General features: G+C 71.0%; 111 protein-coding genes, 1 tRNA gene and 1 riboswitch (2 of these 113 cut by a window edge). Of the genes, 68 read left to right on the forward strand and 44 right to left on the reverse strand.

All coding sequences use genetic code 11. From position 1 onward, the window contains the following. Window positions 1-609 carry the start of a DNA recombination protein RmuC gene (locus DEJ34_RS03785; RefSeq protein WP_110912025.1) on the reverse strand. 654 nt of this gene lie to the left of the window's left edge, so the window shows 609 of its 1,263 coding nt (coding positions 1-609); it begins with the start codon at window positions 607-609; the stop codon falls past the left edge of the window. An 89-nt stretch (window positions 610-698) separates the two neighbouring features. Then, window positions 699-1,334 carry an exonuclease domain-containing protein gene (locus DEJ34_RS03790; RefSeq protein WP_349775010.1) on the reverse strand — a complete coding sequence of 212 codons (636 nt, stop codon included), beginning with the start codon at window positions 1,332-1,334 and terminating at the stop codon, window positions 699-701. A 90-nt stretch (window positions 1,335-1,424) separates the two neighbouring features. Here DEJ34_RS03790 and DEJ34_RS03795 point away from each other — a divergent pair, with 90 nt between their 5' ends. From DEJ34_RS03795 to DEJ34_RS03815, 6 genes are all read left to right on the forward strand, one after another. Beyond that, window positions 1,425-1,982 carry a hypothetical protein gene (locus DEJ34_RS03795; protein WP_110912023.1) on the forward strand — a complete coding sequence of 186 codons (558 nt, stop codon included), beginning with the start codon at window positions 1,425-1,427 and terminating at the stop codon, window positions 1,980-1,982. Between the two features lie 9 nt (window positions 1,983-1,991). Then, window positions 1,992-2,201 (forward strand): hypothetical protein, encoded by a 210-nt coding sequence (locus DEJ34_RS03800; protein ID WP_110823644.1) that lies wholly within the window; start codon window positions 1,992-1,994, stop codon window positions 2,199-2,201. A gap of 119 nt (window positions 2,202-2,320) precedes the next feature. Continuing rightward, complete coding sequence (gene ychF, locus DEJ34_RS03805) at window positions 2,321-3,409, forward strand: redox-regulated ATPase YchF (RefSeq protein WP_110912022.1); 1,089 nt, start codon at window positions 2,321-2,323, stop codon at window positions 3,407-3,409. A gap of 12 nt (window positions 3,410-3,421) precedes the next feature. Further along, window positions 3,422-3,931: a hypothetical protein gene (locus DEJ34_RS03810; RefSeq protein WP_146236963.1), complete on the forward strand. Its 510-nt coding sequence runs from the start codon at window positions 3,422-3,424 to the stop codon at window positions 3,929-3,931. 49 nt (window positions 3,932-3,980) lie between these two features. After that, window positions 3,981-4,490, forward strand: coding sequence for a DpnI domain-containing protein (locus DEJ34_RS15730; protein WP_110912021.1), 510 nt, complete (start codon window positions 3,981-3,983; stop codon window positions 4,488-4,490). 12 nt (window positions 4,491-4,502) lie between these two features. After that, window positions 4,503-6,323, forward strand: a complete 1,821-nt coding sequence (locus DEJ34_RS03815) for a DUF262 domain-containing protein (protein WP_110912020.1) — start codon at window positions 4,503-4,505, stop codon at window positions 6,321-6,323. Window positions 6,324-6,341: 18 nt separating this feature from the next. On the opposite strand, the gene DEJ34_RS03820 is transcribed toward DEJ34_RS03815, so the two are convergent. Further along, window positions 6,342-7,508, reverse strand: coding sequence for a tyrosine-type recombinase/integrase (locus tag DEJ34_RS03820; protein ID WP_110912019.1), 1,167 nt, complete (start codon window positions 7,506-7,508; stop codon window positions 6,342-6,344). Continuing rightward, the gene (locus DEJ34_RS03825; protein WP_110912018.1) at window positions 7,508-7,942 is read right to left on the reverse strand and encodes a helix-turn-helix domain-containing protein; all 435 of its coding nucleotides are present in this window, start codon (window positions 7,940-7,942) and stop codon (window positions 7,508-7,510) included. The genes DEJ34_RS03820 and DEJ34_RS03825 overlap by 1 nt, the downstream gene beginning before the upstream one ends. Window positions 7,943-8,056: 114 nt before the next feature. Here DEJ34_RS03825 and DEJ34_RS03830 point away from each other — a divergent pair, with 114 nt between their 5' ends. From DEJ34_RS03830 to DEJ34_RS03880, 11 genes are all read left to right on the forward strand, one after another. After that, window positions 8,057-8,236: a helix-turn-helix transcriptional regulator gene (locus tag DEJ34_RS03830; RefSeq protein WP_058741734.1), complete on the forward strand. Its 180-nt coding sequence runs from the start codon at window positions 8,057-8,059 to the stop codon at window positions 8,234-8,236. 5 nt (window positions 8,237-8,241) lie between these two features. Beyond that, window positions 8,242-8,952: a hypothetical protein gene (locus DEJ34_RS03835; RefSeq protein ID WP_146236961.1), complete on the forward strand. Its 711-nt coding sequence runs from the start codon at window positions 8,242-8,244 to the stop codon at window positions 8,950-8,952. 8 nt (window positions 8,953-8,960) lie between these two features. Beyond that, window positions 8,961-9,152 carry a hypothetical protein gene (locus DEJ34_RS03840; protein ID WP_146236960.1) on the forward strand — a complete coding sequence of 64 codons (192 nt, stop codon included), beginning with the start codon at window positions 8,961-8,963 and terminating at the stop codon, window positions 9,150-9,152. Further along, window positions 9,149-9,562 (forward strand): helix-turn-helix domain-containing protein, encoded by a 414-nt coding sequence (locus DEJ34_RS03845; protein WP_110912015.1) that lies wholly within the window; start codon window positions 9,149-9,151, stop codon window positions 9,560-9,562. Before DEJ34_RS03840 ends, DEJ34_RS03845 begins: the two co-directional genes overlap by 4 nt. 310 nt (window positions 9,563-9,872) lie before the next feature. Further along, window positions 9,873-10,070: a hypothetical protein gene (locus tag DEJ34_RS03850; RefSeq protein WP_284180701.1), complete on the forward strand. Its 198-nt coding sequence runs from the start codon at window positions 9,873-9,875 to the stop codon at window positions 10,068-10,070. A gap of 6 nt (window positions 10,071-10,076) precedes the next feature. Further along, window positions 10,077-10,505, forward strand: coding sequence for a helix-turn-helix domain-containing protein (locus DEJ34_RS03855; protein WP_110912013.1), 429 nt, complete (start codon window positions 10,077-10,079; stop codon window positions 10,503-10,505). Between the two features lie 15 nt (window positions 10,506-10,520). Further along, on the forward strand, window positions 10,521-11,261 hold the full coding sequence (locus DEJ34_RS03860; RefSeq protein ID WP_110912012.1) for a hypothetical protein: 741 nt from the start codon (window positions 10,521-10,523) through the stop codon (window positions 11,259-11,261). A 158-nt stretch (window positions 11,262-11,419) separates the two neighbouring features. Beyond that, window positions 11,420-11,737, forward strand: coding sequence for a hypothetical protein (locus DEJ34_RS03865; protein WP_110912011.1), 318 nt, complete (start codon window positions 11,420-11,422; stop codon window positions 11,735-11,737). Window positions 11,738-11,998: 261 nt separating this feature from the next. Next, window positions 11,999-12,142 carry a hypothetical protein gene (locus tag DEJ34_RS03870; protein ID WP_181422300.1) on the forward strand — a complete coding sequence of 48 codons (144 nt, stop codon included), beginning with the start codon at window positions 11,999-12,001 and terminating at the stop codon, window positions 12,140-12,142. 1 nt (window position 12,143) lies between these two features. Then, window positions 12,144-12,599: a hypothetical protein gene (locus DEJ34_RS03875; RefSeq protein ID WP_110912010.1), complete on the forward strand. Its 456-nt coding sequence runs from the start codon at window positions 12,144-12,146 to the stop codon at window positions 12,597-12,599. Between the two features lie 2 nt (window positions 12,600-12,601). Then, a complete protein-coding gene (locus DEJ34_RS03880) occupies window positions 12,602-14,095 on the forward strand; it encodes an SGNH/GDSL hydrolase family protein (protein WP_110912009.1) in 1,494 nt (497 codons plus the stop codon). A gap of 80 nt (window positions 14,096-14,175) precedes the next feature. Here the strand turns inward: DEJ34_RS03880 and DEJ34_RS03885 are convergent, their stop codons facing one another. Together DEJ34_RS03885 and DEJ34_RS03890 are read right to left on the reverse strand one after the other, a co-directional pair. Beyond that, window positions 14,176-14,643, reverse strand: coding sequence for a hypothetical protein (locus tag DEJ34_RS03885; RefSeq protein WP_110912008.1), 468 nt, complete (start codon window positions 14,641-14,643; stop codon window positions 14,176-14,178). Further along, window positions 14,640-14,879 carry a hypothetical protein gene (locus DEJ34_RS03890; protein WP_110912007.1) on the reverse strand — a complete coding sequence of 80 codons (240 nt, stop codon included), beginning with the start codon at window positions 14,877-14,879 and terminating at the stop codon, window positions 14,640-14,642. Before DEJ34_RS03890 ends, DEJ34_RS03885 begins: the two co-directional genes overlap by 4 nt. Window positions 14,880-15,274: 395 nt before the next feature. Here DEJ34_RS03890 and DEJ34_RS03895 point away from each other — a divergent pair, with 395 nt between their 5' ends. Then, on the forward strand, window positions 15,275-15,487 hold the full coding sequence (locus tag DEJ34_RS03895) for a hypothetical protein (protein ID WP_110912006.1): 213 nt from the start codon (window positions 15,275-15,277) through the stop codon (window positions 15,485-15,487). A gap of 119 nt (window positions 15,488-15,606) precedes the next feature. Here DEJ34_RS03895 and DEJ34_RS03900 read toward each other — a convergent pair whose 3' ends face one another. Then, window positions 15,607-15,819 carry a hypothetical protein gene (locus tag DEJ34_RS03900; protein WP_146236958.1) on the reverse strand — a complete coding sequence of 71 codons (213 nt, stop codon included), beginning with the start codon at window positions 15,817-15,819 and terminating at the stop codon, window positions 15,607-15,609. A gap of 74 nt (window positions 15,820-15,893) precedes the next feature. Then, a complete protein-coding gene (locus DEJ34_RS03905; protein ID WP_110912004.1) occupies window positions 15,894-16,184 on the reverse strand; it encodes a hypothetical protein in 291 nt (96 codons plus the stop codon). A 159-nt stretch (window positions 16,185-16,343) separates the two neighbouring features. Between DEJ34_RS03905 and DEJ34_RS03910 the strand changes: the two genes are divergently transcribed. Beyond that, entirely contained in the window at window positions 16,344-16,841 is a 498-nt protein-coding gene (locus DEJ34_RS03910) for an ImmA/IrrE family metallo-endopeptidase (RefSeq protein WP_110912003.1), read from the forward strand. After that, on the forward strand, window positions 16,841-17,416 hold the full coding sequence (locus tag DEJ34_RS03915; RefSeq protein WP_110912002.1) for a hypothetical protein: 576 nt from the start codon (window positions 16,841-16,843) through the stop codon (window positions 17,414-17,416). Before DEJ34_RS03910 ends, DEJ34_RS03915 begins: the two co-directional genes overlap by 1 nt. Before the next feature lie 48 nt (window positions 17,417-17,464). Here the strand turns inward: DEJ34_RS03915 and DEJ34_RS03920 are convergent, their stop codons facing one another. Continuing rightward, on the reverse strand, window positions 17,465-17,842 hold the full coding sequence (locus DEJ34_RS03920; RefSeq protein WP_110912001.1) for a hypothetical protein: 378 nt from the start codon (window positions 17,840-17,842) through the stop codon (window positions 17,465-17,467). Window positions 17,843-18,119: 277 nt separating this feature from the next. Next, complete coding sequence (locus DEJ34_RS03925) at window positions 18,120-18,824, reverse strand: DUF3800 domain-containing protein (RefSeq protein ID WP_181422299.1); 705 nt, start codon at window positions 18,822-18,824, stop codon at window positions 18,120-18,122. A gap of 88 nt (window positions 18,825-18,912) precedes the next feature. Here DEJ34_RS03925 and DEJ34_RS03930 point away from each other — a divergent pair, with 88 nt between their 5' ends. After that, window positions 18,913-19,275, forward strand: a complete 363-nt coding sequence (locus DEJ34_RS03930) for a hypothetical protein (protein ID WP_110911999.1) — start codon at window positions 18,913-18,915, stop codon at window positions 19,273-19,275. Beyond that, window positions 19,272-19,778, forward strand: a complete 507-nt coding sequence (locus tag DEJ34_RS03935; RefSeq protein WP_110911998.1) for a hypothetical protein — start codon at window positions 19,272-19,274, stop codon at window positions 19,776-19,778. Before DEJ34_RS03930 ends, DEJ34_RS03935 begins: the two co-directional genes overlap by 4 nt. Here the strand turns inward: DEJ34_RS03935 and DEJ34_RS03940 are convergent. Further along, window positions 19,775-19,975 carry a helix-turn-helix domain-containing protein gene (locus DEJ34_RS03940; protein WP_110911997.1) on the reverse strand — a complete coding sequence of 67 codons (201 nt, stop codon included), beginning with the start codon at window positions 19,973-19,975 and terminating at the stop codon, window positions 19,775-19,777. The two genes, DEJ34_RS03935 and DEJ34_RS03940, sit on opposite strands and share 4 nt — an antisense overlap. After that, on the reverse strand, window positions 19,972-20,250 hold the full coding sequence (locus DEJ34_RS03945; RefSeq protein WP_110912026.1) for a helix-turn-helix domain-containing protein: 279 nt from the start codon (window positions 20,248-20,250) through the stop codon (window positions 19,972-19,974). Before DEJ34_RS03945 ends, DEJ34_RS03940 begins: the two co-directional genes overlap by 4 nt. 279 nt (window positions 20,251-20,529) lie before the next feature. Between DEJ34_RS03945 and DEJ34_RS03950 the strand changes: the two genes are divergently transcribed. Then, window positions 20,530-26,019 (forward strand): DUF6531 domain-containing protein, encoded by a 5,490-nt coding sequence (locus tag DEJ34_RS03950; RefSeq protein WP_181422298.1) that lies wholly within the window; start codon window positions 20,530-20,532, stop codon window positions 26,017-26,019. Then, window positions 26,016-26,366 carry a hypothetical protein gene (locus DEJ34_RS03955; RefSeq protein ID WP_284180702.1) on the forward strand — a complete coding sequence of 117 codons (351 nt, stop codon included), beginning with the start codon at window positions 26,016-26,018 and terminating at the stop codon, window positions 26,364-26,366. Before DEJ34_RS03950 ends, DEJ34_RS03955 begins: the two co-directional genes overlap by 4 nt. Before the next feature lie 36 nt (window positions 26,367-26,402). On the opposite strand, the gene DEJ34_RS03960 is transcribed toward DEJ34_RS03955, so the two are convergent. From DEJ34_RS03960 to DEJ34_RS03970, 3 genes are all read right to left on the reverse strand, one after another. Then, on the reverse strand, window positions 26,403-26,819 hold the full coding sequence (locus DEJ34_RS03960) for a hypothetical protein (protein ID WP_146236964.1): 417 nt from the start codon (window positions 26,817-26,819) through the stop codon (window positions 26,403-26,405). Between the two features lie 42 nt (window positions 26,820-26,861). Then, the gene (locus tag DEJ34_RS03965; protein WP_181422302.1) at window positions 26,862-27,002 is read right to left on the reverse strand and encodes a hypothetical protein; all 141 of its coding nucleotides are present in this window, start codon (window positions 27,000-27,002) and stop codon (window positions 26,862-26,864) included. A 184-nt stretch (window positions 27,003-27,186) separates the two neighbouring features. Further along, complete coding sequence (locus DEJ34_RS03970; RefSeq protein ID WP_110912028.1) at window positions 27,187-27,474, reverse strand: hypothetical protein; 288 nt, start codon at window positions 27,472-27,474, stop codon at window positions 27,187-27,189. Window positions 27,475-27,942: 468 nt separating this feature from the next. On the opposite strand from DEJ34_RS03970, the gene DEJ34_RS03975 reads away from it, so the two are divergent. After that, window positions 27,943-28,764 (forward strand): LAVTG motif-containing sortase-dependent surface protein, encoded by an 822-nt coding sequence (locus DEJ34_RS03975; RefSeq protein WP_110901979.1) that lies wholly within the window; start codon window positions 27,943-27,945, stop codon window positions 28,762-28,764. Beyond that, window positions 28,761-30,665, forward strand: a complete 1,905-nt coding sequence (locus DEJ34_RS03980) for an amidase family protein (protein WP_110912029.1) — start codon at window positions 28,761-28,763, stop codon at window positions 30,663-30,665. Before DEJ34_RS03975 ends, DEJ34_RS03980 begins: the two co-directional genes overlap by 4 nt. A 99-nt stretch (window positions 30,666-30,764) precedes the next feature. On the opposite strand, the gene DEJ34_RS03985 is transcribed toward DEJ34_RS03980, so the two are convergent. Beyond that, window positions 30,765-31,541, reverse strand: a complete 777-nt coding sequence (locus tag DEJ34_RS03985) for an isocitrate lyase/PEP mutase family protein (RefSeq protein WP_110912030.1) — start codon at window positions 31,539-31,541, stop codon at window positions 30,765-30,767. 175 nt (window positions 31,542-31,716) lie between these two features. Here DEJ34_RS03985 and DEJ34_RS03990 point away from each other — a divergent pair, with 175 nt between their 5' ends. The 3 genes from DEJ34_RS03990 (at window position 31,717) to DEJ34_RS04000 (ending at window position 33,685) form a co-directional block, all read left to right on the forward strand. Then, entirely contained in the window at window positions 31,717-32,904 is a 1,188-nt protein-coding gene (locus DEJ34_RS03990) for a MalY/PatB family protein (protein WP_258368431.1), read from the forward strand. 200 nt (window positions 32,905-33,104) lie between these two features. Next, window positions 33,105-33,308, forward strand: a complete 204-nt coding sequence (locus tag DEJ34_RS03995) for a type II toxin-antitoxin system HicA family toxin (protein WP_110823653.1) — start codon at window positions 33,105-33,107, stop codon at window positions 33,306-33,308. Beyond that, complete coding sequence (locus DEJ34_RS04000) at window positions 33,305-33,685, forward strand: hypothetical protein (protein WP_110823654.1); 381 nt, start codon at window positions 33,305-33,307, stop codon at window positions 33,683-33,685. The genes DEJ34_RS03995 and DEJ34_RS04000 overlap by 4 nt, the downstream gene beginning before the upstream one ends. A gap of 7 nt (window positions 33,686-33,692) precedes the next feature. On the opposite strand, the gene DEJ34_RS04005 is transcribed toward DEJ34_RS04000, so the two are convergent. The 3 genes from DEJ34_RS04005 to DEJ34_RS04015 form a co-directional block, all read right to left on the reverse strand. Further along, a complete protein-coding gene (locus DEJ34_RS04005; RefSeq protein WP_110823655.1) occupies window positions 33,693-33,899 on the reverse strand; it encodes a hypothetical protein in 207 nt (68 codons plus the stop codon). Between the two features lie 161 nt (window positions 33,900-34,060). Further along, a complete protein-coding gene (locus DEJ34_RS04010) occupies window positions 34,061-34,960 on the reverse strand; it encodes an SDR family oxidoreductase (protein ID WP_110823656.1) in 900 nt (299 codons plus the stop codon). Between the two features lie 70 nt (window positions 34,961-35,030). Beyond that, window positions 35,031-35,513, reverse strand: coding sequence for a GNAT family N-acetyltransferase (locus DEJ34_RS04015; RefSeq protein WP_110912031.1), 483 nt, complete (start codon window positions 35,511-35,513; stop codon window positions 35,031-35,033). 68 nt (window positions 35,514-35,581) lie between these two features. Here DEJ34_RS04015 and DEJ34_RS04020 point away from each other — a divergent pair, with 68 nt between their 5' ends. Then, window positions 35,582-36,466: a LysR substrate-binding domain-containing protein gene (locus tag DEJ34_RS04020; protein ID WP_110912032.1), complete on the forward strand. Its 885-nt coding sequence runs from the start codon at window positions 35,582-35,584 to the stop codon at window positions 36,464-36,466. A gap of 12 nt (window positions 36,467-36,478) precedes the next feature. Here DEJ34_RS04020 and DEJ34_RS04025 read toward each other — a convergent pair whose 3' ends face one another. The 4 genes from DEJ34_RS04025 to DEJ34_RS04040 form a co-directional block, all read right to left on the reverse strand. After that, window positions 36,479-36,739: a hypothetical protein gene (locus DEJ34_RS04025; protein WP_110912033.1), complete on the reverse strand. Its 261-nt coding sequence runs from the start codon at window positions 36,737-36,739 to the stop codon at window positions 36,479-36,481. After that, window positions 36,736-37,218 (reverse strand): FBP domain-containing protein, encoded by a 483-nt coding sequence (locus DEJ34_RS04030; RefSeq protein WP_181419408.1) that lies wholly within the window; start codon window positions 37,216-37,218, stop codon window positions 36,736-36,738. Before DEJ34_RS04030 ends, DEJ34_RS04025 begins: the two co-directional genes overlap by 4 nt. Window positions 37,219-37,298: 80 nt before the next feature. Continuing rightward, on the reverse strand, window positions 37,299-38,036 hold the full coding sequence (locus DEJ34_RS04035; protein WP_110912034.1) for a M56 family metallopeptidase: 738 nt from the start codon (window positions 38,034-38,036) through the stop codon (window positions 37,299-37,301). Between the two features lie 12 nt (window positions 38,037-38,048). After that, window positions 38,049-38,435 (reverse strand): BlaI/MecI/CopY family transcriptional regulator, encoded by a 387-nt coding sequence (locus DEJ34_RS04040; protein WP_110823987.1) that lies wholly within the window; start codon window positions 38,433-38,435, stop codon window positions 38,049-38,051. A gap of 152 nt (window positions 38,436-38,587) precedes the next feature. Further along, window positions 38,588-38,705, forward strand: a riboswitch (glycine riboswitch). A gap of 177 nt (window positions 38,706-38,882) precedes the next feature. Between DEJ34_RS04040 and gcvT the strand changes: the two genes are divergently transcribed. The 7 genes from gcvT to DEJ34_RS04075 all read left to right on the forward strand — a co-directional run bounded on the left by gcvT (window position 38,883) and on the right by DEJ34_RS04075 (window position 49,163). After that, on the forward strand, window positions 38,883-39,998 hold the full coding sequence (gcvT, locus tag DEJ34_RS04045) for a glycine cleavage system aminomethyltransferase GcvT (RefSeq protein WP_284180703.1): 1,116 nt from the start codon (window positions 38,883-38,885) through the stop codon (window positions 39,996-39,998). A gap of 4 nt (window positions 39,999-40,002) precedes the next feature. Beyond that, window positions 40,003-40,380 carry a glycine cleavage system protein GcvH gene (gene gcvH / locus DEJ34_RS04050; protein ID WP_110823663.1) on the forward strand — a complete coding sequence of 126 codons (378 nt, stop codon included), beginning with the start codon at window positions 40,003-40,005 and terminating at the stop codon, window positions 40,378-40,380. Further along, on the forward strand, window positions 40,377-43,316 hold the full coding sequence (gene gcvP / locus DEJ34_RS04055; protein WP_110911561.1) for an aminomethyl-transferring glycine dehydrogenase: 2,940 nt from the start codon (window positions 40,377-40,379) through the stop codon (window positions 43,314-43,316). Before gcvH ends, gcvP begins: the two co-directional genes overlap by 4 nt. Window positions 43,317-43,691: 375 nt before the next feature. Next, window positions 43,692-45,320 carry a peptide ABC transporter substrate-binding protein gene (locus DEJ34_RS04060; RefSeq protein ID WP_181422258.1) on the forward strand — a complete coding sequence of 543 codons (1,629 nt, stop codon included), beginning with the start codon at window positions 43,692-43,694 and terminating at the stop codon, window positions 45,318-45,320. A gap of 231 nt (window positions 45,321-45,551) precedes the next feature. Further along, entirely contained in the window at window positions 45,552-46,481 is a 930-nt protein-coding gene (locus DEJ34_RS04065) for an ABC transporter permease (RefSeq protein WP_110823666.1), read from the forward strand. Beyond that, window positions 46,471-47,421, forward strand: a complete 951-nt coding sequence (locus tag DEJ34_RS04070; protein WP_110823667.1) for an ABC transporter permease — start codon at window positions 46,471-46,473, stop codon at window positions 47,419-47,421. Before DEJ34_RS04065 ends, DEJ34_RS04070 begins: the two co-directional genes overlap by 11 nt. Further along, window positions 47,418-49,163 carry a dipeptide ABC transporter ATP-binding protein gene (locus tag DEJ34_RS04075; protein ID WP_110890317.1) on the forward strand — a complete coding sequence of 582 codons (1,746 nt, stop codon included), beginning with the start codon at window positions 47,418-47,420 and terminating at the stop codon, window positions 49,161-49,163. Before DEJ34_RS04070 ends, DEJ34_RS04075 begins: the two co-directional genes overlap by 4 nt. 203 nt (window positions 49,164-49,366) lie before the next feature. Here DEJ34_RS04075 and DEJ34_RS04080 read toward each other — a convergent pair whose 3' ends face one another. From DEJ34_RS04080 to DEJ34_RS04090, 3 genes are all read right to left on the reverse strand, one after another. Next, window positions 49,367-49,915, reverse strand: a complete 549-nt coding sequence (locus tag DEJ34_RS04080; protein ID WP_110911559.1) for a PH domain-containing protein — start codon at window positions 49,913-49,915, stop codon at window positions 49,367-49,369. Window positions 49,916-50,090: 175 nt separating this feature from the next. Next, window positions 50,091-50,570 carry a peroxiredoxin gene (locus DEJ34_RS04085; protein ID WP_110890315.1) on the reverse strand — a complete coding sequence of 160 codons (480 nt, stop codon included), beginning with the start codon at window positions 50,568-50,570 and terminating at the stop codon, window positions 50,091-50,093. 142 nt (window positions 50,571-50,712) lie between these two features. Continuing rightward, on the reverse strand, window positions 50,713-52,395 hold the full coding sequence (locus DEJ34_RS04090; protein WP_110911558.1) for an ABC transporter family substrate-binding protein: 1,683 nt from the start codon (window positions 52,393-52,395) through the stop codon (window positions 50,713-50,715). A gap of 144 nt (window positions 52,396-52,539) precedes the next feature. Here DEJ34_RS04090 and DEJ34_RS04095 point away from each other — a divergent pair, with 144 nt between their 5' ends. From DEJ34_RS04095 to DEJ34_RS04105, 3 genes are read left to right on the forward strand one after another with little or no spacing between them, the layout of a single operon-like run. After that, window positions 52,540-53,523 (forward strand): ABC transporter permease, encoded by a 984-nt coding sequence (locus DEJ34_RS04095; protein ID WP_110823988.1) that lies wholly within the window; start codon window positions 52,540-52,542, stop codon window positions 53,521-53,523. A gap of 1 nt (window position 53,524) precedes the next feature. Then, entirely contained in the window at window positions 53,525-54,535 is a 1,011-nt protein-coding gene (locus DEJ34_RS04100; protein ID WP_110911557.1) for an ABC transporter permease, read from the forward strand. 26 nt (window positions 54,536-54,561) lie between these two features. Continuing rightward, window positions 54,562-56,742 (forward strand): ABC transporter ATP-binding protein, encoded by a 2,181-nt coding sequence (locus DEJ34_RS04105; protein WP_110911573.1) that lies wholly within the window; start codon window positions 54,562-54,564, stop codon window positions 56,740-56,742. Window positions 56,743-56,817: 75 nt separating this feature from the next. On the opposite strand, the gene DEJ34_RS04110 is transcribed toward DEJ34_RS04105, so the two are convergent. The 4 genes from DEJ34_RS04110 to DEJ34_RS04125 all read right to left on the reverse strand — a co-directional run bounded on the left by DEJ34_RS04110 (window position 56,818) and on the right by DEJ34_RS04125 (window position 60,906). Then, complete coding sequence (locus tag DEJ34_RS04110) at window positions 56,818-57,447, reverse strand: hypothetical protein (protein ID WP_146236933.1); 630 nt, start codon at window positions 57,445-57,447, stop codon at window positions 56,818-56,820. Between the two features lie 41 nt (window positions 57,448-57,488). After that, window positions 57,489-58,157 (reverse strand): hypothetical protein, encoded by a 669-nt coding sequence (locus tag DEJ34_RS04115; RefSeq protein WP_146236932.1) that lies wholly within the window; start codon window positions 58,155-58,157, stop codon window positions 57,489-57,491. A gap of 5 nt (window positions 58,158-58,162) precedes the next feature. Next, window positions 58,163-59,986: an alpha/beta fold hydrolase gene (locus DEJ34_RS04120; RefSeq protein WP_110911554.1), complete on the reverse strand. Its 1,824-nt coding sequence runs from the start codon at window positions 59,984-59,986 to the stop codon at window positions 58,163-58,165. 167 nt (window positions 59,987-60,153) lie between these two features. Beyond that, window positions 60,154-60,906: a CPBP family intramembrane glutamic endopeptidase gene (locus DEJ34_RS04125; protein ID WP_110911553.1), complete on the reverse strand. Its 753-nt coding sequence runs from the start codon at window positions 60,904-60,906 to the stop codon at window positions 60,154-60,156. 172 nt (window positions 60,907-61,078) lie between these two features. On the opposite strand from DEJ34_RS04125, the gene typA reads away from it, so the two are divergent. From typA to DEJ34_RS04160, 7 genes are all read left to right on the forward strand, one after another. Next, on the forward strand, window positions 61,079-63,001 hold the full coding sequence (typA, locus tag DEJ34_RS04130) for a translational GTPase TypA (protein ID WP_110890310.1): 1,923 nt from the start codon (window positions 61,079-61,081) through the stop codon (window positions 62,999-63,001). A gap of 133 nt (window positions 63,002-63,134) precedes the next feature. Further along, on the forward strand, window positions 63,135-64,328 hold the full coding sequence (locus DEJ34_RS04135; protein ID WP_110890309.1) for an amidohydrolase: 1,194 nt from the start codon (window positions 63,135-63,137) through the stop codon (window positions 64,326-64,328). A 68-nt stretch (window positions 64,329-64,396) separates the two neighbouring features. Next, window positions 64,397-64,942, forward strand: a complete 546-nt coding sequence (locus DEJ34_RS04140; RefSeq protein ID WP_110890308.1) for a hypothetical protein — start codon at window positions 64,397-64,399, stop codon at window positions 64,940-64,942. 60 nt (window positions 64,943-65,002) lie between these two features. Continuing rightward, window positions 65,003-66,229: a PIG-L family deacetylase gene (locus DEJ34_RS04145; protein ID WP_110901302.1), complete on the forward strand. Its 1,227-nt coding sequence runs from the start codon at window positions 65,003-65,005 to the stop codon at window positions 66,227-66,229. A 38-nt stretch (window positions 66,230-66,267) separates the two neighbouring features. Next, window positions 66,268-66,582, forward strand: coding sequence for a ferredoxin (gene fdxA, locus DEJ34_RS04150; RefSeq protein ID WP_110823681.1), 315 nt, complete (start codon window positions 66,268-66,270; stop codon window positions 66,580-66,582). A 5-nt stretch (window positions 66,583-66,587) separates the two neighbouring features. Continuing rightward, window positions 66,588-67,706, forward strand: coding sequence for a succinyldiaminopimelate transaminase (dapC, locus tag DEJ34_RS04155; RefSeq protein WP_110911552.1), 1,119 nt, complete (start codon window positions 66,588-66,590; stop codon window positions 67,704-67,706). 178 nt (window positions 67,707-67,884) lie between these two features. Next, a complete protein-coding gene (locus tag DEJ34_RS04160) occupies window positions 67,885-69,183 on the forward strand; it encodes a citrate synthase (protein WP_110823683.1) in 1,299 nt (432 codons plus the stop codon). Between the two features lie 109 nt (window positions 69,184-69,292). Here DEJ34_RS04160 and dapD read toward each other — a convergent pair whose 3' ends face one another. Next, on the reverse strand, window positions 69,293-70,267 hold the full coding sequence (gene dapD / locus DEJ34_RS04165; protein WP_110911551.1) for a 2,3,4,5-tetrahydropyridine-2,6-dicarboxylate N-succinyltransferase: 975 nt from the start codon (window positions 70,265-70,267) through the stop codon (window positions 69,293-69,295). A 132-nt stretch (window positions 70,268-70,399) separates the two neighbouring features. Between dapD and dapE the strand changes: the two genes are divergently transcribed. The 3 genes from dapE (at window position 70,400) to DEJ34_RS04180 (ending at window position 73,003) form a co-directional block, all read left to right on the forward strand. Then, a complete protein-coding gene (dapE, locus tag DEJ34_RS04170) occupies window positions 70,400-71,482 on the forward strand; it encodes a succinyl-diaminopimelate desuccinylase (protein ID WP_110911550.1) in 1,083 nt (360 codons plus the stop codon). Continuing rightward, the gene (locus tag DEJ34_RS04175) at window positions 71,479-72,726 is read left to right on the forward strand and encodes a putative hexosyltransferase (RefSeq protein ID WP_258368348.1); all 1,248 of its coding nucleotides are present in this window, start codon (window positions 71,479-71,481) and stop codon (window positions 72,724-72,726) included. The genes dapE and DEJ34_RS04175 overlap by 4 nt, the downstream gene beginning before the upstream one ends. A gap of 106 nt (window positions 72,727-72,832) precedes the next feature. Further along, on the forward strand, window positions 72,833-73,003 hold the full coding sequence (locus tag DEJ34_RS04180) for a DUF3117 domain-containing protein (RefSeq protein WP_017887054.1): 171 nt from the start codon (window positions 72,833-72,835) through the stop codon (window positions 73,001-73,003). Between the two features lie 246 nt (window positions 73,004-73,249). Here the strand turns inward: DEJ34_RS04180 and DEJ34_RS04185 are convergent, their stop codons facing one another. Beyond that, window positions 73,250-73,882 (reverse strand): O-methyltransferase, encoded by a 633-nt coding sequence (locus tag DEJ34_RS04185; RefSeq protein ID WP_110823687.1) that lies wholly within the window; start codon window positions 73,880-73,882, stop codon window positions 73,250-73,252. Between the two features lie 63 nt (window positions 73,883-73,945). Between DEJ34_RS04185 and DEJ34_RS04190 the strand changes: the two genes are divergently transcribed. Then, complete coding sequence (locus DEJ34_RS04190; RefSeq protein WP_110911549.1) at window positions 73,946-74,323, forward strand: twin-arginine translocase TatA/TatE family subunit; 378 nt, start codon at window positions 73,946-73,948, stop codon at window positions 74,321-74,323. 22 nt (window positions 74,324-74,345) lie between these two features. On the opposite strand, the gene DEJ34_RS04195 is transcribed toward DEJ34_RS04190, so the two are convergent. Genes DEJ34_RS04195 through DEJ34_RS04205 form a run of 3 tightly spaced genes read right to left on the reverse strand, consistent with a single transcriptional unit; the run spans window position 74,346 to window position 77,389 of the window. After that, window positions 74,346-75,506, reverse strand: a complete 1,161-nt coding sequence (locus DEJ34_RS04195; protein WP_110901307.1) for an Mrp/NBP35 family ATP-binding protein — start codon at window positions 75,504-75,506, stop codon at window positions 74,346-74,348. Further along, on the reverse strand, window positions 75,499-76,011 hold the full coding sequence (locus DEJ34_RS04200) for a DUF1003 domain-containing protein (protein WP_110823991.1): 513 nt from the start codon (window positions 76,009-76,011) through the stop codon (window positions 75,499-75,501). The genes DEJ34_RS04195 and DEJ34_RS04200 overlap by 8 nt, the downstream gene beginning before the upstream one ends. A 46-nt stretch (window positions 76,012-76,057) precedes the next feature. Then, window positions 76,058-77,389 carry a magnesium transporter MgtE N-terminal domain-containing protein gene (locus tag DEJ34_RS04205; protein ID WP_110823690.1) on the reverse strand — a complete coding sequence of 444 codons (1,332 nt, stop codon included), beginning with the start codon at window positions 77,387-77,389 and terminating at the stop codon, window positions 76,058-76,060. Window positions 77,390-77,481: 92 nt separating this feature from the next. On the opposite strand from DEJ34_RS04205, the gene DEJ34_RS04210 reads away from it, so the two are divergent. Beyond that, window positions 77,482-78,816 (forward strand): general stress protein, encoded by a 1,335-nt coding sequence (locus DEJ34_RS04210; protein ID WP_110911548.1) that lies wholly within the window; start codon window positions 77,482-77,484, stop codon window positions 78,814-78,816. Window positions 78,817-79,088: 272 nt separating this feature from the next. On the opposite strand, the gene DEJ34_RS04215 is transcribed toward DEJ34_RS04210, so the two are convergent. Then, window positions 79,089-79,562: a GNAT family N-acetyltransferase gene (locus DEJ34_RS04215; protein WP_220032820.1), complete on the reverse strand. Its 474-nt coding sequence runs from the start codon at window positions 79,560-79,562 to the stop codon at window positions 79,089-79,091. A gap of 10 nt (window positions 79,563-79,572) precedes the next feature. Beyond that, window positions 79,573-81,057 carry an aminopeptidase P family protein gene (locus DEJ34_RS04220; protein ID WP_110911547.1) on the reverse strand — a complete coding sequence of 495 codons (1,485 nt, stop codon included), beginning with the start codon at window positions 81,055-81,057 and terminating at the stop codon, window positions 79,573-79,575. 176 nt (window positions 81,058-81,233) lie between these two features. On the opposite strand from DEJ34_RS04220, the gene DEJ34_RS04225 reads away from it, so the two are divergent. Beyond that, a complete protein-coding gene (locus DEJ34_RS04225) occupies window positions 81,234-82,106 on the forward strand; it encodes a PHP domain-containing protein (RefSeq protein ID WP_110823693.1) in 873 nt (290 codons plus the stop codon). A 148-nt stretch (window positions 82,107-82,254) separates the two neighbouring features. Here the strand turns inward: DEJ34_RS04225 and DEJ34_RS04230 are convergent, their stop codons facing one another. Continuing rightward, window positions 82,255-83,778, reverse strand: a complete 1,524-nt coding sequence (locus DEJ34_RS04230; protein ID WP_110911571.1) for a DEAD/DEAH box helicase — start codon at window positions 83,776-83,778, stop codon at window positions 82,255-82,257. Between the two features lie 87 nt (window positions 83,779-83,865). On the opposite strand from DEJ34_RS04230, the gene DEJ34_RS04235 reads away from it, so the two are divergent. Beyond that, window positions 83,866-84,576, forward strand: coding sequence for a ferritin-like fold-containing protein (locus tag DEJ34_RS04235; protein ID WP_258365742.1), 711 nt, complete (start codon window positions 83,866-83,868; stop codon window positions 84,574-84,576). A 104-nt stretch (window positions 84,577-84,680) separates the two neighbouring features. Here the strand turns inward: DEJ34_RS04235 and DEJ34_RS04240 are convergent, their stop codons facing one another. Together DEJ34_RS04240 and DEJ34_RS04245 are read right to left on the reverse strand one after the other, a co-directional pair. Continuing rightward, window positions 84,681-84,977 (reverse strand): hypothetical protein, encoded by a 297-nt coding sequence (locus DEJ34_RS04240; protein ID WP_110823694.1) that lies wholly within the window; start codon window positions 84,975-84,977, stop codon window positions 84,681-84,683. A gap of 11 nt (window positions 84,978-84,988) precedes the next feature. Beyond that, a complete protein-coding gene (locus DEJ34_RS04245; protein ID WP_110823695.1) occupies window positions 84,989-85,213 on the reverse strand; it encodes a DUF3107 domain-containing protein in 225 nt (74 codons plus the stop codon). A gap of 144 nt (window positions 85,214-85,357) precedes the next feature. On the opposite strand from DEJ34_RS04245, the gene DEJ34_RS04250 reads away from it, so the two are divergent. Together DEJ34_RS04250 and DEJ34_RS04255 are read left to right on the forward strand one after the other, a co-directional pair. Further along, window positions 85,358-88,513, forward strand: a complete 3,156-nt coding sequence (locus tag DEJ34_RS04250; RefSeq protein WP_181422257.1) for a UrvD/REP family ATP-dependent DNA helicase — start codon at window positions 85,358-85,360, stop codon at window positions 88,511-88,513. After that, a complete protein-coding gene (locus DEJ34_RS04255; RefSeq protein ID WP_258368347.1) occupies window positions 88,510-91,848 on the forward strand; it encodes an ATP-dependent DNA helicase in 3,339 nt (1,112 codons plus the stop codon). The genes DEJ34_RS04250 and DEJ34_RS04255 overlap by 4 nt, the downstream gene beginning before the upstream one ends. Before the next feature lie 24 nt (window positions 91,849-91,872). On the opposite strand, the gene DEJ34_RS04260 is transcribed toward DEJ34_RS04255, so the two are convergent. Continuing rightward, window positions 91,873-92,871, reverse strand: a complete 999-nt coding sequence (locus DEJ34_RS04260; RefSeq protein WP_110890474.1) for a phosphotransferase — start codon at window positions 92,869-92,871, stop codon at window positions 91,873-91,875. 81 nt (window positions 92,872-92,952) lie between these two features. On the opposite strand from DEJ34_RS04260, the gene nudC reads away from it, so the two are divergent. Next, the gene (gene nudC / locus DEJ34_RS04265) at window positions 92,953-93,888 is read left to right on the forward strand and encodes an NAD(+) diphosphatase (RefSeq protein ID WP_110911545.1); all 936 of its coding nucleotides are present in this window, start codon (window positions 92,953-92,955) and stop codon (window positions 93,886-93,888) included. Further along, entirely contained in the window at window positions 93,885-95,630 is a 1,746-nt protein-coding gene (locus DEJ34_RS04270; RefSeq protein ID WP_181422256.1) for an ATP-dependent helicase, read from the forward strand. The genes nudC and DEJ34_RS04270 overlap by 4 nt, the downstream gene beginning before the upstream one ends. An 869-nt stretch (window positions 95,631-96,499) precedes the next feature. Here the strand turns inward: DEJ34_RS04270 and DEJ34_RS04275 are convergent. Continuing rightward, window positions 96,500-97,936, reverse strand: a complete 1,437-nt coding sequence (locus DEJ34_RS04275; RefSeq protein WP_110823700.1) for a zinc-dependent metalloprotease — start codon at window positions 97,934-97,936, stop codon at window positions 96,500-96,502. Between the two features lie 102 nt (window positions 97,937-98,038). On the opposite strand from DEJ34_RS04275, the gene DEJ34_RS04280 reads away from it, so the two are divergent. The 3 genes from DEJ34_RS04280 (at window position 98,039) to DEJ34_RS04290 (ending at window position 102,541) form a co-directional block, all read left to right on the forward strand. Beyond that, window positions 98,039-99,148, forward strand: a complete 1,110-nt coding sequence (locus tag DEJ34_RS04280) for a YlbL family protein (RefSeq protein ID WP_110911543.1) — start codon at window positions 98,039-98,041, stop codon at window positions 99,146-99,148. A 202-nt stretch (window positions 99,149-99,350) separates the two neighbouring features. Next, window positions 99,351-102,401, forward strand: a complete 3,051-nt coding sequence (locus DEJ34_RS04285; RefSeq protein ID WP_181420657.1) for a UPF0182 family membrane protein — start codon at window positions 99,351-99,353, stop codon at window positions 102,399-102,401. Window positions 102,402-102,464: 63 nt separating this feature from the next. Continuing rightward, a tRNA-Met gene (locus tag DEJ34_RS04290) sits at window positions 102,465-102,541 on the forward strand. 266 nt (window positions 102,542-102,807) lie between these two features. Here the strand turns inward: DEJ34_RS04290 and DEJ34_RS04295 are convergent. Further along, window positions 102,808-103,746 (reverse strand): aldo/keto reductase, encoded by a 939-nt coding sequence (locus DEJ34_RS04295; protein ID WP_110911542.1) that lies wholly within the window; start codon window positions 103,744-103,746, stop codon window positions 102,808-102,810. A gap of 102 nt (window positions 103,747-103,848) precedes the next feature. Between DEJ34_RS04295 and DEJ34_RS04300 the strand changes: the two genes are divergently transcribed. Together DEJ34_RS04300 and DEJ34_RS04305 are read left to right on the forward strand one after the other, a co-directional pair. Next, window positions 103,849-104,445, forward strand: coding sequence for an acyl-CoA-like ligand-binding transcription factor (locus DEJ34_RS04300; RefSeq protein WP_110823703.1), 597 nt, complete (start codon window positions 103,849-103,851; stop codon window positions 104,443-104,445). A gap of 28 nt (window positions 104,446-104,473) precedes the next feature. Further along, on the forward strand, window positions 104,474-105,289 hold the full coding sequence (locus tag DEJ34_RS04305; RefSeq protein WP_110911541.1) for a carbon-nitrogen hydrolase family protein: 816 nt from the start codon (window positions 104,474-104,476) through the stop codon (window positions 105,287-105,289). Here DEJ34_RS04305 and DEJ34_RS04310 read toward each other — a convergent pair. Continuing rightward, complete coding sequence (locus DEJ34_RS04310; RefSeq protein WP_110911540.1) at window positions 105,265-106,479, reverse strand: aminotransferase class I/II-fold pyridoxal phosphate-dependent enzyme; 1,215 nt, start codon at window positions 106,477-106,479, stop codon at window positions 105,265-105,267. The two genes, DEJ34_RS04305 and DEJ34_RS04310, sit on opposite strands and share 25 nt — an antisense overlap. Window positions 106,480-106,696: 217 nt before the next feature. Between DEJ34_RS04310 and DEJ34_RS04315 the strand changes: the two genes are divergently transcribed. From DEJ34_RS04315 to DEJ34_RS04335, 5 genes are all read left to right on the forward strand, one after another. Continuing rightward, window positions 106,697-108,604: a S1C family serine protease gene (locus DEJ34_RS04315; RefSeq protein ID WP_258368346.1), complete on the forward strand. Its 1,908-nt coding sequence runs from the start codon at window positions 106,697-106,699 to the stop codon at window positions 108,602-108,604. Between the two features lie 172 nt (window positions 108,605-108,776). Further along, complete coding sequence (locus DEJ34_RS04320; RefSeq protein ID WP_110823706.1) at window positions 108,777-109,820, forward strand: glycosyltransferase family 2 protein; 1,044 nt, start codon at window positions 108,777-108,779, stop codon at window positions 109,818-109,820. A 5-nt stretch (window positions 109,821-109,825) separates the two neighbouring features. Beyond that, the gene (locus tag DEJ34_RS04325; RefSeq protein ID WP_110823999.1) at window positions 109,826-110,674 is read left to right on the forward strand and encodes a CDP-alcohol phosphatidyltransferase family protein; all 849 of its coding nucleotides are present in this window, start codon (window positions 109,826-109,828) and stop codon (window positions 110,672-110,674) included. Beyond that, window positions 110,674-111,579, forward strand: a complete 906-nt coding sequence (locus tag DEJ34_RS04330) for a glycosyltransferase family 2 protein (RefSeq protein ID WP_110911539.1) — start codon at window positions 110,674-110,676, stop codon at window positions 111,577-111,579. The genes DEJ34_RS04325 and DEJ34_RS04330 overlap by 1 nt, the downstream gene beginning before the upstream one ends. Before the next feature lie 78 nt (window positions 111,580-111,657). Then, a protein-coding gene (locus tag DEJ34_RS04335; RefSeq protein WP_110911538.1) for a CDP-glycerol glycerophosphotransferase family protein crosses the window boundary here: on the forward strand, window positions 111,658-112,820 show its 5' portion. The gene runs 70 nt beyond the window's last position; only the first 1,163 of its 1,233 coding nucleotides appear in the window; its start codon is at window positions 111,658-111,660; its stop codon lies beyond the right edge, outside the window.

The following is a 112,820-nucleotide window of genomic DNA, read 5'->3' on the forward strand; positions in this document are numbered from 1 at the left end:
CATGTCCGGGCGGGCCGCCCCCGCCGTGGTGGTCACCGACGACTGCACGTCGAAGTCGACCCGCTCGAGCAGCCCGGCGGCCTCGACCACGTTCCGCAACTGCGTCTCGCCCCACACCCCGCGCGTGCTGTTCGACGACAGCGCGCTGGCGAGGGTCTCGGCCGTGGCACGGAGGCGTTCCTCGGACTCGGCGGCCGACCGGAGCTGCGCCGACAGGGCGCCGTACTGCTCGCTGCGGGAGCGCTCGAGCTCGGCGATCTTCTCCCGCATGACCTGCAACGTGTCGGCGACCGGGCTGAGCGCGGAGAGCACCTTCGACTCGTCGTGCGCCCGGTTCGACTCGGCGCCGTGCATGCGCTGCACGAGGTGCTCCAACTCGGCCGCCCGGCGCTCGAGGGAGTCGACCTGTCGGCGGTACTGCGCGTCCTGCGCGTCGAGCCGCTCCTCGGCGTCACGTCGGGCCACGTCGAGCTGGGAACGGAGGCCGTCCGCCGTCGCGTTCGCGGTCGCTGCGTCCACTCCGGCACGGGACCGGGCGAGTGACCACGCGACCACGGCCCCGACGGCGATGCCGATCACGAGACCGATGACCAGGGCGAGGATCTGCATGACGCGACCCTGGCAGGTCCCACCGACACCGGGCCTCCCGACCGGCGGCGAGCCGTGCGACGGGCCGGACGGGGCCCGTCGGAGCGCGGTCAGTCCGAGAAGACCATGGGGCGACGTGACAGCCGCGGCTGCGGCGTCGTCGCCTTCGGCTTCTCGACACGGGCGCGGACCGGGTTGATCGTGACCCGGGTCACGGCGCCGAGCGCCTCCACCGTCGGGACGCCGTGGAACCCGGCCGCGTGGACGACGATGGCGGCGCAGGCCTCGGCGTCGGCCGCCGCGTCGTGGTGCTGGAAGCCGGAGAAGCCGGCTGCCGTCGCGGCCGACGGCAGCCGGTACGAGTCGAGCGTGTACGTCTTCCGTGCGACCGCCAGCGAGCACATCGAGTGGTGTTCGGCGATCTCGATCCCCGTCGCCGCACAACCGCCGGCGATCACGCCCATGTCGAAGCGGGCGTTGTGCGCGACGAGCACGTCACCGTCGGCGAACGCGACGAGGTCCGGGTACTGCTGCTCCCACGTCTTGGCGTGGGTCACGTCCGATTCGACGATCCCGTGGATCCGCGTGTTCCACTCGAGGAACGCGTCATGCCCGGCGGGCGGGCGGATGAACCAGGAGGCCCGTTCCACGACGCGGCCGCCGCGCACCTTCACGAGTCCCACGGAACACGCGCTCGCGGGCGAGTTGTTCGCGGTCTCGAAGTCGATCGCGGTGAAGTTCAACACGCGATCGATCGTCGCACGGGGATACGACAACTCCGGAATCGAGCGCGGCGTGGTGCCGGCAGCGGGAGTCCCCGCTCGTACGCTGTGGCGATGGAGACCGGTCCCGCACGCACCCCGCTCGTCCTCGTCCTGGCGGGCGCCGGGTACGGACAGCAGGCTCCGCTCCTCCGGTGGTCGACCACCATCGCGCGGGAGTGCGGCTGTGCGGTCCTCGCACCCGACTGGACGGTCGACGACGCTGCCCGCGCCGACCCGGTCGGCTTCGTCACGCAACACGTCGCCACCGCGCTCGGCGACCGGCTGCCCGACCTGGTGGTCGCCAAGTCCTTCGGGTGCTCCGCCCTGCCCTGGGCGGTGGCGCACGAGGTCCCCGGCGTGTGGCTGACCCCGGTGCTCACCGACGACACGGTGCGCGACGCGCTCGCCACGGTCAGCGACGGAGACGTCGCGGTCGGCGGTTCCGCCGATCCCATGTGGCGGCCCGACCGTGTCACGCACACCCGGGCGCGGCTCGTGACCGTCGTCGGAGCCGACCACGCGCTCGAGGTCCCCGGTGACTGGCGACGCTCCCAGCGCCTCCAGGTCGAGGTGCTGAGCGTCGTCGAGGAGCAGGTGGCGGCCCTGGTCCGACCAGGCGGGCGGCGGTAGCCTCCCGTCATGGCCGACCCACGCGACCTCGACGACCTGCTGGCGCAGGCCGAGGTCGTCGACGCACCGCCGCGCACCGCACGACGGGCGATCAGCCTGGCCCTCGTGCTCGCCGGCACCTGCGTCGCGATCGCCGTCGGCGCCCTCGCCGGGTTCCGCGGGCTCGTCATCGCGGCGATCTGGTACGCCACGTTGGATCCCACGTCGAGCGGCGGCTGACGGACACACTGGAGGCTCCCCACCGGCACGGCCCTGTCCGTCGCCGGCGCGTCGGCTCGGAACCTGCGGCGGGACCCAGGGGCGGCCCCGTCACGCCGCCGCCGGTAGGCTCTCCTCCCGTGGCACTCACCATCGGAATCGTCGGTCTCCCGAACGTCGGCAAGTCGACCCTGTTCAACGCCCTGACCAAGAACCAGGTGCTCGCGGCCAACTACCCGTTCGCGACCATCGAGCCGAACGTCGGGGTGGTGAACCTGCCGGACCCGCGTCTCGACCAGCTCGCGGAGCTGTTCGGCTCGGAGAAGACCGTGCCCGCGCCGGTGTCGTTCGTCGACATCGCCGGCATCGTCAAGGGCGCGAGCGAGGGTGAGGGGCTCGGCAACAAGTTCCTCGCCAACATCCGCGAAGCCGACGCCATCGCGCAGGTCGTCCGCGGCTTCACCGACGACGACGTCGTGCACGTGGCGAACAAGGTCTCGCCGGCGGACGACCTCGAGGTCATCAACACCGAGCTGATCCTCGCCGACATGGAGACCATCGACAAGGCGCTCCCGCGGTACGAGAAGATGCTCAAGCTGAAGCAGGCCGAGCCGATCGTGCTCGAGACCGCCCGCGACGCCCGTGCCGAGCTCGAGAAGGGCGTGCTGCTCTCCGCGACCTCGATCGACCTCGAGCCGATCAAGGAGCTCGGGCTGCTCAGCGCCAAGCCCTTCATCTTCGTGTTCAACGTCGACGAGGCGATCCTGACCGACGAGGCCCGCAAGGCCGAGCTCGCCGCCCTCGTCGCCCCGGCGAACGCGGTGTTCCTCGACGCCCAGGTGGAGTCCGAGCTCATCGACCTCGACCCCGCGGACGCCGCGGAGCTCCTCGAGTCGACCGGTCAGACCGAGTCCGGTCTCGACCAGCTCGCGCGCATCGGGTTCGAGACGCTCGGGCTGCAGACGTACCTGACTGCCGGTCCGAAGGAGTCGCGTGCGTGGACGATCGGCAAGGGGTGGAAGGCTCCCCAGGCTGCCGGTGTGATCCACACGGACTTCGAGAAGGGCTTCATCAAGGCGGAGGTCATCTCGTTCGACGACCTCATCGCCACCGGCTCCATCGCCGAGGCCCGTGCGCAGGGGAAGGCCCGCATCGAGGGCAAGGACTACGTCATGCAGGACGGCGACGTGGTGGAGTTCCGCTTTCAAGCAACATCTGGACAGAAGTAGAGGAAGCCTCGAATGACCTTCACCTTCACAGATCTCGACGCGGTGACTCGTCAGGCGATGCTCGAGGAGTTCGAGAGCGACGTAGCTGCTGGACGCGTGTACATCAGTGCGCGTTCTGCGCCCGGGTCGGAAGCTGACTACTTCGACGCGCAGCGTACGGCGTTCACGAGCGGGGACGCCGACTCCCTCAGTCGAACGCTAGCGACATCGGGCATCAGCGCATCGGTTCAGAGTGATGGAAAAGCGGTGAACATACCTGACGCTGCTGCCGCCTTGGGTGACGGGCAGTTTGTCGCCTACTATTCTCGGGCCGTTTGTCGGCGTGCGATTGAAGAAGGCGTGCATGCTGAGGTGTATCGGGGGCAGGCGACGGCGGCGCATCGCCCAAGTTCAGACGCTCTCGTTGGGACTCGAATGGATCCCGCAACTCTCCTCAAGGACTTGCGGGACCATTCTCTTCAACCGTGGCTCTTCGCCTCTGTCGGCAAGGTCAATAGCGGGCTCACGGTGAGGCGCGCGTGAACGGCAATTTGGAGGAGTTCTGCATTGGACTGACGTCGGGGGGCAAGAAGTGAGTCCTACCGCACGCCAGTCACTGGGGGACCGGGGAGAATCTGCAGTAGCCAAACTTGTTCGGTGCCCGGGGTGTAAGAGATCAGATCGAACGTTTCGACTCCTCCCGACCAACTTCAAGTGCGCGGATGTTGTCTGCGACTTCTGCGGCTACCTCGCACAAGTCAAAACCAAGTCTGTCAAAGGTGAGGTTCCGATGGACTGCCCGCGCCAGTTTCTAGGGGCGGCGTGGGGTCCGCAGCAGGAGAGAATGCTTGCGGGTATTTACTTCTCGCTCTACCTCGTTGTGGAGAATGACACTGGCGCGATGGGAATCTGGTTTTTGCCGAGGGATCTGCAGACGCCAGAGATGTTTGCTGCGCGAAAGCCGCTCAGCCCTTCAGCGAAACGGGCAGGGTGGCAAGGCTTCATGATCGATACCTCGAAGGCGACCGCGCCCCCGGTGCGACATGCCGACGGCGACGTGGTGGAGTTCCGAATCGGATCAACATCTTCTGGATCGAAGTGAGGGCGCAGGAAGATGATCAAGTCAGCGAACCAGTATCCGGTGCATACGCTCTTCAGTCATGAGGGCAACGTGCTCTACAAGATCCCGCCGTACCAGCGTGAGTACTCGTGGCACAAAGCTCAGTGGGAGGACCTCTTCGAGGACTTGATCGACGCTGACGGGGCGCACTTCCTAGGCACCATCATCACGCTCGACCAGACCACTGACGCGCTCGAAGGCAGCATCCTTCAGGTGGTCGATGGTCAACAACGGCTCACGACGCTCACGCTCCTCCTGGCCGCTGTGTACTCAGTGCTCAAGGAGCACATCGATAGCCTCGACGATGACACCCGGACCGACGTCACCAATCTCGGGCGTCAGCTGGTGCGTAAGAGTGACGGACAGCCGAGGGTCACGCCCCAAAAGCAGGGCCTGAACCTTTTCGACTACCTCAAGGTTCTCGAGGAGGCCGGGCTGCCCGTCGAAGGCGAGTGGAAGCCGTACTACCCAAGTCGACGGATCGCGAAGTGCTATCAGTACTTCCGCTCTGCAATTCTCAAGCTCGCCGACACTGAGGACATAGCTGAGACCGAGGCCGCGCTTCGAGTCCACGAGGCAGCCTTGAAAGCGGTCATCGTGAAGATCGAGGTGGTGAGTCATTCAGACGCCTTCGTTCTCTTCGAGTCGCTGAATAACCGTGGCATGCCGCTTTCGCCGGTGGATTTAATCAAGAATCACCTGCTCGCCGAGTCGGAGAAAAAGAAGATCATGAACGTCGATCAGGCGTTCAGACACTGGAACGACATGCTGACGAGCCTGGGGGACAATTACTCCACTCAGGAGCGTTTTCTCCGGCACTACTACAACGCATTCAAGTCAGAGCTACCCGATGTGCCCAACGCCTCTGTCGCCACCAAGTCGAATCTCATTCGAATTTACGAGGACCTTCTCGAGCGGGACTTGAAAAAGGTGGCGGATGCTCTCGTCACCGCGAGCAAGATCTACGGCCGCATCAACTGTGTCGTCGAGCTTGACCGACCGACGTCGCTCGACAGGGCCTTCCAACGGCTCCTGCGAGTTCAGGGTGCCCCGTCCTACGTCCTCTTGATGTGGTTGATGGCGAAGCAGGACGAACTTGAGCTCAATGAAGCCGATATTGAAGCAATTGCCGATCTCCTCACGAGCTTTTTTGTGCGTCGCAACTTGACTGGCTATCCGCCAACATATGCGCTGACGAAGCTTTTCATGACGGCTATTGATGCAATTGACGCGGGCCGCGGTGAGGATATCTTTGGGATCGTCGCCGAGAAGCTGACCGCGGTGTCGGCGTCGGACGACGAGTTTCGGGCACGGCTCTTGGGTCGCATTTATGACGACAACACTGATGTTGCAAGGTTTGCCTTGACGATACTTGCCGAAGACGAGATGACCAAGGAGACGGCAGTCGATCTCTGGCGTCAGGAGAAGAATCACTTCGTTTGGACTATCGAGCACATCCTCCCACAAGGTGAAAACCTGCCGAGGGCGTGGGTTGATATGCTCGGGGGTAAGGAAGTGGCTGCCGAAGTGCAGGAGGAACACAAGCACCGGCTTGGGAACCTCACGATCACCGCTTATAACAGCAACCTCGGGAACAAGTCATTTGTGGAAAAGCGCGACCGACTCGACTCCAAAGGTCGACCGATCGGTTATCGCAACGGGCTGTCGCTGAATGCTGAGTTGGTGACGCTTGATTCTTGGACCAGTGACGACATTGAGCGCCGCACGCAGGAGCTGGCATCACGGGTGATGTCACGGTTCCCGCTTCCCGGGCCGGTTAACGGCGACGTCGTGGAGTTCCGCTTCAACAACTAGAGCGGCCTCCGATCCGTGTCAACGCACGGATCGGGCTGGCTCGTTCGTCACAGATTCGTCAGCAGCGCCCAGAACGGCGTCGACGAGGCCCTGCGCGGCGGTCCGGGTCTGGTCCTCGGCGGTCGGCCAAAGGTGCGTGTACGTGTTCAGCGTCACGGACGGCGACGCGTGTCCGAGGGCGTGCTGCACTGTCGCGACGGAACAGCCGGCCTCGATGAGCCCCGACGCGAAGTAGTGCCGGAGGTCGTGCAGGACGAGTCCCTCGAGGCCCGCCCGGGCGAGCGCCGTGTTCCAGGCGTAGCCGACGGTGTTCTGGTGCGCCGGCTGCCCGTTCTCGGCCGGGAACAACCACGCCTCCGGCTGCCCCTGGAGGCCTCGAAGCGCGATGTGCGCGGAGAGCTCCTGCAGCAAGCCGTCCGCGGCCGGCACGTCGCGCTCTGAGCCGTGCTTCGGCGCGCGGATCTCGACGGTGCCCCCGTTCACGCGCTGCACCTGCCGGCGGACCTCGATGCGGGGGTTCCGGAGGAAGTGGACGTCGCTGACACGCAGGGCCGCCGCCTCACCCAGGCGCAGGCCGGCGAACGCGCAGACGGCGAGGAGGGCACGCCAGTGGAGGTCCGCGCCGTCGAGCCAGCGGCGGACCTCGTCGTGCGTCGGGATGCGCATCGCGACCTCGCGGCGCCGACGGCGGGGGAGGCGAACGCCGACCGTCGGGTCGTGGACGAGCTTCCGGTCGACAACCGCAGCGCGGAACACCGTGCGGACGTTCTGTAGCCGAGTCGCGATCGTCCCGGGCGCGAGGCCAACGCGCTGCACTTCGCCCTCGACCGGTCGCCCGCGGGGCTTGGTCTGCATGGCCTTGATCCACTCCTCGATGTGCGCGCGGGTGATATCGCGCAGCGGCCGGTCGAGGAAGGTCGTCGAGTTCACCGCGATCGCCATCGACCGGGCGGTGGAGGCCTCCCACACCTGCCGGGGCGCCCACTCCGCGTAGAAGTCACGCAGCGTCTGCCTGCCGGCCCTCTGGGACGCGTACGTGCCCGTGACGACCGCGGCGGTCTGCTCGTCGAGCCACGCTTGCAGAGGCCCCTTCGTGCGCCCCGTCTTCGTGATCTGCTTCCCGCCGGGCACCGGCCGGAACTGGGCCTGCCAGCGGCCGTCGGGGAGCTTGCGGATGGACGCCATCAGAGGCTCGCGTCCCAGGGCGAGTCGACGAGGACCTGCAGCCACGGTGGCGTCGAGTGGTTGCGGAAGACCGATGCCTCCGAGATCGCGTCCTCGAGGTCGTCGCTGGTGACGAGGGGTGCCTGGCCGGTTGCCCATCTCCAGACGTCGATCGAGCGGTCGCTACCTGCGATCCCGGTGACGTCGACGGTGTCGGTCGGGCGGGGCGTCCACGGCATCAGTAGTCCGAGCGGCGAGACGTTCAACGCGACCGCGAGGACAGCCAGGTCGTCGACGTCGACGCGACGGTCCCGGGTCTCGATCTTGCCGATCGCCGCGGTCGGGATGCTGTAGCCGACCTCGCGAACAGCCTCGGCGAGCTGCGCCTGCGTCATGCCGGCGGCCACGCGGATGCGCTTGAGGTTCTCCGCGACGGCCCGTCCGGTCGGGCCCATATCGTTACCGCGCTGTCTCTGTCGATCTTCCATATAACGACAGTAGTTGACAACTAGCGACAACTGCACCTAGCTTCCTTGCAAGGAAACCACCCACGTTCGAGGGAGAGCACGATGAGCAAGCTGCTCACATTCGAGGAGACAGTAGAGCTCCTCAACACGTCCGAGTCCACGCTGCGCTTCTGGGTCTCCCGGGGCACCGCACCGGACTCGTTCAAGCTCGGCCGCCGCCGGATGTTCCGCCTCGAGGACGTCGAGGCGTGGATCCAGAAGCACGCGGAAGCAACGGCGTGACCGGCTTGGCGAACTTCTTCCGCCCGGGTATGAGTGCGGCGGAGGCCGCGGCGGCGCTGGTGGCCGCAGAGAAGAGCCCCGAGCCGGCGGCAACCGGTCGGGGCGAGATCCAGAACCAGGAAAGGGATCAGATCATGGATGAGACTAGCGGCCGCATCGTCGCGTGGACAGAGTTCGGCCCGCAGGGCGAGCGAGGGCCTCTGTGGGAGGTCACGATCGAGCGGTTGACCGCCGACGAGCCGTGGACGCTTTACGCGGCGTTCGAGGGCTTCGAGGACGGTGCCGCACAGTTCGAGGAGCTGTCCCGCTGCGCCAGTGCCGGCTACCGCGCGGAGCGGGAGCTGATGCGCCTTACCGACCCGGAGCGGTGGGCTCGCGGTGAGATGGCAGCGCGGCACCCAGAGCTCCTCCACCGCAGCGTGAAGCCGCTCGAGGCGTACGTCGCGAAGCACAGCTACCGGTGCGCACTGCGTGGATGCACGATGTACGGCCTGTTCCACGTGGACGACGACGAGACGCAGGTGCGCCACACGGCGCTACACGCCACGGGACGGGGCTGGGAGCTCGAAGTCGCGACGGCGCCCGGCAGCGACCGGTGGCAGGTACTGACCAGTGGCGGTCGCGTGGTCAGCGCCGACGATCCGCGGGACTTCGCAGCGGCGTTCTCGACCGCCCGGCGACGCGTGGACGAGCTCAACGGTTCGGGGCGGGGCTGATGGCGGCCGTGCGCGTTCTCACGGCGGCACACCCGATCCACGTCGAGAAGCGGTGGCGTCCGGACGGTGCGGGGACGGTCGTCGCCCTGATCCTGCCGGCGCCCAGCGTGCTGCTCGAGGTCGGGGAGGCGCGTCGGCTCGCCCACGAGCTCGTCGATGCTGTGGCGGCCGTGGAAGGCGGAGGGGCGGCCCGTGAGTGAGCACGAAAGCGTTCCGGTGGGCACGGGAGCAGACCGGCCTCCCCGGCCCCCAGAAGTTCGTCCTGGTGATGCTGGGCGACTACTACAACGACGAGTGGTCGCGAGCGTGGCCGTCGCTCGGTCGGCTCGCCGACGACACTGGCTACGGCAAGTCGACAGTCGAGCGGGCGCTGCGTGCGCTTCGAGAGGAGGGCTTGATCGAGGTAGAGGCGTGGGTGATGAACGAGGGCGCGCAGCAGATGCCCAACCGGTACCTGTTGCCGCTGTTCAGGCCGCGGGTGCGCGCGGCGGCAGAGCAGCCGGTGCTGGCGTTCTCCTACAGCTCGGAGTCCGGATCGATGCTCTACGGCGATCTGGTGCGGGTTCCGGGGTCGAACCTGTGCATCGAGGACGGGTCGCTCGAGGGGTAGCGCGGTATTCGGGGCCACCCCGCGCTGACGTGGGGGTATCCCCAGAGCGGGGTGGGGGTGTCCTCGCTCCGACGGGAGGGGTGCCCCCAGAGCGAGGACCAATAGGACATAGCAACGGTCATGGAACAGTCATAGAACGGACAGGGCACGCGGGGCGCGCCCTGATCGCGGAATCCGATGAGGTCCTGTCATGAGCGCCCTTCAAGAGCAAGCGGAGTTGCTGGTAGAAGCTGCTGGGCGTCGTGACGGTGCAGCCTTCCGAGCGGTTCTGAATTCCATGCCTCTGGGCGAGCCGAGCGAAGGGGTTGCGGTGTTGGTCGCATCCCTCGCGATTGAGGTCGCGGACCTGCGTGGTGCCGGCGCGCGGGTGCTGCAGGCGGACGAGGTCGTCGTGTCGCGGAAGCTCATGCGGGATCTCGGCAAGGAGTCCCGGCGGGTGCTGAGCGAGGCGGCGGCTCGTGATCGCGGCGCGACGGCTGGGAACAGCTCTGCGACGGGCCGGGGGTGAGGGGCGATGACGACGGCACCGCGACCAGCAAGTGCGCTCGTGCACGGCACGGCCGGTCCCGTCGTCATCGTCTCCGGCCGTGTAGCCGCGTTCCTCGGTCGGTACGCCGGCCTCGACGACTTCCGCGTGCAGAACCGTGGTCGTGACGCGGAGGTCGACGAGACGCTCGTCGCGCTGCGCCTGGTCGCGATGGCATGGCGGGAGACGCGCGGCGTCGGTTCCGTCGACACAACCGTCCGCCCAACTCCGCCACAACCGGTTGGAGAGTCATCTCAAGGCCTCACCACCGCACAGGCGGCGGCCCGGCTCGGAGTCGGAGCTGAAGCGGTCCGCAAGGCGATCCGCGAGGAACGGCTCCCGGCTCAGCAGATTGACGGGCGCTGGAGGATCACACCGGAGGCCGTCGAGCACTTCAAGGCCGCACGCGCGGCATGACAGGAAGGACACCCGATGGGCCTCATCGCTGGCTACACGACACCACCCGACCTCAGCTCTCCCACCCCCCTCGAAGCGGAGGCCACCGCGATCCAGCGGGAGTTCGAGCAGGCCTTGCAGGTCATCCGTTCGGACACCCGCACGACGGCTGAGGGCAAGCGCATCGCGATCGCCGAGATCTGGGCGCCCGCCGCGGAGCGCGTTGCTGCGCTGCAGCGGCGACAGCAGGAGTCCTATGACTCGGCCGTCGCCCGCCTCGAGCGCCAGCTCTACGGCACGATCGACAGCAGCGACAGCGCCGCGATCGTCGGCACGCGGGACGCCTTCGACCGAGTCGAGAAGCTCGCTGCCGAGCAGCCCCCGACCGGGCCCCTGAGCGCCGAGCGCCAGGCAACCCAGCTCCTGGACCGCGCGCTGAAGACCGGTGACCAGCCACTCGTGCGAGCCATCATCGCGACCGCCATGAACCGAGGCTGGCACGAGCTGTTGGCTGGCTTCGTCGCCGCGCACTCGGACCTCGGTGACCCTGTCTCGAACATGATCGAGCTCCGCAAGTGGGACCCAGCCGTGCGCATGGTCACGTACTACACGTTCCGCTTCCCAGCACCGCACGAGATCACCGGCGCGACCATCGAGCGCGCCTACGAGATCGCCGACGAGCGCTCGAACCCCACGAGCCCGCTCGGAACGCCGCAGCCGGCAGGACCCCGGCCGTACATCGGCGAGAAGCCCAGCTGGCTCAGCGCACACCGCTGACCCACGTGAACGCGCAGGGCGTCAACGTCACCCACCGCGGGCCGCACAGCTTCGCGAGTGGGATCGATGGCCGAAGGAGCGGGCGCATCCCTTTCCCCCGCGTCGAGATCGACCAGCGCCACCCCCACCATCCGCACCGCACGGAAGGACCAGCACCCGTGAGCAGCACGTTGAACACCGCGACCACCACCCTCGACGACGACGTCACCCGCCCGAGCACCACAGCCCCCGGTGACGGACCTGCAGACACCACCGACCCGAACCAGGTCGCAGCCTCCGCACGACCCGCACCAGGACCTCAGGCACTCGCGTCCGGGATTGTGAACGCCTTCACCCTCGTCATCCCGAAGCCGAGACCCACCACCCCCAACGTCAACCACCGCACGGAGACGTACACGACGACCGCGCCCAACGGGACAACCGTCACCGTCCGACGCGACCTCGAGACAGGCGACACCCAGATGGTCGACGCATGACGGCAGAGGGGTGGGGGGTGACCCCTTGTACCAGCACAACCCAGGACCGCCGGGGATCGCTCTCGAACATCTGAGGGGTTCAAAACTTCCGAGCCTTGTGCTTTGAATGCTGCTCGATCACTGAGTTGTCGCCGATCTGAAGCCCCTCGGGTGGGGAGTGGAGATCGAAACTCGGGAGTTCGCTGAGCACGACGGCACGGCTCGACCCTCGCCGCCGGCGAACGTCGGCTGGCGACCCGCTTCTAGCCCGAGGAGGGCATTGTGACCGATCAGCCGAATCAGACATGGGTAGGCCCGACTCCGCCGCTGAACCCGACGGCCGGAAAGCAGTGGCTGCAGACAAATCCGGACGACCCGGACGATCCCCGGAACACCGGAATCCTCTACGAGTGGGAGGACGACTGACGTGCCCGCCGTCACCGGCACGCTCCGCGACTTCAACATCCAGTCGCTCGCCGCGTTCAGCCCGCGCATCATCTTCACACCCTCCGGAGTAGCCGTGTCGGAAACCCGGCTTTACTCCACGAAGCCGGTGGTGGTCGTCCCGAACCTCGGCGGCGACTTCGAGGTCTTCCTGCAGGCCACGGAAGACGTGGACCCGGCGGTCTGGTACACGATCCGCATCGAGTGGCTCGACTCCGACAAGGGCTACGTCGGCGTCGACCTCGTGGAGTGGAAGCTCTTCGTTCCGTCGGATGGCGGTTCGATCGGTGACTTGCTGCGAGTGCCTGCGAGCGCGGTCCGCGTCTGGGTCGGACTCGAACCGCCGGCGTACCCGTCCCCTGGGACGTTGTGGCTGCTGATGAACCCGGACGACGTCGACGACCCGCGCAACACCGGATACCTCTACGAGTGGAGTTAGGCATGGACTGGAAGAAGAAGGTCGACATCCGGGGCCCGCGTGGCTTCACCGGGCACTCGATCGAGAACGCCCGCATCGGCCAGGACGACCACCTGCGGTTCGACCGCGATGACGGGTTCACGTACGACGTCGGCAACGTGCGGGGCCCGCAGGGTCTCCCCGGGGCTGAAGAGCTACCCGCAGATGATGCGGTCGCGGCCTACATCGGCACGACGGGTGAGAGCAAGACGAAGACGGCGCTGGTCGGCGCGATCGCGGACGCCGGCACTGATCTGTTCGTGTCGAAGACCGAGCGGCGCCACGACGGCGTCTACGTCCCCTCGTCGCTCGCAGCGCTGCGGTGGCGGCAGATCCGCACACGGGTGCTCGCAGGCGGCGGTCAGGGGCACATCGCCTGGCTGGGCGACTCGATCCCGTTCGGAGCGGCCACGACGGGAGCGTCCAACCCGAAGCCGGTCAACTCCTACCCGGGGCGCGTCCGGTCGATCCTCGCAACGCAGTACGGGCCGACCGGAGGCGGCTTCACGCTGGCGAACAACAGCGTCCCGACGAACAACGCCTGGGACCCCCGGTGGACGTTCAACGGCGCTGTGTCGAACGCCGCCTTCGGGCCGTTCCAGAAGTCGACGTACCGCGCTCATGCGGCTACGGCGGAGTACATCGAGTTCACGGACGTCGCGGACAGCTTCACCCTGTACTTCCTCCCCGGCGGCGGCGCTGGCGGCCTCATCACGGTCTCGATCGACGGGGTGAAGGTCGGAACCGTTTCGACGCTGTCCGGTTACCAGGGCGCGCCGACCCTTCCACGCCGCTCCGGCTACTTCGCGCAGAACAGCCAGGCGCACCACGTCGTCGACGTCCCCGCGGGTGCTGTCGGCCGTCACACGATCAGGGTCACCCCGCCCGCCAGCGGCGGCGACGCGTTCCTCGTCGCGATCGAGTCGCACGTGTCGACCGGACGCTGGCGAGTCGGGAGCATGTCGATCAGCGGGCAGAGCCTCGACTCGTTCGGTGCCGGCCCGACGAAGAACGACGACGCGTACGGCCTCTACGGCCGGCCCTGGCTCGACACGATGCGTGCTGACCTACTCGTCATCGCGCTCGGCATCAACGACTGGCAGGCGCAGCGCCCGATCGCCTTCGTCAAGGACGCCCTCCGAACGCTGATCGCTCGGCAACGCGCGAAGGGCACCAGCGTCGCGGGATCAGGAACAGCACCGGGTGGGGATGCGGTGCTCCTGTGGAACCCGAAGCCGAGCATCGAGCGTCTCGGCGATGGAACGTACGTCAACCCGAGCTGGGACGAGTACCGGGCGGCGTACTACGACATCGCCGACGAGCAGGACGTGTGCCTGATCGACTTCGGAGACCGGTGGGGAGGCAGCTACGCGACAGCGAACGGGCTGGGCCTCTACGCCGACCCCATCCATCCGGGCGACGCTGGCGCTGACGACATGGCCGCGGGCGTCGTGCACGCTCTGTTCGAGGTCATCTGACACACACGCCAAGACCCCCTCGGGTTCCTTCGGGAACTCAAGGGGGTCTTTCGTCATTCAGCGGCAACGGCCGCTGCAGGTCATGACAGGTTGCCCAGCAGGGCGGGGTAAAGCTCGAGTAGATCGCGAGTAGCTGCGAGACTCTGCCCGTCACCGCCGAGGATGACGCTCTCCCCGGTCCGGAATGTCAGGGTCAAGGCTGTCGCGGTGTGATCTGCAGAGCCCGGTACGAAGACGTTGGGGGCCGCTTGCAAGTCCGCTTTCGAAAGCGACGAGCGCGACCAGCTTTCCGTCCCGATCGTCGCATCGTCTTTCGCATAGGCCTTGTGCACGTGCTCGGAGGTCAGCACGACGACGTGGGTCGTCTCGTCAAGGAATCGTGCTTCGGCGTACAGGAACGATCCGTCACCGATCGCGAGCGCAAGACCGCTGAGGAGCCGCTGAGGGACGTGGGCCCGTCCGGACCAACGCTTCTCGTCGGGCCAGCCATAGGAGTGCGCCGTCAGTACGCGATTGAGCTCGTCCGCTACCCGCTCCGGCGCGCTCACAGGACGAACATCTCATCGTTGGAGGACGTGTAGGTCCAGGTTCGAACGTCGATTGGCACGCCGACTGTGACGAGGATCGTGCGGGACCCTGTCGTCGTTGGTAGCGAGACCCAGCCGCCCCCGTTCTCGAGAGCGGTGACAATTGCCCCCTCAACCGTGTCCGTGTCCGTGTCGTCGCGCAGCTCGATCGTCTGCGAGCCGTAGTTGACGGCGGACTTGAAGATCGCGTCGGCCATCAGGCGCTCGTCTCGTTCGAGCCGTTGGATCGCATGGACGATTGCTGAGTCATTGGTTCCCCCTAAGTTGGTGCCGAAGGGCCGAGCCTACGGACCGTGTGGACGTGTCGTGCACCCCACGAACGGGGGCGCGACCGCCACCTGAGACCAGGCTGTCATGGCATTGCGGTCGGACCCAGATAAGGCATCGGCGCTCCTAACGGCTAGTCCCTGGTCGAACCGCGGCCGCTGCGTGCTGCAGCCCATCCCGACCGCCTGCCGGTGCGGGAACTCGACGCTGACGAGCTTCGTGATCGCGTCCGCGGTGGCCGTCACGCTTGTACACGCCCATGCGGACGTGCGGCGCCGGGTCTGCCGCCCTAGCCACAGACTGCCCCGTTCGGTACCGTCATCGCATGCGAGTGATCCTCTACATCAGCCAGGGCGAGAGCCCCCTAAAGTTCGACTTCGACAACCGCGACGAGTGGCTTAACGTGCAGGGCCAGATCTACGAGATCGCTCGCCTCGGCGGGACGGGGATCCTGCGCATCAAGCAGGGCGTGAAGGACACCATCTCGGTGCTGCTGAACCAGGGCACGCAGATGTGGTGGCGCGAGAGCGGCGTCTGAGTCAATCACTGGTTGATCCCGTCGACGCCCTGGCGCTCGACGTCGGAGAGCTCGTGCCCCGCGACCTCCGCAGCTCGACGAACGGGTCCGACTAATCATGCCGGTCGCCCTTGAGAGCTCTAGAGCGGCATGCTGCTGTTGTTCGTGTCTGCCGGACCGCGAGGTCGCATCGCGTCTCGCCACACCCAGGCACAGTCCGCGGCTTGACCAAACCCCCACTCGACGAGGAAGGCCCGGTCGGTCCAGGCGATGACGTCGGCCTCGACCTCGAGCGCACGGTCGGGAAACTGCAGCCATACGAGGACCGGGTCCGGGGTCGGCAGGTCGAACACGGGGCCGCCGTACGCCGCTTCCGGGAGGGAGAGTGCGGGACCGAGGGCCCAGCGGTCGCGGCGCCGACGGGCCATCAGCGGGTGCGGGGGTCGAGCGCGCGCTTCAGGACGTAGTCGCGGTCGACGAGGACCTCTTGCAGCCGGCCCTGCCATGCGGTCTGCACGAGCACGGCGACCTCTGACGACGCGATCGCGAAGCACTTCAGGTGCAGGGTGTCGGGGATCTGCTCGAACGCGATGTCGGCCCATACCGGCTGCGGCGGGTCGATGGTGGTCAGTTCGCCGACGAGCTCGGGGTTGAAGCCGATGGGCTGGTGCAGGGTGACGTCGGGGTGCTCGGGTGGTGCCCACTGGTGCTCGGCCATGCGGCGATGGTGCCCGAAGCGGCCGACATCTCCACAGGCGTCGGCGATCACAACGCGCGCGCAGCGAACGTCGAACGCGCGTAAGCCGCTGGTATCGTCGGCCGCGGGCAGGGAACACGCACGAACGCGATCGTGTTTTCACACGCGAGAGGAGGGCACATGTCGATCAAGAGCGAAGCCGAACGAGCCGCCGCGAACATCCTCGAGGAGGCGTGGGACTCCGATCGGTTCCCGGTGGATCCGGTCGTCATTGCAGAGCGAATGGGAATCTTCGTCTTCGAGGCACAGCTGCCCGGCAACGTGAGCGGTCTGCTCAGGAAGGACCCGGGGCAGGAAGCGGAGATCTTCGTCGACGTCGACGACCCACCAGTGCGGCGTAGGTTCACCACTGCGCACGAACTCGGGCATTTCGCCCAACGGCGCGACCAGGACGAGTTTGTCGGATACATCGATCGCCGTGACGGACGAGCACAGGAAGGCACGAAGCCCGAGGAGATCTTCGCCAACACCTTCGGTGCCCATTTGCTCATGCCGCGGTCCGCCGTGAAGGTGCTTGTCGATGCCCGCAACTCCGACGTTCAGATGGCTCGGTTCTTCGGGGTGTCGCTGCAGTCGATGCAGTTCCACCTCGAGAACCTTGGGTATCGCCGCTCCTGATGACGTCGGAATCAGACGCGCCCGCGGCAAGCTCTCAGGCCGATGACGAAGACGCTCGGCAGAGAACGATCGACCGCGGGCGTGCTGAGATTGAGCGCATCCTCGCTGAAGCTCGCGAGGATCGGACTTCTTGGCGACGGTTGTACTCCTCGCCGGACCTCGGATCGGAGCGCCACCGCCAGCACTCAAGGCGGAAGTTCTGGCGATGGCCCTGGGCGCGCAGGAAAACGCCCACCAGCCTCGAGGAAGTCGTCCTTGCGGACCACCACCTCGACGTCCAACTCAAGGCGATGGTCGCCCGTGGTGCACTTGGGGCAATGTTCGGCCAACTGCTTGTCGCAGACGTCGTGTTTTTCCTCTACGCATGGCTCGGCCGCGACTGGAAAGTTCCCGGCGAGGTCATGCTCGGATGGCTTTCTGCGACCGTCGTCGAAGTGATCGGCGTCGTGGTCGTGGTGGCCGGTTACCTCTTCCCGAAGGACGGGCATCGGTGGAGTCGACCCTCCGCTCCGCAGTTCTCACCGTCCCGTGAGGTGCCCCAGGACCCTCCCACCCCAGGCCCGAGCGACGACTAGAGCGCGGATGTGGCGGCCTCGCGGCGATGGTGCCGCCGGCCGCCGACATCAGTTGATCGAGACGCTGCGGATCCCCGCGGTTACGTTGGTGTCGCCTTCGGGTCGCTGGCTGAAGCACGACCAGGAGACTTCCCGGGTGTCGGCGCCGCTCTCGTCGACCGACACTGAGGCGGTCCCGCTCACGTAGACCACCTTTGACTCCGAGCTGCTCTCCGAGCCTTCCTTCGCCGTCGTGCTCACGATCTTCGTGACCTCCCAGGGCGCTGCGTCGTGGGTCTTCTGCCACTCGCCAACGACGGCAGGGCCGGCCTTGTCCTTGCAGGCGTTCTCGAAGGCGACGAAGTCGGAGCTCTGCGAGCAGCCAGCGATGAGGGTGCTCGCTGCGCCGACGAGCATCGCGGGAGTGACGAGCCGGACCGGGGTCATGCGCTCATCATGGCTGGCGTCCGGCGCTCCGTACAGCCCTCAGATGGCTGTCGGTGGGCGGAGGACGATGTGCCCATGATCGACAGCGAGCGGGCCATCTTGGCGTTCGAGGGAGCAGTACCCGACGCGGACGTGCTCGAGGACTGCACCGCCGACAGCTGACACGAAGTCGGCGCCGGAACCCGATGACGCCGGTATGTGTTACCGTCAGCATCACGACAGGCCCTTGGGAATGTCGTCCGCCTGGGGCCCCGCTGACGCGGGGCCTTCAGTGCTTTCAGGGGTTCCAGACGCTCTCGTGCTCGATCGCCGGGAAGATCGCGTCACGCGACTGCTGAATCGCCTGGATCAGCCGGGCGTCGGTCGTCATGTGGAACCGCTTTCGGAGGTAGATGAAGCCTGCGAGGTCGGCTGCCTGCAATCCGCGCTCGAGGTGTGACCCGCGCCACTGAATCGGCAGATCGATCATGGGCAAGGTCGACGGTCTGAATCCGGGAGTGCCGACAGTTGCCCAGGTCGCCGCGCGTGCGTCGTGGTGGGCACTGTCCTGCACCTCATCTGCGGTGACACTGACGCGCTCGCCGAGGATGGCCGCGTAGTCGTTGATCCTCTCGAGTAGATGCTGCAACGCGATGGAGTGGGGCGGGTGCGGGGTGACGTATCGACGGATCAGCCGGTCCTCGCGAACTCCGCGGATGAACACGCGCGCGCCGCAACTGGTGATGTTCTTCAGCGCGTTCCGGAAGGTCGCGTGGGCGGCGGCCGGCATGTCTCGGAAGCAGGTCCATTCGCCGCTGCGCTGGAACAGCTGCTGTGCGTGGAGCTCGGTGCCCGGATCGATGCCGTGTGCTTTGTGCGTGCGCCACATGACGTGGTCAAGACGGCGGTTCAGCTCGGTGAGCTGGTGGTCGTCGACGACGACGGCGGTCGTGAGGTAGACAAAGCCCTTGATGTAGGACTCGTCGATGAAGGCGTGCAGCACAGGGTCATCTTGCCCCGTGTGGCCGACACGACCGAGCGATTCTTGTGAGTAACTCTGTGGAGGCGCCCTCAAGCCGGAGGATGTGTGCATGGGTCGCGCTCACCGCTGGAACACTCCGCAGACGGCCACCAAGCGTGCCCGGGAGCAGGACTACCGGGACCGCCGGCGCCGCGCTGAGCTCGAGCGGGCGATGTTCGCCGAGGCGGCCGCGATGATGCGTCCCGTCGACGACGCGGGCGCGGGGCTCGTCGTGGAGCTCGTGATGCGCGCCGCGGCCGACGGCGACGAGAACGCGTTGCGGATCCTCGCTGCTCGTGAGCACCTGAACGCGCTCGGCGTCGAGCACCCTGAGGAGCTCGACGACAGGACGTGGGAGGCGGTGCGGGTGACGCACACCGGCGGGACGCCGCGCGCCCTCACCACGGGCGGCAGTCGGACGACGACCGCATGACGCTGCCGCTGTGGACCCCGGTGCGCGGCCTCGCACTCCGCGGGCTCGAGGAAGCGACCCAGGCAGTCGAGGGCGGCCCCGGGAACGAGTACGTCGCCCTCGGTACCGCGGCGTTCTGGGCAGCAGCTCTGGACGAGCAGCTCATGCGCACCTACGGCGCCGACTACGACGCCGTGCGCGACGCTGACGAACAAGGGCGGGTGCTCCCCGGGATCCGCCTGGTCCGCAACGGGATCACCCACGGTGCTGTGATCGCTGTGCGGCAGGCGGGGTTCAGCTGGCCTCTCACCTTCCCGATCGACTGGGGGCCGTCCATATACGGCCCGCTCGAGGCTCTGCTCGGTGACTGGATCGGAGATCGGATGCAGACGAAGTCCGTGCCGCAGCAGGACATCGTCTACCGCGCACACCTCGAAGGACGCGAGCTCCCTGTTCCGTTGAACGCTGCGATCGGGTGGTTCACGCGACTCGAGCACGTCCAGTGGGATCTCGACGCGCTCTAAACGGCCCGCAGGTGCCCTCGGCGTACGGGCGGCTTGACGCCGAGCCACTCGTCGACGTCGTCCCGCAGCACCCGCCACGTCGCGTTCCTCGCGCGCTGGTAGCCGCGCAGATTCCCGGACCTGCAGGCGTCCGTGATGGTGCGCCAGTGGCAGCGTGCGTAGTCGGCGGCCTCGCGGGCGGTCATCCACTCGTTCATGCCCGAGACTCTGCCAGCCAGGCGTCGAGGTCCACGGCACGGTACTTCACGAGACGCCCGACAAGGGTGGCCGGTGGCCCCTTCCGGAGCCGACGCCACTCGTACAGCGTCTTCGTCTTCACGCCGAGGTAGTCCGCCGCCTCGGCGAGGGTGAGCAGATGTGGAGGCGCCGGTGCACCCGCGGCCGCCGAAGCCTCAGCGAGACCAAGCTCGGCGAGTTGGCGTGCGACCTCCTCACGGATGATGGCGCGGAGCGCGGTGGAGAGTTCGTCCATGCGGCCAGTGTCGTTCGTCAGACGTTCGTCAGGACAGTCGTCATCTACCGTTGGCAGTCGTTGCTCGACTCGTGCCCGATCCCCGTACTTCTGCGGCAGTCGTCGGTAGCCGTGGGCTACCGTTCCGAACGCGGAAGTTCCGCTTCAACAACTGAGGCCCGGTGTCCTGCCCGCACCCGTGGTGCTCGTCGCCACCGGTGGGTACGGTGGAGCCGTCGTGCGCGATGCGCGGCGGGTCGGCAACCCGGCCCGGGGAAGCAACACGGGGGAGTGCCGGTCATGACCGAATTCGTCGAGGTGCCACTGCTCCCGCAGTCGGATTCGTCCAACGGTGGGAAGTTCACGTACTCCACCGCGTCGGCACTGCAGTCGAAGCTCCTGGCAGAAGCGGCTCGGCTCGAAGGGCAGGCTGGATCCCGGGCCTCGTACGTCTCGACGGCGAAGCACGACTTCGAGGGCCACTTCTCGGAGTTGTTCGCCACGAACGCCACCACGGCGTCGCAGGACGCGTCGAACCTCGCCAGTGCCCTCCGCACGGTCGCCGGGTACGTCGGCAAGATGATCGCGGCCGGTCACGAGGAGGACGCCCGCCGCAAGGAGAACAACGAGTGGGTCCACCGGCACAACAACAAGGACTTCGGCGACCAGTTCCACGACTTCTGGTTCGGTGAGGACGAGCGCCCGAACGTCGATCCCGGACCGGCCCCGACCTTCCCTGCTGCCCAGGCCTCGACCGGCTCCCGCCAGACCCCGGCTCCCGGTGGCGGTGGAGGCGGAGGCGGAGGTGGTACTTCCTCTGCGCGGCCGGAGGACCTGCGGTCCTTCGCAACCGGATCCCGCGGGCTCGACGACGCCCTCGCGGCGGCCCCGGGCGGCATCGAGGCGGCGCTCGCCGACTTCGCGAGCGACTGTTCATGGGGCCACATCGATGCGGCCGGAGTGGTGGGCGCCTACCGCCGGTACCTCAGCGCGAACGCCGAGGACGCCTCCTGGGCCGACACGATCGCCGCCGCCTTCGAGGCCGCCGGCGGCGCCGGGGCGGTCTCGACCCTGAGCGACGCAGCGCTCGGCGCGGCACTGCAGGCGGCCGGCGTCTCGGCGAGCCGTTCGAGCCTCCAGATCGACCCGCCGACCGCGGCGGGTGCGATGCCGACCAGCGGGTACGCGAACGACCCGGTGAACACGTCGACCGGCAACTTCCTCGAGCCGGAGACGGACCTGGCCTTCGTCGGGGCATCCGGCCTGGCCTTGACGCGCATGTACAACTCGATGCCGTCCGCGCTCGGGACGCCGGGGGTGTTCGGACCGGGATGGGCATCGGTCCTCGACCAGGCGCTCCTGCTGTCCGACACCGGTGCCCGCTGGGTCCGGGACGACGGGCGAGCAGTCGACTACCCGCGCGACGGTGACGGCTTCGGTCGTGCTGTCGGCGAGAACTCCTGGCTGCACCGGGAGCCGGGCGAGGGTCCCGACGGGGCCCGTCTCGTCGTGCGCGACAACCAGGGCGGGTGGTGGGCGTTCGACCCGACCGGTCGCTGGCTCGCGTCCGGACGTGGGCACGGCGAGACCACCACGGTGAGCCGTGACGGTTCGGGTGCCGTCATCCGCCTCGAGCACGAGTTCGGCCGGAACCTCGAGGTGGAGTACGTCGACGGACGCGTGGCCGTGGTCCGTGCGTCGGACGGACGCCGGATGGAGTACGGGTACGAGAACGGGTACCTCGGCCGCGTGACCGGTGCACTCGGGACACGGACGTACCGGTGGAACGAGGACGGCCTCATCGCCGCTGTCGTCTCGGCCGCCGGCGTGGTCGAGGCCGAGAACACCTACGACGAGCAAGGACGTGTCGTCCTGCAGGTGTCCCAGTACGGGCGGCGCACGAGGTTCGCCTACCTCCCCGGTCGCGTGACCGCTGTGTCGGACGAGGACGGCACCCGGTCGAACTCGTGGATCGCGGACGCGAAGGGACGCCTGGTCGGGATGCTCGACTCCGCCGACCAGCGGCAGTCGATGACGTACGACGCTTCGGGCAACCTGGTCTCGTCCACGCGTCGAGACGGGTCCGTCACGGTCCACGCCCACGACGAGCGCGGTCGGCGGACGCGCACGGTCACCGCCGAGGGTGCGGACCTGACCTGGGGGTACGACGCGCAGGACCGGGTGACCACCTTCGTCACCGCGTCGGGATCGGTCATCAGCTACGAGTACCCCGATGACGTGTCGCGGAACCCGTCGGTCATCCACGACGCCCTCGGTGGGCGCACCGAACTGGAGTGGGATCGCGGTCGGCTGCTCAGGGTCGTCGACCCGACCGGCGTGCCGCTGCACTTCGCGTACGACCGGGCCGGTGACCTCGTCGCGATCCGGAACGCCTCGGGGGAGACGTCCCGGACCGAGCGCGACGCCGCGGGACGTCCGACCGCTGCCGTCAGTCCGTCGGGTGCGCGCACCGAGTACCGGTACGACGGAGCGGGGCTGCTCGTGCAGCGGACCGACGCGGACGGTGCGGAGTGGCGGTTCGAGCACGACCCTGCGGGACGGCCCACGGCGGTCGTGGACCCGACGGGCGCGCGGACCCGGTTCGAGTACGGAGCGAACGGCGAGCTCGTCCGCACCACCGATGCGCTCGGCAGGACCGTCGAGCGCGAGTTCGACGACCTGGGCAAAGTGGCCGCGGTCGTGCTCCCGGGTGGCGGGAGGTGGGCGTTCGCGCACGATGCGCTCTCGCGGCTCACGAGCGTCATGGACCCCGCTGGCGGCACCTGGTCGCGCGAGTACGACGTGGCCGGGAACCTGACGGCGAGCATCGACCCGACCGGGCTCCGGGCCTCGGCGACGACGGAGCGCGACACCGGCACCGTCACGATCGCCGACGCCTTCGCCCGCACCACGGTCCGCTTCGACGAGTACGGCCGACCGGTGCGGGTCGAGGCCGAGGACGGCTCGGCCGAACTCGTCACCTACGACGCGGCGGGCAACGCGGTCGAACTCGTCGACGGCGAGGGCGGCTTGACGACGCTCGAACGCGATCAGGCCGGCCGGGTCGTCGCCGTCGTGGCGGCCTCCGGCGCGACCACGGTGTACGAGTACGACGCGTGCGGTCGCCCGTGGCGGACCACCGACCCGGTCGGCGGGGTCACGGAACTCGTCTGGGACGCCGATCAGCGTCTCGTCGCCAGGACGTTCCCGACGGGCGAGTCCGAGCACTTCGAGTACGACGCGGTCGGACGCCTCACGGTGCAGCGGGTGCCCGGGGTCGGGACCACGCGGTTCGAGTACGACCGGGTCGGGCGGCTTGTCGCGACCCGGGGCCCCGCCTTCGGTACGCGTCGCTTCACCTACGACGCCGTCGGGCAGCTCGTCCGCACGGTGAACGGGGTCGGTGGCGTCACCTCGTACGACCACGACGACCTCGGGCGGGTCACCCGGGTCACGGGGCCCACCGGCGCCGTCACCGAGTACCAGTACGACGACCTCGGCCAGGTCTCCGGCATCACCGACCCCCTCACGCGCCGAACGGTCCTCCGGTACGACGCGGCAGGTCGACCGATCTCGCGGACGGATGCGGACGGCCGCACCACCACGTGGACGCACGACGCGTCCGGGCGGCCGGTCAGCACCTCGGTCGACGGTCGGCTGGTGTCGGTCGTCGAGCACGACGCCGCCCGGCGTCGGGTCGTCGTGCACGACCACACGCGCGACGACGGCAGGGTCGTCGACCACGAACTGCGCTTCGACGGTCGTGGTCTGCTCACCTCCCGGACCCGGGACGGCTGGGGCATGACCTGGGAGTACGGACCGGACGGCGAGCGCATCGCGTCGACCGACACGAACGGCGTGCGGACGACGTGGACGCGTGACGCAGCCGGACGGGCGGTCGCCGTCGAGCACCCGGGACTCGGCCGTGTCGAGTTCGACCGCGACGCGAGCGGTCGGTGCATCGCCGCGCGTGCCGGTGGGCACGTGCAGAGCTGGGCCTTCCACGACGGGTTCATGACCCGGCACACGGGCGGGAGCGGTGCGACCCTCGTCGAGCGTGACGACCACGGGAGGGTCTCCCGGGTCACCCGGCAGGGCCCGGACGACGGCCCGGCCCGTGTGACCACGGTCGAGTACGACGCCGCGGGGCAACTCGTCGCGGTGGAGACGGACGCGGGCCGGTCGACGTGGGAGTACGACCTCGGCGGACGCCTCGTCGCGGAGTCCGGCCCCGACGGCACGACGACACACGAGTACGACGCAGCGGGGCAGATCCGTTCGACGGAGCACCCCGACGGGTCGCGCAGCGAGTACCTGCACGACGCCCTCGGGCGGCGCGTGGCCGTCACCGACCCGGACGGGGCGAGGACCGAGTACGGCTGGGGCACGATCGGTCGTCTGGCCGAGCTCGTGCACCGTCCCGTCCCCGGCACGAGCGACCACCCCGCGACGGAACACCGCCTGTGGGTCGACGCACTCGGCGAACTCGCGGAGGTCGACGACGCGTCGGTCTGGTGGGACACGGCCGCCGCCGTACCGACCCTCGTGGCGGTGGGAGGCGAGCGGGTGCTCGGGCTGCCCGCAGGGCTCACCGCGGTCGGGACGACCTGGACCACCGACCAGTGGCGTGGAGCACGGGCGACGGACGTCGGCGATCCCTGGGCGGTCACCGGGACCGTCGGCTCGTCGACCGCCGCGTCCGGGTTCCCGGACGACATCGGGGTCACGGCGACGGGTGGGCTCGTCGTCGCGGGCCTCGAGTGGCTCGGTGCGCGCGTGTACGACCCGACCGCCCGGGGCTTCCTGTCCGCTGATCCGCTGCCCCCGGTCATCGGCGCCGGGTGGGACGGCAACCCCTACGCGTACGCGGGCAACGACCCGCTCGGGGCCGTCGACCCGACCGGACTCCGCCCGCTCACCGACGCAGAACTGAAGGCGTACGACAGCTCGGCATCGCGCGGCGCGTTCGCTGCCGCCGGTGACTTCTTCGCCGACAACTGGGAGTACTTCGCCGGGGGTGCCATGGTCGTCGCCGGCGGCGTGCTCATGGCGACCGGTGTGGGCGGCCCGGCGGGGATGATGCTGATCAGCGCCGGAGCCGACACGATCATCCAGAAGGCCACGACGGGCGAGGTCGACTGGGGCGAGGTCGCGCTCAGCGGCGCCCTCGGCGGGTTCGGCGGTGCGGGCATCGCAGCCCGGGCGGGACTGACCGGGATGAAGGCGTCGGTCGTCGCGGGTGCCAGCTCCGGCGGGATCGGTGGCGGCGTCCAGGGAGCGTACGGCTACTACACGGGGCCGGGCCCGCACTCGGTCACCGGAGCGCTCTCCGCCACGGGCCAGGGTGCGCTCGCGGGGACCGTCACCGGTGGCGCCGGTGGAGCCGTGGGCCAGAAGGTCAGCGAGGGCATCATGGGTGCGGTGACGCGGAACGCCTCCGCCGACACGGCGGTCATGGGGCGCAGCATGGAGTACCGCGTCCATCCCTACGGAGCTGCGCACGGGTACTCCTCGTACGAGGCGCTGCCGTCCCGGGTCTACGACTGGACAGAGGCGCACCTCCCCACGTCGGTCCACGAGCGGGTGCACCTCTGGGCGAACGAGAAATGGGTGGACTACCAGAAGATGCAGGGCAAGGACATGGTCGACATCGGCGCTCCGGACGAAGCGCTGCGCCCAGCAGGGGTCGATCCACTCGGACCGAGCGCGTACTACGACATGGAGCAGAGCCGGGTGGCCGGGTACTCCGGGTACTCCCAGGACCCCCAGCCGAGTTGGGACCTGCGATGACGTCGCCGACCTCGTCGCGCGCTCCCGAGCCGGGCCCACCGGAGACGCGGTACTTCCGCGTCGCAGGACGACCGCAACGCCGGTTCCTGTTCACCGCCGGCGTCACCACGTGGGAGGTGTCGAGCGGCGCAGGGACCTCGTTCGTGGTGGACACTGCAGGACTGCGCGACGCGCTCGGCATCGCCCCCGGCGGTTCCCGGAACGACGAGCAGCACTGCCGGTCCCGAGCCGTCGAGCTGTTCGAGTCGGGCGACCGGGAGCACTGGGTGCAGTACCCGTTCGGCGGCACGGCCACGGACGAGGAAGTCCTGGGCGGCGCTGCCGGCCCTGACCCCTCGACGGCGTGATGCCCAGCCGGACCGGTGCTCGTCCGTGGTGCGACGTCAAGCGTCGTCGGCGGCGCCAACGAACAGCGTCCGCCCGTCCGCGTTCACCGGGAGCATGTCGCCGCACCGCGCCGCTGCGTCCCGGAGCCGCCGGATGAACGCCGGGTCCTCCGGCTCCAGGAGGTCGTCCGGCGCCTCGCGCAGCAACAGTTCGCTGGACGGACCCACCAGCATCCTGGTCCGTTCGAGCGTCCCGTCGTCCCCGACGCAGGGCACCGCGATCGTGTCCGTCCTGGTGTTCGCGCCGAGGATGGCTGCGTAGTCGGCGACGGCATCCGCGATGAGGTCCCCGGTGAGGACGTCTGCGCCGTCGTAGTGGATGTACTTCACGATGTGCCCTCCCTGGTCCCCACGGTAGGCACCGGGGTTCCGGGAGCGGCACAGGATGAGTCGCCAGGCGCGGGGAGTGGACACCAGCGACCCATGGGACGTCGCCGACGGCGCCACGTCAGCGCTTCAGAGCAGCTCGGCCGCCGGGTAGCGGACCCACGGGCCGGTACCCGACTCGGGGCAATGCTCCTCCATCACCCGCTCGACCACTTCGTGGTCAGCAGGCGCACGCCGGTACAGGGCGACGAGGTCGACCCCGGACTCCACGTGTCCGTCCTCCCAGCGAACGTCGTAGCGGTACTCCCGTTGCGGCCGTCGGAGCCAGCGCGACGGCGAGTTGCCGCCTGCCGCCCACGGGCGCCGCGACCAGCAGGGCAGGAACGACGGAACGCCGCCCCCGGAGGGACGGCGTCTCGTGTCGAGTGGCGTCGGGCGGACCCTACCGTACGGCTCAGGCGGCCAGTGCCAGCTCAGGCGCACGCACGGCGCGCGCCTGCAGGATGGTGCGGCTGGCCTCGCCGCGCCAGGAGCGGCCCGGGACGACCCAGCCCGCTTCGCCGTCGACGGCGACGCGGACGCCGGGCGTCAGGAACAACCCGAGGTCGTCGGCGGGCATGCGCACGAGGTACTCACGCTGCGAGCGGTCCTCACGCACGGGGAACTCGGCGATGCGGTCGGGGGAGACGGTGGGCGCCGCGATGGCGGTCCCGGTGATGATGGTGTGTTCGTTCGTGGTCATGGTGCTGTCTTTCTTCAGTCGTTCGGCGTCGCGCGGGGCCGGACGGACTCCGTGGTCTCGTCGGCCGCAGGAGCGCGGACGCGCACGTCGACATTCGACGTGCATGCTCGCCGGTCGGGGAGCGGTGGTCTCGCTGGAATGCGATCCAGGGGGATCGGTTCGAGACGGTCGGTGTGCGCGAGTCAGATGGGTTCGCTGCAATGCACCAAATGAGGACACTACTCCGTAGACGTCCGTCTGTCCAGTCGCGCGGTCGGTTCCCGGGCCCCGCCGGCCAGGAGGCCCGCCCAGCGCTCGCCGTCGTGTCCGGTCTCCGTGCCGCATGACCGCATGCCAGTGGCAGCGACAGCCCGCTCCGAAGGCGTAACACGTGGGAAACCGACGGGGCCCGAGCGCGAAACACCCCGTCGTTACGGTTCGAGCACTGAGCAAGCGCTCAGCCCGAACCCCGACGAAGGACCCGCACGGATGCAGCACCGCACTCGGCTCCGCTCCCGCACGACCACCCGCCTGACCACCACACTCCGCACGGCCGTCATCACCGCGGGAGGTGTCGGCCTCGCCGTCCTCGCGGCGACACCGGCCGCCGCGGCCCCGGTCGCGACCACGGCCACGATCACCGCACCGGCCACGGTGACGGTCGGCGACACCGTCGACGTCGCCCTGACCCTGCCGGCCACGTCCGACGTCTTCGCGTACGAGATCGACATCGCGGCGGACGCCGACGCCGTCGAGGTCGTCGACGGCAGCGCGACCGGTCCGGACGGCGGGTTCGACTCGGTCGAGCAGGACGGCGACACCGTCACGCTCCTGCACACCCGCCTCGGCACCTCGCCCGCGCTGTCGGGTGACCTCGCGGCGTCGGTCGAGCTGACCGCGACGAGCCCCGCCACGGTCGACCTCGCCGTCACGAGCGTCACCCTGGTCGCCACCGACGGCAGCACCACCACCCTGACCGACCCGGCCTCGACGACCGTGACGATCGCAGCGGTCCCGACGGCGAGCCCGACGCCGACGCCCGGCCCTCCCAGCACACCGACGGCGGCTCCGACCACCGCACCGGGCGGCACCGGCGGCGCCGGCGGACCCGGCACCGGCACGGGGACCGGCGGGTCCGTGGACCCGGTGACCGACACCTCACCCGCACCCGCCGGCGGCGCTCTCGCCTGGACCGGTGCCGACCTCGCACCCTGGATCGCCGCCAGCGTCGCGCTGCTGCTCGCCGGCGCGGGCCTCGTCGTCGCCCGTCGCCGTGCCTCCCGTGCCGCCCGGACGGAGGACGCCCGATGACCGCCACCGACCGCTCCCGGACGACCGACGCCACCTCGACCCGAACCCCCGGAGGAACCCCCGTGACCCGCCGTCGTCGCACCACCGTCGCCGGAGCGGCGCTCCTGGCCCTCGTCGGCACCGCCGTCGTCGCGACCCCGTCACTCGTCGCGAGTGCTGCGCCGGCCGCCGTCGACGCGAGCCCCGCCGCCATGCTGGCGCCGTACTACACGGCGCTCGACCTCACCGGTGACGACCAGGTCACGCAGACCGACCTCACCGTCCTGTCCGACCACCTCGGCACGAGCGCCACCGACCCGGACTGGTCGACGGTCTCGGTCGCAGACGTGGACAGTGACGGCACGATCACGCTGACCGACGTCGCCGGCCTGTCCCAGCGGATCATCTACGACGACGGTCCCTTCCGACTCGTCGAGGCCTCGACACTCGACATGCAGGCCGCGATGAACGCCGGGGTCACGACCTCGGCCGAGATCACCCAGGACTACCTCGACCGCATCGCCGCGTACGACCGGACCACCACGGACACCGGGACGGGCGGGCGGCCGCTCAACTCGATCGTCACGACGAACGCCGCGGCACTCACGGCAGCGAAGGCCGCCGACGCCGAGCGGGCCGCGCACGGGATGACGAGCATGCTCCTCGGCGTCCCGATCGCGCTGAAGGACAACTACGACACGAAGGACATGCCGACCACCGGCGGCTGCGGCTGCTGGGACGACAACCAGACCACGACCGACGCGGCCATGGTCGCCGGCCTCCGCGACGCCGGGGCGGTCGTCCTCGCCAAGGCGAGCCTCGACGAGTTCGCCTTCGGGTTCGTGTCCGAGTTCTCCTCGAACCAGCCGGCGGGATCGTCGCTCCTCGTCGCCAGCCCCTACGTGACCAGCCAGACCGCCGGCGGGTCCAGCGGCGGCACGGGCGCGGCGATCGCGGCGAACCTGGCGGGCATCGGCTTCGGCACCGACACCGGCGGCTCGATCCGCGTCCCGTCCTCCTACAACCAGCTCGTCGGCATCCGCCCGACGGTCGGTCTCGCGAGCCGCGACGGCATCATCCCGCTCGCGCTGTCCCAGGACACCGGCGGCCCGCTCGCCCGTTCGGTCACCGACGCCGCCGTGGCGCTCGACGCCGTCACCGGCATCGACGCGGCCGACCCGGTCACGCAGGGCCAGGCGGGCAAGGTCCCGACCTCGTACACGCAGTTCCTCGACCCGACGGCGCTGCAGGGGAAGCGGATCGGCTACGTCACGTCGATGGTCGGCACGAACCGCACCACCGCGCGGCTCTTCGCCGAGGCCCGGGCCACCCTGGAGGCCCAGGGTGCGACCGTCGTGCCGATCACCGCGACGCCCGAGTTCAACCGGGTCCTCAGCGAGGGCAGCGGCAGCACGAACGAGTTCAAGCACGACCTGGACCAGTACGTCGCGAAGCACCTCGACCCGGACGTCACCGCGCGCTCCCTGCAGGGCATCCTGGACTCGGGGGAGTACGTACCGAGCCGGAAGGGCACGTACCAGCAGCGCAACGCGATCACCGAGGCGCAGTACCAGGCCTGGGCGGGACCGGAGGGCTCGCACACCACGCAGATCGCGACCGGCAAGCAGGTCGTCACCGGGATGATGGACGCGCAGGACCTCGACGCGCTCGTCTACCCGTCGGGCACCCCGTACGGCACGCAGGGCACGAACATGCGCCTCAGCCCGAACACCGGCATGCCGGCCGTGACCGTCCCGATGGGACAGGCCACCGCGGCGGACGCCACGATCACCGGGGCGGGCGTGAACCTCGAGTTCCTCGGCCGCTCCTACGACGAGGGCACCGTCATCGGCCTCGGCTACGGGTTCGAGCAGGCGACGCACGCCCGCACGACGCCGGCGCTGTACCCGGCGCTCGGGTGAGCACGCCGGTCGCCGACGCGACCGACTGACGGACGGGAGGTCCGACCAGCTGGGGTCGGGCCTCCCGTCCGTCTCGTCGCGGCTCCGCAGCCGCGTCCGTCAGTTGAGCGTCGGGGTGTCCTCCGGTACGACGCCGCCGAGGTAGAGGTCCGCGGCGAGGTCGCGGAGCGCCCGCAGGGCGACGCGCTGCGTGAGCGGGCCGTAGGAGATGCGGGCGACGCCGAGCGCTTCGTACTCGGACGCGGGCAGTGCGCCCGGCAGGCCGATGACGCTGAGCTTGCCGCGGCCCAGGCCCTCGACGAGCTGTTCGACGACCTCGCGCTGGTGCCCGCCCGGCACGAACACGAGCGGGGCGCCCGCGTCGAGGAACGCCTTGCCGCGCGCGATGGCGTCCGCGATGCTCTCCGCGATCGGGCGGTCACCGCCGCGGGCGATGGCGTCGGTGCGGGCGTTCAGCTGGAAGTCGACACCCTCCTGCTCGGCGGCCTTGATGATCGCGGCGACACGGGCGACGGACTCGTCGAACGGGCGGAGACGGTCCTCCACGTTCGCGCCGACGATGCCCAGGCCGATCGCGCGGCGGATCGTCTCGGCCGGGTCCTCGTACCCGTCGTCGAGGTCCGCGGTGACGGGCAGGTCCACCGCGTCCACGACGGTCTTCGCGCCGGCGAGGGCGAGGTCGAGCGGCATGCCGCCGTCCTGGTACCCGTACGACGCGGCGATCGAGTGCCCGGCGGTGGCGATCGCGCGCGTCTCGGGCAGGGCCGCGACCGTCTTCGCGCTGATCGCGTCCCAGACGTTCACGACGCGGAGGATCTGCGGGGCTTCGTGCAGGGACTTGAGGGTCGTCGCCTTCTCGGCGGAGCTCGTGGTCATGGAACTGACAGTAGGCGTGCGGCGGAGGCGCTGTTCACGCTGGGCGACACCGTTCGCGGGCGGCGGCCCGAAGGGTGTCGCCCAGTGCGAACGGTCGCCTGCGGCGCGGGCCGCAGACGACGCGAGATGACGTCCGGACTCGTGTCGGGCCTCCCGGCGGGGCATGCTGGACGGCATGGCGAGCGACGAACAGGACCCGGTCGGCACGCTCCGCGGGGTCCGCACGAGCATCAAGTGGACGCGGTACGCGCCCGACGTGCTGCCCCTGTTCGTCGCCGAGATGGACCACGAGGTCGCGCCGGAGATCCGGCAGGCGCTCGTCGAGCGGGTGCAGCAGTCGGACCTCGGGTACCTGGACGGGCCGGGACCGCTCGCGCCCGCGTTCGCCGCGTTCGCCCGCGACCGCTGGGGCTGGGACGTCGACCCGGCTCGCGTGTACCTGGCGACGGACGTCAGTGTCGGCATCGTCGAGACGCTCCGGCTCGCGCTGCCCGACGGCGGTCGCGTCGCCATCACGCCGCCGGTGTACCCGCCGTTCTTCGAGCTCGTCGAGGAGGCCCGATGTCAGGTCGAGGAGGTGCCGCTGCTCGAACGGTGGGGCGTGTACCGGCTCGACCTCGACGGCCTCGAGCGGGCGTTCGCCGACGGCGTCCGGGTGTTCCTGCTCTGCAACCCGCACAACCCGATCGGGCTCGTCCACGACCGCGCGGACCTCGTCGCGCTCGCGGAGCTGGCCGCCCGGTACGACGTCCTCGTCATCAGTGACGAGATCCACGCTCCGCTGACGCACCCGGGCGTGCAGTTCACGCCGTTCGCGAGCATCGCCGAGCCGCTCGGAGCGCGGAGCGTCTGCGTGACGAGTGCGAGCAAGGGGTGGAACCTCGCCGGCGTGAAGTGCTCGGTCATCGTCGCCGGGGACACCCGCACCACCGAGCTCCTCGACACCCTGTGGGAGGAGGTCGCCTGTCGGACGAGCATCCTCGGGCTGCACGCGAACGTCGCGGCCTTCAGCTTGGCCGTCGGGTGGCTCGACGACGTCGTCGACCGCATCGTCGCGAACGACCGGCTGCTGGCGAAGCTCCTCACCGAGCACCTGCCCGGCGTCGTCTACGCGCGACCGCGGGCCGGGTACCTGGCCTGGCTCGACTTCCGGGGGCTCGGCCTCGGCGACGACCCGGCGGTGCAGCTCCGGGAGCACGCGTTCGTGGCGCTCAACTCCGGCCTGCCGTTCGGGGCGCAGGGCAGAGGGTTCGCCCGGATCAACCTGGCCTGCTCGCCGGAGACCCTGCGCGAGGCGGTGTTCCGCATCGCTGCCGCGTACCCGTCGAGCGCGCAGGAGGGTGTCGTCTGGCACGTCGCCTGACGGGGACTGCGGTCGCCCGCCTCTGCTCCCCAGATCGGCGACGAGGGTGGGCCGTCCACAGATGACGGTGCCCGACCTCGGCGCGGTGCTGCGTCTGGGGATCGTTCTGCTGTGCTTCTCCACCAGGAACCGGCCGCCGGGTCACCACGAGCGTCCAATGCCGCTAGACGAACTTGTCCAGCTCGAGTTGGACACGTACCGTGAAGCGTGCGGACCTCATCCGCGCCCTCCACCAGCGAGCGCAGCGACGGGGCGTCGAGTTCGTGCTCCTCCGGCACGGCGGGCGCCACGACGTGTTCCTGTTCGGCAGCGCACGCATCGAGGTCCCGCGACACCGGGAGATCCGGGAGATGCTGGCGCGCGCGATCATCCGTGCGTGCGACGACGGGGAGGACGACCGATGACCACGAAGCACACAGTCCGGGCTCAGCGCGACGGACGTTCCTGGCTCGTGTGGATCGACGACGAGTTGCGGACGCAGGCGCGACGGCAGCGCGACGTCGAGTTGATGGCCCGCGACTGGTTGGCGAACATGCACGACCGCGACGCGGACAGCTTCACGCTCGACGTCGAGTTCGTGCTGCCGGACTCGGTCCGTGCGCACCTGGACCGTGCGGTGGAGCTGCGGGCCGAGGCCGACCGAGCACGACGAGCCGCCACGAACGAGACGGCAGCAGCGGCCCGGGAACTGCACGAGGCCGGGCTCACCCTGCGCGAGATCGGGCCGCTGCTCGACGTCTCGTACCAGCGAGCGCAGCAGCTGGTGGCCGCCGCGGAGTGACCCGCGCTCAGGCGACGGGCGCGAAGTGGTTGCGACCGATGACGGTCACGTGCAGGTCGACCTCACGGGAGGGGACCTGGTCGGTCAGGGAGATCCACTCGCGGGCCACGAACGCGACGGACGGCCACCGGCGGACCTCGGTCACGGGGAACCCGTCGATGAACACCTGCCACATGCCCTGCTCACGGACGGCCTGGACCTCGTGCGTCGCCATGCCCGAAGCGTAGCAACGGCACCAGCGGACCGGCCAGGACGGCGGAGCCCCCCGGCCGGCCAGCGGGTGGGAGCGGCCCGCGGCTCGGAGCGCCCCGCGGCTCGGAGCGCCCCGCGGCTCGGAGCGCCCCGCGGTTCGGAGTGGCCCCCGGCTCGGAGTGGTCAGGGCGTGACCATGCCGCCGTTCACGTTGAGGGTCTCGCCCGCGACGAAGCTCGACTCGTGCGAGGCCAGGAACACGTACGCGGGAGCGAGCTCGGCGGGCTGTCCGGGGCGACCCATCGGCGACTCGCTCGACCCGAAGTCCGGCAGCGTCTCGGGGTCGACCCCGGCGGACACCTGGAGCACCGACCAGGTCGGCCCGGGCGCGACCACGTTCACGCGGATGCCGCGCGGGATGAGCTGCTGCGCGAGCCCCTTCGAGAAGTTGTTGACGGCCGCCTTCGACGCCGCGTAGTCGAGCCGGTCGGGGGCGGGCTGGTAGGCCTCCATCGACGCGGTGGTGATGATCGTCGAGCCGGGCTCCAGGTGGGGGAGCGCCGCCTGCACGAGCCGGAAGAGCGAGAGCACGTTGACGGTGAAGGTGTCGACGAGCTGGTCGTCCGGGATGTCGGTGACCTCGGCGCGCCAGTGCTGCTTGCCGGCGCAGCTGACGATCGCGTCGAGCCCGCCGAGTTCGGCGACGGCCCGCTCGACGAGCGCGGCGGGGTAGTTCGGGGCGGTGAGGTCGCCCGGGATCGTGACGGCCTTGCGACCGGCGGCCTCGACCAGGGCGACGATCCGCTGCGCGTCCTCCTCCTCGTCGGGCAGGTAGGCGAGGGCGACGTCGGCGCCTTCGCGTGCGTAGGCGATCGCGACGGCCGCGCCGATCCCGGAGTCGGCGCCGGTGATCAGCGCGCGACGCCCGGTGAGGCGCCCGGTGCCACGGTAGGAGTCCTCACCGTGGTCCGGCTTCGGGTCCATCCGCGACTCCAGGCCGGGCTCCGGCTGCTGCTGCGGTTCCGGGCTGGTGTTCGGGTACCGGGTCGTCGGGTCGCTGTACTCGTACTGGTCGCGGGGCATGTCGAGGACCGTACGCGGACCGGCCGGGAGGCCCGTCAACAGGTGCGCGCTCCGGCCTGCCTCCCCGGCGTCAGAGGTCGAGCGCCATCGCCACGTCCGCTCGGACGTACGGGCTCGGCGGGTGCTCGTCGGTCCGGAGGTGACGGAACCCCGTCGTCTCGTACAGGTGCACGGCACTCGTGAGTCCGCTGTTCGTCTCGAGGAGCACCCGGCGTGCGCCGAGCTCCCGGGCGCGGTCGACCGCGGCGCGGATGAGTCGGCGTCCGGTGCCGTGCCCCTGGTGGTCCGGGTCGACGGCCATCTTCACGAGTTCGAACGCGTCGTCGCCGTGCGGGGCGAGCCCGACGCAGCCGACCACGTCGGAGCCGAGTCGGGCGACGAGGACGACGCCGCCGGGCTCGACGATGTGCTGGACGGGGTCGCCGAGCAGTCGACGGTCCTCGTCCTCGAGTGTGAAGAACGTCGTGATCCAGCGCTCGTTCAGGGAGCGGAACGCGGCGGCGTCGGCGGCGGAGGACATGTCGTCGATGACGACCTCGGTGGTGGCGGGCATGCCTCCATCCTGGGTCGCCGAACCAGACACGTCCAATACTCGTTCGGACGGATCGATAGCATTCCGGTATGGATCGTGCTCCCGAGGTCGACCTCCGACAGCTCCGGGCGTTCCTGGCGCTCGCCGACGAACTGCACTTCGGTCGGGCGGCCGTCGACCTGGGGATCGCGCAGCCCGCGCTGTCCCAGCTCATCCGCCGCGTCGAGGTCGCCCTCGGCGTGGAGCTGTTCGCGCGCACCTCGCGGAGTGTCGCCCTCACGCCCGCCGGTCGGGTGCTGCAGGGGCGGGCGCGGTCCCTCCTGGCGCAGGCCCGACGGGACCTGGACGAGACCGTGCGGGTCGGGCGGGGAGAGGCGGGTCGGCTCGACGTCGGGTTCGTCGTCTCGGCGCTGCCACTCGGTCCGATCGAGCGCGTGCAGCGGTTCCGGGAGCGCTTCCCCCTCGTGCGCGTCGAACTCACCGAGGGGTTCTCCTCGCGGCTCGTCACCGCGGTCCAGCGCGGGGAACTCGACCTGGCCGTCGTGCGCGACCCGGACCCGGTCGACGGCGTGCGGTTCACCCGGTTCCGGAGCGAGCCGTTCGTGGCGGCGGTGCCGCGCGGCCACCGGTTCGCCGGACGGACGAGCATCCGGGGGCCGGAGCTGCTCGACGACCCGTTCGTGTTCTTCCCCGCCGAGGCCGGCAGGCTCGCCACCGAGCGGAACACCGCGCCTGTGGCCTCGGGTGGTCGGCGTCCGGTGATCGTGCAGGAGGCAACGACCTGGGCGACCGTGCTGCACCTGGTCGGCGTCGGCCTCGGGGTGACGGTGCTGCCGGAGAGCGCGGCGCTGGCGGCCCCGGACACGGTGGTGCTCCTGCCGCTCGAGGGCAGCGCGCACCGCAGTGAACTCGTCTGGGCGTCCCGGTCGGGTGACGACCGCGAGGTCCTCCGCAACTTCGCCGCCGCGGACTGACCGGGCGCGGAGTCAGCCGAGCGGCAGGACCGGTGCACGCTGGTCGCCGAGCTCGTCCTCGCGCCACGGTCGGGTGCCGGTCAGCGCGAGCCCGAGCTGCACGAGCACGAACGTTACGTGGGGTTCGACGTCGGGGTCCCACGGCCCCTCGACGCCGAGGCCGAACGCGCCGAGCTCGTCGTCGGCCTCGTCCCGGAGCGTGAGACGCCACCGGCCGTCCCCGAGCTCCTCGGCGACGGCCCACCGCGCGGTGCGGAAGCGGTCCGGCGTCACGCCGTCTTCATGATGTCGGCCGTGAAGTTGTGCAGCCGCGCGAGCAACGACTCGGACCGCATCGCGATCGTCGCCGGCGGGTTGAGGTGCGGCGGTGCCGTGCGGATGAGCATGGAGCAGCCGAGGTCCTCGCAGATGTACGAGCCGATCGTGTTGCCGTTCCGGCCGGCCTCACCCGCGCGGGCAGCGGAGAACAGACGCACCTGCGTCGCCGGCTGCGGGGAGTGGCAGAACGAGCACATCGCCGCGATGCCCGGACGGAGCGAACCACCCGCGGCCCGGACGACGATGCCGACGGGCTTGCCGTCCATCCAGGACACCATGTACCCCCGGCGGGCGGCCTGGGGGTCACGCCAGCCCAGGTACTCGCGTTCGTTCCACAACGTCTCGTGCAGCCCCGGGATCGGGAGTTGCGCGAGTTCGTCGGGCGTCGCGTTGACGAAGGACGATCGGATGTCGGATTCGGTGAGCGGCTGCACGGTTCCCCTCGCGGTGGCGGACCGGACCAGGCTAGCCCCGTGCGCCGACAGGCGGACGCAGCGCGGGCCTCCCGTCCGGTTCAGGACAGCCGGGAGGCCCGGACCGCGCCGAGCGCACCGGTCCCGTCCGCCACCAGCACCGCCCGACGGAGCGCGTCGCGGCCGACGCGACGCGCGGCGGCGTCGTCGGCGGCGAACTCGACGAGGACACGGGTGGACCGGGCCATCGCCCGTGCTCCCGGGACCCACGGCACGGCCCGTTCCACGGACTCGGCGAAGCCGACGACCGACGCGTGGTGCTGCCGGAGGTGGGCACGCTCGTGGGCGACCACGGCCTCCAGTTCGTCCGTGCGCAGCCGATCGGCGAGCCCGGTGCTGACGAGGACACCGCCCGACCGGCCGGGCACGGCGCACGCCAGGGCGGTGTCGGCCTGCAGCACCGCGACGAGGGTGCCGTCCACCTCGCGGTGCGGTGCTGCGCCGGCGCGGAAAGCCTCGCGCACGGCCGCGTGCGCGGGACCCGGTCGGACGCGGACCGCGACGGCGAACGCGATCACGGCGAGGACGGCGACGCCCACGTTGAGCCCGTGACTCGGCGAGTCGCCGATGCCGAACGGGTCGCCCAGCGGCCGGTCCGCGAGCACGACCAACGCGATGCCGACGACGAACCCGGCCGTCCCGACCACCACCGCGGCCTGCCATGCGGCGATCGCCGTCCGCGGGCGGTCGATCGTCCACCCCGCCCGGGTGAGCACGCGCGGGACGAACGCGACCACCGCGAGGGCGAGCACGACCAGGCAGACGCCGGTGACGACCACGGGACGGACCGGTCAGGGGCGGGTGCGCGAGTCGATCGCGCGGCGGAGGACCTCGAGGTCCCCGGACGCGAGCGAGCCGGTGAACTGCAGGAGCGCGGCCTCACGGTCGGAGGCCGCGGCGAGCGCGGTCGACATGAGCGACGCGGTGTGGTCCTCGCGCGAGTGCGCGGCACGGAAGGTCAGCGGAGCATCCGCGTGTTCCTCGCGCAGCACCGCACCCTTGCGACCGAGCCGGTCGAGCACGGTGAGGACCGTCGTCAGGGCGGGCCGGGGCTCCCCGAACGCGTCGAGGACCTGGCGGGCGGTGAGCCCGTCGCTCGCCGAGGCGTCGGCGGACCAGAGCGTGTCGAGCACCGCCTGCTCGAGCTGCCCGCGGGGGCGCGATCGCTGTCCTGCCACGACCGCCACTCTACGTGATGTCGAACGGCCGACCGGTGCTCCCGTCGCCGAGGACCGGGTCGGTGGTCGGCGAGACCGCCGGACGCGCAGTCCGACACATGCCCGTAACGCGGGCTCGGTATGCTCACCGGACAACAGAACACGACGGCCGACCACCCGCCGCGGGAGAGCCCGACCGGATCGCAGCGCATCATCGATGCTCCTCCGGTCCCGGGCACCGAAGGAGCAAGCTCCCCGCCAATCTCTCAGGTCCAACACCGCAGCGGACAGGCCACTCTGAAAAGCAGACGCGATCGACGTGGGCGCATCCCGCGGCGCACCGTCTCGCCCACGGTGAAAGCCGCAGGACCTCACGGGCCGCGGTGAAGCTCTCAGGCCCATGACAGAGGGGGAGTTCCGCACCCGACGACGGTCGTCGGGCCCTGCCGATGTCAGGAGGACTCCGTTTTGTCCGAACCACTGCGTTCGTCGCCGCTCGAGGCAGCGCACGAAGCCGCCGGTGCGACCTTCACCGACTTCGCCGGCCACCGCATGCCGGTCCGGTACTCGTCCGACCTCGCCGAGCACCACGCCGTACGTCGAGCCGCAGGGGTGTTCGACCTGTCGCACATGGCCGAGATCGGCGTGCAGGGACCCGACGCCGTCCCCTACCTCGACGCCGCACTCGCCGGGTCGTTCGGCGCGATGCCGGTCGGCCGGGCGAAGTACTCGCTGCTCCTCACCCCGGACGGCGGCATCCTCGACGACCTCGTCGTGTACCGCACCGGAGAGGACGTCTTCCTCGTCGTCGCGAACGCCGGTAACCGGGACGTCGCCGTCGCGGCCATGCAGGACCGTGCCGCCGGGTTCGACGTCCTCGTGACGGACGACTCCGACCGGACGGCCCTCGTCGCGATCCAGGGGCCGGCCGCAGCGGGCACGCTCGACGCCCTCGTCGTCGCCGACCGTCTGCAGCCGGAGTCCCCGCTCGACGAGCTCCGGTACTACCGCGTCCTGCACGCCCTGTTCGACGGCAGCGAGGTGCTCATCGCCCGCACCGGGTACACGGGCGAGGACGGCTTCGAGCTGTACAGCGACACCGAGGTCGCCCCGGCGATCTGGGACGCCCTGCTCGCCGCCGGGGCCGAGCGCGGGGTGGTGCCCGCCGGGCTCGCGGCGCGTGACACCCTCCGCCTCGAGGCCGGCATGCCGCTCTACGGCCACGAGCTCGACACCTCGGTCCGACCCGCACAGGCCGGACTCGGCCGGGTCGTCGCCACCTCGGGGTCCTTCGTCGGCGACGGCGGCGTGCAGCCGGCCCCCGACGCCCGCGTCCTCGTCGGCATCGTGATGGAAGGACGCCGTGCTGCCCGTGCCGGGTACGACGTCCTGCGCGACGGGGTCGTCGTCGGCACCGTGACCTCCGGCGCGCTCTCGCCGACGCTCGGCCACCCGGTCGCGATGGCGTTCGTCGACCCGGACTGCGCCGACGGGGGACAGGTCCTCCACATCGACGTCCGTGGCACCGCCATCCCCGGCACCGTGACCGCGCTCCCCTTCTACCGCCGCGCCTCGAAAGGCTGATCCCATGACCGACCAGACCGCACTGCAGTACACCAAGGACCACGAGTGGATCCTCGTCGAGGGCGACGTCGTCACCGTCGGCATCACCGACCACGCGGCCGAGCAGCTCGGTGACGTGGTCTACGTCGAGCTCCCCGCCGTGGGCACCACCACGACCGCCGGCGAGCAGCTCGGTGAGATCGAGTCCACCAAGAGCGTCGGCGAGCTCTTCGCCCCCATCGAGGGCGAGGTCGTCGAGGTCAACGAGGCCGTCGTCGCGACCCCGGACACCATCAACCACGACCCGTTCGGCGCCGGCTGGCTCGTCAAGCTCAAGGTCGACGGCACGACGTTCCCCGAGGACCTCATGGACCACGACACGTACCGGGCCTCGATCGCATGACCGCGGACCAGGACCTCACCACGTCGACGAACCTGCAGACCACCTTCGCCGACCGCCACATCGGCACGACGTCGGCCGAACAGCAGGCCATGCTCGACGTCGTCGGCCAGCCGTCGCTCGACGCCCTCGTCCGGGCAGCCGTCCCCGAGTCGATCCACGCCGCACCGGTCGCGCACTCGAGCGTGCCGACCGCGGTGGGGGAGACCGAGGCGCTCGCGGAACTGCGGGCCGTGGCCGGGCGCAACACCGTCCGCCGGGCGATGATCGGCCTGGGCTACTCCGACACGCACACGCCGGCGGTCATCCAGCGGAACGTGCTCGAGAACCCGAGCTGGTACACGGCCTACACGCCGTACCAGCCGGAGATCTCGCAGGGCCGGCTCGAGGCGCTCATCAACTTCCAGACGATGGTGTCCGACCTCACCGGCATGGCCACCGCGGGTGCCTCGATGCTCGACGAGGGCACGGCCGTGGTCGAGGGCATGCTCCTCGCCCGTCGCGCCTCGAAGGTGAAGGGTGACGCGTTCCTCGTGGACGCCGACCTCCTGCCGCAGACCGCCGCGATCCTCGGCCACCGCGCCGAGGCGGTCGGCATCACCTTGCGCTCCTTCGACGCCGCGGACGGCCCCACCGACGAGCAGCTCGACGGTGCCTTCGGCGTCGTCCTGCAGTACCCCGGCGCCTCCGGCCGGATCGTCGACCCGAGCCGTACCGTCGAGCGCGTCCACGCGGGTGGCGGCATCGCCGTCGTCGCGGCAGACCTGCTCGCGATGACGCTGCTCGCGAGCCCCGGTGACCTCGGTGCCGACGTCGCGGTCGGGACCAGCCAGCGCTTCGGCGTCCCGCTCGGGTTCGGCGGACCCCACGCCGGGTACCTCGCCGTCCGCGCGGGCCTCGAGCGTCAGCTGCCGGGCCGACTCGTCGGGGTGTCCTTCGACGCCGACGGCAGCATGGCCTACCGGCTCAGCCTCCAGACCCGCGAGCAGCACATCCGCCGCGAGAAGGCGACGAGCAACATCTGCACCGCGCAGGTGCTGCTGGCGGTCATGGCGTCGATGTACGCGGTCTACCACGGGCCCGAGGGCCTGCGGTTCATCGCGTCCCGGGTTGCCCGGACGGCCACGGCCCTCGCCGACGTCGCCCGCGCAGCCGGCGCCGAGCTCGTGCACGACGCCTTCTTCGACACCGTCACGCTCCGGTTCGCCGGCCGCGCGGAGTCCGTCGTCACGGCAGCGCACGAGGCCGGGTACCTGCTGCACCTCGTCGACGCCGACACCCTCCAGCTCTCCGTCGACGAGACCACCACGCCCGAGGACGTCGTCGCCCTCGCCCGGGTGTTCGGCGCGACCGACGTGACCGTCCCGGCGATGGAGACCGCCGTGCGGGACGCGACCACGGGCGTCGCGTCCGGGCTGGAGCGCGCGAGCGCGTTCCTGACCCACCCGGTGTTCAGCGCCCACCGCAGTGAGACGCGGATGATGCGCTACCTCAAGCACCTGTCCGACAAGGACTACGCGCTCGACCGCGGCATGATCCCGCTCGGCAGCTGCACCATGAAGCTCAACGCGGCGACCGAGATGGCCGCCGTGACGTGGCCCGAGTTCGCCCGACTGCACCCCTTCGCCCCGCGCGGGGACGTGGAGGGCTACCTCGACATGATCGGGGACCTCGAGACCTGGCTCGCCGAGGTGACCGGCTACGACACCGTCTCGGTGCAGCCGAACGCGGGCAGCCAGGGCGAGCTCGCCGGACTCCTCGCGATCCGCGGCTACCACCGCTCCCGCGGCGACGAGGCACGCACGGTGTGCCTCATCCCGTCGAGTGCGCACGGCACGAACGCGGCGTCGGCGGTCCTCGCCGGCATGCGGGTCGTCGTGGTCGCCTGCGACGAGGACGGCAACGTCGACCTCGACGACCTCCGGGCGAAGACCGCGCAGCACGCCGAGCAGCTCGCCGCGCTGATGATCACGTACCCGTCGACCCACGGGGTGTACGAGCACGACATCACCGCGGTCTGCGACGCCGTGCACGACGCCGGCGGCCAGGTCTACGTCGACGGCGCGAACCTCAACGCGCTGCTCGGGCACGCCCGATTCGGGGACTTCGGCGGGGACGTCTCGCACCTCAACCTGCACAAGACCTTCTGCATCCCGCACGGTGGTGGCGGTCCAGGCGTCGGGCCGGTCGCCGCGAAGGCGCACCTGGCACCGTTCCTGCCCGGGCACCCGATGGCGCAGGAGGCCGACCGGCGGACGGGTGCCGAGGCGTCGACCGAGGACGGCCGGCTCGCGCACGCGGGCGGTCCGGTCTCCGCCGCGCCGTACGGCAGCCCGAGCATCCTGCCGATCACCTGGACCTACGTCCGGATGATGGGCGTCGAGGGCCTCACCCGCGCCACCGAGGTCGCCGTGCTCGGCGCGAACTACCTGGCGGCGCGGCTGCGCGAGGCGTTCCCGGTCCTGTACACGGGCGAGTCGGGTCTGGTCGCGCACGAGTGCATCCTCGACCTCCGCCCGCTGCGGGAGGCGACGGGGATCACCGTCGACGACGTCGCGAAGCGGCTCATCGACCACGGCTTCCACGCCCCGACGATGTCGTTCCCGGTCGCGGGCACGCTCATGGTCGAACCGACCGAGAGCGAGGACCTCGCCGAGCTCGACCGCTTCGTGGACGCGATGCTCGCCATCCGGGCCGAGGCGGACGCGGTCGGCCGGGGGGAGTGGCCGGCGGAGGACAACCCGCTCGTGAACGCCCCGCACACGGCAGCGTCGGTCATCACCGGCGAGTGGGACCACGCCTACACGCGGGAGCAGGCGGTCTACCCGTCGGCCGGGCAGGCGACGCGCAAGTACTGGCCGCCGGTGCGCCGCATCGACCAGGCGTACGGGGACCGCAACCTCGTGTGTGCGTGCCCGCCGATCGAGGCGTTCGCGTAGCCGGGTCGCCATCCTGACGACGACGGACGGGAGGCCCGTGGCGGATCCGCCACGGGCCTCCCGTCCGTCGTCGTCCTGCCATCGCCGACGGTGGAGCGCTCCGACCACGAGCCGCTCTCGACCACACCTGTGGTTCACCGGGACGTCACCTGGACGATGCACGGACCTCGATGCAAACGCAACAGATCACCTGATACCGGCTCGCGCACGCGGGGAAGTTGCACTTTGCCGCAACGATCCTGCAACTTGGTTTCAGACGTGTAACCGATGTGCGCTGGGTTTGGACGGGCCCCTCAGCACTGCCTACAGTTCAGGAGTCAAACGCGGCGGGAGGGACCTCTGTGCCCGGCGCGTCCCATGCACCAGGAGGAACTCTTGATCAAGAAGCGCGCTGGGCTCTCTGCCCTCGCCGTGCTCGGGGCCACAGCTCTCGCCCTGACCGGCTGCTCCGGCAACGGTGGCGGAAGTGGCTCGGGCTCCGGCTCCACGAACGCCAACGGCATCGTCACCACCAACGGCAGCGAGCCGCAGAACCCGCTCATCCCGTCGAACACCACCGAGACCGGTGGCGGCAAGATCATCACGTCGCTGTTCGACGGTCTGTTCACCTACGACGCCGACGGCAAGCCGGTCAAGGAACTGGCGAAGAGCGTCGAGACCGACGACTCCAAGACCTTCGACATCACGATCAACACCGGGTGGAAGTTCACCAACGGTGAGGAGATCACCGCGGAGTCCTTCACGAAGGCGTGGAACTGGGCGGCGCAGAAGTCGAACGCCCAGGGCGCGAGCTACTTCTTCGAGAACATCGAGGGCTACGACGCCGACAAGGACTCCGAGCTCACCGGCCTGAAGGTCGTCGACGACGACGAGTTCACCGTCACGCTCAAGTCGGCGCAGTCGGACTTCCCGCTGTCGCTCGGCTACAACGCCTTCGTGCCGCTCCCCTCGGCGTTCTACGACGACCCCAAGGCCTTCGGTGAGAACCCGATCGGCAACGGTCCGTACAAGCTCGACGGCAAGAAGGCCTGGACCCACAACCAGGACATCAAGCTCGTCGCGAACGAGGACTACCAGGGCAAGCGCAAGCCGAAGAACGGCGGTCTCACGATCACGTTCTACAGCACCCAGGACACCGCGTACTCCGACGCCCAGGGCGGCAACCTCGACGTCCTCGACGCCGTGCCGGACGCCGCGTTCTCGACCTACAAGTCGGACTTCCCCGACTCGAACGTCAACCAGGCCGCCGCGATCTTCCAGGCGATCTACCTGCCCTACTACCTCGACCACTGGAAGGGCGAGGAGGGTCAGCTGCGTCGCGAGGCGATCTCGATGTCGATCAACCGCAAGCAGATCACGGACAAGATCTTCCAGGGCACCCGTACCCCGGCGAAGGACTTCACCTCCCCGGTGATCGACGGCTGGACCGGCGACCTGAAGGGCTCCGACGTCCTGAAGTACGACCCGGACGAGGCCAAGAAGCTCTGGGCCGAAGCCGACAAGATGTCGAAGTACAACGACACCCTCACCATCACCTACAACGCCGATGGTGGCCACGAGGCATGGGTGACCGCCGTCACGAACTCGATCTCGAACACGCTCGGCATCAAGGCCGAGGGCAACGCGGTCCCGACGTTCGCCGAGGCGCTCGAGCTCCAGACGGACGACAAGCTCAAGGGCGGAAGCCGTACCGGTTGGCAGGCCGACTACCCGTCGCTGTACAACTTCCTCGGCCCGACCATGGGTGAGGGTTCGTCGAACAACTACTCGCGCTACGACTCGGCCGAGTACAACGAGCTGCTCGCCAAGGGCCGTTCGGCCGCGACCGTCGAAGAGGGCAACAAGTTCTTCGACCAGGCGCAGGAGCTCCTGTTCCAGGACCTCCCCGAGATCCCGCTCTGGTACTCCAACGTCACCGGCGTGTGGTCCGCGGACAACGTGAAGAACGTCAAGTTCGGCTGGGACTCGGTGCCGCTGTACTACGACATCGAGGTCACCAAGTAACACCGGTCCTCGCGGAGGACCCATCGCGAGCAGGTATCCTGCTCCGCGGCCAACCGGACGGGGGTTCGGGGACCACACGGTCCCCGAACCCCCGTACCACGGCGGCTACACCTTCCCCCACGACCGCGGGCGCCGCCGCCCGCACCGGACACCCGTGCCGACCCTCGGACCGTCCACCCCACACGACATGAACCTGAACGACATGCGCGCTCCGTACCAGGCAGGGATCTGATGCTCTGGTACCTCGGCAAGCGCCTCCTGCAACTCATCCCCGTGTTCTTCGGGGCCACGTTCCTCATCTACTTCATGGTCTTCTCGCTGCCCGGCGACCCGATCGCCGCGCTGTTCGGCGACCGCCAGCCGTCGCCGCAGGTGATCGAGCAGCTACGGGCGCAGTACAACCTGGACAAGCCGTTCATCATCCAGTACCTGCTGTGGGTCGGCGGTCTCTTCCGCGGTGACCTCGGGGTCACGTACTCGGGCCTCCCGGTGAGCCAGCAGCTCGCCCAGGCGTTCCCGATCACCGCCCGTCTCGCGATCCTCGCGCTGGTCTTCGAGGCCGTCGCCGGCATCCTCGTCGGCGTCATCGCCGGGCTCCGCAAGGGCAAGTGGTTCGACGCCACCGCGCTCGTCGTCTCGCTGCTGCTCATCTCGGTGCCGACCTTCGTCGTCGGCTTCCTGCTGCAGTACGTCTTCGGCATCAACCTCGGGCTGTTCCGTGTCACGGTCTCCGGTCAAGCGCCGTGGTCGGAGCTCGTGCTGCCGGCGATCGTGCTCGCGACCGTGTCGTTCGCCTACATCGTGCGCCTCACCCGCGCGAGCGTCGCCGAGAACATGAGCGCCGACTTCGTGCGCACCGCGACCGCGAAGGGCCTGTCCCGTCGTCGCGTCGTGACCGTGCACATCTTCCGGAACTCGCTCATCCCCGTGGTCACCTACCTGGGCGTCGACATCGGCAGCCTGATGGTCGGTGCGATCGTGACCGAGGGCATCTTCAACATCAACGGCGTCGGTGGGACGGTCTACAAGGCCGTCACCCTCGGCGAAGGCCCGACGGTGGTGTCGTTCGTCGCCGTGATGGTCATCATCTTCATGCTCGCCAACCTCCTGGTCGACCTGCTCTACGCCGTCCTGGACCCGAGGATCCGCTATGCCAAGTAACACCGAACCGCGATCGGCCACGCACTACGTCGCCCCGATCGAGGAGACACCGCTGCAGGCGGTCGACCAGGTCAACGTCGACGAGAAGACCCGTTCGCTGTGGACCGACGCGTGGGAGTCCATGCGTCGTCGTCCCACCTTCTGGGTCTCCGCGGTCCTCATCCTGCTGATCCTCGTGGTCGCGATCGTCCCCGGGCTCTTCACGCACGTGGACCCGCGCGCCGCGAACCTCGACTACAGCGACGAGGGTGCCCGTGCCGGACACCCGCTCGGGTACACCCGCCAGGGGTCCGACGTGTTCGCCCGCGTCATCTGGGGTGCACAGAACTCGCTGCTCGTGGGGCTGCTCGCGACCGTGCTCGTCACGATCGTCGGCGTCGTCATCGGCGCGATCGCCGGGTTCTACGGCGGCTGGCTCGACGCGGTCGTGTCCCGCATCGCGGACATCTTCTTCTCGATCCCGACCGTCCTCGGCGCGATCGTGATCATGTCGGTCATCCCGCAGCGCAACGCCATCACGGTGTCGCTCGTGCTCGCTGTGTTCGCCTGGCCGCAGATCGCCCGCATCATGCGCGGTGCCGTGCTCAGCGCGAAGCAGTCCGACTACGTCACCGCCTCGGCGGCGCTCGGTGTCAGCCGCTTCCAGACGCTGGTCAAGCACGTCATCCCGAACTCGCTCGCACCGGTCATCGTCGTCGCGACCGTCTCGCTCGGGACGTTCATCGTCGCGGAGGCGACCCTGTCGTTCCTCGGCATCGGTCTGCCGCCGTCGGCGCTCAGCTGGGGTCTCGACATCGGCACGGCGCGCACCTCCATCCGCACGAACCCGTCGACCATCTTCTGGCCGTCCGCCGCCCTGTCCATCACCGTGCTCGCGTTCCTCCTCCTCGGTGACGTGGTCCGCGACGCGCTCGACCCGAAGGCGAGGGCCCGCCGATGAGCGAGACACTCACCCAGCCGAACGCCCGGACGTCCGGTGCCGCCGGCGCCCCGCTGCTCGAGATCACCGACCTGCACGTCGGCTTCCGGACGCAGAGCGGTCTCGTGCAGGCCGTGCGCGGCGTCAACATGACGCTCGAGCAGGGCGAACGCCTCGCGATCGTCGGCGAGTCCGGATCGGGCAAGTCGACGAGCGCCCAGGCGATCATCAAGCTCCTGCCCGGCACCGGCCAGATCACCGGCGGCTCGATCAAGCTGAACGGGCGCGAGCTCGTCGGCATGGACGAGAAGCAGATGGCCGAGATCCGCGGCACCGAGATCGGCTACGTCCCCCAGGACCCGATGTCGAACCTCAACCCGCTCTGGAAGATCGGTTTCCAGGTGGAGGAGGCGATCAAGGCGAACGGGATGGCGACGGGCAAGGCCGCCGTCCGTGCCCGTGCCGTCGAGGTCCTGCAGGAGGCCGGGCTCGGCGACGCCGAGAGCCGGCTCAAGCAGTACCCGCACGAGTTCTCCGGCGGCATGCGCCAGCGCGTGCTGATCGGTATCGGCCTGTCCAGCCGACCGAAGCTGCTCATCGCCGACGAGCCGACCTCCGCGCTCGACGTCACCGTGCAGCGCGTCATCCTCGACCACCTCGAGAGCCTGACGCGCGACTTCGGCACCTCGGTCCTGTTCATCACCCACGACCTCGGTCTCGCCGCCGAGCGTGCCGAGAAGCTCGTGGTGATGTACAAGGGCCAGGTCGTCGAGGCCGGTCCGTCGAAGGAGATCCTGGCTGACCCGCAGCACCCGTACACGCAGCGCCTCGTCGCTGCGGCGCCGTCGCTCGCGAGCCGTCGGATCCAGTCCAAGGTGCAGCACCAGACGGTGGACATCGCGTCCGGCACCGGCAGCGAGGACGACGAGCTCCTGTCCCGCGCCCACGAGCGCGAGAGCAAGCCGACCGAGGACCTGATCGTGGTGAAGGACCTGCAGAAGGTCTACAAGCTGCGTGGGCAGGGCATCGCGACCCGCGAGCTCAAAGCCGTCGACGGTGTGTCGTTCTCGATCCCGAAGGGCACCACCACGGCGCTCGTCGGCGAGTCCGGCTCCGGCAAGTCGACGGTCGCCAAGCTCGTGCTGCAGCTCGAGTCGATCACCGCCGGCTCGGTGCAGTTCGACGGCATCGACATCGGCGCGCTCAAGGGCAAGGACCTGTTCGACTTCCGTCGCCGGGTGCAGCCCGTGTTCCAGGACCCGTACGGATCGCTCGACCCGATGTACAACGTCGGGAACACGATCGCCGAGCCGCTCAGCACGCACAAGGTCGGCGACAAGGCGTCCCGTCGCGCGCGGGTGCTCGAACTGCTCGACCAGGTGTCGCTGCCGAAGTCGATGGTCAACCGGTACCCGAGCGAGCTGTCCGGTGGCCAGCGGCAGCGCATCGCCGTCGCGCGCGCGCTCGCGCTCAAGCCCGAGGTCATCGTGCTCGACGAGGCCGTGTCCGCACTCGACGTGCTCGTGCAGGGGCAGATCCTCGACCTGCTGACCGAGCTGCAGTCCGAGCTCGGCCTGACGTACCTGTTCATCACGCACGACCTCGCGGTCGTCCGTCTGGTCGCGGACAACGTGTGCGTCATGCGCAAGGGCCAGATCGTCGAGAAGGCGACCACCGACGAGGTGTTCGCGAACCCGCGGGAGCAGTACACGAAGGACCTGCTGGCAGCCATCCCCGGCGCCGGCTTCGAGTTCGGACGCTGACCCGCCGCACCTCGCGACCGCCGGAACGCGCCGCCCCGATCACGGGACGGCGCGTTCCGTCGTTCGCGGCCGGCAGCTGCGGTGGCCGGAGCGGAGGCGAGGGTCAGATGGAGCGTGCGGCTCGGCTCGGGTCGGTCACGGCGTCGGGCCGGTCAGGGCATCGGGCCGGTCAGGGCGTCGGGCCGGTCAGGGCGTCGGGCCGGTCAGAGGCGCGCGCCGGCGAGGCTCGCGGCGATGCCCAGCACGACGAGCGCGGTGATCGACCAGCCGTGGACGCGGTGCACGATCGGGGCCGCGGTCACCGTGGCCGGGAGAGCACCGTCGTACACGACCGGCGCGGGGACGGACGCGCGGATCTCGTCGGCCGCAGCGGCGACGCCCACCGGCACCGGGCCTCCCGGCCGGAGCACCGCCAGGCGGGCATCCGGACGCGGCGCGATCCAGACGCGCTGCTCGCCCTGGTCGGTGACCACCTCGAGCCCGTACTTCGTCCGGACCTCCCGGACGCGCCGCCACGCGAACCGGGTGGTGCGGCGCACGTCGACGACGACCAGGGCGTCCTCGGTGATCTCGATCCGCGGACGCCACAGCACGACCCACGCGAACCAGGCGGTGAAGAGCGACGGCACGGGGACGAGCAACGCGGCGCCCGGCCCGTTCGTGACGAAGCCGATGACGACGAGGGCTGCGGCGACGATCCAGAGGACGACGGCGAAGCGGCGCATGTTCGTCGCGACGATCCGGGCGGGCATGGGGCAAGCCTAGGAGACCCGGCCTCGGGCGGTGACGAGAGCGCCTCCTCGGGACCACCAACCGAGCGGGCCAGACGGGCCGTGCGCGTACCGGTGGACCTGATGTCCCGAGGAGGCGAACCCGGGGGTCGTCGTCCAGACCATGGTCACGCCGACACGGCCGGCTGTCAACGGGTCAGACGACGAGCGCCTCGATCTGGCCGCGGATGACCTCGGCGCTCGGGAAGCGCAGTCCGACGAGCCCGACGTGCCGCCAGCGGATGACGCCGTCCGGACCGATGACGAAGACGGAGCGACGGAGTCCGATCCCCGGCAGGTGGACGCCGTAGGCGCGGATGACGTCACCGCCGACGTCCGACAGCAGGGGGAACGCGAGCGAGGCGCCGCGCGCGAACCCCTCGTGCGAGTCGAGTCCCTGCGGGCTGATGCCCCAGACGACCGCGCCGAGGTCGCGGAAGTCGTCGAGCTCCTCCTGGTACGAGCAGAGCTGCGCGGTGCACACGGGCGTCGCATCGCCGGGGTAGAAGGCGAGGACCACCGGGCGACCGATCTCGGAGGCGAGCGAGTACTCCGCGTCGGTGCGGACGCCCTGGCGGACGAGCATGCCGGGCAGGGTGAAGCCGGGGGCGGCGGAACCGATCTCGGGGATGGCCATGAGGCAGATCGTACGGTCCAGGGGCTCGTCGATCCGTGGACCGCACCGAGGATCCCTGCGAGCGCGCGCACCGGATCGACGAAGGGGCCGGACGCAGTGCGTCCGGCCCCTCCCTCGATCAGCGGGCGCCGCCCGTGGACGGTCAGTCGGTGAAGCCGACCTTCGTCCAGTCGATGTTCTGCGCCCCCGCGAACGCGCCGTAGTTGGCGAGCTTCGGGTTCTGCGCGACGAGCGCCGGCTTCGCGGTGATCGGCATGGAGTGTCCGATCGCCCAGACCTCCTCGTCGATCTGGTTCCAGATGGCGTTCGCCTTGTCCGTGTCCGGCTCGGACAGGGCCTGCTTCGTCAGGTCGTCGATCTCCCTCGAGCTGACCCGGCCGTAGTTCTGGCCGACGTCACCGGAGGTGTAGATCGTCGCGCTGCTCGAGTGGAAGCCGGTGCCACCCCAGACGAAGATCGTCATGTCGTAGTTGCCCGGCGTGACGTACTGCTCGAAGAAGTCGTCCGTGGCGACCGACTTCAGCTTCAGCTCGACGCCGACTTCCTTCAGCTGCTGCTGCATGACCTGCGCCAGCTGCTGCGACGTGGGAGCGCCGGACGGGATCGTGATCGCGATGGAGAGCTTCTTCCCGCCCTTCGAGCGGTACGCGCCGTCGGTCTTCCACCCGTCGTCGTCGAGCAGCTGCTTCGCCTTCTCGACGTCGAACGTCGCGTTCGGCTTGGTGTTCGACGTGTAGCCCTTGTCCGTGGACAGGAACAGGTGGTTGTCGAGCGTGCCGAGCTTGTACGGGAGCGTGCCGCCGATGACCTGCGCGAGCGCGTCACGGTTCACGGCGTGCTGGATCGCCAGCCGGAGCTGCTTGTCCTTGAGCAGGCCGTTCGACGAGAAGTCGACGTGCGTGTACTGCGCGGACGTCGACGCGAGGATCCTCGTGTTCTTCGCCTTCTTCACGCGGTCGAAGCGCTCGGAGGTCGTCGTGAGGACGGAGTCGATCTCCTTGTTGAGGTAGGCGTCGACGTCGGCGTTGCCGTCCAGCGACCGGAAGATCACCTGGTCGAGCTTCGGCTCGTCGCCCCACCAGTTGTCGTCCGGCTTCATCGTGACGGTGCCGGCGGTCTCGTCGAGATCGGTGATCTCGTAGGGCCCCGAGGAGACCGGGACCTTGCCCTTGTAGCCGTTGTTGAACTGCTCGGGCGTGCTGGTCTGGCTGGCGGGGTAGAGCGGGCTGAAGAGCGACTTCCAGTCCGAGAACGGGGTCGAGAACGTCACGACGACGTCCCGGTCGGTCGCGCCCTTCGTGACGGACTCGATGTCCTCGTAGCCGGTCGAGCCGGCGATGAGGTACGCCTCGTCCTCGCCGTTGGTGGTCTTCCACTCGTTCTCGAAGTCACGCCACGTGATCGGCGTGCCGTCGTTCCACTCCGCCTGGTCGTTGATCGTGTACTCGATGGTCAGCGGGTCGTCGCTCGTGACCTCGGCCTTCGTCACGTAGTCCTGGTTGAGCGCCGGGGCGCCCTTCGCGTCGATCGTGTAGATGAACGGCATCGTCGCCTGTTCGATCGTCGACGCGTCGACGAGCGGGCCGTCGACCTGGTTGTAGTTCCACTGCGAGACCCATTGCGAGATCGGCAGACGGAGCGTGCCGCCGTCCTGCAGGTCGGAGACCGGTGTGGCGTTGATCTGGGCCGAGGTCGGCAGTGACTTCTTGCCCGAGTCGTTCCCACCGGTCCCGCCGGAGTCGCCGGAGCCGCCCGAGCAGCCGGTGACGGCGAGGGCGATGCCGGCGAGGGCCGCCGTCACCGCGAGGACTTTCCTGTGCTTCATGTGGTTCCCCTCTGGAAGTTGTCGTCGAGCCTAGGGCCCTCCGAAGGGGGTAGAGCGCGTTTTCTGCTGTCGACGTCCTTTCGTTACGCGGCGGGACGTCGGACGACATGTACCGGAAACAAACCAGGCCCTATGGTGGCCTCCATGATCCGCTTCCTGGGGCGGCGACTCGTGTACTACGTCGTGCTCGTGTTCCTCGCGACCTCGCTGACCTACTTCCTCGCGTCAGCGACGTTCAGTCCCCGTTCCGTGTACGCGCAGCGCAATCCGGCTCCGTCAGCACAGGTCATCGACGCGAAGCTCGACGACATCGGCGTCAACGACAAGACGCCGATCGTGATCCGGTACACGCACTGGCTCGGTGACGTCGCGCACGGTGACCTCGGGCAGACGATCCAGGACCGCCCCGTCAACGAGCAGTTCTTCCCGCGGCTCGGGGTCAGCCTCCGGCTCCTGCTCGTCGGGTCGGTCGCGGGCATCGTGCTCGGCGTGCTCGTCGGCGTGTGGAACGCGATCCGGCAGTACCGGATCTCCGACCGGGTGAGTGCGGCGATCTCGATCGTCCTGTTCTCCACACCGGTGTTCCTGACGGCCGTGTTCCTGAAGATCGGAGCGACGAAGCTCAACCAGGACGCCGGCAGCCAGCTCATCAACTTCACGGGGGAGGCGACGCCGGGGCTCGACGGGACACCGTGGACGCTGCTCCTGGACCGCGGCGCGCACCTGCTGCTGCCGACGATCTCGATCGCCGTCGGTCTCATCGCGATCTACAGCCGGTACCAGCGGGCGACGATGCTCGACGTGCTCGGCTCGGACTTCCTCCGGACCGCGCGGGCGAAGGGCCTCACCCGCGGCCGGGCGACGTTCAAGCACGGTCTCCGCACGGCGCTCATCCCGATGACGACGCTGTTCGCCTACGGGTTCCTCGGCATCCTGACCGGTGCGACCCTGACCGAGAAGATCTTCGCCTGGAACGGGCTGGGGTCGTGGTTCATCGACGCGGTCAACAACAACGACGTCAACGTGGTCACGGCGTACACGCTGTTCGCGGCGGTCGTGGTGCTCGTCGCCGGCTTCCTCGCCGACCTCGCGACCGCTGCGCTCGACCCGCGCGTCAGGAGGGCATGACATGACCGACACCCGGATCGAACCCGTCGACCCGTCGCTCGTCGCGCGCAGCGACGTGCCGGCCCGTCCGACCGCGCAGGGCAACCGACTCCTCCAGACGGTGCGCCGGCTCTTCATGAACCGCGGCGCCGGGATCGGCGTCGTCGTCGTCCTGCTGCTGTTCGCCTTCGCGTTCATCGGGCCGCTCGTCAGCCCGTGGCAGTACTCCGAGATCGACTACACCTCGTTCACCCGGCCCCCGAGCGATGCGCACTGGTTCGGGACGAACGGCATCGGGCAGGACGTCTTCGCCCAGACCGCGCGCGGCATGCAGAAGAGCCTGCTCATCGGGCTGCTCGTCGCGGTGTTCTCGACCGCCATCGCCGCGATCACCGGGGCAGCGGCGGGCTACTTCGGCGGCTGGGTCGACCGCATCGTGATGTTCTTCGTCGACATGCTGCTCGTCCTGCCGTCGTTCCTCATCATCGCGATCATCAGCCCGCGCATCCAGAACGCCGGGTGGATCGTCCTCGTGGTCCTCATCACCGTCTTCGGCTGGATGATCACGGCACGGGTCGTGCGGGCCATGACCCTGTCGGTGAAGGAGCGCGAGTTCGTGCGGGCCGCCCGGTACATGGGCATCGGGCCGTTCCGGATCATCTTCCGGCACATCCTGCCGAACGTGGCGTCCTTCCTCATCATCGACGGCACGATCCAGGTCGCGACCGCGGTGCTCGGCGAGACGACGCTGAGCTACTTCGGGTTCGGCGTGCAGGCACCGGACGTCTCGCTCGGGACGCTGATCGCCCAGAACCAGGACAACGCCCTGACGAGCCCGTGGCTCTTCTACTTCGCCGCCGGGGCCCTCGTGGTGTTCGCGATCGCCGCGAACCTCATCGGGGACGGGCTCCGCGACGCGCTGGACCCGACCTCGACGACCGGGAAGCGCCAGAAGCAGAACCGTCGTCGTGACCAGAACCAGGCGGCCGTCGACGTGGCCGCGCTGAACACACAGGCCGGATCGGGCGCATGAGCGTCGCGGACGACCGGGGAAGCAGCATGAGCACCATCACGAACGGCTCGACCACGGGCGCGACCACCACGGAGCCGATCCTGCGGGTCCGGGACCTGCACGTCCGGTTCCCGACCCCGCGGGGGACCGTGCACGCGGTCCGCGGCGTGGACCTCGAACTCCGCCGCGGAGAGGTACTCGGCATCGTCGGCGAGTCCGGGTCCGGCAAGTCGGTGACGAGCATGGCGGTCCTCGGGCTGCTGCCCGACACCACGGAGGTGAGCGGGTCGGTCGAGCTCGACGGCGAGGAACTGCTCGGCCGGTCGGACAAGCAGATGAGCCGGCTCCGCGGGCACAAGGTGGCGATGGTCTTCCAGGACCCGCTGTCCGCGTTCACGCCGGTGTACACGATCGGCGACCAGATCGCGGAGACGGTCCGGCTGCACCGCGGCGCCTCGAAGGCGGAGGCGCGAGCACGGGCGATCGAACTCCTCGAACTCGTCGGCATCCCCGAACCGGGTCGCCGCGTGGACGCCTTCCCGCACGAGTTCTCCGGCGGCATGCGCCAGCGCGCGATGATCGCGATGGCCATGGCGAACGACCCGGACGTGATCCTCGCCGACGAGCCGACGACGGCGCTCGACGTGACGATCCAGGCCCAGATCATCGAGGTGCTCCGGACCGCCCAGCGCGAGACCGGGGCCGCGCTGGTGTTCGTCAGCCACGACCTGGGCGTCATCGCCGGGATCGCGGACCGCATCGCGGTGATGTACGCCGGCCGGATCGTCGAGACGGCCACGGCCGAGGAGCTCTTCGCCCGACCGCGGATGCCGTACACGATCGGGCTCATCGGCGCGCTGCCGCGGCTCGACGCCTCCGACCGGTCTCCGCTCGTGCCGATCCCGGGCGCACCACCGTCGCTCATCGGGCTGCCGGACGCCTGCCCCTTCGCGGACCGGTGCCCCCTGGTCAGTGCGGTCTGCCGGTCGACCGAGCCGGTGCTCGCCCCGCCCGTCGACGTCGTACCCGGTGCCGACACGGCCGCTTCCGGCACCGCCCGCACCGTGCCGGTCGGGCACACCGCCGCCTGCCACCGCACCGCCGAGGTCGCCGCCGCACACGCGGACGCCGGCCGCATCTTCTCGCTCCCCGTGATCCCGGACCACAGCGCCCGGATCGAGGCCACACGGACCGACCGCGAACCCGTCGTGCACGTCGAAGGGCTGACGAAGACCTTCCCGCTCGTCAAGGGCTCGGTCTTCCGCCGCAAGGTCGGAGACGTCTTCGCCGTCGACGGGGTCGACCTGGACATCCGCCGCGGGGAGACCCTCGGCCTCGTCGGGGAGTCCGGCTCCGGCAAGTCGACGACCCTCCACCAGCTCATGGACCTCGAACGGCCCGAGGCCGGCACGGTCGAGCTGTTCGGGGAGTCACTCGCCGATGCCACCGCGCGCGGGGCCGCCGGCACCCGGGCGCTCCGGCAACGCATCTCGATGGTGTTCCAGGACCCGTCCGCCAGCCTCGACCCGCGCATGTCGGTGTACGACGTCGTCGCCGAACCGCTCCGGGCGGTCGGTGCCCCGTCCTCGCGCGTCGCCGACCGCGTGCCGGAGCTGCTCGAGCTCGTCGGTCTGCGAGCGGCCGAGGCCGACCGGTACCCGCACGAGTTCTCCGGTGGTCAGCGGCAGCGCATCTCGATCGCCCGTGCCCTCGCCGTGGAGCCGGACCTGGTGGTGCTCGACGAGCCGGTCTCCGCGCTCGACGTCTCCATCCAGGCGGGCGTGCTCAACCTGCTCGCCGAGCTCAAGGCGCGGCTCGGACTGTCGTACCTGTTCGTGTCGCACGACCTGTCCGTCATCCGGCACGTGGCCGACCGCGTCAGCGTGATGTACCTCGGTCGCACCGTCGAGGAGGGCGCCGTCGACGAGGTCTTCGAACGCCCGATGCACCCCTACACGGCCGCACTCATGTCGGCCGTGCCGGTGCCGGACCCGGTCGTCGAGCGGGCACGGAGGACGATCCTGCTGCCGGGCGATCCGCCCAGCCCGACCGAGCGGCCGACCGGGTGCCGGTTCCGGTCCCGCTGCCCGCTCTACGCGCTCCTCCCCGAGGACGAGCGGCGCCGGTGCGAGCAGGAGGAGCCGGAGAAGGCGCCGCGTCGCGGCGAGGACGTCGACCACCGGGCTGCGTGCCACTACCCGGAGAAGGTGCCCTCGATCGCGGCGTAGTCGGCTGCCGGGCGGGAGGCGGTGCGCACCGACCGCGCGCCGCCTCCCGTTCGTCAGCCGGGCGCGCCCGCCTGCTCAGGTCTTCGGGTGGTTGACGACCGGGTCGTCCCACGTCGGCGGCGTCGGGTACTCACCCGGTCGGGACTCGGTCGGCCAGTCCAGCGTCGCTCGGCCGTAGACGGCTGCGGACAGCGCGTCGGAGTCGTTGGTCCAGAACGGTTCGCTGTAGACGTCGAGGGAGTACCGGCCGTCGACGTCGAGGGAGTACTGGATCTGCCACCCGTCCCCGGTCCACGCCCGGACCCCGTGACTGCCCGAGAGCGCTCGCACCTCGAAGGTCCATCCCTTCGCCCTGAAGTGCTCGAGCATCGGATCGAGGTCACGCTTCGCCCCCGATGCGCCGGGCGGTGCCCACGAACGTGGCGCGCGGAGGTAGTAGCTGTTGACGGCCGTCGAGCCGGGAAGTGGCGCGACACCGTTGGAGCCGTCCAGTGGGAGGTCGTCGCCCCTGTCCCACTCCCATTCCCCGCGGTGCACCTGGTTCTGCGCTTCTTCGAGGAGCTGTTGCATGTGTCGGTAGCGGTCCCGGTACCGATCGAACTCCTCGTGCAGCGTGAGTTCCGCGACGTCGTCCTGCGTCAGTCCGGCTGCGTCCTTCGTCTGCTGCGCTGCTCCCGCCGCGCAACCGGCTAGGAGCACGGTCATGACGAGGGCGACGAGCGTGAGTGGCCGTCGTCGTGGCTGCATCAGATTCGGGGGCGGTTGATGATCGGCGCATCCCACTCGGGCGGCTCCGGGTACTCACCGGGAGAAGAGCGATCCGGCCATCGCAGTGATGCTCGGCCGAACACTGCCCTGGCGAGTGCGTCGGCGTTGTTGGTCCAGAAGAGGTCACTCGACACGGTGAGGGAGTAGCGGCCGCTCGGTTGGATGAAGTACTCGACGTGCCAGCCGTCACGGACGCTGCCGTCGAGGTAGTAGGTGTCGGCGACCCGCTCGATGTGCATGTTCGCGCCGCGGTGCTCGAAGTAGTCGATCATCGGATCGAGGTCTCCTCTGGAACCCGTGGCTCCCTCCGGGGTCCAGGCTCTGCTCGACTCAAGGAAGTAGCTGTTGTCGACGTCCGCGCCGGGAAGGGGAGTGCGGCCGTCGCCACCGATCTGCGGGTTGTCGTCGCCACCGTTCCAGTCCCACTCTCCCTCGTGGACCGCGCGCTGTGCCGCAGCCAGTACTCGTTGCATCTCCTCGTAGTGCTCCCGGTACCGGTTGAATTCCTGGCGCAAACTGAGTTCCGAGACATCGGCACGTGTCAGACCGGCTGCGTCCTCCGGCATGGATTTCCCTCCTGCTGTGCAGCTGACCGTCCCCCCGAGGATCAGGGCAGCGACGACGATCGCGAGCAGTTTCGTGGTCATGATCTTCATCCTGGCTTCCCGTTCGCGATGATCTCGGCGATGTGCCGTGCAGCCGTTGACCCGGACGAGAGGTACCCGACTCCGTGCTCTGGGTACATGTCGTGGCCCGTGACTGCCTTCGTACCGGGGGCGGCTTCGGATGAGAAGACCTCGACCTCGGGGAGATCCCGAGGATCCGTTCGCGTCGACCGACCGAGGGCCGCAACGTGGTCGTTCTCACCCTCGGTAGCGAACACACGGTCGACGTTGAGCTGGTCCGGCTTCGTCGCGTCGGTGAACCCGACCGAGCCGTACGTGACGAATGAGTCGATCCGGTGACGTGTCTGGGCTAGTGCTTCCGCAGCTGTCGTCGATCCGTAGGAATGCCCGAGGACGGCGATGGAGCGCGGTGGGCTTCCCGCGCGACTGTCGACGGCGCCGTCGAGGAACGAAGCCAGGTTCGCCCCACCGGTGGTTGCTCGCCCTTGGCCGGGTACCTCGGGGAAGGACGGCGCGCGGTAGCCGAACCAGGAGACGACAGCGAACGACGATCTCTGGTCCTGACGTGCTGCCGTCGAGAGGAGCCCGTGTGCAGCACGTACCTTCTCCGGAGCACTCCCGACCGTCGTCGTCGCGCCCGGTACGTTCACCGTCACGTTCGACGCCGTGTCGAGGTCCCCGAGCGAGATCGCCGCGACGAGCGCGCCGTTCGAAGTCCCGAACCCGACCAGCTGACCGACCTGCGCCGATGGCGGGGCGAGCCTGGCCGCAGACTGGTCAGCGCGCTCGAGCCCGTCCCGCAGCGCCAGGACCTGCCGCGTGAACTCCTCGAGGCCGACCGCGCCGTACGTGTACGGCAGCCCGAGCATCCGGTACACCCGCCCCGGGTTCGCGACCGCTGCACGGAGCACCGCGCGCGAGGCGATGTCCCGCGCCACGGCCGGGAGCCCGTCGATCCCGGCGAGCTGCAGCTTCGTCCTCAGCGGCAGCGCCTCGACGTCCTGGTCGGACAAGCCGAGCGCATGCCAGGCCGCCGCGACCTCGACGGTGGTCGACGACGGGTCGAGGACACGCTGGAGCTCCCGGGGCAGTCGAGACGCCCCGGCCGCGTCGAGCACGCCGTCGGACAGCGACCCTCCTCCCGCCGCGGCGAAGGCGTCCGCGATCCGGTCCAGCCAGGCAGCGTCCGCGGCGTTCTCGGCGAGGTGGTCCTCGAACCCCGGCACGAGGGACGCGTCGTCCACGGGCACCCAGGCGCACGTCCGGGTGAAGGTCACCCAGGCGTTCCGCACACGGGTGAGTTCCTGGGCGGTGGCCGCGTCCTGCGCGCGGGCGCGCGCAGCGACCCGGCGTAGGCGGTCCGGATCCGCGCCGCTGCGTCCGCCGGAGCCACCGCTGCTCGTCCGGACACGAGTGCGCGCGCGGAACCGTGCCGTGAGTGGCGTCGGGCGGACCGGCGTCTCCGACGGCTTCGGGTCGACCACCGCGTCGCTCCAGTCCAGCGCGGGTCGCAACGGGGCCCCGACGCCGACGAGCACCTGGTCACGCTGCCGTTCACGCTCGTGCCACGCTGCCAGGTCGTGCTGTCGACGCTGTTCGTCGTGTGCCTGGCGCCGGACGACGTGGAGCTGCCCGGCGAGGTCGTCGAGCGCCCGGACCAGGCGGACCCGGTCCTCCGACTCGACCGTGTGCGCCTGCTCGTAGAGCCGTGCGTAGGCGCCGTGGAAGTCGCGCAGCGCGTCTTCGGCGCTGGCGCGTCGTCCGGCGGAACCCGCCCGGAGTGACAGCGCGACCTCCGACGCGCACGCGAGCAGCCGCACGGCCGCGGCGTCTTCGAACTCGATCCCCATCGTCCCCCATCGCTCGTGCTGATGTGTAGAACGTAGCATTTCAGACGCAGGGTGGACGAGCGGTCGGGGGAGCTGTGGAGAACGGGAGACCGGCGGACGGGAGGCGCGTCGCCGAGCTGGCCCCGCGCCTCCCGTCGGGTGGGCGGGGTGCCGCAGGACATCTGCCGCTAGGAGAACAGTCCGGGGAACGCCCGCGCGACGAACGGGTAGCCGACGAAGACCGTCGCGTCGAGGAGCACGTGCGTGATGACGAGGGGGAGCAGCCGCCCCCACTTCGTGTAGATCCACCCGAAGACGACGCCCATCACCGCGTTGCCGATGAACGCACCGAAGCCCTGGTACAGGTGGTAGCTGCCGCGCAGGACGGCCGTGGACAGGATGACCTGCCAGCGTCCCCATCCGAGGTCGTCTCGGAGTCGGGCGTACAGGTAACCGACGACGATGACCTCCTCCTGCAGCCCGGACCGGACGGCGGAGAGCAGCAGCACCGGGATCGTCCACCAGTACGAGTCGAGCGCCGCCGGGTCCACGGCGACGGTGATGCCGAGCGCCCGTCCGGTGAAGTAGAGCGCCAGCCCGGGGATGCCGATGCCCAGGGCGATGAGCGCCGCGCCGCCGAGGTCGGGCCGGACGCGGAAGCGGTCGATGCCGAGCCGGCCCAGGTGGGGGCGGGACGACTCCCAGAGCAGCATGCACACCAGCGCGACGGGTGCGAGGTCGACGGCGATGCCCAGCAGTTGCCGCGCCAGGTCGACGTACTGGACCGTCGTCGTGGAACTGTTCAGCGCGGTGGACTGCTCGCCGAGCGGTGTCGTCTGCGACAGGTCGTCGATGATCTGCAGGACCGAGTACAGCGCGCTCGCGCCGAGCGAGAGCATCAGCACGACGGCGATCTCGGTCCACGTTCGCCGTCGGCTCATCGGCTGTACTCCTCCTGGTTGCAGAACTACCGGTAGACTGGCGAGTCGGGCATGGTCCCGAACCCCGTCGGGCACCGTCCCGCACTCCTCGGGCTGGTCCCGAACCCCTTCGGGCCGGTCCCGAAACCGGGCGCTCGCCCGATCTTCTTCCGAACACAAAAGGATGTCCTGTATGGCGCTCGCCACTCGGTCCGACCTGCGCAACGTCGCCATCGTGGCACACGTCGACCACGGCAAGACCACCCTCGTCGACGCGATGCTCACGCAGACCAACTCGTTCGACGCCCACTTCGAGGGCGAAGACCGCATGATGGACTCGAACGACCTCGAGCGCGAGAAGGGCATCACCATCCTCGCGAAGAACACCTCGGTGCTCTACAACGGGAAGCACGCCGAGGAGTTCAACCCGGGCGGCCGCATCACGATCAACGTGATCGACACCCCCGGCCACGCCGACTTCGGTGGTGAGGTCGAGCGCGGCCTCTCCATGGTCGACGGTGTCGTGCTGCTGGTCGACGCGTCCGAGGGCCCGCTGCCCCAGACCCGCTTCGTGCTCCGCAAGGCGCTCGCCGCCAAGCTGCCGGTGATCCTGCTCGTCAACAAGACGGACCGCCCGGACTCCCGGATCGACGAGGTCGTCTCGGAGAGCCAGGACCTGCTCCTCGGGCTCGCCTCCGACCTGGCGGACGAGGTCGACGACCTGGACCTCGACGCGATCCTCGACGTCCCGGTCGTGTACGCCTCCGGTCGCGCCGGTGCCGCGAGCCGCAACAAGCCCGAGGACGGCACGCTGCCGGACAACGACGACCTCGAGCCGCTCTTCGAGGCGATCCTCCAGCACGTCCCGGCCCCGACGTACGACGACGAGCACCCCCTGCAGGCGCACGTCACGAACCTCGACGCGTCGCCGTTCCTCGGCCGCCTCGCGCTCCTGCGCATCTTCCACGGCACGATGAAGAAGGGCCAGACGGTCGCGTGGGTCAAGCACGACGGCTCCGTCGTCAACGCACGCATCACCGAGCTCCTCATCACCAAGGCGCTGAACCGCTTCCCGGCCGAGTCCGCCGGCCCCGGTGACATCGTCGCCGTCGCCGGCTTCGACACGATCACCATCGGTGAGACGCTGAGCGACCCCGAGGACGTCCGCCCGCTGCCGACCATCACGGTCGACGACCCGGCCATCTCGATGACGATCGGCACGAACACGTCGCCGCTCGTCGGCAAGGTGAAGGGCCACAAGCTCACCGCGCGTCTCGTGAAGGACCGTCTCGACCGTGAGCTGGTCGGCAACGTCTCGCTCAAGGTCGTCGACATCGGACGCCCGGACGCGTGGGAGGTCCAGGGCCGTGGCGAGCTCGCACTCGCCATCCTGGTCGAGCAGATGCGTCGTGAGGGTTTCGAGCTCACCGTCGGCAAGCCGCAGGTCGTCACCAAGCGTGACGAGAACGGCAAGCTGCAGGAGCCGTTCGAGCACATGACGATCGACACGCCGGAGGAGCACCTCGGCGCCATCACCCAGCTCATGGCCGCCCGCAAGGGCCGCATGGAGAACATGGTGAACCACGGCACCGGCTGGATCCGCATGGAGTTCATCGTGCCGTCGCGCGGCCTCATCGGCTTCCGCACGTCGTTCCTCACGGAGACCCGCGGCACCGGCATCGCCAACGCGATCTTCCACGGCTACGACGACTGGGCCGGCTCGATCCAGACCCGCATCAACGGCTCGATCGTCTCCGACCGCTCCGGTGTGGTCACCCCGTTCGCCATCACGAACCTCCAGGAGCGGATGACGTTCTTCGTCAACCCGACGGAGGAGGTGTACGAGGGCATGGTCATCGGCGAGAACTCGCGCGCCGACGACATGGACGTGAACATCACCAAGGAGAAGAAGCTCACCAACATGCGGTCGGCCAACGCCGACACGTTCGAGTCGATGACGCCGTCCCGGCAGCTGTCGCTCGAGGAGTGCCTGGAGTTCGCCCGCGAGGACGAGTGCGTCGAGGTCACCCCGGACGCGGTCCGCATCCGCAAGGTCGAGCTCGACGCGCAGGCCCGCCAGCGCAGCTACGCCCGCCTGAAGCGCCAGGACGCGTAAGCAGCCGAGCACCATCCAGGAGGCCCGTCCTCCGTCCGACGGCCCGGTCACCGCTCCAGGTGGCCGGGCCGTCGGCGTCCGTACCGTCGGCGCCCGTGCCGTCGGGACCGGGACCGGGGGATACGGTGGTCCGGTGACTCTCGACCTGCTCTCGATCTACCAGGACCTGCACGCCCACCCGGAGCTCGGGTTCCAGGAGCACCGCACCGCCGGCGTCATCGCCGACCGGCTGGCGGAGATCGGCGGCATCACGGTCACCACCGGGGTCGGCGGCACCGGGGTCGTCGGGGTGCTCGGGAACGGGGACGGCCCGGTGCTCTGGCTGCGCGCCGACATCGACGGGCTGCCCGTGCAGGAGCGCACCGGCCTGCCGTACGCCAGTACCCACCGCGGGGTGGACGAGGACGGCAACGAGGGGCCCACCATGCACGCCTGCGGCCACGACATCCACGTGACGTGGCTGCTCGGCGCCCTCGAACGGCTCGTCGCCACGACCGCGGACTGGCACGGCACGGTCGTCGCCGTGTTCCAGCCTGCAGAGGAGGTCATCTCCGGCGCGCGGGCCATGATCGAGGACGGTCTCGTCGACCGCTTCCCCAAGCCGACCGTGGTGCTCGGGCAGCACTCCGCCCCGGCGCCGGTCGGTGTCGTCGCGGTCGGGTCCGGAGCGGTCATGGCGTCGAGCGACCGGTTCACCGTGACCTTCACGGGCCGTGGCGCGCACGGCTCGGCACCGCAGGCGTCCCTGGACCCGATCGTCACCGCCGCGTCCGCCGTCGTGCGCCTGCAGACGATCGTGTCGCGGGAGGTCGCCCCGAGCGACGCCGGGGTCGTCACCGTCGGGTCGTTCCACGCCGGCACGCGGCCGAACATCATCCCCGACACGGCCGTCATCGAGATCTCGACGCGCGCCCGCAACGAGGAGACGCGAGCGCGGATCGTGGCCTCGATCGAGCGGATCGTCCGTGCCGAGAGCGAGGCCGGGGGACTGGCCGCTCCGACGATCGCGCGTGCGCCGGGGGCGGACGTGCTCGTCAACGACCCCGAGCAGGCAGCGGTCGTCCTCGACGCCGTCCGTGCCGTCGTGCCGCACGCCGTCGACATGGAGTCCGGACTGGCGATGGCGTCCGAGGACGTCGGGCAGCTCGCCACCGCCGCGGGTGCCCCGATCGTCTACTGGTTCACCGGCATCACCGACCCGGAGCTGTTCCGCAGCGGCGCGGAGATCCCCAGCAACCACTCGCCGTTCTACGCACCGCAGGCCGAGACGGCGATCCCGGTCGGGGTCGACGCGCTCGTCGCGGCCGCGCGGGCGTACCTCTCCTGACTCCGGTCCGGGGCGACTTCCCAGCGAACGCACCACGACTCCGCCGTCCGGCCGGTTACGGTACCGGCATGCGCCGCCCGATCCGCACCTCGCTCACCGCTGCCGTCGCCGCCGGCGTCGCCCTCGCCGGTCTGAGCGGCTGTTCGTCCGACGCCGTCCGCCAGGCGACCGACCTCGGTTCCTCGGTCGCGTCGACCGTCTCGGAAGGGGTCCAGGGCATCGACGGAGCCGCGATCGAGCGCGGCATGGCCGACGTGGCGGGCGGGATCGACGGAGCGCTCGACACGGCCCTGCGCGGGACGCACGTGACGAGCGACGGCCAGGTCCCCGACGGGTTCCCGTCCTCGTCCGTCCCGCTCGTCGACGGCACCGTGCTCGGCGGTGGGGCCGGCCCGGGAGGCTCGGGCTGGGTCGTGCAGGTCCGCACCGCGTCGGTGGGGGACTTCAGCACGGCGGCGCAGCAGCTCGCCGACGCCGGCTTCGCCGAGTCGGCTGAGCGGGCCGACAGCTCGAGCGCGTTCGGGTTGTTCCGGAGCGACGACCACCGCGTCGTCCTGACGTTCTCCGCGGCCGACGGCGGCGCCACCGCCACCTACATCGTCACCTCGCGCTGACGCCCGGGGGCGATCCGCCGGCGCGCGGCGCCCGGAGCCCTTCCCGTACGCTTGCAGGCGATGTCCACGGCACCGGCCACGCGCCCCGAACGCGTCCTCTTCGTCCACGCGCACCCCGACGACGAGACCCTGTCGTCCGGCGGGACCATCGCGACCCTGCTCGAGCTCGGCGCACACGTGACCGTGCTGACCGCCACCCGGGGGGAGCGCGGCGAGATGCTCACGGCGGAGCTCGCACCGCTCGCCGGCGACGGCCCACGCGTCGCCGCGCACCGCGAGACCGAGATCGCGGCGGCCCTCGCAGCCCTCGGCGGCCCGGCCCACCTGTGGCTCGGCGGCCCCGGTGCCCGGCCGACCGATCTCCCGACGCGCCGCTACACCGACTCGGGCATGCAGTGGGGGCCGGACGGCCGCGCGACCGCGGCCGGCGACGCACCGGAGGACTCCCTGACGCGGGCCGACCTGGGCGAGGTGGTCGACGACGTCCGTGCGGCGATCCGGTCGACCGGTGCCGACGCCGTGGTCACCTACGACGACGACGGTGGGTACGGACACCCCGACCACGTCCGCGTCCACGCCGCCGCGCGGTACGCCGCGCGCGCCGAGGAGGTCGCGTTCTCGATGATCGTCGACGCGGACTCCGGCCGCGCCGACGTCACGGTCGACGTCCTCCCGGTCCGCGGCAAGGTCCGGGCAGCGCTCGAGCAGTACCGCAGCCAGCTCACCGTGGACGCCGCCGATCCGCGCGAGCCCGGTGCGCTGTCGTACGTCCTGCCGCACGGCGCCCGGCAGGCCGTGCCCGCGCTGGAGGGCTTCCGGCACGACGTGCCCCCGGTCCCGACCGCGCCGCAGTCGTTCGCCGAGATGTCGGGCCCGGGCCGCGCCGCCGCACTCGTGGTCGCCGCGGCCGTCGGCCTGATCGTCGGCGGCCTCGGCACCGTCACCCACCAGCAGACCGTTCCCATCGGGTCGTGGAGCGCAGCACCGATCGGCATGGTCCTCACGATGCTGATCGTCATCGGCGTGGTCGTCGGCGTCCGCCTGCTGTACCGGTCGCGCCTGCTCGTCGCGGCCGTCGGGGTCGGCGTCATCCTCGCGACCCAGGTGCTCGTCGCCGTCGCCGGGACGAGTTCGCCCCTCGTCCTCGCGAACGCCGCCGGGTACGTCTGGACCTTCGGCCCCGCCGTCGTCGCGATGCTCGTGCTCGCCTGGCCCGACCTCTCCGGACTGCGCGCAGACCCGGCACGGCAGGCCGACCGGTCCGAGGTCGCAGCACCGCACGGGTAGACTCGCAGTCGCTCAACCCCGGAAGGGAGCACCCGCTCGTGACCTACGTGATCGCTCAGCCCTGTGTCGACGTGAAGGACCGCGCGTGCATCGACGAATGCCCCGTGGACTGCATCTACGAGGGTGACCGGTCGCTCTACATCCACCCGGACGAATGCGTCGACTGCGGTGCGTGTGAGCCGGTCTGCCCGGTCGAGGCCATCTACTACGAGGACGACCTCCCCGAGGAGTGGGCTGACTACTACAAGGCCAACGTCGAGTTCTTCTCCGAGATCGGCTCGCCCGGCGGAGCGGCGAAGGTCGGCGTGATCCACAAGGACCACCCGGTCGTCATGGCACAGCCCCGGGCCTGACACCCGTGGCGCTCGACCTCCCCGACTTCCCCTGGGACCAGCTCGCCCCGTACAAGCAGCGGGCGACGGCGTACGAGGGCGGCATCGTCGACCTCAGCGTCGGGTCGCCGGTCGACCCCACGCCCGAGGTCGTCCGTCGCGCACTGGCCGACGCGACCGACGCCCACGCCTACCCGCAGGTCGCCGGCACGCCCGCGCTCCGCGAGGCGATCGCGGCCTGGTACGGCCGTCGCCAGGGCGTCCGGCTCACCGCCGACCACGTCCTGCCGACCATCGGGTCGAAGGAGTTCATCGCCGGGCTCGCGCTCTGGATGGGACTCGGACCGGGTGACACGGTCGTCTTCCCCGAGGCCGCCTATCCGACCTACGAGCTCGGCGCCGCACTCGTCCGCGCCGACGCCATGGCCGCCGACGACCCGGCATCGTGGCCGACCAGCACGAAGCTCGTCTGGCTGAACTCCCCGGGCAACCCGGACGGGCGGGTGCTCTCGATCGAGCAGCTCCGCGCCGCCGTCGCCCGCGCGCGGGAGCTCGGCGCCGTCATCGTCGGCGACGAGTGCTACGCCGAACTCGGCTGGGACGCCCCGTACGACACCGGACCCACCCCGACGATCCTCGACCCGCGCGTGGTCGGTGACTCGTTCGACGGCGTCCTCAGCGTGTACTCCCTCTCCAAGCAGTCGAACCTCGCCGGGTACCGCGCAGCCTTCGTCGCCGGGGATGCCGCACTGCTCGCCGACGTCCTCGCGATCCGCAAGCACACCGGCATGATGCCGCCGCTGCCCGTGCAGCAGGCGATGGTCGTCGCACTCGAGGACGAGACGCACGTGCAGCAACAGAAGGCCCGCTACCGCACCCGGCGGAACGTGCTCCGGACGGCATTCGAGCGGGCGGGGTTCCGCATCGACGCCAGCGGTGCCGGACTCTACCTCTGGGCCACGCGGGACGAGCCCGCCCTGGACACCGTCGCGTGGCTGGCCGACCGCGGCATCCTCGTCGCGCCCGGCACGTTCTACGGCGCTGCCGGTGCCCGTCACGTCCGCGTCGCCCTGACGGCGACGGACGACCGCATCGCCGCCGCTGCCCAGCGCCTCGCCAGCGCGGGTCGCATGGCGGGCGGCTGACGGGCCTCCCGGCCGGGATCGACGCACGGGCGTCGCGTCCGCGCAACCGTGGTTGCACACCAACCGACCGTCCCCGGGCTGTACCCGATCGACAGTCGCCGCCGTTAGGCTGTCCAGCGTGACTGACACTGCCAACGACGCTCAGAAGACGGCCACACCGCCCACGACGCCCATCCCGGTGAGCCCCGGTGCCGAGCAGGCGACCGAGACGGCCACGCTGTCGTACCCGGGGGGTCAGGCGGAGTTCCCGATCCTGCAGAGCGTCGACGGCGCGTCCACGATCGACATCTCCTCGCTGAAGAAGCAGACCGGGCTGAACACGCTCGACTACGGCTTCGTCAACACCGGCTCGACGAAGAGCGCGATCACGTACATCGACGGCGACCAGGGGATCCTCCGCTACCGCGGGTACCCCATCGACCAGGTCGCGTCGAACTGCACGTTCCTCGAGGTCGCCTGGCTCCTCATCTACGGCGAGCTCCCGTCGCCGACCGAGCTCGAGGCGTTCGACAGCCGGATCCGCCGGCACACCCTGCTGCACGAGGACCTGCGCCGCCTCTTCGACGCGTTGCCGCACTCGGCCCACCCGATGTCCGTGCTCTCGAGCGCCGTCAGCGCCCTCTCGACGTACTACGAGGACGACATGGACGTCGACGACCCCGAGAAGGTCGAGCTGCAGACCGTCCGGCTCCTCGCGAAGCTGCCGGTCATCGCCGCGTACGCGCACAAGAAGGCGATCGGACAGGCCTTCCTGTACCCGGACAACTCGCTGTCGTTCGTCGACAACTTCCTCCGGCTCAACTTCGGCACCATGGCCGAGCCGTACCAGCCGGACCCGGTGCTCTCGAAGGCGCTCGACCGGCTGCTCATCCTGCACGAGGACCACGAGCAGAACGCCTCGACGGCGACGGTACGGCTGGTCGGCTCGACGAAGGCGAACATGTTCGCGTCGATCTCCGCCGGCATCAACGCGCTCTACGGCCCGCTGCACGGCGGCGCGAACGAGGCCGTGCTCGAGATGCTCCAGCAGATCAAGGACTCGGGGGAGCCCGTCACCCGTTTCGTCGAGCGCGTGAAGAACAAGGAACGCGGGGTGAAGCTCATGGGCTTTGGACACCGCGTGTACAAGAACTACGACCCCCGCGCGAAGCTCGTGAAGGAGTCTGCCGACGAGGTCCTCGAGGCGCTCGGCGTGCAGGACGACCTGCTCGACATCGCGAAGGAACTCGAGCAGATCGCGCTCGAGGACGAGTACTTCGTCAGCCGCAAGCTCTACCCGAACGTCGACTTCTACACCGGCATCATCTACAAGGCGATGGGGTTCCCGCCGCGGATGTTCACCGTCCTGTTCGCCATCGGTCGGCTGCCCGGGTGGATCGCCCAGTGGCGCGAGCTGAACAACGACCCGCTCAACAAGATCGGCCGCCCGCAGCAGCTGTACGTGGGGTACCCGGAGCGCGACCTGCCGCAGCGCTGACGCGCTGACGCACGGCCTGGAGGCCCGGAGCCGGTCTCGTCGACCGGCGCCGGGTCGGGACGCTCAGGGCGCGTCGGAGGACCCCGCCTCTGGCGCGGTCTCCCCGGTGTCAGGCGTGCAGCGCCGTGTTGAGCTGGATCCCCTCGCCCTTCCGCTGCAGCGCCTCGACCGCACCCGTGACGGAGTTGCGCCGGAACAGGACGTTCGGCGCGTCCGACAGCTCGGCGGCCTTCACGGTCCGGGGCGTGCCGTCCGGGCCCGGAGCCGCCCCGACCAGGACGACCTTCGTGCCCGCCGTGACGTACAGCCCCGCCTCGACGACGGAGTCGTCGCCGAGCGAGATGCCGAGGCCGGCGTTCGCACCGAGCAGGGCACGGGCACCGAGGCGGACACGGTGCGTCCCGCCGCCGGAGAGCGTGCCCATGATCGAGGCGCCACCACCGATGTCGGTGCCCTCCCCGACGACGACACCCTGGGAGACGCGCCCCTCGATCATCGCCTCGCCGAGGGTCCCGGCGTTGAAGTTCACGAAGCCCTCGTGCATGACGGTCGTGCCCGGCGCGAGGTGCGCGCCGAGCCGCACCCGGTTGGCGTCGCCGATGCGGACCCGGTCGGGGACGACGTAGTCCACCAGCCGGGGGAACTTGTCGATCGCGTGCACGGCGACGCCGGCGCGCTGCAGGGTCGGCCGGAGGCGGGTGAGCGTGTCGGGGTGCACCGGGCCGGCGTTCGTCCAGGCGACGATCGGCAGGTGCCCGAACACGCCGTCGAGGGAGACCTCGTTCGGCCGGACGTGCAGGTGGCTGAGCAGGTGGAGGCGGAGGTAGGCGTCGGGCGTGCTCGTCGGGGCCTCGTCGATCACGATGTCGACGGTGACGACCTCGAGCCGGACCTCGCGGCGCGGGTCATCGCCCGCGGCGGCCTGCAGACCGGCCGGCACCGCTGCGTCGGCCGGCCGCTCACCGAGGTGCGTCTCCGGGAACCAGGTGTCGAGGACGGTGCCGTCGGCGGCGATCGTCGCGAGGCCGTGGCCCCAAGCGGAGGTCGGGCGGGCGTCGGCGGACGTGTCGGTCGTGTCGGTCACCGCACCAGGGTACCGAGGCGCCGGACCCGACTCCCGGACCGGCCGGACGGACGTTGCGGGGTCGGGACGGGCCTCCCGGCCGGGCTGCGACCGCGGCAGCGGGACGACAGGGCCGGCGGATAAGGTGACCGCATGCCGCAGCCGCTCGACCTCAGTGCCTCGTCCATCGACATCACCCGCGCCATCTGCGACATCGAATCGGTGTCCGGGAACGAGGGTGCGCTCGCCGACGCGATCGAGGCCGCCCTCGCCCCGCTCGCGCACCTGGACGTGGTGCGCGACGGGGACGCGATCGTGGCGCGGACGGACCTCGGTCGGGAACGTCGGGTCGTCATCGCGGGGCACATCGACACCGTGCCGCTCAACGACAACCTGCCGACCGAGTTCCGCACCACCGAGGACGGCACCGAGATCCTCTGGGGTCGCGGGACGGTCGACATGAAGGCCGGTTGCGCGGTGCAGCTCAAGCTCGCGGTGGACCTCGTCGCGCCGAACGTCGACGTCACCTGGGTCTTCTACGACCACGAGGAGGTCAGCGACGCGCTGAACGGCCTCGGTCGTCTGGCCCGTACCCGGCCCGAGCTCCTTGCCGGCGACTTCGCGATCCTGGGCGAGCCCTCGGGAGCGCAGATCGAGGGCGGCTGCAACGGCAACCTCCGGGCCGAGATCCGCACCTCCGGGAAGCGCTCACACAGCGCCCGGAGCTGGATCGGCGACAACGCCATCCACAAGACCGCCCCGATCCTCGCGACCCTCGCGGCGTACGAGCCTCGGACCGTGACGGTCGACGGGCTCGAGTACCGCGAGGGCCTCAACGCCGTGGGCATCTCGGGCGGGATCGCCGGCAACGTCATCCCGGACGAGGCGATGGTCCACGTCAACTACCGCTTCGCGCCGTCCCGCTCCGCAGACGAGGCCGTCGCGCACATCCGCGAGCTCTTCGACGGGTACGACGTGACGATCGTCGACCTCGCCGCTGGAGCCCGCCCGGGTCTCGACGCGCCGCTCGCCCAGCAGTTCGTCGCGGCCGTCGGCGGACCGGCCCCGCGCCCCAAGTACGGCTGGACGGACGTCGCCCGCTTCTCCGCGCTCGGCGTCCCCGCGGTCAACTACGGCCCCGGTGAGCCCGTCTTCGCACACCACGACGACGAGCAGGTCCCCGTCGCCCAGATCGCGGCCGTCGAGGACGGACTGCGGCGGTGGCTGACGGCGTGACCACCGCCTCCACGGCCGTGCCCCGTCCGCGGGCGTCGAGGGCGGCACTGACGTGGGTCGTCGTCCGGTGGCGGCTCGTCCCGTGGTGGCTGCGCATCACGGTCGTCTACACCCTCTCGCGGGTCCTGACGACGGTGATGATGTCCGGCTTCGCCCGGATCCAGGCGGCGAACTCGTTCACCGTGCAGAACCCGACGTACCTGTCGTTCGCCTCGATCTGGGACGGCGCCTGGTACCGGGTGATCGCCGCGAGCGGGTACCCGTCGACCCTGCCCGTCGACGCCGCGGGACACGCGACGGAGAACGCGTGGGCGTTCATGCCCGCGTACCCGTTCACGGTCCGGGCGCTGATGGCCCTGACCGGAGCGTCCTTCGAGTTCGTCGCCGTGTGGGTCTCCCTGCTCTCCGGCTGGGGCGCCGCGCTGGTGTTCCGCCGGCTGATGGGCCGGTTCCTCGACCCGACCCGCGCGACCTTCGCCACCGTGCTGTTCTGCGTCGCGCCGGTCTCCGTCGTGTTCCAGGTCGCCTACGCCGAGGCGATGGGGGTCCTGCTGCTGCTCGTCGCCCTGCTGCTCCTGGTGCAACGGCGGTTCTGGGCGATGCTGCCCGTCGTCCTGCTGCTCGGGATGACCCGGCCGACCGGGCTCGCCTTCGCGCTCCTCATGGTCCTGTTCGTGCTCGTCGGGGTCCTCCGGCCGGCGTGGCTGCGGATGCCGGAGCGACTGACCCCCCGCACCGCGGTCGCACCGGCCACGGTCGCGGTGGTCTCCGGACTCGTCGGGCTCGCCTGGCCCGCGGTCGCCTGGGCGGTCACCGGTGTCCCGAGGGCCTACACCGACACCGAGCTCGCCTGGCGGTCGTCGTACATCGGTTGGGGCGAGCTCGTCCCGTTCACCCCGTGGGTGCAGGGCTTCGGGTGGTGGTTCCACCAGCCGGCGGGGGCGATCCTGTTGGTCGCGGTGCTCCTGGGGTTCGCCGCCGTCGTCTTCCAGCCCGCCGCCCGGAGCATCGGCCTCGAGCTGCGGCTCTGGGGCGTCGCGTACCTCGTGTACCTGCTCGCGGTGTTCTTCCCGCAGTCGAGCACGTGGCGCATCCTGCTCCCGATCGCACCCCTGCTCGGCGTCGTCGCACTGCCACGGTCGCGGGTCTACCGGGTCGCACTCGTGGTCCTCGCGGTCGTGCTGCAGTGGACCTGGCTGTACTTCTGCTGGTGGGTCGACGGGTACGACTGGACCCCACCGTGACGCCCTGACCCGACCGCTCGGAGCACCCCCGACCGGGGCGGTTTCGCAGTCGCGCCTGTCTACGGGATAATGGCCCCTGTTCGTACTGCACGAAAGGGGACATCTGATGGCAGCGATGAAGCCGAGGACCGGCGACGGGCCGATGGAGGCTGTCAAGGAGGGTCGACTCATCATCGTGCGGGTTCCGCTCGAGGGTGGAGGCCGCCTGGTGGTCTCGGTCAACGACGCCGAGGCCAAGGAACTCCACGACGCACTGGCAGAGGTCGTCTCGGCCTAGTACGTCGACGCACCACCACGGAAGGCCCGGGACGCGTACGTCCCGGGCCTTCCGTGCATCCGGGCCTTCCGTGCGTCCGGGCCCGCCGCTGAGCGGGCCTCCGGCAACGCCCCGGCGCCCGGCCCGAGACGCGGTACCACGACCCTGCAGGACCCGGGACGGTACCTGCGGCACCTGGAGTGAGGCGGCCTCTCGGCCGACGGACCGACCCGACTGACCGGATCAGACCGAGCGATGCCGACCGCGTCAGGCCGTGAGCTTCGTCATCTGCAGCAGCCCGTCGCCCGCGGGGGAGAGGGCGCTGCGGACGGCGCCGGAGGTGGAGACCTCGGTGAGCAGCAGGCGGAAGTCCGTCGTCGCCCGGTCGCGCTTGACCGGGTCGGCGACCTTGCCGCGCCACAGTGCGTGCGGGACGAGCACGGTACCGCCGGTCTTCGCCAGGCGCAGGCCGTGCTCGACGTACTCGATGACGTGCTCCGGGTCCGCGTCGATGAGCACGACGTCGTAGCTGGCGTCGTTCATGCGCGGCAGCACCTGAGCGGCACGACCCGGGATGAGCCGGACCCGACCCGGCGCGGTGCCGGCGGCGATGAACGCGTCCCGGGCGTACTGCTGGTGGTCGATCTCGACGTCGATCGTCGTCAGCGTGGCATCGGGCGCGCCCGCGAGCAGGTACAGCCCGGACACGCCGAGACCCGTCCCGATCTCGATGATGCTCGTCGCCCGGGACGCCGCGGCGATGACGCTCATCTGCGCACCGATCGCCGGGGAGACCGGTTCCACCCCGAGCTCGAGGGAGTGCTCACGCGCACGGGCGACACCATCGGGTTCGGAGACGATGTCCTCCGCGAACTTCCAGTTCGAGTCTTTCTCTGACACGCACACTCCTCGTCGGTCAACTCTACGGGTGACTCGCCGGGTCCACGCGTTAGGCTCGCTCCCGTGAACATCCAGCTCGACAAGATCCTGATCATCGGGATCATCGCCGTGCTGTTGCTCGGGCCGCAGCGGCTGCCCGTGTACGCCCAGAAGCTCGCCGAGTTCGTGAAGGCCGTCCGCCGGTTCGCGGACAGCGCCAAGGAGCGGATGCGCGAGGAGATGGGCCCCGACTTCGACGACGTGAACTGGCAGAAGCTCGACCCGCGTCAGTACGACCCGCGCCGGATCATCCGGGACGCCCTGCTCGACTCGCCCTCGTCCGGGGCCGAGACCGCGACGGCGACGGCGGCGACCGTCACCGCCGCGAAGGTGCGGGCACCGGCGCCGGTCGTGCCACTGGCTGCGGGCGAGCCCGCGCCGTTCGACGTCGAAGCGACCTGACCCGGACCTCGTCCGTCGTCGCTCAGGACAGCGACAGGCCGAGCTTCCGGCCGGCGAGTCCCCGACCCATCGCGGTGAGCCGGTCGGCCACCGCGTCGAGCGCGACCGCCGCGGGGTCCGACGGGTCACCGAGGACGACCGGGAGGCCCGCATCGCCGCCGGCGCGCAGCGGCACCGAGAGCGGGACCCGGCCGAGCACCGGCACGGGGGCGTCTTGACCGCGGGAGAGTCGTCGGGCGGTCTCGTCGCCGCCGCCCTCGCCGAACAGGTGCAGCACGCTGCCGTCGGGCTGCACGAGCCCCGCCATGTTCTCGACGACGCCGATGACCTTCTGCCCGGTCTGCCGCGCGACGATCCCGCTCCGCTCGGCGACGTCCGCCGCGGCCGCCTGCGGGGTGGTCACGACGAGCACCTCGGCGTGGGGGAGCAGCTGGCCGACGGAGATCGCCACGTCGCCGGTGCCGGGCGGCATGTCGAGCAGGAGCACGTCGAGGTCGCCGAACCACACGTCGGACAGGAACTGGTTCACCGTCCGGTGCAGCATCGGGCCGCGCCAGGAGACCGCGGTGGAGACGTCGTCGACGAACATCCCGATCGAGACGACCTTCACCTCGTGGGCGACCGGCGGCAGGATCATGCTGTCGACGCGGGTCGGCCGCGGGGCGACGCCGTGCTCGTCAGTGAGCCCCATGAGCCCCGGGATGCTGAACCCGTGCACGTCGACGTCGACGATGCCGACCCGCTGCCCCCGACGCGCGAGCGCCGCCGCCAGGTTCGCCGTCACGGTGGACTTGCCGACGCCGCCCTTGCCGCTCGTCACCGCGATGACGCGGGTCAACGAGTCCGGGGTGAACTGGACGCCCTGGGGACGACCCTCGCGCAGCCGCTCCGTGAGGGCGCGACGCACGGCGGGGTCCATCACGGACACGTCGACGTCGACCGCCGCGACCCCCGCCACGGAACCGGCGGCGGCGCGGACGTCCCGCTCGATGGTGTCGGCGGCCGGGCACCCGACGATCGTGAGTTGCAGGTCGACGCGCACCGAGCCTCCCGGCTGGACGTCGACGCCCCGGATCATGTCGAGCTCGGTGACGGGCCGGCGGATCTCGGGGTCGAGGACACGACCGAGCGCAGCGAGGACCGCGGCGCCGAGCTGGTCCTGCGCGGTGGCGCCGTCAGCCACGCGTCACCGAACGCTCGTGGCCGCGGTCGTCCAGGTCGTCGAGGTCCTCGGGGTCGCCGTCGCGGCGGTCCAGTTCCTCGAGCAGGGAGCGGAGCTCGGCACGGATGAAGTCCTTCGACGCCATGTCCCGCATCGCCAGGCGGAGGGCGACGACCTCGCGGGCGAGGTACTCGGTGTCCGCGAGGTTGCGCTCCGCCCGCTGCCGGTCCTGCTCGAACTGCACGCGGTCCCGGTCGTCCTGCCGGTTCTGCGCGAGCAGGATGAGCGGCGCCGCGTACGAGGCCTGCAACGACAGCACCAGGGTCAGCGCGGTGAAGCCGATCGCCGCCGAGTCGAACTGCCACGACTTCGGCGACAACGTGTTCCACCCCATCCAGAGCACGCAGAACAGGGTCAGCCCGATCAGGAACCAGGGCGTGCCCATCGCACGGGCGATGCCCTCCGTGGCGCGACCGAACGCGTCGCCGCGTCCGCGTCGGCGGGTGGGCAGCACACGCGTGCGCATGCCCTTCGGGGAGTCGAGGCGTTCCTCGGGCCGCTCCCGGCGGTTCTCATCTGGGCGTGCCACGATTCGTCCTCCTTCCCGAGGGGATCGCCGTGCGGCGGGTGCGGGTCCGTGGTCGCGACGCGGCGCCGGGGTTGGCGTCGGCCGCGTCCTGACTCCGCCAGTCGTCCGGGAGGACGTGGTCGAGGACGTCGTCGATGGTCACCACCCCGACGAGTCGGTGGGCGTCGTCGACCACGGGGACGGACAGGAGGTTGTAGGTCGCCATCACCCGGGTGACCTCGGCCGCGCTCGCGTCGACCTCCACCGGCTCGGTCTGCTGGTCGATGAGGGTGCCGAGGCGTTCGTTCGGCGGGTACCGGAGCATGCGCTGGAAGTGCACGAGCCCGAGGAACCGTCCGGTCGGCGGCTCGTACGGCGGGAGCGTGACGCACACCGCGGCGCCGAGCACCGGGGCGAGCTCGTGACGGCGGACCAGGGCCAGGCCCTCGGCCACGGTCGAGTCCGCGGACAGGATCACCGGCTCGGTCGTCATGAGACCACCGGCGGTGTCCGGCTCGTACTCGAGCAGCATGCGGACGTCCTGCGCCTCCTCCGGCTCCATGAGCTCGAGGAGGGCTTCGCTGCGCTCGTCGGGCAGCTGGGCGAGGAGGTCGGCCGCGTCGTCCGGCTGCATCTGGTCGAGGACGTCGGCGGCACGGGCGTCCCGGAGCGCGGACAGGATCTCGATCCGCTCCTGGTCCGGCATCTCCTCGAGCACGTCCGCGAGGCGGTTGTCCGGCAGCTCCTCGGCGACCTCGAAACGGCGCTCGGACGGCAGGTCGAGCAGGGTCGACGCCAGGTCGGCGGGCACCAGGTCGGAGTAGGCGGCGATGACGTGCTCGGCGGACTGGGACTCGCCGGGGAGCTCGTCCTCGGTGACCTCGTTCCAGGTCGCGAACGTCGTCGGGCCCTTGCCGAACGGGGACGGCGTGGTCTTCGGCTTGCGGAGGAAGAGCTGCGCGATCGACCAGTCGCCCTGCCCGTGGTCCTCGATCGCCACGTCCTCGATCGTCGCCCGGATCTGCTCCTTCTTGATGAGGACCTTGCGGCCGAGGATCTCCGCGATCACCCGGACCTCACCACCGCGCTGCTCGAAGCGGCGCATGTTGACGAGCCCGGTCGTGATGACCTGCCCGGCGCCGATCGAGGTGATCCGGCCGATGCTGACGAAGATGCGGCGCTTGCCGGGGACCTCGACGATCAACCCGACGACCTGTGGGGCGTCGACGCGGCGGTACACGACGAGGACGTCACGCACCCTGCCGACACGGTCGCCCGCGGGGTCGAAGACGGAGCACCCGGCGAGGCGGGCGACGAAGACCTTCGAGGCGCTCACCCGTCCAGCGTAGTCGCTCGTCCGGGCGTGCTCGCCGCCCCTTCCCTGGTGGTTCTCGTGTGATCGCAAGGACTCCGGTGGATGATGACTGGGTGAGTACTCAGAGCCCCTTCGGCGGCCGCACGGCACAGGCGTTCCCCACCCTGCCGCGCGGTGACGTCCTCGGCACCTACGACAGCTACCCCGAAGCACAGCGCGTGGTCGCGAAGCTCGCGGAGTCGGACTTCCCGGTCGCGAAGCTGTCCATCGTCGGCAACGACCTCAAGACCGTCGAGCGCGTGACCGGCAAGATGACCTACGGACGAGCAGCACTCGCGGGTGCACTGTCCGGGCTCTGGCTCGGGTTCTTCTTCGGCATCGTGCTGACGCTCTTCTCGCCGCAGGCCGGCGGGCTCTTCCTCCCCGCCGCCGTCATCGGTGCCGGGTTCGGCATGCTCTACGGCATCGTCTCGTTCGCGATCACCAAGCGACAGCGGGACTTCACGAGCATCCACCAGGTGCTCGCCACCACCTACCAGATCGTCGTCGACCCGCAGCTGTCCGGTCAGGCGCAGCGGATCCTCGGCCAGGGCGGTGCGATCCAGCACACGTCGTGGGACCAGCCGAACGCCGGCGGGTACGGCGGACAGCCGGGACCCGGGCAGAAGGGGCAGGACCAGCTCGGGCAGCGCCCGGGACAGCAGCAGTGGCGTCCGGGGCCCGGTGGGGTGCCGCCCCAGCAGGGGCAGTACGGTCAGCCGGGGCAGTACGGCGCGGGCCAGCCGGGCGCAGGTCAGCCGGGGCAGTACGGTCAGCCGGGACCGTACGGTCAGCCGGGCGGGGGCGCGGGCGCTGGCCAGCCGCCGCAGTACGGTCAGCCGGGCGCCGGCCAGCCGGGCCAGTACGGGCAGCCGAGCCAGCAGCAGTGGCGCCCGGGCGGTGCGCCGCAGGGCTCGCCCTACGGTGGGCACGCCACCCCGCACCAGCCGGCAGGCCCGGCGCAGTCCGGCGGACCGGCGCAGTCCGGCGGACCGGCGCAGTCGGGCGGCCCGACTCGGCCCGGCGACTCGGCTCAGCAGCAGGGCGGGGACGGGTCATCGCGGCCGGACGACACCCGCGGACAGGCGCAGGCCGGGCCGCGGTACGGCACGAACGACGGGCCGCGGTACGGCACGAACAACGGCGGTGCCCGGACGGCGCCGACCGGTGACCCTGCCCCCGGGGCCGGCCAGCGCTCCACCGCACCGCGGTACGGCACGAACGAGGGCGCTGCCCGCACGCCGGACGCCGACGCGACCGCTGACCAGACGCAGCGTCCGTCAGCGGCGACCCGCAGCTACGGCACGAACGACGGCCCGCGGTACGGCGAGCAGGCCCCGGCGCCGTCGGACACGGACGGCGCCGCGGACGACACGAACCGGCGCGAGGACGACGACAGCCGCGCGTGAGCGGTCCCGCTCCGGACGGTGCCACCGTCGGGAGTGAGCGGACGACGACGGGCTCCTGGCCGGTGCTGCACCGACCGGGAGCCCGTCGTCGTGTCCGGTGTCGCGCATGGGCGATCGCGCCCGCTCGGCGCGGCCCGCGGTCTGGTTCGACCCGGCGGGCTGGTCCGACCTGGCGGACTGGTGTGGCCTGGCGGGCTGGTCCGACCCAGCTGGCGGGTCGGGCTTGGCGGACTGGTGCGGCCTCGCTCGCCGTGTCGGCGGACCGTGTGGGCTCAGAGGATCTTCGAGAAGCAGACCGACCGGGCTGCACCGACGTACGGCCCGAAGTTCGCGATCCGTCGGAAGCCCTCGCGCTCGTAGAACCGGATGGCGCCCTTCTGCTCCGTACCGGTCTCGAGGACGAGCGCCGGTGAGCCGAGGTCGAGCGCCGCTTCCTCCAGCCGACGCAGGATCAACGCGGCGACGCCGGAGCCGCGGGACTCGGTCCGGACGTACATGCGCTTGACCTCCGCGATGCCGTCGTCGACCAGTCGCAGCCCGCCGCACCCGACCGGGGTGCCCGCCTCGTCGCGCGCCACGAAGAACACCGCGATCGAGTCGGCCGTCGGCTTCGGACCCGGCTCGGTGTCGGCCCCGTACGTGCTGTCGATCTCGATGCGCTGGGCCGCTCGCAGCCGCTGGGCGTCGGGCGAGTCGAAGTGCTCGACGTCGATCAGGAAGGTGCCCGAGGGGGCTTCAGCGCTCACGAGGCCCAGGCTAGCGCGCGGACCTCGCGATCCACCCCTCCACTTCCGAGGGGGTCCGGGGGATGTGCACCGACAGGTTCTCGGCGCCGTCCTCGGTCACCAGGATGTCGTCCTCGATCCGGACACCGATCCCACGGAACTCCTCCGGGACGGTCAGGTCGTCCTGCTGGAAGTACAGGCCGGGCTCGATCGTGAACACCATGCCGGGCTGCACGATGCCGTCCAGGTACATCTCCCGGCGGGCCTTCGCGCAGTCGTGCACGTCGAGGCCGAGGTGGTGGCTCGTGCCGTGCACCATGTAGCGGCGGTGGAACTGGTTGTCCGGCTGCAGGGACTCCTCGGCGGAGACCGGCAGGAAGCCCCACTCGGCGGTCTTGCGCGCGATGACCTCCATCGCGGTCGCGTGCACCTGCCGGAACGTGATGCCCGGCTCCACGATCGCGAACGCGGCGTCGGCGGCCTCGAGCACGGCCTCGTACACCATGCGCTGCACGGGCGAGAACGTGCCGCTGACCGGCAGGGTACGGGTGATGTCCGCCGTGTAGAACGAGTCGACCTCGACCCCGGCGTCGATGAGGATCAGGTCGCCGGGCTGTACGGCACCGTCGTTCCGGGTCCAGTGCAGGATGCAGGCGTGGTGGCCCGCGGCGGCGATGGTGTCGTAGCCGACCGTGTTGCCGTCGGCACGGGCGCGACGGTTGAACGTGCCCTCGACGATGCGCTCGCCGCGAGGGTGTGCGAGCACGGCGTCGAAGTCCGCGATGACGTCGTCGAAGCCGTGGCGGGTCGCGTCGACGGCCTTGCGCAGCTCGTGTACCTCGTAGGCGTCCTTCACGAGGCGGAGTTCGGACAGGTCGCGGGACAGGACGTCGTCCGTCGCGGGCGCACCGTCCTGCTCCGGCGCGCCTCCGACCGTGGTGCCGAGGCGCTCGTCGAGTGCGCGGGTGAACCCGGGGTCGGCGTCGCGGACCACGAGTGCGGAGGCGTCGAGCCCGGCGAGTGCGGCGTCGAGCGCACCGAGGTCCGCCGTGGCGACACCGAGGTCCGCGGCGACCTCGGCCAGGGAGGGGCGCGGTCCGACCCAGAACTCGCCGATCTCGGGGTTCGCGTAGAACTCTTCGGAGTCACGGCCGGCCGTGGCGCGGAAGTACAGGGTGGCGTCGTGGCCGTCGCCGTTCGGCGCCAGGACGAGCACGGAGCCGACGACGGTGTCGGTGCCCCAGCCGGTCAGGTGGGCGAACGTCGAGTGCGGGCGGAACGGGTAGTCGCAGTCGTTCGAGCGGACCTTCGCCTGGCCGGCGGGCACCACGATCGTCCGACCGGGGTGCAGTCCGGAGAGCCGGGCGCGACGCGCGGCGGCGAAGGCGGACTGCTCGCGCGGGGCCGGCAGCGGGCGCTCACGCTCGGCCCAGTTCGCAGCGATGTGGTCCTTGAAGACGGACGAGCCGGGGGTGGTGGAGCGGTTGCTCGTCGCGCGGGGAGTGGTGTCGGCCATGTCCCCATCATCGCACCGCTGCACCGAGCGGGGTCCGGCAGCGCAGTCCGGAACCGCAGGGACCCGCTACGGGGTCGCAGCCGTGCGGTGACGCGAGCGCAGCACGAGGAACGGCGCGCGGGGAGGGGCTCTGAACGGCGTCCGACCGGCCGTCGACGTGTCGGTAGCATTGCCGCGTGCCTGATCCGTTCATCGACCTGCACGCTCACTCGAGCGTCTCCGACGGCACCGAGCGCCCGGCCGACCTCGTCCGCGCGGCGGCGGCGAGCGGACTCGACGGTGTCGCCCTGACCGACCACGACACCACAGCCGGGTGGCACGAGGCCGCCGAGGCGGTCCGGCAGCTGCCGATGACCCTGGTGCCCGGGCTCGAGCTCAGTACGCGCATCGGATGGCGGAGCGTGCACGTGCTCGGCTACCTGGTGGACCCGGCGGATCCCGGACTCGCGGCCGAGACCACCGCGATCCGTGACGGCCGCCTCACCCGTGCCCGCAGCATGGTCGACGCCATCGGCCGCGACCACCCGGTCACCTGGGACGACGTCCTGGCGGAGTCGAGCGAGGGGGCGACGATCGGACGTCCGCACATCGCCGACGCCCTGGTCCGACTCGGCCTGGAGCCCGATCGCAGCGCAGCGTTCCGCGGCATCCTGCACCCCTCCTCCGGCTACTACCAGCCGCACGACGCCCCGACCCCGCTCCGTGGCGTCGAGCTCATCCGTGCCGCCGGCGGTGTGCCCGTCATCGCGCACCCGGCCGCGTCATCGCGGGGGATCGTGATCGACGAGCCGATGCTCCGCGAGCTCGTCGACGCGGGCCTCGGCGGACTCGAGGTCGACCACCGCGAGAACAGCGCGGACGGCAAGCGGACGCTCCTGGACTGGACCGGTCGGTACGGCCTGTTCGTCACGGGTTCGAGCGACTACCACGGCGAGGGCAAGCCGAACCGCCTCGGCGAGCACCGCACGGCCCGACGCTCCTTCGACGCGATCGTCGACCAGGCGACCGGCAGTGCGCCCGTCGTCGGGCCCGGATCCCGCCTGTCCTGACCGTCGGCCGGTCCGTCGGACCAGGCTCGGGCCTCCCGTCCTCGTGGAGCGGGGGCGGCCGGTGCGGCGTCGGCGCCGGGCTGCGTCCCGGACCCGGGGACGACGAAGGCCCCGTCACGCTCGTGACGGGGCCTTCGGCCTGGAGGCGCTACTCGCCGTCCGAGGAACCCTGCGGTGCCGAGGCGGTCGCCTCGGACGAGCCGGTGCCGCCACGACGTCGGCGGCGGCGACGGCGCTTCTGAGCGCCGTCGGCGGTCTCGTCACCCGCGGGGGAGGCGGGGGCGGACGCACCGCTCGGGGCAGTGGCTTCCGCTACGGGAGCGGAACGCTCCGGTCGGTCTGCCGAGGTGCGGCGCGAGCCGGACTCCTCGGAGCCCGACGACCGGGTGCGGCTGCGTGACCGCGAACCGCCGGCGCTGCCGGAGGCGGAACCCGAGCGACCTCCGGACGCCGGCTTCTCGCTTCCGGCGGTCGCTGCGCGCGGCGAGGTGCCGGGCAGGCGACCCTTCGTGCCGGCCGGGATGTCGAGGTCGGTGAAGAGGTGCGGCGACGACGAGTACGTCTCGACGGGCTCGGGGATGCCGAACTCGAGCGCCTTGTCGATGAGCGTCCACTTGTGCAGGTCGTCCCAGTCCACGAACGTGACCGCGATGCCCGTCTTGCCGGCACGGCCGGTGCGACCGGCGCGGTGCAGGTACGTGTCCGGGTCGTCCGGGATCGTGTGGTTGATCACGTGCGTGACGTCGTCGACGTCGATGCCACGGGCGGCGACGTCGGTGGCGATGAGGACGTCGCGCTTGCCGGCCTTGAAGGCGGCCATCGCGCGCTCGCGCTGCTCCTGGTTGAGGTCACCGTGGACGGCGGCGGCGTTGAACCCGCGGTCCTTCAGCTCCTCGACGATGCGGGCGGCGGCGCGCTTGGTCCGCGTGAAGATGACGGTCTTGCCGCGGCCCTCGGCCTGGAGGATGCGGGCGATGACCTCGTCCTTGTCCAGGGAGTGCGCGCGGTAGATGACGTGCTTGATGTTCGCCTGCATCAGACCCTCGTCGGGGTCCGTCGCGCGGATGTGCACCGGACGCGACATGAAGCGGCGTGCGAGGGCGACGATCGGGGCGGGCATCGTGGCCGAGAAGAGCATCGTGTGCCGGACGGCCGGGACCGCCTGGAAGATCCGCTCGATGTCGGACAGGAAGCCGAGGTCGAGCATGCGGTCGGCCTCGTCGAGGACGATCTCCTGCACGTGCGACAGGTCGAGGAGACGCTGCCGGTGCAGGTCGATGAGTCGACCGGGCGTGCCGACGACGATCTGGGCGCCGGCCTTGAGCTGCTCGACCTGGCCCTCGTACGCCTTGCCGCCGTAGATCGACACGAGCTTCGTGGGGCGGTTGACCATCGCGGACTCGAGGTCCTCGCTCACCTGCACGGCGAGTTCGCGGGTGGGGACGACGACGAGCGCCTTCACCCCCGGCCCGGGGTCGGCGCCGATGCGCTGGATCAGTGGCAGGCCGAACCCGAAGGTCTTGCCGGTGCCGGTCTTGGCCTGACCGATGATGTCCTGGCCGGTCAGGGCGAGCGGGATCGTCTGCTGCTGGATCGGGAAGGGCTCGATGATGCCCTTGCTCGCGAGCGCATCGACGATGTCCTGCTCGATCTGGAGTTCTGAGAAAGTCAAGAAGTTCACCCTGTTCGTGGGGAGGAGTCCCGGCCAGTCTACCGACGTGCCGGACGAGGACGAGCCGACCCGTATGCTGGTCGTGTGGTGTCGTGGTGGAACCGGAAGCGCGCTGCGCAGCTCGCCGCGGCCTGGCTCGCGTCGCGGAACCCGCGCGGCGGTGCCGTCGAGCGTCTCCGGCTCGACGACGTCAGCCCCGAGCTCGACGTGTACCTCGGCCAGGCCGCCTACCTCCAGCTGTCGCTGTACGAGACGATGGGCCGCGCCGGAGCCGGTGCCCCGACGCTCTCCGGCCGGCTGGTCACGGGCGTGCTCGCGACCACCGCACTCGAGCGGCACCGTGCCATCGTCGCGGAGATCGAGCGGGGCGGGCAGGAGCCGGCCGACCTGATGGCGCCGCACCGCGAGGCGATCGACCGGTTCCTCGAGCGGACGAACGGTGCCGACTGGTACGAGTCGATGCTCACCGGGTACGTGACCGCCGGCATCCTCAACGACCTGTTCGCGAACCTGCTCCGGTCGCTCCCGATCGACGTCCGGCAGCGCCTGCGCACCGTGTTCGACGCCCGGGAGGAACCGGCCGTGGTCGAGGAGCTCACGGCACGCATCGACGAGGACCCGGTCGTGGCGTCCCGTCTCGCGATGTGGGGGCGGCGCCTGGTCGGGGACACGCTCCTCGTGGCGCGGTCGGCACTCGCCTCGCACGCCCGCGAGGACCAGGAGCGGCTCGAGCCGGTCTGGACCGAACTGATCGCGGCGCACACCCGGCGGATGGACGCGCTCGGCCTCACGGCCTGATCGGCCTGACGGCCTGATCGGCTGGACCCGCGCGCGTGTCGACGACGGCGAGCAGCGGTCCGCGGATCACGGTGAGCAGCGCCACGGCGAGTAGCCGGACGGGCTCAGGCGCCCTGCTTGACCAGACGCTCGTAGTGCGCTTCGTCGGCAGCGGTCCGACGGCGGCCGAGCACCACCTGGACCACGAGGGCGACCGCGGCGGCCCCGAGCAGCGCGACGACCCAGATCCAGGTGCCGTCGTACGGCCACCCGGCCCAGGTCAGGACCTCCCAGAGGACCGCCGCGGCGATGCCGCCGACAGCCGGGCCGACCAGCACGCCACGGGTCGTGCGCAGCGGCACGACCACGTGGGCGACGGCCCCGAGCAGGATCCCGCCGAGGACGGCGAAGAGGAGCTCCACGCCCGGGAGGGTCAGGCGACGAAGCCGATGCGGCGGGACTCCTCGGAGCCCACCTCGACGTACGCGAGCGACGCGACCGGCACGATGAACCGGCGGCCCTTGTCGTCCTTGAGGGACAGGTGCGTGGCCTTGGCCGCGAGGGCCTCGGACACGGCGGTCTCGATCTCGTCGGCGGTCTGGGCCGTCTCGAAACCGATCTCACGCGGGCTGTTGATGATGCCGATCTTGATGTCCACGAGGTCAGCGTAGTCGAGCGCCCCCGGGCTGCCCGGAGCGTTCGCCGCGGGCGCACACCCCGGTCCCGCACCCGGTCCCGCACCCGGTCCCCGCATCCGGCGCGGGTGGCGCGCGATGTCGGCAGCGCTGGGTACCGTACGTGCGTGCCACCGACCACCCTGACGCCCGCGCCGGACCTCGGCTCGGTGTCGCGTGCGCTCGTCGAGGACCCTGCGCAGCAGGCGGTCCTGGCCCTGCCGGACGGCGAGCACGCCGCGGTGTTCGGCGCGCCGGGAACGGGCAAGACGAGCACACTGACGCGGCTCGTGGCCGACCGGATCGCCCGACCCGGTGCCGTCGACGCCGCTGGGCACGCCACCGTGCTCGCGCTCACCTCGGCCCGCATGGCAGCCACGGCGCTCCGGGACCGGCTCGCCGCCGCGGTCGACCGGGTCACGCCGGGCGCGCTCGCCCGGACCGTCAACTCCCTGGCCTTCCAGGTCGTGGCGCACGCGGCGACCGTGCAGGGCCAGGACGCTCCCACCCTGCTGACCGGCGGCGAGCAGGACCGCATCCTCGCCGACCTGCTCGCCGGACACGAGCTCGACGGCGGCGGACCGGACTGGCCGGCACCGATCACCGCGGTGGTCCGCGAGCGGGCGGGCTTCCGCACGGCGCTGCGTGACCTCATGATGCGTGCGGTCGCGGCCGGCATCGAACCCGACGACATGCGGGAGCTCGGGGACGAGACCGGGCACCCCGAGTGGCGTGCCGTCGGGGACCTCGTCGACGAGTACCGCGCCACCGTGACCGCGTTCCGGACGACCGCGCTGGACGCGGCAGAGCTCGTGGCGTTCGCGACCGCGGCCGTGCTGCGGGGGGACCTCCCGCCCGCGGTGGCCGCGCTGCGTCTCGTCGTCGTCGACGACGTGCAGGAACTCGTCGAGGGCGAGATCGCCCTGCTCGGTGCCCTGGCCCGTTCCGGCGTGCAGGTCGTCGCGTTCGGCGACCCGGACATCGCCGCCTCGGCCTTCCGCGGCGCGGAGCCGGACGTGCTCGGCCGCCTCGGTCCGCGCCTCGGCGTCACCGGCGTCCGGGAGATCGTGCTCGGCACGGTGCACCGGCACGCCGGACCGGTCCGGGCGCTGGTGACCGGCGTCACCGGCCGCATCGGCACCGCCGCCGCGGGCCGACAGCGCTCCGCCGTCGCCCGGGAGGCCCGTGGCCGCTCCGACGCCGTCCTGCACCTGGAGGCCCCGAGCCGGTCCGCGATGGTCGCCGCGGTGGCGAGGCGCCTCCGCGAACACCGGCTGCTCGACGGAGTGCCGTGGCACCGGATGGTCGTCGTCACCCGCAGCGGGGCGGCGATCCCGGAACTCGTCCGGGCGCTCTCGGTGGCCGAGGTGCCGGCGACCGCGGGTGCCGCGCCCACCCGGCCCCGGGACGAGACCGCGTCCCGGGCGCTCGTCGACGCGGCCGCCGTCGCCCTCGGTGTGGTGCCGCTCGACGCCCAGCTCGCGACCGCGTTCGCGACCGGACCGCTCGGCGGACTCGACACCCTGGCGATGCGACGGTTGCGGCTGGCGCTCCGGCGCGAGGAGCTGGCGGGCGGCGGGACCCGCACGTCCGACGAGCTCCTGGTCGACGCACTCGGTGCCCCGGAGCGACTCGCGACGATCGACGCGCCCTTCGCCCGCCGCGCCGCACGGCTGGCGAGGAGCTTCGCGGCCGCGCGGCACGACGCCGAGACCGGGGCGAGCATCGAGGAGGTCCTCTGGGGGCTGTGGGAGCGCAGCGGTCTCGCGGGCACCTGGCGTGCCCAGTCGGTCGCCGGAGGTGTCGGAGCGGCCGAGGCCGACCGACACCTCGACGCCGTGGTCGGGCTCTTCACGGCCGCCAAGCGGTTCGTCGAGCGGACGCCGGACGCCCCGGCGCGCGTCTTCGTCGACGACCTCCTCGGTGCCGACCTGCCCGAGGACTCCATCGGACCGGACCGGACCGCCGGGCGGGTCCGGGTGCTGACCCCCTCGGCCACCGTCGGACTGGAGTGCGACGTCGTGGTGGTGACGGGCCTCCAGGACGGCGTCTGGCCGAACACCCGCGTGCGGGGCAGCTTGCTCGACCCGGACGGGCTCGTCCGCGCCGCCGCCGGCGTCCCGCACTCGCCGACGGACGACCGGGCGGCGGTGATCGGCGACGAGCTGCGCCTGTTCGCCCGGGCCGTGTCCCGGGCGACGACGCAGGTCGTCATCGCGACCGTCGCGAACGACGACGAGTCCCCGTCGCCGTTCGTCCGGCTCGTCCCGGTCCCGCCGGACCGACAGCCGTCGGCGCACCCGCTGTCCCTGCGCGGCCTCGCCGGCTCGCTGCGTCGGCGCGTGGTCGCGACCGGCGACTCCGAGGCGGCGTCCGCACTCGCGCGCCTCGCCGCCGAGGACGTGCCGGGGGCGTCGCCGGACGACTGGTACGGCCTGGCCGAGCCGACGACCGACGCGCCGCTCGTCGACCTCGACGCCACACCGGTCGTGCCCGAGGACGGCGACGAGCCCGTCCCGCCGACGGTGTCGGTGTCGCCCTCCCGCATCGGCACGTTCGAGGAGTGCCCCGTGCACTGGTTCGCGCAGACGTTCGGCGGCGGCGCCCCGAGCCCCGCGATGGGCATCGGGACGATCGTGCACGAGGCGATGGAGCACGCGACCGAGATCGACGTCGAGTCACTGTGGCAGCGGGTCGAGGGCCGGTGGGACGAGCTGACGTTCGAGTCGCCGTGGATCGCGGACCGTGAGCGCGCGAGGACCCGACGGATGATCGAGGGGCTCAGCGACTACCTCCGGACCACCGCCAGCGCCGGGCGTCGACTGCTCGGGGCCGAGTCCTCCTTCGCCCTGGTGACCGGCCCGGCCCGGGTGCGGGGGAGCATCGACCGGATCGAGGTCGACCCCGACGGCCGGATCAGCATCGTCGACCTGAAGACCGGACGGTCGATGCCGAGCGAGAAGAACGACATGCCGGCCCATCCACAGCTCGCCGCCTACCAGCTCGCGGTCGCCGACGGCGCGGTCGAGGGCGTCCCGGTCGGAGCGGAGACCACCGACGCACGGCTCGTCTTCGTGCAGAACCCGAAGGGCGCGCACGCGTACTCGGAACGGACCCAGCGCGCGCTCGACCCGGAAGCGCGCGAGGCGTACCGCGAGCGGTTGCACGGCGTCGCGCGCGGCATGGCGGGACGGACGTTCCTGGCGGCGGTCGACGAGCACTGTGACCGCGCCCGCACGGGCACCGAGTGTCGGATCCACGTCGTCGGCGAGGTGACCTGGTGAGCGCGGACGAGGCGCCGACAGCGGTGGACGGCGCCGGGACCGGTCGGACCGGGTCGGACCCCGCCGTCCCTGTACCCGGACCCGAGCACCGCGTGCCCGACGGCGACGTCCCGCTGACACCGCGGGTCGGTGCCGACGCGATCGCGGACGCCCTCGGGAAGCCCCGACCCACCGAGCAGCAGCGGGCCGTGATCGAGTCACCGCTCGCGCCGGCCCTCGTCGTCGCCGGTGCCGGCAGCGGGAAGACCGAGACGATGGCCTCCCGTGTCGTCTGGCTGCTCGCGAACGGATTCGTGCAGCCGGACCAGGTGCTCGGCCTGACCTTCACCCGCAAGGCCGCGGGCGAGCTCGGCGTGCGCATCAACGACCGGATCGCCGCGCTCGAGGACGCCGGGCTCATCGCTGCCGGCGACGCCTTCCTCGCGCCCACGGTGTCGACCTACAACGCCTTCGCGAACGCCGTCTTCCGCGAGAACGCCCTGCTCATCGGCCGGGACGGCGAGTCACAGGTGCTCACCGAGCCGTCCGCCTGGCAGCTCGCCCGTCGGGTCGTCGTCGCCGCACGGGACGACCGCCTGGCCGGACTCGACCGCAACGTCGACACCGTCACCGCGGCCGTGGTGGCGCTCGCCGGGGCCGCGTCCGAGCACCTCGTGGACCCGGCGGACCTCCGTCGGTTCGCGATCGACTTCGGGGAGCTCCTGGAACTGCCCGGCTCGACCAGGGGCACGCCCTACAAGGCCGTCACCGACGCCGTCGCCGCGATCGGGTCGCTCGAACCCCTGGCCGACCTGGTGGAGGAGTTCCGTCGGCAGAAGGTCGACCGCGGCTTCGTCGAGTTCTCCGACCAGATCGCCCTGGCGCTCGCCGCGGCCGACGCCGCCCCGCGGGTGGCCGCCGACCTCCGAGCCCGCTTCGCGGTGGTGCTGCTCGACGAGTACCAGGACACCTCGGTCGTGCAGACGCGCTTCCTCGCGCGGCTGTTCCGGGACCACCCGGTGATGGCGGTCGGGGACCCGCACCAGTCCATCTACGGCTTCCGCGGAGCGAGTGCCGCGAACCTCGCCCGGTTCCCGGCGGACTTCGGCGCGCCCGCCGCCGACCCCGTCGTCACCTACGCCCTGTCGACGAGTTGGCGGAACCCCGTCGACGTGCTCGCCGCGGCGAACGCGGTCGTCTCCCCGCTCTCCGCCGCGTCCGACGTCCGGGTGGAGCAGCTCGCACCGCGACCGGGAGCGGACCGCGGCACGGTGGCGGTCGCCTTCCCGGAGACCCTGCCCGACGAGGCGGACGCCGTCGCCGCGTGGTTCGCGGACCACCGCGGGCGGAACCCGGACGGCTCGATGGCGCTCCTGCTGCGCGCCCGGAAGGACCTGGCGGCGTTCACCGCAGCGCTGGCCGCCCGCGGGGTGCCGTACCACGTGCTCGGGACGGGTGGGCTGCTGCAGCGGCCGGAGATCGTCGACCTGGTGGCCTGCCTCCGCGTGCTGCACGACCCGGCGGCGGGCAACGACCTCATCCGCCTGCTCGCCGGTGCCCGGTGGCGGGTCGGCGCGGCGGACATCGTCGCGCTGCACGGTCTCGCGCGCTGGTTGTTCGGCCGCGACCACACGCACAAGCGCCTCGACGACGACGTCACCGCGGCCTTCCGGGCGTCCGTCGCCGCGGGGGAGCAGGGCTCCGTGGTCGACGCGCTCGACTTCGTCACGACCGCGCCGGACGACCACTCCGCCCTCGCCGGCATCAGCCCGGCCGGCCGCGAGCGGATGCGCGCGCTCGGCGCCCAGCTCGCCACGCTGCGCTCCCGTGCCGGCGGGGACCTGGTCGACTTCGTCACGCTCGTGGTGCAGGAGATGCGGCTCGACATCGAGGTCGCCGCGCACGAGCAGGGCGGGTCGGCGTACCTCGACGCCTTCGTCGACGAACTGAGCGGCTTCGTGCAGACCGACGACCGTGCCGACCTCGGCGCCTTCCTCGGCTGGATCGACGCCGCAGCCCGCCGCGACGACATGGGGCCGCGGTCGGAGGAACCCGAGGGCGGGACCGTCCAGATCCTGACGATCCACGGTTCGAAGGGCCTGGAGTGGGACGCGGTCGCCGTGCCGCGGATGGTCGAGGGCGCCCTGCCCGCCCGGCCCCAGGAGGGGTCGACGGGGTGGCTCGGGTTCGGCCGGTTGCCGTACGAGTTCCGCGGCGACGCCGAGGAACTGCCCCGTCTGGCCTGGCGCGGGCAGGAGACCCAGAAGGACGTCGTCACGGCGATCGACGCCTTCAAGGACGAGGTCCGGGCGCGGAACGAGGACGAGGAACGCCGCCTGACCTACGTGGCGCTGACCCGCGCGAAGCACGAGCTGCTCGTCACCGGGTCCTCGTGGTCGACCGGGGTGAAGCCGACGGCCCCGAGCCGGTACCTGCTCGACCTCGTCGACGCCGGGGTACTCCCCGCCGACCGGATCCCGGAGGGCACCGCGCACGAGTCGAACCCGCTCGGCGACCAGGGAGCGACGCAGACCTGGCCACACGTGCCGTTCGGCTCCCGCGGTCCGCGGGTGCTCGCCGCCGCGGAGCGCGTGCGCAACGCGAACCCCGGCGCCGCCGGTCGCCACGCCGCCGACATCGACCTGCTGCTCGCGGAACGCCGGGCGGCCCGGTCGGCCGCGCACGCGGTGGTCGTCCCGCACCGCGTCCCGGCGTCCGGTTTCAAGGACTACCTCGGCGAGCCGGACCGCGTCGCCGAACGGCTGCGCCGTCCGATGCCCGAGCGGCCGTACCGGGCCACCCGCCTCGGCACCCTGTTCCACCAGTGGGTCGAACAGCGTGCCCGTGGCGGTGGCGCCGCGGCGCCGCTCGGCGGGTGGGACGGCGGGCTCGACGCCTGGGCCGGCGAACTCGACCTCGACGTCGGGGAGACCGCTCCCGCCACCGACGGTGACCTCGCCGTCACGGACGACGACGCCCGACGGCTGGCCGACTTCCAGGAGACCTTCGCCCGGTCACGCTGGGCGGGTCTGACGCCCCTCGAGGTCGAACGCGAGATCCACATCCCGTTCCTCGGGCACAGCGTCGTGTGCAAGCTCGACGCCGTCTACGAGATCGACGGGCGGATCGAAGTTGTCGACTGGAAGACCGGCAAGGCCCCGACCGGTGCCGAGGACCTGGAACGCCGGCAGGTGCAGCTCGCGCTGTACCGGGTCGCGTACGCCGAGTTCACCGGCCGGCCGATCGAGGACGTCGACGCGGTGTTCTACTTCGTGGCGGACGACCTCGAGGTCCGACCGACGTCGCTGCTCGACCGTGCCGGGCTGGAACGCGCCTGGCGGGACGCGATCGGCTGAGGCGAGCCGCGCCTCCAGGCCGGATCAGCCGTGCCGGCGCTCGGTGGAGGAGAGCAGCTGCTCGACCTCGCCGATCTCCATCGTCTCCGGCGACACCGCCTGCAGCGGTGCGGCCGACGGTGCGTGGACGGCCTCGGCCAGGCGGTGCATCATCGCGACCGCGTCGTCGACGACCTCGGTGCTCTTCACCTGCACGCCGTGCAGCAGCCACTGGGCGGTCTCGAGCTCGTGGTGCACGCGGGCGCGTTGCCCGAGCTGCCGGTCCCGACCGCCACCGCCGGCGGTGTAGGCGCTGAGGACCGTGTCGAACGCCTCGCGGCGGCCGGCGAGCACCCAGGCCAGGTCCTTCGCCGGGTCGCCGAGGCGGAGTTCGCCCCAGCCGAGCACGCCCGTGACCTCGTCGCCCTGCACGAGCAGCGAGTCGACGCCGAGCGAGCCGTGGACGACGGTCGGCGTGAACTGCCAGAGCTGCTGGTCGCGCGCGGCACCCTCCCAGCGCTCCTGGAGCGCGGCCGGCACGAGCTTCGTCGCGACGGCCCGGTCCATCACGGAGACCGCGGAGCGGAGCACCTCGAAGGGCGTCAGGGACGGCAGGCCGGCGTCCGTCACGAAGCTCGTGGGCAGGACGTGAAGCGCGGCGACCGCGCGGCCGACGCTGGTCGCCAGCTCCGGACGTTCCGTCAGGTCACGGAGCGCGGGGTGCTCGCCCTCGACGAACGTGGTGAGGATGGCGCGGGTCGACCCGATCGGCGCCTGTCCGCGGTACTCCGGGACGGCGAACGGGAGGCGCGTGCGGATCCCGGCGCTGAGCGCGCGGATTGCCACCAGGTCGGCGGACTGGCGGGCCTCGGCGCGCTGGTTCCGGGGACGGCGGATCGCCGAGCTGTGGCCCTCCGCGTCACGGACGACCGCCGACTCGTAGTCACCGGCGGCCACCGAGCCGAGCGTGCGCGTCCCGGTCAGGACGAGCCCGGGCACGGCCGTCGTCGCCAACGCGGCTAGAGTGAACTGCGATCCCGCCATGCCCATCAGGGTAGGTCCGCGGCACACCCGATCGGTGCGCGCCACGCTGACCCGGGACGTGTCGACCACGAGGAGATCCGCGTGACCGTGGAGTTCGCCGCCCGGCTGCCGCTCGCCCGCAACGAGCTCGACCGCGATGCCGAGTACCGCGCCACCCCCGACCTCGACCGCGTGCTGCGGGACGACCCGGCGACGCGGTTCCTGCCCGTCCACGCCGGCGCGATGCTCCGGGGCGGCGACGGCGCGCTCCGCTTCGTCGACGCCGGACAGGTACCCGAGGACGCGACGCTGCTCTACCTCGGACGCGCGGTCGCCGACGCCGCCGACGCTCCGGCCGGCACCCGCTTCGTCGCGGCGCTCGTCGACGACGACGCTGCCGCCGCCATCGAAGCGGACACCGCGGCATGGGAGAACCTGCGCATGTTCGGCACCGAGCTGTCCGCCCGCGACCAGGGCCTCGCGGTCGAGGCGGTCGCGATGGCGAACTGGCACGCGGTGCACGGCTTCTCGCCGCGGACCGGCTCGGCGACCGAGTCGACCTCGGGCGGGTGGGTCCGCCGCGACCCCGAGGGGCACCAGCACTTCCCGCGGACCGACGCGGCGATCATCGTCGGCATCACCGACGGCGAGGACCGCATCCTGCTCGGCTCGAACGCCGCATGGGACGCGAACCGGTACTCGCTGCTCGCCGGGTTCGTCGAGCCGGGGGAGTCGCTCGAGGACGCCGTCCGGCGTGAGGTCTTCGAGGAAGCGGGCGTCACCATCGAGGAACCGGAGTACCTCGGCTCGCAGCCGTGGCCGTTCCCGGCGTCGCTCATGGTCGGGTTCCGCGCACGTGCCGTCGACGGCGACCCCTCCGCCGCCCGGCCGGACGGGGTCGAGATCCTCGACGTCCGCTGGTTCTCCCGCGACGAGATCCGCGAACAGGCCGGGGACACGATCCTGCTGCCCGGCCGGACCTCGATCGCCCGCGTGATCATCGAGGAGTGGTACGGCGGGCCGCTCGACCTGCCGTGACGGTCGCACCCGGCGCCGGCGACCCGGCGACCCCGACCCCGGACGCGCTGCTCGCCGCACTTGACGCCGAGCAGCGGACGGTCGCACGGACGCTGCTCGGTCCGGTGGCCGTGCTGGCGGGTGCGGGGACCGGCAAGACCCGCGCTATCACGCACCGCATCGCCTACGGGGTCGCGACCGGCACGTACTCGCCGAACCACGTCCTCGCGCTGACCTTCACCACCCGGGCGGCGGGAGAGCTGCGCTCGCGGTTGCGCGCACTCGGCGCCGGAGCCGTCCAGGCCCGGACGTTCCACGCCGCGGCGATGTCCCAGCTCGGGTACTTCTGGCCGGACACGGTCGGCGGGCACGCCCCCGGGCTCGTCGAGTCCAAGGGCCGGATGATCGCGCACGCCGCGGACACCATCGGCCTGCGGGTCGACACCCCGACGCTCCGCGACCTGGCCGGCGAGGTCGAGTGGCGCAAGGTGCAGCGGCTCACGTACGACGAGTACGAGTCCGCCGCGACCGAGCGGACGATGCCACGCGACACCTCGCCGTCCCGCGTGGTCGACCTCATGCGCGCGTACGAGCGGCTCAAGGACGACCGTCGGCAGATGGACTTCGAGGACGTGCTGCTCGCGACCCTCGGCATGGTGGAGTCCGAGCCCCGGGTGGCGTCCTACGTGCGCCAGCAGTACCGGTTCTTCGTGGTGGACGAGTACCAGGACGTCTCGCCCGTGCAGCACGACCTGCTCCGCGCGTGGCTCGGCGGTCGGGACGACCTGTGCGTGGTCGGTGACGCCAGCCAGACGATCTACTCGTTCACCGGCGCGTCCAGCCGCTACCTGCTCGGGTTCGGCTCGGAGTTCCCGCGCGCGTCCGTGCTCCGGCTCGAACGGAACTACCGCTCCACCCCAGAGGTCGTGCACGCGGCGAACGCACTCATGCGCGGGCAGCCGGGGGCGCTCGACCTCGTCGCGCAGGAGACCGCCCCTGGTCCGGAGCCGACGGTGCTCGCCTGCGCGCACGACGGGGACGAGGCCGCGACGATCGCCCGCCGCATCACCGAGCTCGTGGACGGCGGGGCGGCGTACGGCGAGTGCGCCGTCCTGTACCGCGTCGGCGCGCAGTCCGCGGCGATCGAGTCGGCGCTCGCCCGCAGCGGGATCCCGTACCGGGTGCAGGGCGGGAAGCGCTTCTTCGACCGCCCGGAGGTGAAGCTCGCCGTGCACCACATGCGCGGCGAGGCGGTCCGGCAGACCGACGACGAGCTGCTGCGCCGGGTGGAGCTCGTGCTGCAGATCAGCGGGTGGACGCGCACCCCGCCGGAGGGCACCGGTGCCGTGCGTGAGCAGTGGGAGGCCCTGCAGGCGATCATGCAGCTCGCCGAGTCCGCGCCGGCCGGGACGACCATGCAGCAGTTCACGGCCGACCTGGTGGACCGTGCCGCGACCCACCACGAGCCGGAACTCGACGCCGTCACGCTCGCGACGCTGCACTCGTCGAAGGGCCTGGAGTGGCCGCACGTCGTGCTCGCGGGCGTCGCCGAGGGGCTGCTGCCGATCTCGTACGCGACGACCGACGACGGCGTCGACGAGGAACGTCGGCTCTTCTACGTCGGCATCACCCGTGCTCGTCGTTCCCTGACGCTGACGTGGTCCGGTCAGGGGTCCACACGGGGTGGGGCCCGGGTGGCGAGTCGGTTCCTGGCAGCCCTCGGCACGCACACCGCGGATGCGGAGCGACCCGCCGCACCGTGACCGACAGGTCCGTCCGGTCCACCAGGAGCTGCTGCGCGTCCGGGTACTGGGTCACCAGGGGGAGCCGCTCGAGGACCAGCCGGGTCACCGTCGTGGCGACCGTCGCAGCCCGGTAGGGCGACAGTGCGGCCACGGGACGGCCCCAGACCTGCGCGGCGATCGCCGGCCAGGCGGGGTCCGCGTCGGTGCGCTCGAGTTCCACGCACTGGAGGCACGGCCCGGCTCCCGGGACCAGGAACGGCCCGACGCGGACGCGTCCGTCGCCCACCACCACCGGCAGGTGCGGGACCGACCGGCGACACCAGGCGGCCCGGACCGTCGGGTCGGTCACGTGGTCGGCGACCAGGACGGCGAGCGTCGGCGGCGGGTCGGGCTCGGGGACCGGACCACCGCGCGGCACCGACGTCCGCACGACGGTCACGCCGTCACCGGTGAGCATCCGGTCGAGCTCCTGCGCGAGCGGCCCGGCACCGGACACCTCGACCCGGGCAGCCGGCTCCGCGCCCAGGTCGACCAGGGCCGGAGCGGCGTCCCCGAGCAACCGGGCCGCGACGGCGGGTGGGCACCCGACGCTCCGGGCGACCCCGGCCATCGCGTCCCGTCCGGTCTCGCTCCGGAGCGCGCAGAGGAAGCGCTCCTCGGCCGTCGTCGGGACGGTGACCAGCGCGCGCGGCGGGTCGACCCCGAGCTGGACCGTGCACGGATCGCGCCAGATGAACTCGAGCGTCGGGTCGATGCGGATGCCCATGCGTCCACGCTGGCGCAGGCACCGCCGACGGGGCAGTCCGGACGCCGATCTGTGGACAAGACGAGGCGGGCCGGACGGTCGGGACGCAAGGCGGGTCGCGCCTCCCGTCCCGACAGGGTTACTAGTGCCGCGGTCCGCCCTGCGGGTCGCCGTCGGCGGGCCCGGCCGTCGGGCCGTCGCCGGAGTCCTCGATGCCGGAGTCCTCGATGCCGCCGTCCTCGTCCTCGTGCGGACGGTCGGCGGTGGTGTCGTTGAGCAGGTCCTCGAGCGCTCGGTCGAACGCGTCGTCCTCCGGCGTCTGCGACGGGTCGCGGAGCCGGGCGACCAGGGACTCCGGCGCGTCGATGTCGTCCGAACCGGGCACCAGGTCGAACGCGGCCCAGAGCGCGTCGCGCTCGCCGGCACCGAGTTCGTCGGTGACCCGCTGCCACATCGCGGCCGCTTCACGGAGTCGGCGCGGGCGGAGTTCGAGACCGACCAGCGTCGCGAAGGCGGACTCGGCCGGGCCTCCTGCGGCGCGACGACGTCGCACCATCTCCGCGATCGCGCCGGAGCGGGGGAGACGGGCGGTCGCGGCGGCCGTGACGGTGTCGACCCATCCCTCGACGAGCGCGAGCATCGTCTCGAGTCGGGCGAGGGCAGCGTCCTGCTCCGGGGTCCGCGGCGGGATGAGCGCCCCGGAGGCCAGCGCGTCCCGCAGCTGCTCCTGGTCGGTCGGGTCGATGCCCGACAGGGACTCCTCGACCCGGTCGAACGGGATGTGCACGCCCTTGGCGTACTCCGTGATCGACGAGATGATGTGCAGCCGCAGCCAGCGTGCCGAGCGGAACAGTCGGGCGTGGGCGAGCTCGCGGACGGCGAGGTAGATGCGCACCTCGTCGGCCGGGACGTCCAGGCCCTCGGCGAACTCGGCGACGTTCTGCGGCACGAGCGCGGCGACCTGCTCGTCGAGGAGCGGGACGCCGACGTCGCCGCCGGAGACGACCTCCTTGGCGAGCTGCCCGACGACCTGGCCGAGCTGGATCGCGAAGAGCGCACCGCCGACCCCGCGCATGGCCTTCGAGACGTCGCCGAGCATGAGCTTGAGCTCCTCGGGCGCGCGCTGGTCGATCGCCTCGGTGAGGGCGGTCGCGATGCTCGACGCCACGGGCTCGGCGATCTGCGACCACACGGGTGCGGTCGCCTTCGCCCACTGCTCGCGCGTGTAGACGCTCGGCGTCGAGGTGAGTTCCGCGACGGTGGTCACCTCGTCGAGCCAGAGCGCCGCGACCTGGAAGGCCTGCGCCGCTGCCTGCGCGGTGGCGGGGTCGAGCGGCTGCTCGCCCTCGCGGGCGATCGTGGCGGCGCGTTCGGCCGTCACGGTGAAGTCGATGCCGTCGCCGCCGTCCTGCGCGGCCCGCTGGAGCTGGCTCATGAGGTTCGCGACGAAGGTCGGGTCGTTCGGCAGGCCGGCGGCTCCGGCGAGCTGCGACGGGTCGATCTGGCCCTCGCCGGACAGGAGCTTGCGGAGCATCTCCCGGAAGTCGTCGTCCGGCCCCGGCTGCGGTTGATCAGGCATGCCGACTACGCTAACCGCTGCCCGTGAGGCCGTGCCTGGGACCGGCCCGGGCAACCGCCCGTCCGGCTGCGCCGTGGGCGAACAGCCTCCGGAAGGACCCGTGTGACCCTCTTCGCCCCCGCCCCCCGTCGTCGCTCGCGCTCACGGACGGTCGGCTGGGCCTTCGTCGTCGGCGCCCTCGTCCTGGCGGTCGTCGCGAGCCTGCTGCCGAGCCCGTACCTCATCGAGATGCCCGGCCCGGTGTTCAACACGATCGGCACGCAGCGGCAGGGGACCGGCAAGGACGCGAAGGACGTCGAACTCATCCAGATCGACGGGCACCGCACCTACCCGACGTCGGGCGCGCTCGACATGCTCACGGTCAGTGTGCAGGGCACGGCGACCGAACGGCCGCCGTGGACGAGCGTCATCCGCGCCCTCTTCTCGGAGTCCGAGGCGGTGGTGCCCGCCAGCGCGATCTACCCGCCCGGACGGACGACCGAGCAGGTGAACGAGCAGGACGCCGCGGACATGACGAACTCCCAGCAGTCCTCCGTCGCCGCGGCCCTCGTGCAGGAGGGGTTCGAGGTCCCGAGCGAACTCGAGGTGGGCACCGTGCAGCAGGGCTCCCCGGCCGACGGCGTGGTCCGTGAGGGGGACGTCATCACGGCGTTCGACGGCACGTCCCTCACCACGAACTCCGACGCGTCGACCCTCCGGCAGCTCGTCGCGGAGCACGGCACGAGCGCACCGGCGACGATCACCGTCGAGCGGGACGGGGCGACGCGGGAGCTCTCGGTCACCCCGCGGACCGAGCAGGGCACCGCGCTGCTCGGCGTCGGCGTGGTCGAGCACTACGACTTCCCCTTCGACGTCGACATCGCGCTGCAGGACGTGGGCGGGCCCTCGGCGGGCATGATGTTCGCGCTCGGGATCATCGACGAGATCACGCCCGGCGGGTTGAACGGCGGCGAGCACGTCGCGGGGACCGGCACGATCACCGCCGGTGGCGCGGTCGGACCGATCGGCGGCATCCGGCAGAAGCTCCACGGCGCCGAGTCGGCGGGCGCCACGGTGTTCCTCGCCCCGAAGGCGAACTGCGACGAGGTGGTCGGACACGTCCCGGACGGCCTCGATGTGTACGCGGTCTCGACCCTCGACCAGGCGGTCACCGACCTCGAGACGATCGCGGCGGGCCGGAGCACGGCCGGGCTCGAGCGCTGCACCTCCTGAGCGCCAGGCGCACTGCCGCGGTCTCCGGGCCGCCGGCCTCCCGGACGACCGGCAGGGACGGCCCGGACGGCTCGGCCGGGAGGCCCGGGGCGCGATCCTGAGATGCGGCACAGGTTCACTGTCGGCCGGGACGAATAGGATCGGCAGCACTGACGGCTCGGCCTGCCGGCGCCGCCGGTCCGACACGTCTGGAGCACAACAAGTGACGAACACCTCGTCCACCGCGGGACGGCGCTCGCCGCGTGTCCCGATCGTGGTCACGATCATCGTGCTGGCCGCACTGGTGATCGGCTTCTTCATCTTCGCCAGCCTGTACACCGACTACGCGTGGTTCGCGCAGCTCGGGTTCGAGCGCGTCCTGACCACCCGGTGGCTCGCCGGGACGGCCATGTTCGTCGCCGGCTTCCTGGGCATGGCGATCCCGGTCTGGCTGAGCATCGTCCTCGCCTTCCGGTTCCGTCCGGTCTACGCGAAGCTCAACGCGCAGCTCGACCGCTACCAGCAGGTCATCGAGCCGCTGCGCCGCGTCGTGGTGCTCGGCATCCCCGCGGTGCTCGGCGTCTTCGCCGGTCTGGCGACCGCACCGCGCTGGAACACCGTCCTCGAGTACCTCAACCGGACGCCGTTCGGCAAGACCGACCCGCAGTTCGGGCTCGACGTCGGGTTCTACGTCTTCGAGCTGCCGTTCTGGCGCGCCGTCGTGGCGTACTCGTCCGCCGTCGTGCTCATCGCCGGCCTCGCCGCGCTCGCCGCGACGTACCTGTACGGCGCGATCCGCTTCGGCGGTCGAGAGGTCCGCATCTCGAAGGCCGCGCGCATCCAGCTCGCGATCACGGCCGCGCTCTACATCGCGCTGCAGGCCGCCAGCCTCTGGCTCGACCAGTACACGGCGCTGACGAAGGACAACTCCCTCATCACGGGCGCGCAGTACACCGAGGTGAACGCGACGATCCCGGGCCGCGAGATCATGGCGGGCATCGCGGCGATCGTGGCGATCCTGTTCATCGTGACGGCGGTCATCGGCCGCTGGCGCGTGTCGATCATCGGGACCGGGCTGCTCCTGGTGTCCGCGATCGTCATCGGCGGGATCTACCCGTGGATCGTCCAGCGCCTGCAGGTCGCACCGAGCGAGCGCTCGTTCGAGTCCGCGTTCATCCAGCGGAACATCGACGCCACCCGGGACGCCTACAACGTCGCCGGGGTCCAGGAACAGGACTACGACGCCACCACCACGGCGACGACCGGTGCCCTGTCCGAGGACGCCCAGACGACGGCGAACATCCGCATCATCGACCCCAAGATCGTCTCGGACACGTACAGCCAGCTCCAGCAGTACCGGCAGTACTACAAGTTCCCCGACCAGCTCGACGTCGACCGCTACCAGGTGGACGGCAAGACCGAGGACACCGTGCTCGCGGTGCGTGACATCGACCTCGACGGCCTCGGTGCCTCGGCCACCCAGTACAACCGGACGTTCGTCTACACGCACGGCTACGGCGTCGTCGCGGCGTACGGCAACCAGCGGGCATCCGACGGCAAGCCGGTGTTCATCGAGTCGGGCATCCCGGCCGGCGACACCCTCGGCAAGTACCAGCCGCGCGTCTACTTCGGCGAGAACTCGCCGGCGTACTCGATCGTCGGGGCACCGGAGGGCACGAAGGACGTCGAGCTCGACTACCCGTCCGGCTCGGACGACGACGACGGCAACGCCACCACGACCTACGCGGCGGACGGCGGACCGAAGATCGGCAACTTCTTCAACCGCCTGGTCTACGCGGCGAAGTTCCAGTCGGAGCAGATCCTGCTGTCGAACGCCGTCAACGCCGACTCGCAGATCCTGTACGACCGTGACCCGGTCAAGCGCGTGCAGAACGTCGCGCCCTACCTGAAGCTGGACCAGGACGCGTACCCGGCGATCGTCGACAACCGCATCAAGTGGATCGTCGACGGCTACACGACGAGCAACGCGTACCCGTACTCGCAGAGCCAGAGCATGACGGACAGCATCAACGGCACCGAGTCCGGCAGCTTCCGCACCGACCAGGTGAACTACATCCGGAACTCGGTGAAGGCCACGGTCGACGCCTACACGGGCAAGGTCACGCTCTACGCCTGGGACACGAAGGACCCGGTGCTCAAGACGTGGCAGAAGGTCTTCCCGACGTCGCTGCAGCCGGTGTCCGCGATGAGCGCCGACCTGCTCGCCCACGTGCGCTACCCGACCGACCTGTTCAAGGTCCAGCGGAGCATCCTCGGCACGTACCACGTCACCAACGCGAACTCGTTCTACTCGGGCGACGACGCGTGGACGACGCCGGTCGACCCGACCTCGACCTCGACGAGCGCCGGGGACGCCGACTCGGCGGGCACCACCACCGGGACGAACGCGAACACCACGAACGCGCTCGGGACGCAGACCACGGCGACGAACCCGGACCAGCAGGACCCGTACTACCTGACGATGAAGGTGCCGGGCGCGGGCACGGCCTACTCGCTGTACAGCACCTACATCCCGAAGCAGAACTCGTCGTCGAACGCGCGGAACGTGCTGACCGGCTACCTGGCCGTCGGATCCGACGCCAGCGGGGCAGGCAAGGGCAAGAAGGGCGAGGGCTACGGCAAGCTCACGCTGCTGACGATCCCGAAGACCGACAGCATCCCCGGCCCGTCGCAGGTGCAGAACCTGTTCAACTCCGACCCGGCCGTCTCGCAGGAGCTCAACATCCTCAAGCGGGGCAACAGCACCGTCAAGCAGGGCAACCTGCTGACGCTGCCGGTCGGTGGTGGGTTCCTCTACGTGCAGCCGGTGTACGTGCAGTCCACGTCGAGTGGGTCGTACCCGCTGCTGCAGAAGGTGCTCGTGGCCTTCGGGGACAAGATCGCGTTCGAGGACACGCTCGACGAGGCGCTCGACGAACTGTTCGGCGGCAACTCGGGCGCGGCCGCGGGTGACTCCGGTGCGGCTGCGGGGAACTCGGACTCCGACGACGAGGGCTCCGACACGTCGACGGGTGGGAGCTCGACGGGCGGTGCCACCGGTGGTGCGACCGGCGGCGCGACCGGTGGGTCGTCCTCCGGCGCTGCGACGCCGGACCTGCAGCAGGCGCTGTCCGAAGCGGACGAGGCGCTCCGGGCTCGTGAGCAGGCGTACGCCGACAACGACCTGGTCGCCGCCGCCGAGGCCGACCAGCGACTGCAGGAGGCCGTCGAGGACGCCATCGCAGCGCAGGGTGGCAGCGGCTCCGACGGTTGATGCGGGCGGGCGGGGTGCTCGATTTGGCACCCCGCCCGATCCCGTGTAGTGTTTTCCATGTGCCGCGGGGTGGAGCAGTTCGGTAGCTCGCTGGGCTCATAACCCAGAGGTCGTAGGTTCAAATCCTGCCCCCGCAACCAACGCGACACGAGAAGCCCCGGTCCTCACGGACCGGGGCTTCTTCGCGTTCCGGTGCTTGTTCGCGGCCCGGCGCGGCCCGGCGCGGCCCGGCCCGGCACTCTCGCACGGTCCGCACCGCCGGATGTCCCTCGCTCGTCGTGGCGCATCGCCGCGTCCGCTGTCGCGGCCGACACGCCGGGGTGCGCCGAGTCGGCCGGGAGGCTCGGCGCCGGCTGGCACCGAGCCTCCCGGCCGTCACGGCTCCTGCGCGGACGCGGTCGCTCGCTCAGCTCGTGGCGCGTGCGCCACGGACGCCGCGACCGAGCGCGTCGATGCGCGCGAGCTCGTCCGAGGTGAACGTGACGTCAGCGGCCGTGACGTTCTCGGCGACGCGCCCCGGGTTCCGCGATCCCGGGATCGGGACGATGTCGTCGCGCTGCGCCAGGATCCACGCGAGCGCCAGCTGCGAGAGGGAGACGTCCTTCTCCGCAGCGAGCTCGGTGAGCCCTGCGACGACCGCGGTGTTCGCGTCCCAGTTCTCCGGGGCCCACCACTCCAGCCACTGGCGGATGTCGTCCTCCGCGTAGGCGCTCCGCGGTCGCACTGCGCCGCTGAGGAAGCCGCGTGCCAGGGGTGAGTAGGCGACGAGACCGATGCCGAGCTCGTCGACGACCGGGAACAGGTCCTCCGACTCGCGGGCGAAGACCGAGTACTCGGTCTGCAGCACGGAGATCGGGTGGACCGCGTGCGCCCGGCGGATGTTCTCGGCGTCGGTGTTCGACAGGCCGAGGTAGCGGACCTTACCGGCCTGCACGAACTCCTGCATGACGCCGACGACGTCCTCGACCGGGACCTGCGGGTCGTGCGCGTGCTGGTAGAGCAGGTCGATCGAGTCGGTGCCGAGGTTCCGCAGACTGGCGTCGACGACGTCGCGGATGTGGTCGAGCTGCGAGTTCGGGGCGTACGTGTCCGTGAAGCCGAACTTCGTCGCGATCGTGACCTGATCGCGGATTGGGGCGAGTGCGGCGCCGAGGAGCCGCTCACCGCTTCCCCAGCCGTAGAGCTCCGCGGTGTCGAAGTGGGTGACGCCGAGGTCGTGCGCGTGCCGGATCGCGGCGACGGATTCCGTGTCGTCGCCGGGGCCGTACGCGAAGGTCGTGCCCATCGCGCCGTAGCCGATCGCGCTGACGACCAGGCCCTGTCGTCCGAGTGTTCGTTGCTGCATGTCGTCCTCCTGGAACGGATCGTGGTTCGAGTGGCACTGTACGCCGAAACTGTCAGAGTCGGTCAAGTACGGCAGACGCTGACTCAGGGGTACGATCGGACCATGAGCGAGACGGCGGAGGCACGGCCCGGACTACGGGACATCGCCCGCGACGCAGTGCGAGCGCGCATCGCCGCGGTCGCCATCGCCCGGTTCGACGCGGAGGGGTTCGACCGGGTGACGGTCGAGCAGGTGGCTGCGGAGGCGGGCATCTCGGCACGGAGCTTCCACCGGTACTTCCCGGCGAAGGAGGACGCGGTCATCGGTGACCCGGCCCGGCACGGTGCCGCCCTCGCCGCGGCGTTCGGCGCACGTCCGGCGGACGAACCGGTCTGGAGCGCCCTGCGTGAGGCCTTCGTGGCGATGCTCGAGCACGGCAGCGACGACGACCCGGAGACCGGACGGCGCTCCGTCCGGGTGATGCTGAGCACACCGTCGCTCCGGGCGCGGAACACCGAGAAGCACCACGCCTGGGCCGAGGTGCTCCTCCCGTTGGTGGTCGACCGGCTCGGGGGGACGGACGGCGACCTGCGTGCGCGGACGGTCGTGCAGGCCGCGCTCGGGTGCTTCGACGTCTCGGTGGCGAGGTGGGCGGAGGGCGGCGACGACGTCGTGGGGATCCTGCGGCGGTCGTTCGACGTCCTCGACGTCCGGTCCTGACGGAGCCCGGCGTGGTTAGCCTGGCACCGTGACGACACTGACCATCGCCGCGGCGCAGTTCGCCCCCGGAGACGACCCAGCCGCGAACCTCGAGACCGTCCGCGCCGCCGCCGTCGACGCGGTCGCCCGGGGGGCCCGCCTCCTGGTCACGCCCGAGTACACCTCGTACTTCACAGCCGACATCGACGACCGCTTCGTCGCGGCCGCGCAGCCGCTCGACGGCTCGTTCGTCACGGGCCTCCGTCGGATCGCGCGGAGCACCGGCATCGCACTCGTCGTCGGCGTCGCCGAGGTGGGGGAGACCCCGGGTCGGTTCCGCAACACGCTCGTCGCGATCGGTGCGGACGGCTCGGTCCTCGAGACCTACCGGAAGGTGCACCTGTACGACGCGTTCGGTTCCCGGGAGTCCGACCGCATCGAGGCCGGCGACCCCGCGCAGCTGCCCGTCGTGGAGGTCGACGGCGTCCGGGTCGGGCTCGAGACCTGCTACGACCTGCGGTTCCCCGAGGTGACGCGACGTCTCGCCGCGACGGACACCGGGGCCGCGGACGTCGTCGTGCTGCCGGCCGAGTGGGTCCGCGGTCCGGGCAAGGAGCACCACTGGCGGACCCTGCTCACGGCGCGCGCCGTCGAGAACACCGTGTGGGTGCTCGGGGTCGGTCAGGCGCCCCCGGTCGGGATCGGGGCGTCGCTGGCGCTCGACCCGACGGGCACCGCGGTCGCAGCGCTCGGCGCGGAACCGGGGCTCCTCGTGGTGACGGTGGACACCGCGGTCACGGACCGCGTGCGGGCGGTGAACCCGTCGCTGTCCCTCGGTCGTTACGCGGTGGTCCCGCGGGACTGAGCGAGCCCGGCCAGCCGTGACACGGCCTCCTCGAGGACCGACCGGCGCTTGCAGAACGCGAACCGGATGAGCGACCGGTACCCGTCGACGTGGTCGGGCCGGACGAAGGCGGACACCGGCACCCCCACGACGCCGACGAGCCGCGGGAGCTCGAGGCAGAGCGCGCGGGCGTCGTCGTGTCCGAGCGGAGCGGCGTCCGCGATGACGAAGTAGCCGGCGTCCGGGCGCAGCACCCCGAACCCGGCGGCGGCCAGACCGGTGGCGAGGAGCTCCTGCTTCGCCCCGAGGTCGGCGGCGATCCCGGCGAACACCGTGTCGGGCAGGCGGAGCCCGGTCGCGATCGCCGGCTGGAAGGGTGCCCCGTTGACGAAGGTCAGGTACTGCTTGACGGTCGTGATCGCCTCGACCAGCGCTGCCGGGGCCGTGAGCCAGCCGATCTTCCAGCCCGTCGTGTTGAAGGTCTTCCCGGCGCTGGAGATCGACACCGTGCGGTCCCGCGCTCCGGGCAACGACGCCGGCGGCACGTGGGTGCCGGCGAACGCCAGGTGCTCGTAGACCTCGTCGGTGACGATCACGGCGTCGTGGCGCTCCGCGAGCTCGACCACGGTGCGGAGCACCTCGATCGGCAGCACCCGACCCGTCGGGTTGTGCGGGGTGTTCACGAGGACCACGCGCGTCCGGTCGGAGAACGCGGCGCGGAGGTCCGCCTCGTCCGGCAGGAAGTCCGGCGCCCGGAGCGGGACCGTGACGTGCGCCGCGCCGGCGAGTCGGATGAGCGCGCCGTACGCGTCGTAGAACGGCTCGAAGGTGACGACCTCGTCGCCGGGCTCGACCAGCGCCAGGAGGGTCGCGGCCAGGGCCTCGGTGGCACCGGCGGTGACGAGGACCTCCCGGTCGGGGTCGACGTCGAGCCCGTACCAGCGCGCCTGGTGCTCGGCGACGGCGGCACGGAGGTCCGGGGTCCCGCGGCCGGGCGGGTACTGGTTGGCACCGTCCCGGATCGCACGGACGGCCGCGTCGAGGACCTCTGCGGGCCCGTCCTCGTCCGGGAACCCCTGCCCCAGGTTGACGGCACCGGTCGCTGCGGCGAGGGCGCTCATCTCCGCGAAGACGGTCGGCGCCGGCACCCCGTCGGGGCCCAGCAGCATCGCTCCCTCGGCGGCTCGGAGCCACGGACCGGTCTGCCGCATGCGCGACCCCTCTCACCCTCGGGGCACCGGCCGGGAGGCTCGGCGCGCGTCGGGCCCCAACTTTAGCGTCCGACCGGGGGTCGCCTCCGGTGGACATCCGGAGGACCGGCCACACAGCTGACGCATACGATCGGCTTGGTCAGCTCGCAGCTGCGCCATCAGGACCGCCCAGGTCGGTGGAGAAGACTGCAGGAGCTTTGGAAGGAGCACGTCCCGCATGAGCGACACACACCACGGACACGGCGACGACGACCGTCGCGACGAGACCACCGGCCCGGACGAGTCAGCCGGTACCCGCCACGGGCACCGCGACGCCGACGACATGGACGTGGTGGGGACGACTCCGGCGCAGGAGACCGAGCAGTTCGCTGGCGCCTCCGACCACACGGACCGGTACACCGCCCCGTACCCGACGGCCGACGCAGGGTCCGCGGATGCGGCACCGACCGCCGAGTACGGCCAGTACGGCCAGTACGCGCAGCAGGGTCAGTACGGCCAGGGCGGGCAGTACGGCTCGGGTCGGTACGGCTCGGACCAGTACGGCTCGGGTCAGTACGGGAGCGGCCAGTCCGGCACCGCGCAGTACGGGCAGGACCAGTACGGCACGGCCCAGTACGGGCAGGGCCAGTACGGCACCGCCCAGTACGGGCAGGGCCAGTACGGCGAGCACGACACGTCCGGCGACACCCGGTACGGCCAGCAGGACCAGTACGGCCAGGGGCAGTACGGCCAGGGCCAGTACGGCCAGCAGGGCACGTACGGCCAGGACGCTCCCCGGTACGGCGAGCACGCGAGCGACCACCACACGGCCTCCGGTGCGAGTGCGTTCGGTGCGGCGGCCGACCAGCGGCCGGAGAACGGCCACTACTTCACCGGCGCCCCGGCCGCCACGAGCACGACCCCGCGCGACCGCTCGGGTCGGAACCGTCTCGTGCTGCCGCTGGTCGCGGCCGCCGTGATCGCCGGTCTCGTCGGCGGCGGCGCCGGTTGGGCAGCGGGCGCAGCGTCGGACGGCGGCACGGTCGTCGGTGGCTCGGGCACCTCGCAGAGCGGTGGCAACCTCACCGTGAACGACTACGACTCCGCCACCGTCGTGACCGCGGTCGCCGCCAAGGCCACCCCGTCGGTCGTCACGATCAACGTCTCCGCGAGCAGCGAGGCCGGCACCGGTTCGGGCGTCGTGCTGAACAAGGAGGGCTACATCGTCACGAACACCCACGTGGTGACGCTCGACGGTGACAGCGCGAACGGCACCATCTCGGTGACGACCTCGAACGGCAAGGTCTACAAGGGCACGCTCGTCGGCACCGACCCGACGGTCGACCTGGCGGTCATCAAGATCGACGCGCCCGACCTCACGCCGATCGACTTCGCCGACTCGTCGAAGCTCAACGTCGGCGACACCGCGGTCGCGATCGGTGCGCCGCTCGGCCTGTCGAACACCGTCACCGACGGCATCGTCTCCACGCTGAACCGCAGCATCCAGGTCACCTCGAGCGACCCGAACGCCGGCGGCGACACGAACGAGGGCCAGGGCAACAACGGCAACGGCCCGTTCGACTTCTGGGGCAACGGCGACAACGGCAGCAGCTCCGGAGCCAGCACGACCGTCTCCCTCCCCGTGATCCAGACGGACGCGTCGATCAACCCGGGCAACTCGGGTGGCGCGCTGCTCGACGACAAGGGCGCGCTCATCGGCATCAACGTCGCGATCGCCAGCGCCGGCAGTTCGGACTCGTCCAGCTCGCAGGCCGGCAGCATCGGCGTCGGCTTCTCGATCCCGTCGAACCTGGTCAAGCGCGTCGCGACCGAGATCGTCGAGAACGGCAAGGCCACCCACGGTCTGCTCGGTGCATCCGTCGGTGACGCGACCGAGGACGCGAGCGCCACGCAGGTGGGCGCGCTCATCAAGGACGTCACCTCGGGTGGCGCGGCGGCCGACGCCGGGCTCCAGAAGGGCGACGTCGTGACGAAGCTCGGTGACGCCTCCATCGCGGACGCCACCGACCTCACCGCGCAGGTCCGCTTCTACGCCGGTGGTGCGACGACCGAGATCACCTACGTCCGCAACGGGGAGACCCGCACGGCGAACGTCAAGCTCGGCACGTACGACAGCTCGAACTGACCCGGGACGCTCCGGACGGGAGGCTCCCCACCAGCTGGTGGGGAGCCTCCCGTGCGTCTGCCGGGCCACGGCGGGGCGCAGCCAGGTGGCCGCCGCGGGTGCTTGATAGGCTCGGGTCCGCTCTGCGGAGCGGCCCCGGGCCGTCCCGCGCCCGCCGGACCCCGAGGATCACATGCAGCACGACGGACAGGCCCTTCCGGGTGTCTCCTACGTCATGCCCGTCCTCAACGAGGTGACCGAGGTCCGCGCGGCGGTGGGCAGTCTGCTCGAGCAGGACTACCAGGGGCCGTTCGAGGTCATCCTGGCCCTCGGCCCCTCGATCGACGGCACGAACGAGCTCGTCGCCGAGATGAGCGCCGCGGACCCGCGGATCCGCGCGGTCGAGAATGCGGTCGGCTCCACGCCGGCCGGGCTGAACGTCGCGATCCGGGCCTCCGAGCACCCGATCGTCGTCCGGGTCGACGCCCACAGCGTCCTGCCGCGGGACTACACGCGGATCGCCGTGCGGACGCTGCAGGAGTCCGGCGCGGACAACGTCGGCGGCATCATGCGCGCCGAGGGCCGCACCCCCTTCGAGAAGGCCGTCGCCCTGGCGTACGGCAGTCGCGTCGGCCTCGGCGGCACCCCGCACCACGTCGGCGGGCAGGCCGGACCGGCCGAGACGGCGTACCTCGGGGTGTTCCGACGGGAGCGGTTGTTCGCCGTCGGGCTCTTCGACGAGGGCATCAAGCGCGGGCAGGACTGGGAGCTCAACCGGCGCCTGCGCACCACCGGCGGCACGGTCTGGTTCACCCCCGAGCTCGTCGTCACCTACCGGCCCCGGCCGAGCCTCCGCCGTCTCGTCCGCCAGTTCGTCGCGACCGGGCTGTGGCGCGGTGAACTCGCCCGACGCTTCCCCGCCGGCAACGGCCTGCGCTACTTCGTCCCGCCGGCGATGGTCGTCGCCGTCGCGCTCGGCCTGGTCGCCGGGCTCGTCGGTGTGGTCGGAGCGTTGCTCGGCAGCCCCGTCGCCTGGGCGACGGTCGGCTTCGTGGTCCCGGCGGTCTACCTCCTCTTCGTCGTCGTCGGCGCCCTCGCGGTGTCACGACGGTCGGACCCGGCGACACGGGCGTGGCTGCTCGTCGTCCTGCCCTGCATCCACGTCGGCTGGGGCGTCGGGTTCATCATCGGGTTCCTCACCCGGACCTCCGATCTGACCACGCACACGGGACGGTGACCGACATGGCCGACGACGACCGCGGGAACGGCGGCCTGCCGGGTCCCTCCGACAGCCGCGGGTTCGCACGCCCCACCTCGATCGCGGAACTCCGCGCCGTCGCCCAGCCGGACGAGGTCCGCGCCCGGGCGAACGCGGAGCACTGGACGGCCTCGCTGTACCTGCGGGACATCTCGCCGTACCTGACCTCGGTGCTGCTCCGGACCCGGGTCAGCGCGAACCAGGTCACCGGCCTGATGATCCTGGTCGGCTGGTCGACCGCGGCCGCACTCCTCATCCCGGGCATCTGGGGCGCGCTGCTCGCCCTCGTGCTCGGGCAGCTGCAGATGCTCGTCGACTGCTCCGACGGCGAGGTCGCGCGCTGGCGGGGCACACGGTCCCCGGCCGGCATCTTCCTCGACAAGGTCGGGCACTACACCACCGAGGGACTCATCCCGATCGCGCTCGGCGTCCGCGCGGCGACGTGGCCGATCGAGGGCGTCGACTGGATGTGGACGACGATCGGCTGCGCGCTCGGCCTGGTCATCGTGCTCAACAAGGCGCTCAACGACATGGTGCATGTCGCCCGTGCCCACGGCGGCATGGAGAAGCTCGCCGACCGCCGCGACGGGGTGACGGTGCCGTCCGGTGCCCGCCTCGCGACGCTGCGTCGGGTGGCGCGGTTCCTGCCGTTCCACCGTCTGTACCACTCGGTCGAGCTGACGATCATCACGTTCGTGGTCGCGCTCGTCGCCCTCGTCGTCGGGCACCCGCTGGCCGACCGGGTCCTGGTCGGGGCACTCCTGCCGCTCGCGGTCCTCGCGACGGCCGGGCACTTCCTCGCCATCATCTCGTCGAAGCGGGTCCGCGCGTGATGCCGGGGACCGATCGGCGTCGCGCGGTCCCGCACCGCGAGCGGCCACGGGTCGCCGTGGTCAGCCTGACGCAGGGGACCCGGCCGGAGGACCTCCGCCGTGGCCTGGACAGCGTGCTCGCGCAGCAGGACGTCGACCTCGACGTCATGTGCGTCGGGAACGGGTGGGAACCGGTGGACCTGCCGGACGGGGTCCGGGCGCTGGCACTGCCGGAGAACCTCGGGATCCCCGCCGGTCGGAACGCCGGGGCCGCGGCGGTCGACGGCGACTACGTGTTCTTCCTCGACGACGACGCCTCGGTGCCGTCGCCGACGTTCCTGCGCGACGCGATCGCGCTCTTCGAGCGGGACCCCTCGCTCGGGCTCGTGCAGCCGCGGGTCGTCGACCCGAGCGGCGCCGCGAACCCCCGACGCTGGGTGCCGCGCATCCGCAAGGGCGACCCGGAGCAGAGCTCTCCGGTGTTCTCGGTCTGGGAGGGCGCCGTCGTCCTGCCGATGGACGTTTGGCGCGCCGTCGGAGGCTGGGGTGCGGAGTACTTCTACGCGCACGAGGGGATCGAGCTCGCGTGGCGGGTCTGGGACGCCGGTCGTCGCACCTGGTACGCGGGGGAGCTCGTCGCGAACCACCCCGCGATCGACCCCGCTCGGCACCGTGAGTACGTGCGGCTCAACGCGCGGAACCGGGTCTGGCTGGCCCGACGGAACCTGCCCGCCGTTCTCCGGCCGCTGTACGTCGGCAGTTGGGCTGCCATCCAGGTCCTGCGCTGGTGGCGCTCCCCGCGGCGCCTCACCACCTGGTTCGCTGGCGTCGCCGAGGGGTGGCGCGCGGACTGCGGGCCGGTCCGGGTGATGGGATGGTTGACGATCGGCCGGATGACGCTCGCGGGTCGACCGCCCGTCGTCTGAGCCCCGGCGCGCGCCTCGGACTCGCCCGACCCCGACACGACCACCATCCACCGACCGACCACCACGCAGGAGCAGAGCATGGCCATCGTCAAGGACGCCCGCACCGCGATCCGTCTCGTGGCCCGCCTGCTGCGGTCGCGGAAGGTCCGCACGCAGCTGGCCCGTCGCCTGCCCTCGGTCCCGCGGCCCGCACCGGGGTCGGTCGAGATCGCCGTGTACTTCGCCGACGGTCCCGTGAACATGTACCAGATCCGGCAGTGGTACGGCCCCCTGGCGGAGCTGGCGCGGCACCGCGGGGTCGCGATCATCTCGCGGAGCCCCGGCGCGATGCTCACGCTGCTCGACGAGTCGCCGGTCCCGGTCGTCTACGCCCGGCAGGTCGTGGACCTCGAGCGGTTCGTCGCCGAGCAGGCCCCGAAGACCGTGCTCTACGTCAACCAGAACGCCCGCAACTTCCAGATGATGCGGTACGGGCGCATGTGGCACGTCTTCGTGAACCACGGCGAGAGCGACAAGATGTACATGACGACGAACCAGTTCAAGGCGTACGACTACGCCCTGATCGCCGGTGACGCCGCCCGGGACCGACTCGCCGACGCGCTGTGGGACTACGACCTGGACGCCCGGACCATCGCCATCGGGCGTCCGCAGGCCGACCACTTCGTGGGGGAGCCGCCCTACCCGTCCGACGACCGCACCGTGGTGTTGTACGCCCCGACGTGGGAGGGTGACCGCGGCGCCGCTGCTTACGGGTCCATCGCGAGTCACGGGACGACGATCGCCGACCGTGTGCTCGCGTCGCCGCAGCACCGGCTCGTGTACCGCCCGCACCCGCGGAGCGGCGTGGTCGACCCCGCGTACAAGGCCGCGCACGAGCGGATCGTCGCTGCGATCGCGGCCGCCAACGCCGCCGACCCGTCGGCGCACCACGTGTACGACGACGGGCCGACGCTCGGCTGGCAGCTCGCGGACGCCGACGTCGCGATCACCGACATCAGCGCGATGATCTACGACCGCCTGGCCGTGGGGAAGCCGTTGCTCGTGACCCGACCCGTGTCCGCCGACGCCGAGGTGGACGAGCGCGGGTACCTGTCCGACGCCGACTGGCTGCGCGCGGACGACGCCGGGGACGTCATCGCCCGTGTGGAGCGCGCCGCGAACGACGCCGAGCAGCTCGCGCGACTCCGCCACTGGGTGCAGCGGTACTTCGGCGACACGACGCCGGGCACGGCGACCGCGCG

The organism is Curtobacterium sp. MCPF17_050 (assembly GCF_003224435.2).
In the GTDB taxonomy this organism is placed as follows: Bacteria; Actinomycetota; Actinomycetes; order Actinomycetales; family Microbacteriaceae; genus Curtobacterium.

What these genes read in the sequence shown, in the direction of transcription:
- DEJ34_RS03795 (WP_110912023.1), top strand. Translation starts at nt 1,425, where the DNA reads ATGGAGACCGGTCCCGCACGCACCCCGCTCGTCCTCGTCCTGGCGGGC.
- DEJ34_RS03800 (WP_110823644.1), top strand. Translation starts at nt 1,992, where the DNA reads ATGGCCGACCCACGCGACCTCGACGACCTGCTGGCGCAGGCCGAGGTC.
- DEJ34_RS03810 (WP_146236963.1), top strand. Translation starts at nt 3,422, where the DNA reads ATGACCTTCACCTTCACAGATCTCGACGCGGTGACTCGTCAGGCGATG.
- DEJ34_RS03815 (WP_110912020.1), top strand. Translation starts at nt 4,503, where the DNA reads ATGATCAAGTCAGCGAACCAGTATCCGGTGCATACGCTCTTCAGTCAT.
- DEJ34_RS03820 (WP_110912019.1), bottom strand. Translation starts at nt 7,508, where the DNA reads ATGGCGTCCATCCGCAAGCTCCCCGACGGCCGCTGGCAGGCCCAGTTC.
- DEJ34_RS03825 (WP_110912018.1), bottom strand. Translation starts at nt 7,942, where the DNA reads ATGGGCCCGACCGGACGGGCCGTCGCGGAGAACCTCAAGCGCATCCGC.
- DEJ34_RS03830 (WP_058741734.1), top strand. Translation starts at nt 8,057, where the DNA reads ATGAGCAAGCTGCTCACATTCGAGGAGACAGTAGAGCTCCTCAACACG.
- DEJ34_RS03855 (WP_110912013.1), top strand. Translation starts at nt 10,077, where the DNA reads ATGACGACGGCACCGCGACCAGCAAGTGCGCTCGTGCACGGCACGGCC.
- DEJ34_RS03860 (WP_110912012.1), top strand. Translation starts at nt 10,521, where the DNA reads ATGGGCCTCATCGCTGGCTACACGACACCACCCGACCTCAGCTCTCCC.
- DEJ34_RS03880 (WP_110912009.1), top strand. Translation starts at nt 12,602, where the DNA reads ATGGACTGGAAGAAGAAGGTCGACATCCGGGGCCCGCGTGGCTTCACC.
- DEJ34_RS03890 (WP_110912007.1), bottom strand. Translation starts at nt 14,879, where the DNA reads ATGGCCGACGCGATCTTCAAGTCCGCCGTCAACTACGGCTCGCAGACG.
- DEJ34_RS03895 (WP_110912006.1), top strand. Translation starts at nt 15,275, where the DNA reads ATGCGAGTGATCCTCTACATCAGCCAGGGCGAGAGCCCCCTAAAGTTC.
- DEJ34_RS03905 (WP_110912004.1), bottom strand. Translation starts at nt 16,184, where the DNA reads ATGGCCGAGCACCAGTGGGCACCACCCGAGCACCCCGACGTCACCCTG.
- DEJ34_RS03910 (WP_110912003.1), top strand. Translation starts at nt 16,344, where the DNA reads ATGTCGATCAAGAGCGAAGCCGAACGAGCCGCCGCGAACATCCTCGAG.
- DEJ34_RS03915 (WP_110912002.1), top strand. Translation starts at nt 16,841, where the DNA reads ATGACGTCGGAATCAGACGCGCCCGCGGCAAGCTCTCAGGCCGATGAC.
- DEJ34_RS03920 (WP_110912001.1), bottom strand. Translation starts at nt 17,842, where the DNA reads ATGACCCCGGTCCGGCTCGTCACTCCCGCGATGCTCGTCGGCGCAGCG.
- DEJ34_RS03930 (WP_110911999.1), top strand. Translation starts at nt 18,913, where the DNA reads ATGGGTCGCGCTCACCGCTGGAACACTCCGCAGACGGCCACCAAGCGT.
- DEJ34_RS03935 (WP_110911998.1), top strand. Translation starts at nt 19,272, where the DNA reads ATGACGCTGCCGCTGTGGACCCCGGTGCGCGGCCTCGCACTCCGCGGG.
- DEJ34_RS03940 (WP_110911997.1), bottom strand. Translation starts at nt 19,975, where the DNA reads ATGAACGAGTGGATGACCGCCCGCGAGGCCGCCGACTACGCACGCTGC.
- DEJ34_RS03945 (WP_110912026.1), bottom strand. Translation starts at nt 20,250, where the DNA reads ATGGACGAACTCTCCACCGCGCTCCGCGCCATCATCCGTGAGGAGGTC.
- DEJ34_RS03950 (WP_181422298.1), top strand. Translation starts at nt 20,530, where the DNA reads ATGACCGAATTCGTCGAGGTGCCACTGCTCCCGCAGTCGGATTCGTCC.
- DEJ34_RS03955 (WP_284180702.1), top strand. Translation starts at nt 26,016, where the DNA reads ATGACGTCGCCGACCTCGTCGCGCGCTCCCGAGCCGGGCCCACCGGAG.
- DEJ34_RS03970 (WP_110912028.1), bottom strand. Translation starts at nt 27,474, where the DNA reads ATGACCACGAACGAACACACCATCATCACCGGGACCGCCATCGCGGCG.
- DEJ34_RS03975 (WP_110901979.1), top strand. Translation starts at nt 27,943, where the DNA reads ATGCAGCACCGCACTCGGCTCCGCTCCCGCACGACCACCCGCCTGACC.
- DEJ34_RS03980 (WP_110912029.1), top strand. Translation starts at nt 28,761, where the DNA reads ATGACCGCCACCGACCGCTCCCGGACGACCGACGCCACCTCGACCCGA.
- DEJ34_RS03985 (WP_110912030.1), bottom strand. Translation starts at nt 31,541, where the DNA reads ATGACCACGAGCTCCGCCGAGAAGGCGACGACCCTCAAGTCCCTGCAC.
- DEJ34_RS03990 (WP_258368431.1), top strand. Translation starts at nt 31,717, where the DNA reads ATGGCGAGCGACGAACAGGACCCGGTCGGCACGCTCCGCGGGGTCCGC.
- DEJ34_RS04000 (WP_110823654.1), top strand. Translation starts at nt 33,305, where the DNA reads ATGACCACGAAGCACACAGTCCGGGCTCAGCGCGACGGACGTTCCTGG.
- DEJ34_RS04005 (WP_110823655.1), bottom strand. Translation starts at nt 33,899, where the DNA reads ATGGCGACGCACGAGGTCCAGGCCGTCCGTGAGCAGGGCATGTGGCAG.
- DEJ34_RS04010 (WP_110823656.1), bottom strand. Translation starts at nt 34,960, where the DNA reads ATGCCCCGCGACCAGTACGAGTACAGCGACCCGACGACCCGGTACCCG.
- DEJ34_RS04015 (WP_110912031.1), bottom strand. Translation starts at nt 35,513, where the DNA reads ATGCCCGCCACCACCGAGGTCGTCATCGACGACATGTCCTCCGCCGCC.
- DEJ34_RS04020 (WP_110912032.1), top strand. Translation starts at nt 35,582, where the DNA reads ATGGATCGTGCTCCCGAGGTCGACCTCCGACAGCTCCGGGCGTTCCTG.
- gcvH (WP_110823663.1), top strand. Translation starts at nt 40,003, where the DNA reads ATGACCGACCAGACCGCACTGCAGTACACCAAGGACCACGAGTGGATC.
- gcvP (WP_110911561.1), top strand. Translation starts at nt 40,377, where the DNA reads ATGACCGCGGACCAGGACCTCACCACGTCGACGAACCTGCAGACCACC.
- DEJ34_RS04065 (WP_110823666.1), top strand. Translation starts at nt 45,552, where the DNA reads ATGCTCTGGTACCTCGGCAAGCGCCTCCTGCAACTCATCCCCGTGTTC.
- DEJ34_RS04070 (WP_110823667.1), top strand. Translation starts at nt 46,471, where the DNA reads ATGCCAAGTAACACCGAACCGCGATCGGCCACGCACTACGTCGCCCCG.
- DEJ34_RS04075 (WP_110890317.1), top strand. Translation starts at nt 47,418, where the DNA reads ATGAGCGAGACACTCACCCAGCCGAACGCCCGGACGTCCGGTGCCGCC.
- DEJ34_RS04080 (WP_110911559.1), bottom strand. Translation starts at nt 49,915, where the DNA reads ATGCCCGCCCGGATCGTCGCGACGAACATGCGCCGCTTCGCCGTCGTC.
- DEJ34_RS04085 (WP_110890315.1), bottom strand. Translation starts at nt 50,570, where the DNA reads ATGGCCATCCCCGAGATCGGTTCCGCCGCCCCCGGCTTCACCCTGCCC.
- DEJ34_RS04090 (WP_110911558.1), bottom strand. Translation starts at nt 52,395, where the DNA reads ATGAAGCACAGGAAAGTCCTCGCGGTGACGGCGGCCCTCGCCGGCATC.
- DEJ34_RS04095 (WP_110823988.1), top strand. Translation starts at nt 52,540, where the DNA reads ATGATCCGCTTCCTGGGGCGGCGACTCGTGTACTACGTCGTGCTCGTG.
- DEJ34_RS04100 (WP_110911557.1), top strand. Translation starts at nt 53,525, where the DNA reads ATGACCGACACCCGGATCGAACCCGTCGACCCGTCGCTCGTCGCGCGC.
- DEJ34_RS04105 (WP_110911573.1), top strand. Translation starts at nt 54,562, where the DNA reads ATGAGCACCATCACGAACGGCTCGACCACGGGCGCGACCACCACGGAG.
- DEJ34_RS04110 (WP_146236933.1), bottom strand. Translation starts at nt 57,447, where the DNA reads ATGACCGTGCTCCTAGCCGGTTGCGCGGCGGGAGCAGCGCAGCAGACG.
- DEJ34_RS04115 (WP_146236932.1), bottom strand. Translation starts at nt 58,157, where the DNA reads ATGACCACGAAACTGCTCGCGATCGTCGTCGCTGCCCTGATCCTCGGG.
- DEJ34_RS04120 (WP_110911554.1), bottom strand. Translation starts at nt 59,986, where the DNA reads ATGGGGATCGAGTTCGAAGACGCCGCGGCCGTGCGGCTGCTCGCGTGC.
- DEJ34_RS04125 (WP_110911553.1), bottom strand. Translation starts at nt 60,906, where the DNA reads ATGAGCCGACGGCGAACGTGGACCGAGATCGCCGTCGTGCTGATGCTC.
- typA (WP_110890310.1), top strand. Translation starts at nt 61,079, where the DNA reads ATGGCGCTCGCCACTCGGTCCGACCTGCGCAACGTCGCCATCGTGGCA.
- DEJ34_RS04140 (WP_110890308.1), top strand. Translation starts at nt 64,397, where the DNA reads ATGCGCCGCCCGATCCGCACCTCGCTCACCGCTGCCGTCGCCGCCGGC.
- DEJ34_RS04145 (WP_110901302.1), top strand. Translation starts at nt 65,003, where the DNA reads ATGTCCACGGCACCGGCCACGCGCCCCGAACGCGTCCTCTTCGTCCAC.
- dapE (WP_110911550.1), top strand. Translation starts at nt 70,400, where the DNA reads ATGCCGCAGCCGCTCGACCTCAGTGCCTCGTCCATCGACATCACCCGC.
- DEJ34_RS04180 (WP_017887054.1), top strand. Translation starts at nt 72,833, where the DNA reads ATGGCAGCGATGAAGCCGAGGACCGGCGACGGGCCGATGGAGGCTGTC.
- DEJ34_RS04200 (WP_110823991.1), bottom strand. Translation starts at nt 76,011, where the DNA reads ATGCGCACGCGTGTGCTGCCCACCCGCCGACGCGGACGCGGCGACGCG.
- DEJ34_RS04220 (WP_110911547.1), bottom strand. Translation starts at nt 81,057, where the DNA reads ATGGCCGACACCACTCCCCGCGCGACGAGCAACCGCTCCACCACCCCC.
- DEJ34_RS04260 (WP_110890474.1), bottom strand. Translation starts at nt 92,871, where the DNA reads ATGGCGGGATCGCAGTTCACTCTAGCCGCGTTGGCGACGACGGCCGTG.
- DEJ34_RS04275 (WP_110823700.1), bottom strand. Translation starts at nt 97,936, where the DNA reads ATGCCTGATCAACCGCAGCCGGGGCCGGACGACGACTTCCGGGAGATG.
- DEJ34_RS04295 (WP_110911542.1), bottom strand. Translation starts at nt 103,746, where the DNA reads ATGCAGCAACGAACACTCGGACGACAGGGCCTGGTCGTCAGCGCGATC.
- DEJ34_RS04300 (WP_110823703.1), top strand. Translation starts at nt 103,849, where the DNA reads ATGAGCGAGACGGCGGAGGCACGGCCCGGACTACGGGACATCGCCCGC.
- DEJ34_RS04310 (WP_110911540.1), bottom strand. Translation starts at nt 106,479, where the DNA reads ATGCGGCAGACCGGTCCGTGGCTCCGAGCCGCCGAGGGAGCGATGCTG.
- DEJ34_RS04315 (WP_258368346.1), top strand. Translation starts at nt 106,697, where the DNA reads ATGAGCGACACACACCACGGACACGGCGACGACGACCGTCGCGACGAG.
- DEJ34_RS04320 (WP_110823706.1), top strand. Translation starts at nt 108,777, where the DNA reads ATGCAGCACGACGGACAGGCCCTTCCGGGTGTCTCCTACGTCATGCCC.
- DEJ34_RS04325 (WP_110823999.1), top strand. Translation starts at nt 109,826, where the DNA reads ATGGCCGACGACGACCGCGGGAACGGCGGCCTGCCGGGTCCCTCCGAC.
- DEJ34_RS04330 (WP_110911539.1), top strand. Translation starts at nt 110,674, where the DNA reads ATGCCGGGGACCGATCGGCGTCGCGCGGTCCCGCACCGCGAGCGGCCA.